98 protein-coding genes and 1 other annotated feature are annotated in these 115,343 nt (G+C 37.9%); of the genes, 18 read left to right on the forward strand and 80 right to left on the reverse strand.

Going from position 1 to position 115,343, the window contains the following annotated elements; all coding sequences use genetic code 11:
• A partial coding sequence (locus COE25_RS06870; RefSeq protein ID WP_218964317.1) for a hypothetical protein occupies positions 1-593 on the reverse strand: 593 nt, incomplete at its 3' end.
• Between the two features lie 189 nt (positions 594-782).
• Positions 783-2,213, reverse strand: coding sequence for a proline--tRNA ligase (gene proS, locus COE25_RS06875; protein WP_088086811.1), 1,431 nt, complete (start codon positions 2,211-2,213; stop codon positions 783-785).
• A gap of 78 nt (positions 2,214-2,291) precedes the next feature.
• Positions 2,292-2,508, reverse strand: a binding site (T-box leader).
• 152 nt (positions 2,509-2,660) lie between these two features.
• Here proS and COE25_RS31395 point away from each other — a divergent pair.
• Positions 2,661-2,792, forward strand: coding sequence for a hypothetical protein (locus tag COE25_RS31395; protein WP_256942324.1), 132 nt, complete (start codon positions 2,661-2,663; stop codon positions 2,790-2,792).
• 166 nt (positions 2,793-2,958) lie between these two features.
• On the forward strand, positions 2,959-3,852 hold the full coding sequence (locus tag COE25_RS06880) for a cupredoxin domain-containing protein (protein ID WP_098932046.1): 894 nt from the start codon (positions 2,959-2,961) through the stop codon (positions 3,850-3,852).
• Between the two features lie 59 nt (positions 3,853-3,911).
• Here the strand turns inward: COE25_RS06880 and COE25_RS06885 are convergent, their stop codons facing one another.
• From COE25_RS06885 to COE25_RS06895, 3 genes are all read right to left on the reverse strand, one after another.
• On the reverse strand, positions 3,912-5,174 hold the full coding sequence (locus tag COE25_RS06885) for a sensor histidine kinase (protein WP_098932047.1): 1,263 nt from the start codon (positions 5,172-5,174) through the stop codon (positions 3,912-3,914).
• A 9-nt stretch (positions 5,175-5,183) separates the two neighbouring features.
• On the reverse strand, positions 5,184-5,855 hold the full coding sequence (locus tag COE25_RS06890; protein ID WP_088086808.1) for a response regulator transcription factor: 672 nt from the start codon (positions 5,853-5,855) through the stop codon (positions 5,184-5,186).
• 128 nt (positions 5,856-5,983) lie between these two features.
• Complete coding sequence (locus tag COE25_RS06895) at positions 5,984-6,949, reverse strand: efflux RND transporter periplasmic adaptor subunit (RefSeq protein WP_098932048.1); 966 nt, start codon at positions 6,947-6,949, stop codon at positions 5,984-5,986.
• A 279-nt stretch (positions 6,950-7,228) separates the two neighbouring features.
• Between COE25_RS06895 and COE25_RS32080 the strand changes: the two genes are divergently transcribed.
• On the forward strand, positions 7,229-8,644 hold the full coding sequence (locus tag COE25_RS32080; protein ID WP_098932049.1) for a TerD family protein: 1,416 nt from the start codon (positions 7,229-7,231) through the stop codon (positions 8,642-8,644).
• A 44-nt stretch (positions 8,645-8,688) separates the two neighbouring features.
• On the opposite strand, the gene selB is transcribed toward COE25_RS32080, so the two are convergent.
• Entirely contained in the window at positions 8,689-10,572 is a 1,884-nt protein-coding gene (gene selB, locus COE25_RS06905) for a selenocysteine-specific translation elongation factor (protein ID WP_098932050.1), read from the reverse strand.
• Positions 10,573-10,829: 257 nt separating this feature from the next.
• On the opposite strand from selB, the gene COE25_RS06910 reads away from it, so the two are divergent.
• The 3 genes from COE25_RS06910 to COE25_RS06920 all read left to right on the forward strand — a co-directional run bounded on the left by COE25_RS06910 (position 10,830) and on the right by COE25_RS06920 (position 13,483).
• Entirely contained in the window at positions 10,830-11,276 is a 447-nt protein-coding gene (locus COE25_RS06910; protein ID WP_098932051.1) for a DUF6897 domain-containing protein, read from the forward strand.
• Positions 11,277-11,475: 199 nt separating this feature from the next.
• A complete protein-coding gene (locus COE25_RS06915) occupies positions 11,476-13,131 on the forward strand; it encodes an FAD-binding dehydrogenase (protein ID WP_098932052.1) in 1,656 nt (551 codons plus the stop codon).
• Positions 13,132-13,165: 34 nt separating this feature from the next.
• Positions 13,166-13,483 carry a putative quinol monooxygenase gene (locus COE25_RS06920; protein ID WP_098932053.1) on the forward strand — a complete coding sequence of 106 codons (318 nt, stop codon included), beginning with the start codon at positions 13,166-13,168 and terminating at the stop codon, positions 13,481-13,483.
• A gap of 106 nt (positions 13,484-13,589) precedes the next feature.
• On the opposite strand, the gene COE25_RS06925 is transcribed toward COE25_RS06920, so the two are convergent.
• From COE25_RS06925 to COE25_RS06945, 5 genes are all read right to left on the reverse strand, one after another.
• Positions 13,590-16,727, reverse strand: coding sequence for an AAA family ATPase (locus COE25_RS06925; protein WP_098932054.1), 3,138 nt, complete (start codon positions 16,725-16,727; stop codon positions 13,590-13,592).
• The gene (locus COE25_RS06930) at positions 16,724-17,869 is read right to left on the reverse strand and encodes an exonuclease SbcCD subunit D (protein ID WP_088086800.1); all 1,146 of its coding nucleotides are present in this window, start codon (positions 17,867-17,869) and stop codon (positions 16,724-16,726) included. Before COE25_RS06930 ends, COE25_RS06925 begins: the two co-directional genes overlap by 4 nt.
• Positions 17,870-18,068: 199 nt before the next feature.
• Positions 18,069-18,269 carry a cold-shock protein gene (locus tag COE25_RS06935; protein WP_007083969.1) on the reverse strand — a complete coding sequence of 67 codons (201 nt, stop codon included), beginning with the start codon at positions 18,267-18,269 and terminating at the stop codon, positions 18,069-18,071.
• Positions 18,270-18,598: 329 nt separating this feature from the next.
• Positions 18,599-18,952 (reverse strand): ArsR/SmtB family transcription factor, encoded by a 354-nt coding sequence (locus tag COE25_RS06940; RefSeq protein WP_088086799.1) that lies wholly within the window; start codon positions 18,950-18,952, stop codon positions 18,599-18,601.
• 21 nt (positions 18,953-18,973) lie between these two features.
• The gene (locus COE25_RS06945) at positions 18,974-20,722 is read right to left on the reverse strand and encodes a SulP family inorganic anion transporter (protein WP_098932055.1); all 1,749 of its coding nucleotides are present in this window, start codon (positions 20,720-20,722) and stop codon (positions 18,974-18,976) included.
• Positions 20,723-21,074: 352 nt separating this feature from the next.
• Here COE25_RS06945 and COE25_RS06950 point away from each other — a divergent pair, with 352 nt between their 5' ends.
• Positions 21,075-21,869 (forward strand): TIGR00266 family protein, encoded by a 795-nt coding sequence (locus COE25_RS06950; RefSeq protein WP_088086797.1) that lies wholly within the window; start codon positions 21,075-21,077, stop codon positions 21,867-21,869.
• A gap of 59 nt (positions 21,870-21,928) precedes the next feature.
• Here COE25_RS06950 and COE25_RS06955 read toward each other — a convergent pair whose 3' ends face one another.
• From COE25_RS06955 to COE25_RS06980, 7 genes are all read right to left on the reverse strand, one after another.
• Positions 21,929-22,921 carry an ABC transporter permease subunit gene (locus COE25_RS06955; protein WP_098932056.1) on the reverse strand — a complete coding sequence of 331 codons (993 nt, stop codon included), beginning with the start codon at positions 22,919-22,921 and terminating at the stop codon, positions 21,929-21,931.
• Positions 22,918-23,793, reverse strand: a complete 876-nt coding sequence (locus COE25_RS06960) for an ABC transporter permease subunit (RefSeq protein WP_098932057.1) — start codon at positions 23,791-23,793, stop codon at positions 22,918-22,920. Before COE25_RS06960 ends, COE25_RS06955 begins: the two co-directional genes overlap by 4 nt.
• 149 nt (positions 23,794-23,942) lie before the next feature.
• Positions 23,943-25,403 (reverse strand): DUF4153 domain-containing protein, encoded by a 1,461-nt coding sequence (locus tag COE25_RS06965; protein ID WP_098932058.1) that lies wholly within the window; start codon positions 25,401-25,403, stop codon positions 23,943-23,945.
• Between the two features lie 69 nt (positions 25,404-25,472).
• Positions 25,473-26,108, reverse strand: a complete 636-nt coding sequence (locus COE25_RS06970) for an HAAS signaling domain-containing protein (RefSeq protein WP_098932059.1) — start codon at positions 26,106-26,108, stop codon at positions 25,473-25,475.
• Complete coding sequence (locus COE25_RS06975) at positions 26,089-26,436, reverse strand: PadR family transcriptional regulator (RefSeq protein WP_088086792.1); 348 nt, start codon at positions 26,434-26,436, stop codon at positions 26,089-26,091. The genes COE25_RS06970 and COE25_RS06975 overlap by 20 nt, the downstream gene beginning before the upstream one ends.
• Before the next feature lie 118 nt (positions 26,437-26,554).
• Positions 26,555-26,728, reverse strand: coding sequence for a hypothetical protein (locus tag COE25_RS30565; RefSeq protein ID WP_179195775.1), 174 nt, complete (start codon positions 26,726-26,728; stop codon positions 26,555-26,557).
• A gap of 94 nt (positions 26,729-26,822) precedes the next feature.
• Positions 26,823-28,265, reverse strand: a complete 1,443-nt coding sequence (locus tag COE25_RS06980; RefSeq protein ID WP_088086791.1) for an amino acid permease — start codon at positions 28,263-28,265, stop codon at positions 26,823-26,825.
• A gap of 498 nt (positions 28,266-28,763) precedes the next feature.
• On the opposite strand from COE25_RS06980, the gene COE25_RS06985 reads away from it, so the two are divergent.
• Positions 28,764-30,182 (forward strand): sigma-54 interaction domain-containing protein, encoded by a 1,419-nt coding sequence (locus COE25_RS06985; RefSeq protein ID WP_179195774.1) that lies wholly within the window; start codon positions 28,764-28,766, stop codon positions 30,180-30,182.
• A 570-nt stretch (positions 30,183-30,752) separates the two neighbouring features.
• Here COE25_RS06985 and COE25_RS06995 read toward each other — a convergent pair.
• A complete protein-coding gene (locus tag COE25_RS06995; RefSeq protein WP_098932060.1) occupies positions 30,753-31,784 on the reverse strand; it encodes a VanW family protein in 1,032 nt (343 codons plus the stop codon).
• A 360-nt stretch (positions 31,785-32,144) separates the two neighbouring features.
• On the opposite strand from COE25_RS06995, the gene COE25_RS07000 reads away from it, so the two are divergent.
• Positions 32,145-33,308, forward strand: a complete 1,164-nt coding sequence (locus COE25_RS07000; RefSeq protein ID WP_098932061.1) for a polysaccharide deacetylase family protein — start codon at positions 32,145-32,147, stop codon at positions 33,306-33,308.
• A gap of 283 nt (positions 33,309-33,591) precedes the next feature.
• Here COE25_RS07000 and aspA read toward each other — a convergent pair whose 3' ends face one another.
• Positions 33,592-35,010 (reverse strand): aspartate ammonia-lyase, encoded by a 1,419-nt coding sequence (gene aspA, locus COE25_RS07005; RefSeq protein ID WP_098932062.1) that lies wholly within the window; start codon positions 35,008-35,010, stop codon positions 33,592-33,594.
• 312 nt (positions 35,011-35,322) lie between these two features.
• A complete protein-coding gene (locus tag COE25_RS07010; RefSeq protein ID WP_098932063.1) occupies positions 35,323-35,745 on the reverse strand; it encodes a MarR family winged helix-turn-helix transcriptional regulator in 423 nt (140 codons plus the stop codon).
• A gap of 198 nt (positions 35,746-35,943) precedes the next feature.
• Between COE25_RS07010 and COE25_RS07015 the strand changes: the two genes are divergently transcribed.
• On the forward strand, positions 35,944-36,399 hold the full coding sequence (locus COE25_RS07015) for a CBS domain-containing protein (protein ID WP_098932064.1): 456 nt from the start codon (positions 35,944-35,946) through the stop codon (positions 36,397-36,399).
• A gap of 56 nt (positions 36,400-36,455) precedes the next feature.
• Positions 36,456-37,700, forward strand: a complete 1,245-nt coding sequence (locus tag COE25_RS07020) for an MFS transporter (protein ID WP_098932065.1) — start codon at positions 36,456-36,458, stop codon at positions 37,698-37,700.
• Between the two features lie 48 nt (positions 37,701-37,748).
• Here the strand turns inward: COE25_RS07020 and COE25_RS07025 are convergent, their stop codons facing one another.
• The 10 genes from COE25_RS07025 to COE25_RS07070 all read right to left on the reverse strand — a co-directional run bounded on the left by COE25_RS07025 (position 37,749) and on the right by COE25_RS07070 (position 51,449).
• Positions 37,749-38,633, reverse strand: a complete 885-nt coding sequence (locus tag COE25_RS07025) for a YitT family protein (RefSeq protein WP_098932066.1) — start codon at positions 38,631-38,633, stop codon at positions 37,749-37,751.
• Positions 38,634-38,871: 238 nt separating this feature from the next.
• Positions 38,872-39,597 carry a sirohydrochlorin chelatase gene (locus tag COE25_RS07030; RefSeq protein ID WP_098932067.1) on the reverse strand — a complete coding sequence of 242 codons (726 nt, stop codon included), beginning with the start codon at positions 39,595-39,597 and terminating at the stop codon, positions 38,872-38,874.
• Between the two features lie 28 nt (positions 39,598-39,625).
• A complete protein-coding gene (cysC, locus tag COE25_RS07035) occupies positions 39,626-40,225 on the reverse strand; it encodes an adenylyl-sulfate kinase (protein WP_098932068.1) in 600 nt (199 codons plus the stop codon).
• A gap of 16 nt (positions 40,226-40,241) precedes the next feature.
• Positions 40,242-41,390 (reverse strand): sulfate adenylyltransferase, encoded by a 1,149-nt coding sequence (gene sat, locus COE25_RS07040; RefSeq protein WP_098932069.1) that lies wholly within the window; start codon positions 41,388-41,390, stop codon positions 40,242-40,244.
• 5 nt (positions 41,391-41,395) lie between these two features.
• The gene (locus COE25_RS07045) at positions 41,396-42,412 is read right to left on the reverse strand and encodes a sulfate permease (RefSeq protein ID WP_088086781.1); all 1,017 of its coding nucleotides are present in this window, start codon (positions 42,410-42,412) and stop codon (positions 41,396-41,398) included.
• A gap of 89 nt (positions 42,413-42,501) precedes the next feature.
• A complete protein-coding gene (locus tag COE25_RS07050) occupies positions 42,502-43,218 on the reverse strand; it encodes a phosphoadenylyl-sulfate reductase (protein ID WP_088086780.1) in 717 nt (238 codons plus the stop codon).
• 79 nt (positions 43,219-43,297) lie between these two features.
• A complete protein-coding gene (locus COE25_RS07055) occupies positions 43,298-43,453 on the reverse strand; it encodes a YezD family protein (RefSeq protein WP_256942549.1) in 156 nt (51 codons plus the stop codon).
• A gap of 249 nt (positions 43,454-43,702) precedes the next feature.
• Positions 43,703-45,730 carry a YhgE/Pip domain-containing protein gene (locus COE25_RS07060; protein WP_098932070.1) on the reverse strand — a complete coding sequence of 676 codons (2,028 nt, stop codon included), beginning with the start codon at positions 45,728-45,730 and terminating at the stop codon, positions 43,703-43,705.
• A 136-nt stretch (positions 45,731-45,866) separates the two neighbouring features.
• Entirely contained in the window at positions 45,867-47,819 is a 1,953-nt protein-coding gene (gene ltaS / locus COE25_RS07065) for a lipoteichoic acid synthase (protein ID WP_088086778.1), read from the reverse strand.
• A 462-nt stretch (positions 47,820-48,281) separates the two neighbouring features.
• Positions 48,282-51,449, reverse strand: coding sequence for an efflux RND transporter permease subunit (locus COE25_RS07070; RefSeq protein WP_098932071.1), 3,168 nt, complete (start codon positions 51,447-51,449; stop codon positions 48,282-48,284).
• 152 nt (positions 51,450-51,601) lie between these two features.
• Here COE25_RS07070 and COE25_RS07075 point away from each other — a divergent pair, with 152 nt between their 5' ends.
• A complete protein-coding gene (locus COE25_RS07075) occupies positions 51,602-52,462 on the forward strand; it encodes a TetR/AcrR family transcriptional regulator (RefSeq protein WP_098932072.1) in 861 nt (286 codons plus the stop codon).
• Positions 52,463-52,573: 111 nt separating this feature from the next.
• Entirely contained in the window at positions 52,574-54,178 is a 1,605-nt protein-coding gene (locus COE25_RS07080) for an MDR family MFS transporter (protein ID WP_098932073.1), read from the forward strand.
• Between the two features lie 43 nt (positions 54,179-54,221).
• Here COE25_RS07080 and splB read toward each other — a convergent pair whose 3' ends face one another.
• Positions 54,222-55,250 carry a spore photoproduct lyase gene (gene splB / locus COE25_RS07085; RefSeq protein WP_098932074.1) on the reverse strand — a complete coding sequence of 343 codons (1,029 nt, stop codon included), beginning with the start codon at positions 55,248-55,250 and terminating at the stop codon, positions 54,222-54,224.
• Positions 55,243-55,491, reverse strand: a complete 249-nt coding sequence (locus tag COE25_RS07090; RefSeq protein WP_098932306.1) for a transcriptional regulator SplA domain-containing protein — start codon at positions 55,489-55,491, stop codon at positions 55,243-55,245. Before COE25_RS07090 ends, splB begins: the two co-directional genes overlap by 8 nt.
• Positions 55,492-55,680: 189 nt before the next feature.
• Between COE25_RS07090 and COE25_RS07095 the strand changes: the two genes are divergently transcribed.
• The gene (locus COE25_RS07095; RefSeq protein ID WP_373605341.1) at positions 55,681-56,025 is read left to right on the forward strand and encodes a hypothetical protein; all 345 of its coding nucleotides are present in this window, start codon (positions 55,681-55,683) and stop codon (positions 56,023-56,025) included.
• Positions 56,026-56,063: 38 nt separating this feature from the next.
• On the opposite strand, the gene brnQ is transcribed toward COE25_RS07095, so the two are convergent.
• The 3 genes from brnQ to COE25_RS07110 all read right to left on the reverse strand — a co-directional run bounded on the left by brnQ (position 56,064) and on the right by COE25_RS07110 (position 59,880).
• Entirely contained in the window at positions 56,064-57,392 is a 1,329-nt protein-coding gene (brnQ, locus tag COE25_RS07100) for a branched-chain amino acid transport system II carrier protein (RefSeq protein ID WP_098932076.1), read from the reverse strand.
• A gap of 147 nt (positions 57,393-57,539) precedes the next feature.
• A complete protein-coding gene (locus COE25_RS07105) occupies positions 57,540-58,751 on the reverse strand; it encodes a GNAT family N-acetyltransferase (RefSeq protein ID WP_098932077.1) in 1,212 nt (403 codons plus the stop codon).
• 358 nt (positions 58,752-59,109) lie between these two features.
• The gene (locus COE25_RS07110; protein ID WP_257208716.1) at positions 59,110-59,880 is read right to left on the reverse strand and encodes a L,D-transpeptidase family protein; all 771 of its coding nucleotides are present in this window, start codon (positions 59,878-59,880) and stop codon (positions 59,110-59,112) included.
• Positions 59,881-60,077: 197 nt separating this feature from the next.
• Between COE25_RS07110 and COE25_RS32500 the strand changes: the two genes are divergently transcribed.
• The gene (locus COE25_RS32500) at positions 60,078-60,326 is read left to right on the forward strand and encodes a YczF family membrane protein (protein WP_098932078.1); all 249 of its coding nucleotides are present in this window, start codon (positions 60,078-60,080) and stop codon (positions 60,324-60,326) included.
• Here COE25_RS32500 and COE25_RS07120 read toward each other — a convergent pair.
• The 29 genes from COE25_RS07120 to COE25_RS07260 all read right to left on the reverse strand — a co-directional run bounded on the left by COE25_RS07120 (position 60,295) and on the right by COE25_RS07260 (position 92,851).
• Positions 60,295-60,525 (reverse strand): hypothetical protein, encoded by a 231-nt coding sequence (locus COE25_RS07120; RefSeq protein WP_098932079.1) that lies wholly within the window; start codon positions 60,523-60,525, stop codon positions 60,295-60,297. The genes COE25_RS32500 and COE25_RS07120 overlap by 32 nt on opposite strands.
• Before the next feature lie 130 nt (positions 60,526-60,655).
• The gene (locus tag COE25_RS07125; RefSeq protein ID WP_098932080.1) at positions 60,656-61,771 is read right to left on the reverse strand and encodes a GerAB/ArcD/ProY family transporter; all 1,116 of its coding nucleotides are present in this window, start codon (positions 61,769-61,771) and stop codon (positions 60,656-60,658) included.
• A 40-nt stretch (positions 61,772-61,811) separates the two neighbouring features.
• The gene (locus COE25_RS07130) at positions 61,812-62,039 is read right to left on the reverse strand and encodes a hypothetical protein (RefSeq protein WP_098932081.1); all 228 of its coding nucleotides are present in this window, start codon (positions 62,037-62,039) and stop codon (positions 61,812-61,814) included.
• Between the two features lie 12 nt (positions 62,040-62,051).
• Positions 62,052-63,245 carry a Ger(x)C family spore germination protein gene (locus COE25_RS07135; RefSeq protein WP_098932082.1) on the reverse strand — a complete coding sequence of 398 codons (1,194 nt, stop codon included), beginning with the start codon at positions 63,243-63,245 and terminating at the stop codon, positions 62,052-62,054.
• A 34-nt stretch (positions 63,246-63,279) separates the two neighbouring features.
• Positions 63,280-64,827, reverse strand: coding sequence for a spore germination protein (locus tag COE25_RS07140; RefSeq protein WP_257208717.1), 1,548 nt, complete (start codon positions 64,825-64,827; stop codon positions 63,280-63,282).
• Between the two features lie 298 nt (positions 64,828-65,125).
• A complete protein-coding gene (locus COE25_RS07145) occupies positions 65,126-65,524 on the reverse strand; it encodes a PaaI family thioesterase (RefSeq protein ID WP_098932084.1) in 399 nt (132 codons plus the stop codon).
• A gap of 64 nt (positions 65,525-65,588) precedes the next feature.
• On the reverse strand, positions 65,589-66,335 hold the full coding sequence (locus tag COE25_RS07150; RefSeq protein ID WP_098932085.1) for a metallophosphoesterase family protein: 747 nt from the start codon (positions 66,333-66,335) through the stop codon (positions 65,589-65,591).
• A gap of 126 nt (positions 66,336-66,461) precedes the next feature.
• The gene (locus COE25_RS07155) at positions 66,462-68,084 is read right to left on the reverse strand and encodes an ATP-binding protein (RefSeq protein WP_098932086.1); all 1,623 of its coding nucleotides are present in this window, start codon (positions 68,082-68,084) and stop codon (positions 66,462-66,464) included.
• 169 nt (positions 68,085-68,253) lie between these two features.
• Positions 68,254-68,433: a hypothetical protein gene (locus tag COE25_RS07160; RefSeq protein ID WP_142354456.1), complete on the reverse strand. Its 180-nt coding sequence runs from the start codon at positions 68,431-68,433 to the stop codon at positions 68,254-68,256.
• A 131-nt stretch (positions 68,434-68,564) separates the two neighbouring features.
• On the reverse strand, positions 68,565-69,593 hold the full coding sequence (locus COE25_RS07165) for an alcohol dehydrogenase catalytic domain-containing protein (RefSeq protein ID WP_098932088.1): 1,029 nt from the start codon (positions 69,591-69,593) through the stop codon (positions 68,565-68,567).
• A 33-nt stretch (positions 69,594-69,626) separates the two neighbouring features.
• On the reverse strand, positions 69,627-71,126 hold the full coding sequence (locus COE25_RS07170; protein WP_257208718.1) for an aldehyde dehydrogenase family protein: 1,500 nt from the start codon (positions 71,124-71,126) through the stop codon (positions 69,627-69,629).
• A 77-nt stretch (positions 71,127-71,203) separates the two neighbouring features.
• Positions 71,204-72,835, reverse strand: a complete 1,632-nt coding sequence (locus COE25_RS07175) for a flavin-containing monooxygenase (RefSeq protein WP_098932089.1) — start codon at positions 72,833-72,835, stop codon at positions 71,204-71,206.
• A 670-nt stretch (positions 72,836-73,505) separates the two neighbouring features.
• Positions 73,506-74,282 (reverse strand): IclR family transcriptional regulator, encoded by a 777-nt coding sequence (locus tag COE25_RS07180; RefSeq protein WP_098932090.1) that lies wholly within the window; start codon positions 74,280-74,282, stop codon positions 73,506-73,508.
• Between the two features lie 70 nt (positions 74,283-74,352).
• Entirely contained in the window at positions 74,353-75,132 is a 780-nt protein-coding gene (locus tag COE25_RS07185) for a fumarylacetoacetate hydrolase family protein (RefSeq protein WP_098932091.1), read from the reverse strand.
• Positions 75,133-75,321: 189 nt separating this feature from the next.
• On the reverse strand, positions 75,322-77,502 hold the full coding sequence (locus tag COE25_RS07190) for a malate synthase G (RefSeq protein ID WP_098932092.1): 2,181 nt from the start codon (positions 77,500-77,502) through the stop codon (positions 75,322-75,324).
• Positions 77,503-77,637: 135 nt separating this feature from the next.
• The gene (locus tag COE25_RS07195) at positions 77,638-79,104 is read right to left on the reverse strand and encodes an FAD-linked oxidase C-terminal domain-containing protein (protein ID WP_098932093.1); all 1,467 of its coding nucleotides are present in this window, start codon (positions 79,102-79,104) and stop codon (positions 77,638-77,640) included.
• Positions 79,104-80,456 (reverse strand): (Fe-S)-binding protein, encoded by a 1,353-nt coding sequence (locus COE25_RS07200; RefSeq protein WP_098932309.1) that lies wholly within the window; start codon positions 80,454-80,456, stop codon positions 79,104-79,106. The genes COE25_RS07195 and COE25_RS07200 overlap by 1 nt, the downstream gene beginning before the upstream one ends.
• A 2-nt stretch (positions 80,457-80,458) precedes the next feature.
• Positions 80,459-81,778, reverse strand: coding sequence for an FAD-binding oxidoreductase (locus tag COE25_RS07205; protein ID WP_098932094.1), 1,320 nt, complete (start codon positions 81,776-81,778; stop codon positions 80,459-80,461).
• A gap of 211 nt (positions 81,779-81,989) precedes the next feature.
• The gene (locus COE25_RS07210) at positions 81,990-83,141 is read right to left on the reverse strand and encodes an acyl-CoA dehydrogenase family protein (RefSeq protein ID WP_098932095.1); all 1,152 of its coding nucleotides are present in this window, start codon (positions 83,139-83,141) and stop codon (positions 81,990-81,992) included.
• A 13-nt stretch (positions 83,142-83,154) separates the two neighbouring features.
• Complete coding sequence (locus tag COE25_RS07215) at positions 83,155-83,631, reverse strand: MaoC/PaaZ C-terminal domain-containing protein (protein ID WP_180247432.1); 477 nt, start codon at positions 83,629-83,631, stop codon at positions 83,155-83,157.
• Positions 83,632-83,695: 64 nt separating this feature from the next.
• Positions 83,696-84,439: an SDR family NAD(P)-dependent oxidoreductase gene (locus tag COE25_RS07220; RefSeq protein WP_098932096.1), complete on the reverse strand. Its 744-nt coding sequence runs from the start codon at positions 84,437-84,439 to the stop codon at positions 83,696-83,698.
• A 145-nt stretch (positions 84,440-84,584) separates the two neighbouring features.
• Entirely contained in the window at positions 84,585-85,727 is a 1,143-nt protein-coding gene (locus tag COE25_RS07225; protein ID WP_098932097.1) for an acyl-CoA dehydrogenase, read from the reverse strand.
• Positions 85,728-85,902: 175 nt separating this feature from the next.
• Positions 85,903-86,178 (reverse strand): hypothetical protein, encoded by a 276-nt coding sequence (locus COE25_RS07230; RefSeq protein WP_098932098.1) that lies wholly within the window; start codon positions 86,176-86,178, stop codon positions 85,903-85,905.
• A 38-nt stretch (positions 86,179-86,216) separates the two neighbouring features.
• Positions 86,217-86,405 (reverse strand): aspartyl-phosphate phosphatase Spo0E family protein, encoded by a 189-nt coding sequence (locus COE25_RS07235; protein ID WP_098932099.1) that lies wholly within the window; start codon positions 86,403-86,405, stop codon positions 86,217-86,219.
• A 206-nt stretch (positions 86,406-86,611) separates the two neighbouring features.
• Entirely contained in the window at positions 86,612-87,583 is a 972-nt protein-coding gene (locus COE25_RS07240) for an electron transfer flavoprotein subunit alpha/FixB family protein (protein WP_098932100.1), read from the reverse strand.
• A gap of 20 nt (positions 87,584-87,603) precedes the next feature.
• Complete coding sequence (locus COE25_RS07245; RefSeq protein WP_098932101.1) at positions 87,604-88,368, reverse strand: electron transfer flavoprotein subunit beta/FixA family protein; 765 nt, start codon at positions 88,366-88,368, stop codon at positions 87,604-87,606.
• A gap of 390 nt (positions 88,369-88,758) precedes the next feature.
• The gene (locus COE25_RS07250; RefSeq protein ID WP_098932102.1) at positions 88,759-90,390 is read right to left on the reverse strand and encodes a long-chain-fatty-acid--CoA ligase; all 1,632 of its coding nucleotides are present in this window, start codon (positions 90,388-90,390) and stop codon (positions 88,759-88,761) included.
• A 409-nt stretch (positions 90,391-90,799) separates the two neighbouring features.
• On the reverse strand, positions 90,800-91,780 hold the full coding sequence (locus COE25_RS07255; protein WP_257208719.1) for an MBL fold metallo-hydrolase: 981 nt from the start codon (positions 91,778-91,780) through the stop codon (positions 90,800-90,802).
• A gap of 318 nt (positions 91,781-92,098) precedes the next feature.
• Positions 92,099-92,851, reverse strand: a complete 753-nt coding sequence (locus COE25_RS07260) for an SDR family NAD(P)-dependent oxidoreductase (protein WP_098932104.1) — start codon at positions 92,849-92,851, stop codon at positions 92,099-92,101.
• 254 nt (positions 92,852-93,105) lie between these two features.
• Here COE25_RS07260 and COE25_RS07265 point away from each other — a divergent pair, with 254 nt between their 5' ends.
• Positions 93,106-94,020 carry a LysR family transcriptional regulator gene (locus COE25_RS07265; protein WP_098932105.1) on the forward strand — a complete coding sequence of 305 codons (915 nt, stop codon included), beginning with the start codon at positions 93,106-93,108 and terminating at the stop codon, positions 94,018-94,020.
• A 310-nt stretch (positions 94,021-94,330) separates the two neighbouring features.
• Here the strand turns inward: COE25_RS07265 and COE25_RS07270 are convergent, their stop codons facing one another.
• From COE25_RS07270 to COE25_RS07280, 3 genes are read right to left on the reverse strand one after another with little or no spacing between them, the layout of a single operon-like run.
• A complete protein-coding gene (locus tag COE25_RS07270; RefSeq protein ID WP_098932106.1) occupies positions 94,331-95,161 on the reverse strand; it encodes an alpha/beta fold hydrolase in 831 nt (276 codons plus the stop codon).
• Between the two features lie 14 nt (positions 95,162-95,175).
• Positions 95,176-96,888, reverse strand: coding sequence for an alkyl sulfatase dimerization domain-containing protein (locus COE25_RS07275; protein ID WP_257208739.1), 1,713 nt, complete (start codon positions 96,886-96,888; stop codon positions 95,176-95,178).
• Between the two features lie 42 nt (positions 96,889-96,930).
• A complete protein-coding gene (locus COE25_RS07280) occupies positions 96,931-98,190 on the reverse strand; it encodes an MFS transporter (RefSeq protein ID WP_098932108.1) in 1,260 nt (419 codons plus the stop codon).
• Between the two features lie 528 nt (positions 98,191-98,718).
• Between COE25_RS07280 and COE25_RS07285 the strand changes: the two genes are divergently transcribed.
• Together COE25_RS07285 and COE25_RS07290 are read left to right on the forward strand one after the other, a co-directional pair.
• Positions 98,719-99,639 (forward strand): LysR family transcriptional regulator, encoded by a 921-nt coding sequence (locus tag COE25_RS07285; protein WP_098932109.1) that lies wholly within the window; start codon positions 98,719-98,721, stop codon positions 99,637-99,639.
• Positions 99,640-99,971: 332 nt separating this feature from the next.
• A complete protein-coding gene (locus COE25_RS07290; RefSeq protein WP_098932110.1) occupies positions 99,972-100,751 on the forward strand; it encodes an alpha/beta fold hydrolase in 780 nt (259 codons plus the stop codon).
• 139 nt (positions 100,752-100,890) lie between these two features.
• Here COE25_RS07290 and COE25_RS07295 read toward each other — a convergent pair whose 3' ends face one another.
• The 12 genes from COE25_RS07295 to COE25_RS07350 all read right to left on the reverse strand — a co-directional run bounded on the left by COE25_RS07295 (position 100,891) and on the right by COE25_RS07350 (position 114,925).
• A complete protein-coding gene (locus tag COE25_RS07295; RefSeq protein ID WP_098932111.1) occupies positions 100,891-101,469 on the reverse strand; it encodes a hypothetical protein in 579 nt (192 codons plus the stop codon).
• Between the two features lie 282 nt (positions 101,470-101,751).
• Entirely contained in the window at positions 101,752-103,356 is a 1,605-nt protein-coding gene (locus tag COE25_RS07300; RefSeq protein WP_098932112.1) for a long-chain-fatty-acid--CoA ligase, read from the reverse strand.
• Between the two features lie 265 nt (positions 103,357-103,621).
• Entirely contained in the window at positions 103,622-104,548 is a 927-nt protein-coding gene (locus COE25_RS07305) for a LysR family transcriptional regulator (RefSeq protein ID WP_098932113.1), read from the reverse strand.
• A gap of 223 nt (positions 104,549-104,771) precedes the next feature.
• The gene (locus COE25_RS07310) at positions 104,772-105,728 is read right to left on the reverse strand and encodes an alpha/beta hydrolase (RefSeq protein WP_257208720.1); all 957 of its coding nucleotides are present in this window, start codon (positions 105,726-105,728) and stop codon (positions 104,772-104,774) included.
• A gap of 506 nt (positions 105,729-106,234) precedes the next feature.
• On the reverse strand, positions 106,235-107,029 hold the full coding sequence (locus tag COE25_RS07315) for an SDR family NAD(P)-dependent oxidoreductase (protein WP_098932114.1): 795 nt from the start codon (positions 107,027-107,029) through the stop codon (positions 106,235-106,237).
• 231 nt (positions 107,030-107,260) lie between these two features.
• Positions 107,261-108,013, reverse strand: coding sequence for an SDR family NAD(P)-dependent oxidoreductase (locus COE25_RS07320; RefSeq protein WP_098932115.1), 753 nt, complete (start codon positions 108,011-108,013; stop codon positions 107,261-107,263).
• Between the two features lie 152 nt (positions 108,014-108,165).
• Positions 108,166-108,999, reverse strand: a complete 834-nt coding sequence (locus COE25_RS07325; RefSeq protein ID WP_180247433.1) for an alpha/beta fold hydrolase — start codon at positions 108,997-108,999, stop codon at positions 108,166-108,168.
• Positions 109,000-109,044: 45 nt separating this feature from the next.
• Positions 109,045-110,739 (reverse strand): alkyl sulfatase dimerization domain-containing protein, encoded by a 1,695-nt coding sequence (locus tag COE25_RS07330; RefSeq protein ID WP_098932117.1) that lies wholly within the window; start codon positions 110,737-110,739, stop codon positions 109,045-109,047.
• Positions 110,740-110,978: 239 nt separating this feature from the next.
• On the reverse strand, positions 110,979-112,007 hold the full coding sequence (locus COE25_RS07335; protein ID WP_098932118.1) for a 2,3-butanediol dehydrogenase: 1,029 nt from the start codon (positions 112,005-112,007) through the stop codon (positions 110,979-110,981).
• A gap of 278 nt (positions 112,008-112,285) precedes the next feature.
• Entirely contained in the window at positions 112,286-112,603 is a 318-nt protein-coding gene (locus COE25_RS07340; RefSeq protein WP_098932119.1) for a hypothetical protein, read from the reverse strand.
• A 62-nt stretch (positions 112,604-112,665) separates the two neighbouring features.
• The gene (locus COE25_RS07345; RefSeq protein WP_098932120.1) at positions 112,666-113,451 is read right to left on the reverse strand and encodes a citryl-CoA lyase; all 786 of its coding nucleotides are present in this window, start codon (positions 113,449-113,451) and stop codon (positions 112,666-112,668) included.
• Positions 113,452-113,728: 277 nt separating this feature from the next.
• Positions 113,729-114,925, reverse strand: coding sequence for an acyl-CoA dehydrogenase family protein (locus COE25_RS07350; RefSeq protein WP_180247457.1), 1,197 nt, complete (start codon positions 114,923-114,925; stop codon positions 113,729-113,731).
• Positions 114,926-115,343 lie beyond the last annotated feature (418 nt).

Raw genomic sequence — 115,343 nt, forward strand, 5'->3', positions numbered from 1 at the left:
AAATCGCAGCCGGCTTCCTTGTCACCTTGAACCTGTTTTTGTTTTGGTACTTCTACTGCTATATGCATCCAGTAGTGATTTTTGTGCCAAACGATTTCGGCACTTTTTATCGTATGGAAATCAATGTGCTTCGGTTGAGGAATCACTAAGGGGGATTGTTGTTTTCCATTGCTAAACCTGAGCTTTTTACCGAACAATTTAATCGCAGTTTTTTTATATTTAACCGAAAAGAACTTTTTGTATTTCCAAGGGTACCGCCATTGTTTCTCACCTTTTGCCCGTAACTCCCTTGTTCTTTTGCATGTTTCTTCATGTAACTCAATGATGGATTGAATCGTTTGCGAGTGTAATTTATGTGTGGTGGCATTGTACCATTGCTTTTTTTCAGATGCACTTGTCCAAACCTTATATGCATCATATAGCCACCAATGGAGATCTAAGCAGTCATTCCACAAATTTGCTGCTTCCTTACGTAGAGTATCGACTAATCTTCTGTCCTCGCTGGTTAAACGGAGCGGAAATTTCCGAATGACAATATCTCCTTTCGATTCTTTTTTCTTCTGTTCTTTCATGTTCTTTTTATGAGGTTCCATTTCTTTATTCACCCCTTCACAGAACATTTGTTCTGTATATTTATTATACTACTATGGAATAGAAATTGATAGTAAAAAGAAAAAAATATGGCTTATATCCCTATTTCTGAAGAAAGAGGTTTTACGCCACTATTTGATAAAATAAAAAAGACTCTTCCTAACCAGGAAGAGCCCGAAAGTTTGCTATTTTTAGTATGCTTTTGCCCAATAAACCATTTTATTGGCTTCTTTTCCACAGCATACACATTTGTCAGATACTTTTTCTTGCTCGAATGGCAAACATCTAGATGTTGCCCCTGTATCTTCTTTAATTTTTTCCTCACAAGCTAATTCGCCGCACCACATGGCCTTGATAAAACCTGGTTTTGCTTCGAGTGATTGCTTTAACTCATCAAGTGTTACAGCAACAGTGGTTCTTTCTTCACGATGAGTAAGTGCTTTATTATATAAATTTGTTTGAATTTCATCTAATAACTCAACAAGCTTCGTTTCTAATTGGTCGAGCGGAACAAACACTTTCTCTAAAGTATCGCGTCTTACTAAAACCACTTGCTTGTTTTCGATATCTTTAGGTCCCACCTCTAGACGGACTGGAATACCTTTCATTTCATACTCATTGAACTTCCAGCCTGGCTTTTTATCACTAGCATCGATCCCTACACGTACAACACTTGATAAAGTCTCTTTTAACTCATAGGCAAAATCAAGAACGCCTTCTTTATGCTGAGCAATCGGCACAATCATCACTTGAGTTGGTGCAGCTTTTGGAGGAATCACAAGGCCGCGGTCATCGCCATGCACCATGATTAAGGCACCGATAATCCTTGTGGTGAAACCCCAAGAGGTTTGATGCACATATTGGAGCTTTCCTTCTTTGTCTGTATATTGAATGTTAAATGCCTCGGCAAATCCTGTGCCGAAGTGGTGGGATGTACCAGACTGTAATGCTTTTCCATCATGCATTAAGCTTTCTATCGTAAAAGTAGCTTTCGCACCTGCAAACTTTTCTTTTTCCGTTTTTTGTCCTTTTACAACTGGAATCGCAAGGATTTCTTCACAAACTGCGGCATAAACATTTAGCATTTTAATGGTTTCTTCCATAGCCTCTTCGTCAGTTGCATGCGCGGTATGACCTTCCTGCCATAAAAACTCTAATGTCCGTAAGAATGGACGGGTTGTTTTTTCCCAACGGACCACGTTTGCCCATTGGTTATAAAGCTTTGGCAGATCTCTGTAAGAATGGATGATGTTACTATAATGCTCGCAAAAAAGAACCTCTGATGTAGGGCGGACAACTAATCGTTCTGCCAGCGGTTCAGATCCGCCATGTGTGACCCACGCCACTTCTGGTGCAAAACCTTCAACATGATCTTTTTCTTTTTGCAGCAAGCTTTCAGGAATAAACAAAGGCATATAAACATTTTCATGCCCCGTTTCTTTTATACGGCGATCCAATTCATTTTTTATATTATCCCATAAAGCATAACCATATGGTCGAATAATCATCGAGCCACGAACACTTGAATAATCAATTAAGTCAGCTTTTGTTACCACATCGGTATACCACTGGGCGAAATCATCGTCCATTGCAGTTACATCTTTTACAAATTCTTTTGCCATGTTTGACACCTCATTAAATTTTTTTAAATAAGTAACGGTCGCTTCCGCATTTCTACACAAAAAGGCCTTGATCCTCAAAAAAGGGACCAAGGCCTGGCGGTACCACCCTAAATTCATAAAGCAAAAAGCTTTATACACTTTCAATGATAACGGACATTATCCGCATGTATCTTCATATGTATCCGATACAGAACTCAGAGGCAGGTTCAAATGACCGTCTTAAGAAACCTCGCACCATTGGTTTCCTCTCTTGGTAAGACCTTTTCACTTTACTAATCCCCGTCACAGTTTCAATAGTATTTTTGAAAATTATATATTTCATTATAAAAAAAGTCAATTTTTTTATGGAATATATTGCTGAAGCGAGCAATTTTCTTTCAAATTTACTTTAAACGTCTAAATAAATCAGTTAAAATGCTAGTAATTAGAAAAAATGGGGTGGCTTACTTGGAAAAAGAAAAGGATGATCTCCAACAAGAGGAAGAAGAAAAAGAATTTCTGCTTGAATATATCAAAATGCAGAATGAGGCCATGAAAAGAATTTATAAAAATACCCTTGATAAAGAAAATAAAGAATAAAATCGATCTCCTACTATTCCATATCCTAATTTAACCTCAATAATATTCATAAAACGTTCATATTAATCACTAAAAATACAAATTTGAATGGGTCATTTCCATTTATAATACTCATATGTTGTAAATTATTTAATGAATAAAACATACACATCTGAGGAGACATAAAATGAATATTTTTGCGATTATTTCGGCGATTGTAGTTGCCATTGGTACCGGATATTCCATTTATTCTGTTTACCGTCATAAAAATAAGCTAGCCAATACATCTGGGATTATGATTAGTATGGTCATTGCGGTAATCACAGGGTTACTGACCGGCAGTATCATTGGCATCATTTCCGCTGAGATTTTTCTAGTAGTCGGAGTCAGTATGATTATTGGTTTCGTCGTAGGGTTCTTAGCTGGACACCCCGTTGGAATATTAGCCATCCTAATGGGATCAATTTCTGGTTTAATGGGCGGGATCATTGGAGCTATTCTCGGTGCCTTTCTTCAATTTATTAATCCTACTATTTTACTTGGAATCTTGTTAGGTTTTTATATATTAATTATCGGATTCGTAATCATGTATATTTTCGTGGAATCGAATAATAAATTATCCCTTGATACACAAGAGCTCTCACCCTTTGCGATCATCGCAGGAGGCGTTGTGATAGTATCATTATTTTTATTTATGTACAGCAGTGATATGGTCGAAATTCCAGGTCAAAGTAAAACAACTCAAGCAACAACTCAACAAGCTGCTACTAGTCAAGAGGTTCCCAAAACGGAAGTTGATGTGACAAAGGAAAGCAAGCCACTTGTAAAGATGGAAGTAACCACACAGGGGTACACGCCTAATGTTATTCGAGTGAAAAAGGGTGTACCAGTAGAACTAGAAATTAAAAATCCATTGGATAGTAGTAATTGTATATCCACCTTTATGATTCCTGATTTTAATATTAACAATGTCAACCTAAAAACTGGAACAACAAAACTAACCTTAACTCCGGATAAGTCCGGAGAATATACATTTAGCTGCGGGATGCAAATGTTTAAAGGGACAATTATTGTTGAATAAGAATGCAAAAAGCACACGACAACTTCATTCGTGTGCTTTTTGTTTAGAAAAAAACAAATTCAATTTTTTTGAGTTTTTGGAAAAGTAATTTCAATTGTTGTCCCTTTTCCAAGGGTGCTTTGTACCTTTATTTTTCCATGATGCTTCTCAATAATCCACTTGGCAATCGACAGGCCCAATCCTGTTCCCTCGGCAGCCGTTCTAGCTTTATCGCTTTGATAGAAGCGGTCAAAGATTTTAGGGATATCCATTTCAGGAATACCAATTCCGTTATCTTTTACTTTAAGGAAAATAGACGAATGAGTATGTCCACACGAAAGCAGGATCTCTCCTCCTTCAATCGTATATTTCATCGCATTGTCCAGTAGTATGACGATAAGTTGATGAATTCTCGCTTTATCACCAAAAAAGGTAACAGGTTCAGCTGCTTCTAACCGAAGTGATTTTTCTTGATACATAACAATTTCTTCGTATTGTTGATGGATTTCTTTTAAAAGTTCATTTAGATGGAACGTTTCCTTTTTCACTTCAATTTGGTCAGAATCCGATCTCGCCAATGTCAATAAGTTGGTGACTAATTTGGAAAGTCGCCTAGATTCATTTGAAATCGTTGATACATCAAGAATTTTGTCCTGTATCGTTGCAGCAGGAGATCGAAATAGTAAATCCGTTTTTGCTTGGATGACGGCTAATGGGGTTCTTAACTCATGCGAAGCATCGGAAACAAATTCTGTCTGCTTTTGCCAAGCCTTTTTAATCGGGACAAGTGCCTTTCCCGCTAAAAAATAACCAGAAGCAACTGCACAAATGATTCCAACTCCCATACCAATCAGCATTATCAACAATAATCTTTCAAGTAATTTTTGTTCAGAGTTTACATTACGGATGAATTGAACAGTGATTTTTCCTAATTGAGGATGATCAACTTCAAAGGCAATATACCTAAACGAAAAACCTTCTACATCAACATCCTTTAGGGTATTTAATGTTTTGGGGCGAATCAGGTTCTCATTATCTTGAAAAATTTCAGAATCACGGTTTTGATCCAACAAGAGCTGATTATTTTCATCCCAGATTAGGGTCAATATCCGGGGATCTCTCCTGATAAATCTTGGAATAGGCCCCCCATCGTCCTCACGAATTTCACCTGGTCCCCCCGGCTGCTTTTGAAAATGTTCAATCGATTCATGGAGCGATTGGTTTACATCCCTATATAATTTATTCTCTGTGTAAAAATAAATAACGCTTCCGAGTGCGCTGATAAGTACAATAAAGACCAATGAATTTAAAAATGTCAGCTTAATAAGTGTTTGCCGAAACATGAGATGCCCCTATTCTTCGTTCAACATGTAGCCTACGCCACGAATGGTTTTAATATCGGTATGATAGCCTGATGGTTCTAATTTTTTACGGAGGTGGTGCATGAATACCTCAACTATAGCGATTGTTGTATCCGAATCAAAGCCCCATACACGGTCATAGATTTGCTCTTTCGTTAGGATGGCGCCCTTATTCTGAATCAGAAATTCTAATAACTCATATTGCTTGGCCGTGAGTTTTAACTGCTCATCATCGACGACAATATCTCTTTCCTTCCCTAGCAATTCAATGCCGCGAAATTGAATGGTTTGATTGGTTGTTAAGCTGCCACTTCTTCTTAATAAGGCACGGATTCTGGCTTTCAATTCTGCTGCTTGAAATGGTTTAACTAAATAATCATCTCCCCCGCTATCTAAGCCTTTGACACGATCTTCGAGGGAATCCCTTGCAGTAAGGAATAGGACAGGAATCTTTAATCCTTCCTTTCGAATCGTACGTAAAACTTCGAACCCATCAATCTCAGGAATCATGACATCTAATACAATAACATCATGGATATTCTGCATCGCTAAAAATAAGGCATCCTCACCATTGGATGCTTGATCCACTTCAAACTCATCTGATAAAAGCTGAACAATCGATTCCAATAAAGGAAGATTATCCTCCACAACTAATAAGCGCATTGTCGATCTCTCCTAAGTTTGTATCTAAAAATAATTATATAGCAAATAAAGCAATCGTAACAAAGGACATGTCCGCTGTTTACCTTTCATTTAAAAGAGATGTTTGGGAAGCTAAAATTACCTCCTGCTTAGTTTCCACCCCTACCGCCAAATTTTCCTTGACCTCCAAAATTCCGGTTCATTCCGCCCACGTTTCCGATTCCACCAAAAACACTGCTTTGGGAATTACTACTTGAATTATTTGACGAGCTCGCTTTTGCTAATTGAGGTAATTTTACTGTTTCTCCTTCCGATACTCCTTTTGTTATTTCCACATAATCTTCATTTGCGATGCCCGTTTGAACTATATTTTCCTCTGCTCCTGAGGTGTCACTATCTGTGCTCTTCGAATTGACTATGACATATTTCTTCTTGTTTGATGTGTATACAGCATCAAGTGGAACATAAAGGGCATTAACTTTACTTTCTGTTAAGATTCTTGCTTCCGCACTCATCCCGACTTTAAGCTGATCTGGTTTGTCAATATGAATGGTAACATCGAAAGTGGAGACTCCGTTCGATGATGTTCCTTCTTCAGAAATGGTAGATACTTTACCAGTAAATACTTGATCAGGAAATGCATTAATGGTTAGGTCAACTGGCTGGTTCTTTTTAATTTTGGATATATCAAGCTCATCAATTTGGACCACGGTTTGTAATTGCTTATAGTTTGTTACATGGGCAACAACTTGTCCATTTGTTACTGGCTCTCCTGCGGAAACTGCGAATGTCGTAAGAACACCAGTGGCGGGAGCTGTTATAGGGTCACTTCCATCCGAAAAAGTAATTAATTCATCTCCTTTGGTTACGTTCTCCCCCACAGCTGCAAGTACTTCATCAACTTCATTATTATTAAACGTTGATTTAATATCTTCACTCGTTACCGCTTGAACTGTCCCCGAACCACTAATGTTGACGTTTAACGTCCCTTTTTGAACAACCGCTGTTCTGACTTGAGCTGACACCGTTTGTGTACCTAACTTTAATGAATCCCATCGATAACCAACGAAACCAACAACGAGTACACTGCCTACAATAATTATCCATTTTTTCATCTATACTTGCTCCTTTTCCTTCCTGAATTCCTCCCAGGAAGCCAAATAATCTAATCTACACCCATTATTATGTTTATTTCTTAACTTTTCCTTAATTGAGAGTAAGATTGATCAGCCTGCTTTTTTATGGGTTTATATATTTTTGAAACTTTTTCACACCTGTATCGTACATACAGTGTGGTATAAACAATGAAGAAACTTATCTGTCATGAAATTTTTCCCTTTTTCAAAAATACATTTATAATGTACATATGAAAATAATCAAGAGGAGTGAAAAAAGTGGGTGTTACACTAAGCAAGGGGCAAAAAGTAGATTTAACAAAATCTCACCCTGGACTGCAAAACGTCGTTGTCGGCTTGGGTTGGAACATTAGTCAACAAGGGTCCAATTTTGATTTAGATGCTTCTGCATTTTTATTAGGGCAAACTGGAAAAGTGAACAGTGACCAGGATTTTGTGTTTTATAATAATCCGGCAGGTGGAAATGGCTCCATTATCTATAGCGGTGACAATCGAACTGGTGAAGGAGCCCAGGATGATGAGCAGATCAGGATTGATTTAAAAAAGGTTCCTTCCCAAATTCATCGGATTGCTTTTACAATTACGATCCATGATGCTCAAGCGAAACGGCAAAATTTCGGACAAATTTCTGATTCTTATGTGCGTATTTTTAATGAGCAAACAAATGAAGAATTATTGAGATTTAACCTTGGACGGGATTTCACGGTTGAAACAGCAATTGTGGCAGCGGAGCTCTACCGTCATAACGGTGAATGGAAGTTTAATGCAATTGCCAGTGGCTTCCAAGGAGGATTAGCTGCTTTATGTGGTAACTTTGGTATTACCGTTGACGACCCACCTGCAAGTGTGCAAACACCGCCGCCGTCTCAGCCAACAAGTTACCAATCAAGCCCTAATTCATATCAACCAAACCAATCAAGCTCAAATTCGTATCAGCAGCCCATTCATCTTCAGCCAGAATCGACTTATCAGCAGCAGCCTGCATACGGATATCCGACACAGTCCTATCCTGCTTCAGCAAATTCTCACCAATCGTATGGTGGAGATGATATCATTTGTCCACGCTGCCATTCCTCAAATGTCAGGACAGGAAAGAAAGGGTTCGGTCTTGGTAAAGCAGCAATAGGCGGGTTAATCCTTGGCCCTGTCGGTTTACTGGGTGGTTTTATTGGAAAAAATCAACTAAAGTTCTCATGTAATAGCTGTGGCAACAACTGGTCCCCTTCGCAAACAGATTACGCGGAGTGGGCAAACAATCAAAAGAAAAAAGCACAAGAACTTTTTAATCGATATAAAAGCCAGGATGTACTCGAAGCAGTGGTCGCAGCCTGTGCATTAGTGGCGATGGCAGACGGGTACTTGGATGCTTCTGAACGCCAGAAAATGACTGAGTTCGTCCATCAAAGTGAAGAATTACGAGTGTTTGATACAAATAAGGTCCTCCAAAAATTCAATATGTTTGTTTCTAGAATAGAAAATGATCGGATGCTTGGTCGTGCCGAGGCATTTCGTGCCCTTGGAAAAATCAGAACTAAGCCAGAAATTGCTCGTCTTGTCGCTCGTTATTGCATCGCCATTGGCTATGCAGATGGAAATTTTGACAACAATGAAAAACAAATGGTTAGCGATATCTGTCGTGAACTCGGCCTAAACCCTGCAGAGTTTCTATCTTAAAAAGAAAAAAGCCTCTTTCCCATCAAAGGATCGAGGCTTTTTGTCTATTTTTTCCAAATTCGCTTATTTTCCACTCGCTTTGTAAATCCTAATGCATCTAATTTTTCTAAAAACGGAATCATGTATTTTCGTGACAGTTCAAGAACATCTTTTGCATCCCCGACCTCAAATTCAGAACCTGAATGGCTGCGCAGTTTATCCACGGCTTGTTTAAATACTTCCCCATGATAAGCAAACTGTACATCCAATTGGATAAGTAGTTCTTCCTCTTCAAGAAAGCGTCGTAAATCAGCTTCAAGATTGTCAGGAATACCGGCATCAGCAAAATATTCCTTTAGGTTACGAACCTTTAATCCGTCCCTCTGCAATCCATTAATTAGATTTTCAGTCCGCTTCGCCCAGTTTTTTGGTACATGTGGTACAAAACTTGCCAACGAAACAAACTGTCCTTTTCTGTGAAAAATATGATTTGTCATTCCATTTTCCAAAACATAATCTAGCAGTGATTTAGGAAATCTTTTTTGCATTGTTTGCAATAGCTCTGCTTTATTGATCCCAATCTTCATCGAATGAAGTTGATGATAATCCTGCAATCTATCAAAGATATCTTCCTCTATCGAATCGATCAACTGCTGGAGTGTATACTCTTTTCCATCATATAAAACAAATTCTGCTTCCGATAAGTGCTCAATTAAGGTAGCTTCATCTAGGGAAGTTCGTTTGATCAACTCATGTAGGGGTAAACTTTTCGCTTCCATTAAAGCAGCAGAAATTCGCTCGTTCGGTGTGCCGACTTTTTTCTTTTCAAGATCCTCGATGGTTTGATTGCCGAACCGGTATTTATCTCCGCGTGGGTCAATCACCCACCCCCCGCCAATCGTCTCTTGCGGGCTTGGCCTGCGTAGAATAAAGCGGTCACCTCGTTTTGTAAGAATTTCATCCTCAAGCCTCAGTTGGCAAAGGATTTCACCATTTTCTTCCTTGATTTCATTGCGGTCAAAAAAGACAATCCGCCCCATTACCTCAGCTGTTCCAAGATGAAGCTTAATTGGCATCCGCTGTTTAACTATATGCTCTAGGTCCTCAACCACACGAATAGCAACATCCAAAGTCTTCGTAACAAGGAAATGTTCAGACGACACAAGCACATCTCCACGTTCTACCTCTTCCTTTGCAACACTTGAAAGGTTAATCGCCGTCCGTTGTCCAGCATAGGCCTTCTCGGCCGGATTATGATGTACTTGAATCTGCCGCGCTCTTACCTCAATACCTTTTGGCATAATCTTAAGTGTTTGTCCCTCTTCGACCGTTCCTTCATAAACAGTACCTCGAACCACAGTCCCCTGACCCTTAACCGTGAATACTTGATCAATCGGCAGACGGAAGGCCCCTTTTGCATCTCGCATTTCTTGTTCTTTTAACATTTTGATGATTAATTCTTTAATTTCTTCGATCCCTTTTTTGGAAAGACTGTCTACTAAAACAAACGGTGCATCCTCAAAGACAGTCCCAGTAAGTTCCTCCAAAATATCATTTTTCACTAGCTCGATAAATTCTTCTTCTACCCGGTCAATTTTTGAAATAGCGATCAAACCATTTTTAACTCCTAAAAATTTCAAGATATCCAAGTGCTCCCTCGTTTGCGGCATAACACCTTCGTCTGCTGCAACGACAAGTACTACTAGATCTATCCCGGCTACACCAGCTATCATCTGCCTGATAAACCGCTCATGTCCTGGAACATCTATTACAGAAATTTGAATTTCATTATCTTCATATAAAGGCGCAAATCCGAGTTCAATTGAAATTTGACGTTCCTTTTCTTCTTTTAAACGATCTGTATCTACATTAGTTAACGCTTTCGTTAACGACGTTTTCCCATGATCTATATGCCCTGCCATACCTATCGTAAAATACCTTTTTTCCAAATTTGCCACCTACTTTATCGTTCTTCCATTCTACTCTAGCCTAGCCTTTATAGCTCTATTGTTCAAGAGTAGATTTTGCAACATCTACTCTTATCTTTCAATCAAAAAATTTAAAGGTTTAAAAAGGGATCATTTTAATTACCTATTTTTCTCTTAAGTTATAAATAAACAGGCTAATTTATTAGGACAACATCATTCCGTGATACATATAGATGCAGTATAGATATAATTAATTATTTTAAGGGGGAAAATTTTTTATGAATAAAGACATCATGAAATGTTTTATAGGTAAAGTAATCAGAATTGATCGAGGTGGACCAGAATCCAGAATTGGGAAGTTACTGGATGTAAGTGACAATCTTATCGTCCTTCTCACGGAAGAAGATGGGGTCGTTTACTTCAATACATCTCATATTAAAAGTTTTACAGATAATATGAAGGAGCAGATGGAATTCAACATTAAAGTTCCAAAAGATTTCAAGTTTAAAAAAGCTGCTAATTTCCAAGACCTTCTTGACACATTGAAATTAAAATGGATAAAAATTAATCGTGGCGGTCCTGAGAAGTTAGAGGGAGTACTCTGTGAGGTAAATAATGATTTTGTGTTTTTGATCAATAATGGGGAAATTGTGCGCCTTTCTATGTCCCACATTAAAAGTATTAGTTATGGAGTAAAAATTGAAAAGGCAAAATCAAAAAAATAAAAGACGCGGCATTAATAATGATAAGAAAAGGATGAACCAGATGAATCATTTCCTCATCCTCTTCTTTTGATCTTTCAATTCGTCAATGGATTCTACCTCCAAAATCCTATGTAAATTATGTTATACTGAATTATATTGATTTTTCAGAAAATAAAACAACACAATAGATAAGTACTTTTAATTAACCGGGGGGATTCATTTGAAATTTGACGTGATCGTGGTTGGTGCAGGTTTAGCTGGTTTAGTGGCTACGGCTGAACTGGCTGAAGCTGGAACAAAAGTGCTGCTGTTAGACCAAGAACCCGAAGCGTCTATCGGTGGACAGGCTTGGTGGTCATTTGGAGGTCTATTTCTCATCGATTCACCCGAACAAAGAAGAATGGGCATCAAGGATTCACGGGAACTTGCCTGGCAGGACTGGTTAGGGGCAGCAGGGTTTGATAGAGAAGAAGATGAGGATTATTGGGGGAAAAAGTGGGCCGAGGCCTATGTTGACTTCGCCGCAGGTGAGAAACGTGAATGGCTGTCAGGGATGGGCGTTCGTTTTTTCCCTGTTGTCGGCTGGGCAGAGCGTGGCGGATATACAGCGGAAGGCCATGGCAATTCAGTGCCCCGCTTTCATATTGTATGGGGAACCGGTCCAGGTCTCGTTAAGCCGTTTGAGGATAGAGTCAGACAGGCAATGGAAAAAGGTCTTGTCGATTATCGCCCACGCCATCGTGTGAATGAATTATTAAAAGAAAATGGTGCCATCATCGGAGTCCGGGGTGAATTACTAGTTCCAAGTACTGCTGCCCGCGGTGAAGCAAGCTCTCGCGAGGTAATTGGAGATTTTGAGTTTCATTCATCCGCCGTAGTGGTGACAAGCGGCGGTATTGGTGGAAACCATGCGTTAATTAGAAAAAATTGGCCGGGACGGCTCGGTAAAGCTCCTCAAAATATGATTTCCGGAGTACCGGAACATGTGGACGGTAGAATGCTTGGAATAACGGAGAAAGCCGGCGGACGTATCGTCAATCGCGACCGGATGTGGCACTATACCGAAGGAATTAAGAACTGGGACCCCGTTTGGCCGATGCATGGTATCCGGATCCTCCCTGGTCCATCCTCGCTTTGGCTCGATGCAAAAGGTAAGCGTTTTCCTGCGCCAAACTTTCCAGGATTTGATACCTTGGGGACCCTTGAAGCGATTATGAAATCCGGCTACGATTACTCCTGGTTCATACTAACACAGAAAATTATTGAAAAGGAGTTTGCCTTATCAGGGTCCGAGCAAAATCCTGATCTGACTGGAAAAAGTATTAAAAAAGTATTAGCCCGTATTCTTCCTGGACCCACTGCACCGGTGAAAGCCTTCATGGATAAGGGAGAGGATTTTGTTATTGCGAATACCCTACCTGAACTTGTTGCTGGGATGAACAAACTTACAGGTGATAACTTACTTAAATTCGCCGAAATCGAACGGCAGGTTCTAGCTAGAGACCGGGAGATAGAAAATAAATTTACAAAGGACCTTCAAATTACCGCTTTGCGTGGGGCTCGAAATTATCTTGGAGATAAACTGATAAGAGTGGCATCCCCGCATCGAATTCTCGATCCAAAGATGGGCCCATTAATCGCTGTCCGGTTAAACATTGTTAGTCGGAAAACGCTGGGCGGTCTGCAGACAGATTTATCCGGCAGAGTCCTCGATTCATCAGGAAATCCTGTTCCAGGTCTATACGCAGCTGGAGAGGTTTCAGGGTTTGGCGGAGGTGGAATTCACGGCTATCGCTCGTTGGAAGGAACATTCGTCGGCGGCTGTTTGTTTACAGGAAGACAGGCTGGACGTACAATTGCTAAAGAATTATCATAGTTACGATGAGAATTTTATTAAAGGAGGTGAAAATATGTCATCATTAGTTTTTATGGCACTTTATCGTCCAAAACCAGGAAATGCAGAAGAATTGAAAGAAGTTCTTAAAGTACATATCCCAACATTAAGAGAAGAAAATTTAATTACAAACAGGGATTTACTAACTCTTCAAGCAGAGGATGGGACGATTATCGAGATCGCTGAATGGGTGTCAACGGAGGCAATTGAAAAAGCACACCAATCGGCTGCTGTCATGGCCGTTTGGGATAAAATTGGTTCCTTAGCAGAATTAACTAGCCTTTCAACACTTGCTGAAGCTCAAGAACGGTTTCCTAATTTTAAGCCTTTTTGAGTAATGGATATTTTTAAAGTCCGTAGAAAAACACAAAAAGCAGTGTGATTTCAAGCCATTGAAATCACACTGCTTTTCGGTTTGGCCATGGGAGGCTACCAATGCATTAATTAGTAAACCTAAATTCCGTCCTGCTGCCCGTCTGGTCTGCCATGACCTCTAGTCTGACATCAATTCGTTCTTTTAGTTCTGGAACGTGCGAGATAATTCCAACCAAGCGGCCGCTGCTCTGAATATCCATTAAGGCTTCAATTGCCTGATCCAGGGACTCAGGATCCAGCGTACCAAAGCCTTCATCGATGAACATCGTTTCTAGCGATACCCCGCCGGCATAATTTTGAACTACATCTGCCAGTCCTAGTGCCAGAGATAAAGAAGCTTTAAAGCTTTCCCCACCCGATAATGTTTTGACATGCCGTTCCTGGCCCGTATACTGGTCAAACACCAGCAATTCCAAACCGCTTTGCGTATTACCTTTGGATCGATCGGTTTTTCTCAGCAATTGAAAACGGCCAGAGGTCATTTTTCGTAAGCGACCGTTGGCTTCTCGTAAAATATCATCAAGAAAAGCCGCCAGCACATACCGTTCAAATGTAATTCGGAAGTTATTTTGACCCTTAGCAATTTCATAAAGATGACCAATTAACTTGTACCGTTCTTCTAAAACCTTCATCTGTTCATTCAAGCTTTCCACCCGGCTGTAAATTTCTTCGTTGTCCCGTTTTTTTACAAATAAATTTGTGCTTTGATGATTAAGTGCCTCGATTTCGCTAGTAATTTTCACTAACTCTTGCTTTAATCCCTCCACATCAGGTGTTTTCACGTCGATTAACAGTTCAGTAAGTTCTTTCAAACGGTCAGAAACCGAGCGTAATTCTTCACGGTAGCTGCGGATTTCTGCTTCAAGGCTGCGAATCTCTCCTTCTGTCCGTTTGGAAGCAGCATACATACCGTATTTTTCAAAGCCCTGCTCTGAAAGTTTGTTAATAAAGATTTCCCTTTCCGTTTCGAGCTCTTTGTGTTTACTTGCATGGTGTTTCTCTGCATCTAGTAATCTTGCCGTTTCATTGGAAAGTTTTTCTTTCACTGCCTGGAAGCGCTGCTGTGCTTCTTCAAGCTGTTTAATTAGTATTTCTTGGCGGTTCCGGGAGACAGAGACAGCCTTTTCGTATTCCGCTTCCGAGCGAAGATTTTCGGGAATGACTTTCATCATCCGTGAAAGATTGGTCTTCTTTTCGGTGAATTGCACCGTTAACTCATTCATTTGAGCAGAAACTTGATGGATGGTGTTTTGTACATTAATTTTTTCAGTTTCTTTGTTTTCTATTTCCAACCTAACCTTTTCAAGCTGTTTAATCTGTTCAGCAAGCTTTCCTTGAATCTGAACAAGCTGGTTCCTTGCAGTGACAGCCTCAATTTTTGCATGAGGTAAATCAGATTCTGTAAAATCTGGCCGATACGTACGTATTTCTTGCAATATTTCATTTACAGCCGCCTTTTGTGCTGCCTCAACTGACTGACTTTGATAAAAAGCAGCTTCATCTGCTGACTTTTCTTTTTCCCATTTGGCAGATTGTGCCTTAGCTGCCTTCATTTCCTCTTCAGTTGGAATACTGTCATCGTGTTGGATTGCTGGTGAAGGATGATGCTCCGAACCGCAAACAGGACAGCCTTGACCTGATTGAAGCCTTGCTGCTAATATCGTTGCCTGCCCGTGCATCCATTTTCTCTCTAAATTTTCAACCATTGCTCTGGCATCAGCAAATCTAGCCGTCGTATTTTCATAACGGGCGGTGATCGCCTTTAGATTTTGTTCAGCCTTTTGATGTTTTCCGAGCAGAGTTTCATATTTTTCATAACGGTCAAGTTCAGCCTTTATTTTTTCAATTCTTCCCTCATTTTCTAAATAAGTCAGCTTTCCTTTTTCAATTTCTTCCTTCTGCCGATTAAGGAATCCTATTTGTCCTCCTAGTTGTTCAAGAAGTTGTTCGGACTGCATATGCTTTTCTTTCGCAGTTTTTAGTTCAGTATCCTTGTTTTGCGTTTCTTTAAGCAATGCGGCAAACGAATAGACATCATCTTTCATATTTACTAATCGATTCACCTCATCAAGGGCCGTCTGGCGCTCACCCTCTCGTTCAAGCTCCCGTTGCAGCTGTTGCTCATGCTGTTTTAAAAGTCCATCCAATTTTTCCATTTCCATTTGAATCGACTTCAAATTTCCCTCGAGTTGATCAACTTCGCGTTTTAAACGGTGGCACAGTTCCTCCTGCTTTGCTAAAAGGGCAGCCTTTTGTGCAAGTTGAACCTGCTTTTCTTTTTCAATAAACACTTCTTTTTGTGAAACTAGGCTGGCCTTTTGCCCCTTTAATTCCTCTTTCATTTGCAGTTGTTTTAAGATCGCTTCTGCTTCAAAAAGCTGCCCCTTAAGTTTGTCCTGTTCCTGTACCCTTCCTTTTAATTGGTGGTTCAGTTGTTCCAACGCTACACCCATGCCGGCAATTTCTGCTTGTAAAAGCGGCATAATGATCGTGTCATTTACAGAATCCGCATCCAGATACCCACGAAGCTCTTCATTTGTTACCGTATGAATGCGTCGAATTGCTTCATTTCTTGATTGTACCTGGTCTTCAACAGTCCTTTTTAACTCCGTTGCTTCTTCCTTCAACTTATCTTCTACCATTTTATATAACTGGGTATGGAACAGGCGCTGCAGGATCACTTCTTTATCCTTACTATCTGAGGTGAGGAGTTTACGGAATTCGCCCTGCGGAATCATTAATATTTGCCGGAATTGATTCGCATCAATAAGCATAATTTCCTTAATTTTTTCCTCAACATCATTGATTTTAGAAGCCAGCAGCTTCTTCTCGCCATTTTCTGTCCACATATATAACTCAGCTTTGGCACCTAATTGTGTATAGCCATCACCTTTTTCTTTCTTCTTCAACTGCTGCGGTGACCTTGTAATCGAATACGCTTTGTTACGAAGGGAAAAATCAAGTGAAACCTCGGTTAATACCTCATCTTTGGCAAACTGGCTGCGAAGTTCGGGACCATTACGATCCTCTCCACTCGCTTTTCCATAAATCGCATAACTGATTGCATCAAAAATGGTTGTTTTTCCGGAACCGGTTTTACCAGAAATGACAAACATCGTACGATTGCCCAGGGCGGTAAAGTCGATTTCTTCATTTCCTGCATAAGGACCGAAAGCTTGCATCGTCAGTTTTAAAGGTTTCATTTCAATCCCTCTTCCCTAAGCACTTTTTCAATTACATCAGTCATTGCCTCTTTTTTATCCATTGAAAATTCAGAGGTTGTCATTTCTGAGTAAAATTGTTCAAACAACTCAAGCTCCGACTTTTTTTCACTTCGAATAGAAGTGAAAGATTGTTTCTTCTTTAAATCGGTAATATCCAGTTTTCTTTCAAGATGGAGGACGTTCGGATACACTTGACGTAACTTATTAATCGGATCGATTAAGGCTCCTTCATCAAGGAGAGTGATTTTTAAATAATCATGCACTGTTTCTTTTTCATAAAAATAAGGATCAAGTAATTCTTCAAGATGTCCTTCTAGTTCACGCATATCATGTTTAGGTTTAAGCGATCGATAACGTTGTGTAAAGTTACCCTTTTCATCCATTTCAATAATGGAGATCGACTTTCTTTGTTTTGCTTCGGAGAAGGAATATTTTAAGAGGGAACCAGAATATTTCACTTTGTGATGGTTAATTGCCTCTGGACTGTGTAAGTGACCCAGTGCGGTATAGGAAAACGGTTCGAACAATTCGGCGCCAACACAACCTGAGCCGCCTACCGATAAGACTCGTTCAGAATCAGAAGTTTGTCCACCTAAAACAAAGGCATGTCCAACCAAAACATTGGGCTCGTTTGGATTAAGGTGTTCCTCCATTTTTCCTATCAGTGCTTTCATCGCTTCTTGATGGGAGTGGATCGAATCATCCTGGAGAAGTTGACGGACCATCCCTGGCTCTGCATAAGGAACTAGATAGAAGTTTACTCCATTGATTTGCACAGGAGTGAAGCTTGTTGATAATTTTCCAGAAAGATAAAATTGGCTGTGCTTATACCATGAACTGCCAAAAGAAAGTCTCTCTGCACTATCATGGTTCCCAGCAATGGCGACAACCGGTGTTTTCAATTCGACATTTATTTTAAAAAGCATTTCATCAAGTAATTCCACGGCATCGGTTGGCGGTACCGAGCGATCATATAAGTCTCCTGCGATGACAACGGCATCGGGCTTTTCTTCAGCAACAATGGCCACAAATTGCTCTAGTACTTCGCGTTGATTCTCTGTCATATATACCCCATGGACTAATTTTCCTAAATGCCAATCAGCTGTATGGATAAATTTCATCTGCTCACCCCAATTTTTTAATCTGCATCTTTTCCAATAATACTATTATAACAAAATACTTTCAGATATGAGCTTGGAAATGCTAGCAGATTACTGGAACAATGGGTATTTTATACTAGAGGTTATTTGAAGGGAATCTATAAAAATGCAAAAAACAGCCCGGAACTAAAGTACCGGGCTGTTATAGTAGATTACAATATTATTTTTTAGTTACGTTAGCAGCTTGTGGTCCACGAGCTCCTTCAACTACTTCGAAAGATACTTCTTGACCTTCTTCTAAAGTTTTGAAACCTTCTGTTTGGATTGCAGAATAATGAACGAATACGTCGTTACCGTCTTCAGCTTCGATGAATCCAAAACCTTTTTCTGAGTTAAACCATTTTACTTTACCGTTTTTCATGAAAAAAAATCCTCCTATTGGCTTATACACTTAAGCCATGTGTAAATTCACCAAATTACAACGTGATAGCTTTACCTTCATTTCCTCATCCAAACATCGGTTAAAACTTTGAACAAGCTTGTAATATAAATCTAATCTCGTGCAACGGCTGATTAAATTTTAGCATTCTAATAGCCTAAATGTCAATAAAGGACAAAGTAAGATAAACCTACATACTTCTACATTTCCCCCTTATTTTCTGAGGAAATTTCGAGTCAAATCGACATCTCTTCAAAAGGGACTATTCCATTCAAATGGAAAGATTATAAGAAAACAATTACCGAAGAAAATTAATTCTTCGGTATTGCTGGCTCTTCCTCATCTTCTTTAAACTTGTCTAGTATTGTGATCGTATCAACGAGATGATTGTTAAATATTTGCCTTGCAACGGCTAACAATTCGATGATCATCGGATCCTTTAAAGTGTAGATAACTTTGTTGCCCTCTTTCGTTCCAGACACAATATTTTTTGCTCTTAGAATAGTTAACTGCTGTGAAACTGCTGACCCTTCACTGCCAACAAGGGTTTGAATTTCATTTACATTCTTATCCCCTTCGGCAAGAAGTTCTAAAATGCGGATTCTCAAGGGATGCGCTAATGCTTTGAAAAATTCCGCCTTAAATTGTTGCATTTCAAGATTCAAATTGTCCACTCCTATGCTTTTTTAGAAAGTAGCAGTAAGTTTTGCTCTGCTTTCTTCTACAGCCTCCGCAGCTGATAGATTTTTGCATTCTCTAAATGCGTAATGCTTACAGCCTAGGCACTTATTTTTGTTAATATGCTCAAGTGCATATTGGATGGCTTCACCAGTATGTTCAAAAAAATGTTCCTCGCCGATTATTTGATATAATCCTGTCTTTTTCAAGACATTTTCCGGCTGCTTATTTAAACCCGATATCATAATTATACCATTTTTAGAAAAATGACGAACAATACTTGATAACGTTGCTTCTCCGGTTGTATCCATTAAAGGCACCTTACTCATTCGCAACAATAGGATTTTAGGTCGATAATTTATTGTGCTCATGATCGTTTTTTCAAACGTTTCAGCGGCTCCGAAAAATAACGGACCCTCCACATTAAATATACTAATTTGTGGACAGTCATTTGTATCAGAGACAATTCCTGACTCTACCTTTTCGTGTTTATGTTTTCGGTTTGGCAAAGCTTTAGCAGTAACCATAACATCACTCATTCTTTTTGCAAAAAGAATGGCAGACATCACTAAGCCAACCTCAACAGCCATAGTCAAATTTACAAAAACGGTTAATAAAAACGTAACCGTTAAAACAAGTGAATCTGTGGATTTTGTTTTTAAAATATGTGAGAATACTTTTCTTTCACTCATATTCCAAGCAACGACCATCAAGATTGGCGCCATACTTGCTAATGGAATATACGATGCATATGGTGCAAAAAATAGCAGGACTAGCAAGACAACAAACCCATGGATAATGCCAGAAAACGGAGAAATCGCTCCATTTTTAATATTTGTCGCTGTCCGAGCAATCGCACCTGTTGCTGGAATTCCGCCAAATAACGGCGTAATCATATTGGCAATTCCTTGTCCGATTAATTCTTTATTGCTGTTGTGCCTGCTATTGGTCATTCCATCAGCCACCACTGCCGATAACAATGATTCAATACCGCCTAACATTGCAATTATGAATGCAGGCTTTAAGAGCCTGACAATCATTTCTAAATTTATGTTAGGAATATGAAGTTCGGGTAATGTGCTTGGGATTTGACCATAGGCTGTTCCAATCGTTGCAATTTGACTTGGGTAAAATATGGTAGCGATGACCGAGGAAACCACTAAACCAATTAGCGGACCTGGAACTTTTGGTGCAACCTTTGGCGTTACAATGACGGTTACTAAACAAATAGCTGCCGTTAGAATACTGAAAATATTTATCGTATCTAAATGAACTAAAATTTCTTGGATATTTTTAATAAATTCCTCATGTTTCTTAATTCCCACTAAACCTAAGAAACTAGCAACCTGCCCAATAAATATTGTCACCGCTATCCCTGTTGTGAACCCAATGGTTACTGGTCTAGGAATATACTTAATTAGTGATCCAAGTTTAAATACTCCCATTAATAGCAGAATAATACCGGCCATAAATCCAGCGACGAGGAGATTATCATAGCCGTATGTCATCACAATACCAAATAAAATAGGAATAAACGCTCCAGTTGGGCCGCCTATTTGATACTTTGATCCGCCAAATAAGGAAATAAGAATCCCTGCAACAATCGTTGTATAGATTCCATATTCTGGCTTCACTCCTGAAGCAATAGCAAAAGCCATCCCAAGTGGAATTGCGATTACCCCGACAATCAATCCTGAAAGGAGATCCTTTGGTACACTCCTTAAGGAGTAATTATGGAATCTTTTGTCAATAAACATATAAACCCTTCTTATCTTCTCGTTTTTGTATATCTGATTATTTGAATATATGGTAATTTGAATTATATAGCAAGCTTTTTGTTTTAAAATCTGGAATAATATTTATATAAATACTACTTGTTAGATACTCGTTACCATGTTACAATAGCTAAGCGATGAGCTGAGTTGTGTAAGTCGAGAAACATTCCTTTTTGGAGCACACTATGTGGAGTGTGGTTTTTCGCCTCAATACGCAAAAGACGTCTGTGAAAACAGGCGTCTTTTTATTTTTATTTTATTAAAATTAGCACTTTTTTCCTAAATTTTTTATAATATATATAGATTTGCCATTAAAAAAGGTGGAGGGAAAAGTATGAATAACCACGAAATTGATTATAAAATCTATGGAGATGACATGCAGTTTGTTGAAGTAGAGCTCGATCCACAAGAGACAGTTGTTGCTGAAGCAGGAAGCTTTATGATGATGGAAGATGACATACATATGGAGACTATTTTTGGTGATGGCAGCGGCACTAGTCCCGGAAGCGGACTTATGGGTAAGCTGTTCAGCGCTGGTAAACGGGTACTTACCGGTGAAAGCCTGTTCATGACTGCCTTTACCAATAACGGAATCAGCAAGAAACGGGTGTCGTTTGCTTCTCCTTACCCTGGTAAGATTATTCCGATGGACTTAAGCCAATTGGGAGGAAAAATTATCTGCCAAAAGGACGCCTTTCTTGCTGCAGCTAAAGGAGTTGAGGTCGGGATTGAATTCCAACGGAAAATTGGTGCCGGCTTCTTTGGCGGCGAAGGATTTATCATGCAAAAACTCGAAGGTGATGGGCTTGCTTTTGTTCATGCAGGTGGAACGATTATTAAAAAAGACCTTTTGCCAGGCCAGTCTCTGCGCGTGGATACAGGCTGTTTAGTGGCAATGACAAGTAGTGTTAATTATGATATCGAATTTGTAAAAGGTGTTAAAACAGCCTTGTTTGGCGGCGAAGGCTTGTTTTTTGCTACACTCCGCGGTCCTGGTTCCGTTTGGATTCAATCCTTGCCATTTAGCCGTCTGGCAAGCCGTGTTTTTGCTGCGGCACCTTCACGTGGCGGGGCAAAAGACGAAGGCAGTATCGCAAGAGGAATTTTTGATATGTTTAATGGTGACTGATATGGAGGCGGGATCAATTGATCCCGCCTTTTTAATGTTTAGCTTCTAATTTACCCAGGCTATAGTTTTTGAACAAACTCAAATTTTTTTAAGGAATGGGATTCCATCTTAGGAACCTTTCCCTTTGTTTCTTTCTTTTTCACAACCCTAGAACCATATAGGTTCTCTTCTAGTTCTTTCTTAATCTTATTCACGATGACTATGACCACAAAAAATCCAACCACGGGACTTAAAATGGACCACGGGGCACGAATAAATTCACTATAATTTTGTCCAATTAAACCTGCCCATTCATTGGAAAGTGTTGCCGGCTTTGGCGGTTCTTCAAACCCTAGTACTCCTCCCCGATTTCTTCCACCAAGAAACATTCCAAACAAACCAAGCTGCATTGTAAGATGAAGGGTGCTTATAAACTGTTGGACAGTAAATAATAGCCCGTAAGAACGTATATACGGCATCAATTGCTTTCTTACAATATGTATTTTGCCAGCCCCCATTAACTTAGAGCTTTGCACAAAAGAAGTTTTTAATAATCCATCGGTTACATCGGCGGCGAAAATCGTAACCGATGGAAATCCGATAAAAACGAGAATAATAATTTGATAGGTAACAATAGAAGAAATGGCAACATCATTAAAAACTCCCACAATCGGTATCATTAAAATGATCGCAATCAGGATCGATGGGATGTAACGAAAAGTTAGGAAAAAGTCTTTAACATAACTTTTTAAGAATGGCGCCCATAATGATAGGAAGATACCGAATATCCCACCAAGGAATACTCTTAATAAGGCGACTCCAAATGCCGAGATTAATGTAAATTTTGCACCATAAAGTAATAGCCAATGCATATCCTCGCCATTCTGATTAGTACCCAGTAAATGTTGTGCTGATGGAGGAAACGGTGCTCTGCCAAGTATTTCGCCCTGTTCATTTTTTACCAGCACCTGATGATTGTAATCTTTTGGCCCGTAATAAGGGTACAAAATACTCATTAATAAGAGAATCAAAAGCAACGTGGAGCCAATAATAGTTTTTTTATATTTTCTCATAAACTGACTGCCTCCCTACCTTTGATTAGCTTAGAAATCAACCATCCCGCCGCTTCCATTACCAACAGTGGAATCGATAACATTAGTAAACATACAACGAGTGAAGCAAAATCTCCGCCCATAAAAATAATCTTTAGAAATTGCTGAGTAAACCCATTAATATTAAACAAAAATTCAACTAGATAAATATTGGATAATAATACCCAAATGATCGTCCGCAGCTGCAAGATTAAGAGTGGAAAAATGTTTCGCATGATATGGACGAGTATGGTTTTAAGACGGCTCATTCCCTTTGCCCTCGCATAGAGAACATATTGCTGGATTTGTTCCTCATTGATGACTTTAATCAGAAACTGCAAGAATAGGAAAAAAGGCAGAAAGGATACAGTCATGATTGGAACAAAATAAGGCTTATGACCAAATATCCCATAGAGTTGTAAAAACTTTAATCCCGTCGTTTTATATAAAGTAATAACAAAAAACTGAAATAAAAAGATTACTAGTAAATCAGGAACAGCTTCGAAAAAATTGATCCCACTTTTCATTCGATTTTTTGCTTTTTCAGGTGAGAGCATAATTATTATTGCCACAATCATAGCAAGGAAGATTATTAAAAAGAGGCTGATCAGTAGAATCGTCATCGTGTACTGATAACTCTCGGCTATTTCTAATTTCTTAAAAAAAGCTATGTATTGATCACCGTTAAATTCCACTAAAAATTGAAAATCCGACTTCATATTAATCCATAGTGTTTTAAAATTAACTATGACATGGTCTTTTCCAATCCCTAATAACGAGGGAAGATTAAAAATAAACAGAAAGCCTGCTAGTATTAATCCAATTCTGATAAGAGCCCGAAATAAACGTTTCATTTTTTTCCCACCCAAAAATTTTATTCTAAAAAAATACAGTCCTTTTCCATTTTTACATTTATTTAGTAATTTTGCAATATTCCTAATTTATTCATATTACTAAATATCAACTAAAAGACGATTCGGATCACCGAATCGTCTTCTTTTTACTAGTTTATATCCAGCTTCTTAAGTTCTGAGAATGCCTGCTCTCGTTTTAGATTATACGATTGCCACGGCAAGCTTTCAGCAAGTGCTTCCTGTTTTCGCTCTAGTAATATAGTTTTTAGTTCAGGTATATTCGTATCTTTTTCATAAAGTTCAATTAAACCTAAAACCCCTCTATATGACAAGTTATTAAGGTAATGGACATCAATCTTCCCGCTCACCTCGTATCGGTTCATATTCTCTTTCACGACAATTTTATCCAAATCAATAACTGTAATCGCTGTATAGTAGATTAATGAAGTAATAAAATAAAAGTGAAATAACGACAGCTTCTCCACCCAAATCTTCACTAGTGTATAGGTAAAGATGACGACTAGGAAAATCATAAACGAATGCACAAGCACCCTAGTGAACGTAAATCCATACGCTTCTTCATACATACTTAACCGTAGGAAGGCGGAACTGAGCATCACGGAGCTCGCAAGGACAAGAATGGTCAGCATAATTTGCGTTGCTCTTCGCATGAAACTGGTTGCACGATTCACGAAGGTTAATACGATTACTGTTATGGATAAATTAATTAGTGTAACAAATAAGAGCTCGAAAAATCCTTTTCTAGCGTATTCGGCAAAGGTAAAATCCGCTTGTAATGTTCCGCTGAAAAAATACCTGAATTGTACGACAGTAAACAAAAGATAAACGGCATTGATGATGACAAGTACTGTAATTGCGATAATTCCATCCATCTGAAACTGTTGCCCATTTGTTTGTTGTTTGATTACGTTCATATGTCTGTTGTAGAGGATTTGCATAAATCCAAAGAAGGCGGCGGTTAAGATTAGCATAACAATTAGTCTCATTATCCGTTCAACATTAATGAATTGGAACCATTGTGGTATGCCGCCAATTAATCGTTCAAACTGAGCATCTGCCGAAATGAGTAAATTCAATACGACAAAGAGGATTGGCAGTGAGATCGCTATCCCCAGGATTATTTTTTTCCATACTATTACTTTGTCCTCATTACCACCTTGTTTTAAGCCCTTTCCAAACAAGGCCGCGAAGCTAGCATTATATTTTAGTGCTTGGATTAACCTAGTCAATATATAAGTAACAAACGCGGGTTTATTCCATTGAAAATTATTCGGACTGGTGACTAACACTAAATGAAAGATAACCAACCCAGGGATCACCAATATATTCAAGACATAAAATAGCTCGTTATTATTTAAAAAATAACTGGCTGACAGCAGCCAAATACAACAAAGAATGAGGTAACCTAGTCGTTGATGTGAAAATTGAAAGCGGCGGTAGCGCCAAATAAATACCGAGTAAAAAGCTGAAATAAACACAAAATAGGAGATCCCTACCTCACTGCGAAAGAAAGCTTCTTCACCTAAAATCCCAAGCAATAAACATAAGACTAAAAAAATCCAATCAGATTTTGTAATTTTCATTTCCATCTTCATCCCCCTTTTGTATAGAAATTCTATATATATAGTTTTACTAGGTAGTTAAGCAAAAAAAACTGCTTATATCGACGCTTTTCTCCCCCAACGATAGCCAATCCAGCTGATTGGGTATAGAATGATGGTAAAAATGATACAAGCAATAATAAATGTCTTGGTTAATAACGGAGCAAACCAAGAATGTGGAATAATCTGAAAAACTGTTAGGACCATTAATAGCAAATTTGGAACAAGCGATAGTAAAAACGTTTTTCTAAGGAGCACTCTTCCATTATGCCCAAATCCCTTTCCTATTTCATAACCTAACAATGCCCAAAAGAACATATACAAAAAAGCAATTAAGGTTGGAATCGAGGTTAAATGATTCCATAGAACAGAAAGCCATTCCCACTGAAAGATATTGTGAGCCAAGGTTAGTAAACTGCCTCCTCCAAAAAAAAGAACATTTAAGAAGATAAACACCCATTTCATATTACTTGGAGTGACAGAGAACTCTTCTCTCCATACTTGGGCAATTTCTTCAGGGCTGCCAAGCCGGGATACAATCAGGTCAAAAACCGTTTCCTCATCCTGACAATCCGATTCCATTAGAATTTCATCGATATGTGACGCATATTCACGGAGAATCTCCTCTTTATCTAATTGAATTCCCAGCCCTTTTGCTAGTTGTTCAAGAAACCTATTCTTCGGCCGTTCCATGCTTCGATCTCCCTATCACTTTGTTCATCACTTTAACAAAGTCCTGCCATTCACGTGTTTTTTCACCTAATAATTCCTTTCCAGCCGTGGTTATCTTGTAATATTTTCGCGCTGGTCCCTTTTCCTGCTCCTGCCAATAACACTCAATGTACTCTTGCTTTTCAAGCTTGTGAAGTGCAGGATACAGGGTCCCTTCTTTAACACTTAAGTCATTATCACTGCGCTGTTCAAGCACTTTCACTAATTCATAGCCGTACATATCCCGCTCGTTTAATAATTGAAGCAGGATTAATGAAGTACTGCCTTTCACTAATTCACGGTTAAACATTTTATCACCTACCTAGATACATTAGGTACATAGAAATTCTATACTATAGAAATAGTATTGTAAAGAGCGTATAAAAAAATAGTGGTAATTTTTTAATCACCACTACCGAAATCTAACCCTATTTTACTCTTCCGTTATTTCTCAGAACCTTAATATTTTGATTTCGTTCTCCACCATCAGATAATTCCTCTGAAAACTCAAGTTTTGCTTCGCTCCCAACTAATTCTCCATGCTTGATTGTCTTTCGTGGCACATTATTATTGGGCGCAGCTTGTTCATTCCATTTTCCCATCTTCATCACCTCGATAAATAGTATTTGAATTTTGCTTAAACTTATCCAATAACAGAAAAAAACGCTCAATTTCAAGCGTTTTTAACATGGTAAACTATATAATCATTTTTTTATTTTCATGCAGTTGTAATTCTTGTTCACCTTCACCATCTTGTTCGCGGTTCTTTTTAATTCTAAAATGATAAATTAAATAACAGGCTGCTACAAACGGAACCCCAAGATACAGAGCCAAACGTTGTTCTGAATCAAACGCTAAACTTGCCAATACGATAACGTTTAAAGTTAAGGCAATGATTGGCAGTGCTGGATAAAGCGGCGTTTTGAATTTAAGATCCTTTACATTTCCACCTTCACGGATGAATTTTCTACGGAAGGCAATTTGTGAAGCTGTGATTGAAATCCAACCGACTTGAGCCCCTAATCCTGCGACGGAAAGCAGCCATACAAATACTGTTTCTTCGGCAAAGAAGCCCGACAGTAAGGATAATAAAGCGATCCCGATCGTCAAAACAAGCGCATTGATTGGTACTCCTTGTTTATTTACTTTTGCAAGTGCAGGACTAGTCATCTTCTCTTTAGACATCGCATATAACATTCGTGTTGCTGCATATAGTCCTGAGTTTGCAACAGAAAGTAACGCCGTCAGAATAACAAAGTTCATAATGTCTGCTGCATAAGGGATTCCAATACTGTCAAACACGACAACAAATGGACTTTCCACGACCCCAGCTTGTTTCATAGGAATTAAACTGGCTAATACAAATATCGCTAAAACGAAGAAAAATAGAGTTCTCCAAACTGTTTGTTTAATCGATTTCGGTATGGTTTTTTCAGGCTCTTCACTTTCACCTGCAGCTATCCCGATTAATTCTGTGCCCTGAAACGAAAAGTTAACTGCAATCATTGTAATAATTAAGGCAGTAAGACCATGTGGTAATAAACCATGTGCGGTGAAATTAGAGAAAAACGGTGCTGGTTGTCCACCTTTCAAGTGAATTAAACCAAACATCGCCGCTCCACCAAGAACAATAAATGCGATGATAGCTAATATTTTAATACTCGAAAACCAAAATTCGGTTTCGCCAAACGCGCGTGCTGAGAGTGCATTCAGCGAGAATAATACAACAGCAAAAATCGCACACCAAATCCAAATAGGGGAATGAGGAAACCATCTTTGCATGAGCTGTCCTGCAGATAATAACTCCAATGCTACAGTTACAGACCAGCCTAACCAATAAAGCCATCCAAGTGCAAATCCAGTTCCAGGACCAATAAATTTCGTGGTATAAGTTTGAAATGAGCCAGATACCGGCATGGCAACAGATAATTCACCGAGACATAGCATGGTTAAAAACATGATCAAACCACCGACAATATAAGAAAGAATAGCACCCGTTGGTCCTGCTTGGCTAATCGTGTACCCTGAACCTAAGAAAAGACCTGATCCAATTACCCCACCTAAAGAGATCATAAATAAATGTCTCGTCTTCATCGTTCTTTTTAATTCATGATTTGAATTATTTTCCTGCAAATTCATTAAATATCCCCCTTTTTCCCTTAAAGAATACGCTTTCAAACCTTATTAACGCAAAATAATAGGATAATTTTCTGCCTAAACTGGCAACTTTACAATATAACCTTTTGCATTAGAAATTATACGGAAATAGTAGCCTATTTTCAATAGCTAATACTAGCTAATAATTTCTAAATTATCACTATATTTCAAAATATTAAAATGCAAGTTTCATGCCAAAATTAATATGCCTATTTGTGAGCATTTTTTGAACAAATAGGCAAAATATTTTTGCATGATTTATAAATATTTTGCACCTATACCGCCAAAATAATTTTTCCACAAAAAAGGAAAGAGTATCTATCTAGCAAAAATTACCGTATTGAGAAATTATCTGATAAACGCCAATATTCTTTGCAAATTTCCACGATTTCTCTATGAAACTGCAAAACTATTTTGCATTATTACGTTTTATTTGGTTAAATAGGTGCATAAGGGATAAAACAAAGGGAATGAATCACGATGGAGAAAACAAAACAAACAGCCAATTACTTACTATATGTAAATCGAATGTATAAACGGATTTTGGACGAGGTGAATGTTGGTGTTCATGCCGTAGATGAGACTGGAAAAACGATTATTTATAATAAAAAAATGATGCAAATGGAATCGATGGACCTTCATGACGTTATTGATAAAAACCTATTAGATGTGTTTATGTTTAAAGACGATCAATCTAGTACTCTTGTAAAAGCGCTGCAAGAAGGAAAAGAAACGAGTAACGTAAAACAAACCTATTTTAACAATAAAGGTCGAGAAATTACGACAATTAATAATACTATCCCAATTTATTCGGAAGAAAAACTCCAGGGAGCAGTTGAAATTGCCAATGATGTTACAAAATTAGAGCGATTAATTAAAGGCAATATGAATAAAGGATCGACTCGATACACGTTTGATAAAATCATCGGAAGTAGCCGTGCCATTAAGGAAGTAATTGAATCAGCTAAACGTGCCACCCGAACTTCCTCCTATGTTTTGATTGTCGGAGATACAGGGACCGGGAAAGAACTTTTCGCCCAAAGTATTCACAACGGGAGCGGGCGATTATCAGCACCATTTATTTCTCAAAACTGTGCAGCTCTTCCTGATAATTTAATCGAAAGCCTCCTATTTGGGACAAAGCGTGGTGCCTTCACGGGTGCTGTTGATACCCCAGGATTATTTGAACAGGCAAATGGTGGAACACTTTTGCTAGATGAGATTAATTCATTAAATTTAAATCTTCAGGCAAAGTTACTTCGTGTTCTTCAGGAAAAGACCATTCGGCGAATAGGTGATACGAAGGATACACCTGTTGATGTACGGGTTATTGCCAATATGAATGAAGATCCGATCGATGCTATTGCAAATAATCGGATGCGTAAAGATTTATATTATAGGCTTGGAGTCGTAACTATTTTTGTCCCACCCTTAAAAGAGCGCAAGGAAGATATACCATTATTAGTCCAAAACTTTATTGAAAAATACAATGAACTTTTTCAGATGAATGTAAAAGGTTTGTCAGAGGAAGTTAAACAGTCTTTCTTTGAGTATGACTGGCTGGGCAATGTTCGTGAGCTTGAGCATATTATTGAAGCAGCTATGAATATTATGATCGATGAAGAATGGATCATGTACACCCATTTACCCTACCAATATAGAAGCAAAATGCAGATGAAAGAAAGAATGATCCCTCTTTCTACAGTTGATAACTTTATAAAAGAAAATGCAGAGATAGCTGTTCCCTTAAAACAACAAATGGAGTTATTTGAAAAATCTTATATTGACCATGTATTAACTAAAAATAATTTTAATGTTTCAAAGTCAGCTCAACTACTTGGACTAAGTCGGCAAAGTTTACAGTATCGAATGAAGAAATTAAACATTACTGGGAAATAGGATGAACACGATTTTATGAAGCTGGAGAGCAATGATGCTTTCCACTTTTTTTATTTCCATTTTAAAACCACTCACAAAAATGACTTTTTTTACATAAAATTATTATAGAAAAGTATTGAAGTTTAATAAATGGAAAATTGTATATTTCAATCGTTTCCCTATATGCAATAAAATAATACAAGCATAATAATTCCATTTTTTCTCCATACTAAGAAGAAAAAAGATGAGGTGAATAAAATGGGACTACTCAACTCTTTTAACCAGTGGAAAGAGACTAAATACCAAAATCATGTCTCGAATATGAAAGACCAGGGCAAATGTCCTGATTGTTATGGTCGAGGCTATACCGTGTACCCTTATAATGAATTTGCATACTTTAATTCGTTTGAATGCCCGGGATGTCAAGGCAGTGGTCAATATACAGATTGGGAGGAAATGAGGTAATACTGTACCCCATTTAAAAGAAACATAAAAAATCCCTTCATCAAATCCGTTTTCTCGGTTCAATGAAGGGATTCTGTCTGTCTTTAATGGCATCTTTTCATGTGCCAAAGTTCACATTCTTACTAGCTAGATACCTTTCTTTACTTGGTCTTGGTAGGCTGTTGATGTCCTTACCTCTATTGTTAGTGACCCATTTCTTACAATCGCCTTTAATATTAAAGGTACACCAGATGTATTTTGAAATCTAAAATCTTTGCCGCCATAGGATACGGTAGCATCTCTTCCCTTTGGCACGTAACCGACCTTTAAGGAATGATGATGTTTTTCTACATAAGTTACAGCTAGTTGATCGATTGCATTATACAAAGTAGAAGAAGTTTGGCAAATGCCTCCGCCATATCCTTCGACTAATTTCCCGTAATTAATCTCTGGTGCTTTTTGGTACCCGTGCTCCGCATCACTCGGGCCAACTGTCGTATTGTATGAGAAGTAATCATTCGTTCCAAGGATGACATTATTTATCGCTTCTGCCGATAGTTCAATATTTTTCGTTCTTCCCACTACACCACTATTAAAATAAGTAGTATATGAGGCAATTACCACTTCATCTAAATGGGCCGCGTCTTTGTTATCATATCCACTCGCAGTAATATATAAAGGAATCTCTACATCGCCGCCTTTTTCAGAAACGTGCATAATCTTTTCAGCCAATTCCTCTTCATCAAGGATTGTTTGAGGTGTTCCTTTGATCACCTGACCATTTCTATCCAACTTATCAAGAACCATTCGTTTATCGTACCCAGGTGTCGATTGAGATCCACGCGCTAATTCTCTGGTCAATTTTGCAATTTCAACTTTATAATTTTCAGGATTCGTTATATACCCTAAATCCTTCGTATTAAAAGTTTTTACCTTATCTTTCGTGTTCGGATCTATAATATTTACATATACAGGCCTTGCTTCTTCCCGTTTTCGTTCTTCTTCACGTTTCTTTGCTTCTGCCAGTTTTTTTTCTTCTTGTAATTTTTTCTCTTTTTCACTCTTTTGTTGCACTTCTGCTGCCTTTGCTTCTTTTTCCTTTGCGGTTTGTTCCGTACATCCAGTTCCAAATAAACAAACTGCTACTAATAGTGAAAGTACCCAATTATGCTTCGCCATTTTATCCTACTTGACCCCTTTTTTTATAGCTCTATGCCCTTTTATAAATAGTTAGACGATACCCATTGAATTTTGTTTCATATGACTCTCCTATTCTATTCCATTTTTAATTACAATTTCCTGCAAAAAAGTTGGAAATTATAATATAAAAATAATAAACAAGATGAAGTTTGTATAAATCGTAGTCTTTTTTAAAGGTGCGTGGCAACTAAGCCCATTTCCTCATATGGTATAATTAAAGCAGAAATCAATTAAATATCAATACCACTTTAGTCCCCTCTTTGACTTCAGCACCAAATTATTCCTTGTACTAAACGATTTCTGCACCCTGGTCAGAACGAAAATAAAGGGGGAATTACCATGACAGAAATCTTATTACTTATTAGCATTCTTTTATTTTCAGTATCTCTTGTTTTAGGAGTAATTTCTCATGCCCATCGAAAAAGCAGAAAAGGAATTTATTATACTCTGGCAACAATCTGTTTGCTATGCGTTGTTTCCCTGTTGTTTTTTCACTGGAACCTGCCTGCCCTTAGGAGTGGAGAAACAATTGATCCTCCTAAAACAGAGATACCTTCAAGTTCCGGACAAAATAATGGAACAGATTCAGGAAATGAAAATCCACCCGACGCTGAAAGTCCTCCATCCGAAGAACCTTCAAAAGAAGAACCTAGTCAACCTAACCCGACTACTCCCGAACAAATTATTGTGGGTGATAATGAAACAGTTGAATACAAGGTCGTTAAAGGCGATACATTATTCTCCATCGCCAAACGAGCAAATGTGACTGTAGAAAAAATTAAGCAATGGAACAGTCTCCCTTCCGATGTCATCAATGTGGGTCAAATATTGAAGCTTTATGGGAAGAATGTAGAGCCGGCACAACCTGCAGATCCACCAAAGCAGGATCCCCCACCTTCATTAGCTTCATCTGTGATAATTTCAAACGGCAGCCTCCATCAGAAAAAAATCGCATTAACCTTTGATGCCGGTAGTGATGCAGTTGGCATTGGGATACTCGATGTGTTGAAAAAGCATAATGTCAAAGCCACCTTCTTCCTTACTGGTAAATGGGTTGTGAAATATCCAAACCTCGCCAAAAGAATTGCCGATGAAGGACATGATATAGGTAACCATTCTTATTCCCATCCGGACGCAGTAAAAACGACAGCTAGTGCTTTTAAAAAGGATATCATCAAAGCTGAAGAAGCAATCAAGAATGCAACGGGAAAATCACCCCAACCGTATTTTCGCTTTCCATTCGGATCATATAATTCATCCGCTCTCAAAACAGCAGGTGAAGCTGGGTACCCGTACAGCATCCAGTGGTCACTTGATACGATAGACTGGCAGCAGCCGGCTACTGGGGTAATCATCTCCCGTATTAAAACTGGAGCAAGCAACGGTGACATCATCCTCATGCATATCGGTGGAATAAACACACCGGAAGCTGTTGATCAAGTAATTCCATGGCTAAAAGCCCAAGGGTACCAACTGGTTCCATTGAGCGACTTATTACAGTAAAAAAAAATGGTGCCTGACACTCCATACATAAATGTACCGGGTGTCAGGCACTCCTTATTTAAAAGAATAATATTTTTGTAAAGGCTGTGTTAGAGGTTATTATTGATTTTATAGCCAAGTTGATTGGAGCGGAAGGCGCGTAGACTCCTGCGGGAGGACGGGGCAGGGGAGACCCCGCAGGCGCGCTTAGCGCCGAGGAGGCTCCCCGGACCGCCCGCGGAAAGCGAAGCGCCTGGAGCGGAAATCAACACCCAAGTATAACCGAGCCTTTGTAAAATGAACTTTAATCTCTATCTAAAAGAGCAGCACCTGCGATTCCAGGTTTGGTCATTTCATATATATTCAAAATAAGATCTAATTCCTCTTCACTTAGGACATCATATTTCAGGCATAATTCACGAACAGACTTGCCAGTTATAGTTGCTTCTCTTGCGATTCTCGCTGCCACTTCATAGCCAAGGTGTGGATTAACCGCTGTAATAATACCTACGCTTTTTTCAACATTCTCTTTTAAGCGAGCCTCGTTAGCCTCAATCCCTACAAGACAATGATCCGTAAACGATCGGAATCCGTTGTTCATAATACTTATAGATTGAAGTAAGTTAAAGACTAATACAGGTTCCATGACGTTCAATTCAAGCTGGCCTGCCTCTGAAGCTAGACAAATGGTATGATCGTTTCCAATCACCTGAAAGGCGATTTGATTAATCAGTTCCGGCATAACAGGGTTTACTTTTCCAGGCATTATCGAAGATCCTGGCTGACGGGCTGGAAGGGAAATCTCAGCAAGGCCAGCACGAGGACCTGATGCCATTAACCGTAGGTCATTGGCGATTTTTGACATGTTCATCATACACACCTTTAATGCTGCTGAAACTTCGGTATAAGCATCCGTATTTTGCGTAGCATCAACCAAATGTTCCGCATTGACTAACGGTAATCCACTGATTTCTGTAAGCTGTTTGACGACATCTATTATATATTTTGGGTCTGCATTTAATCCTGTTCCAACTGCTGTTGCTCCCATGTTCACTTCATATAAATTCCCACGAGAAAGATTGACCCGTTTAATATCCCGTTCAAGCACTCGAGAGTAAGCCTCAAATTCCTGACCTAATCGAATCGGAACTGCATCCTGAAGATGGGTTCGACCCATTTTGATAACGTTTTCAAATTGCTTAGCTTTATCCTTAAAGACCTTAAGCATACTCTGCATAGTCTCTAGCAATTTTTCAAGTAATCTGAGTGTTGCTATATGAATAGCTGTAGGAAATACATCATTCGTTGATTGCGACATATTCACATGTGTATTGGGACTTAAATGCATATAAGCACCTTTTTCATGACCAAGTAACTCTAGTGCACGGTTGGCAATCACTTCATTAGCGTTCATATTCATTGATGTCCCTGCTCCACCTTGGATCGGGTCGACGATAAACTGATTGTTCCATTTACCTTCAATTATTTCATCGGCTGCTTGGCTAATAACGTTGCCAAGTCCACTATACAACCTCTTCGTATTCATATTGGCAACTGCAGCAGCTTTTTTAACCATTGCGAGGGCGATTATTAACTCCTCATGAATTCGATAACCTGTAATTGGAAAATTTTCAACTGCCCTTAATGTTTGAATCCCATAATATGCATCTACAGGGATCTCTTTTTTGCCTAAGAAGTCTTGTTCAATTCTTTTAGTGTCCATGATAATTTGTCTCCCACCCTTTATAGTAAACAGTCGATATTAAAATTTTTTCACACAAAAATAATACCAGTTTAATCAACCAATGTCTCTCTTTTTACAGATATAGCTGAAATTGCTTTATTAATGTTACACCTTTTAAAAAAAACCCCTGCATACGAACTTCCTTTTGAGAGTTTTATAGAGCTTTTATCTCCGCTTAAAGCCCGATAAAAAAAAGAGGTTGATCCAAAAATTGTTTATCACAACTTTTTGGATTACCTCATTTTTCTATAAACTAGAATCTTACTCTTTTTTTCGTTTTATAATCCAATATTAATTAAAGGCCCGATTGAATTTTTCCAAAAGTACTCCGAATACTTCACGTTCCTCATCAGACCAATCTTCCAAAAGTTCGGAAATTCTCTTTAAACGTGCCTGTTTATAATCGAATAATTCCTTTGTCCCCTGCTCTGTTAATTGTAGGGAATATGCTCTCCCATCCAATGGATCGGGAATTCTGTACAAATAACCTTTATGCTCTAAAGCTGCTGCTTGTCTACTGACTGTAGATATATCTAGCTTGAATTCCTCCGCTAAAACTTTAACCCCTGCAGGCCCCTTCGTTTTGATACGATGAAGGATTAAATAGGCTGATCGATCCAGATTACCGAGCTTTTTATTGCTCGAAATTGAAGTGGTTCGGCGGATCAGAATTGCTAATTCTAGTTCTATCGTTTCTAAAGAATCTACATCCATTTCTTTTACCTCACTGTCAACCTTATTTCCACATATTAATTATGATAACATACGGGCTGGCTCTATGATAAGTAATCACGATCTAACGTACATTGCAAAAACACTATTGACGCAGTGAAAATTAATTGTATAATACAATTATATACTTTCATTATACAACTAAATCGAAAAGATGGAAAGTAACAATAGGAGGAGATTATGAAAGCCCACGATATCATGATTACCCAAGTGCAGAAAGTTATGGAAAGTGATACTGTTCAGTCAGTTATTGAAAAATTTATTGACTATCGTATCAGCGGCCTTCCAGTTGTCAACGACAGAAACGAAATTGTTGCATTCGTAAGTGACGGGGACATACTGCGTTATATAGGCAAGCATGAAGAAAGAGTGGTTGACAATTTCTACTATGCTTTTGTAATAAAAATGGATGAAGAGAGTTTTGAAGAAAGAGAACAGCGAATATTGAATTTAAATGTTATGGAAATAGCCAAAAGAAAGGTTTATAAAGTTTCTTGGGATGAGGAACTTGAAAACATTTCTGCAATTTTAGGAAAAAAACAAATTAAAAAAGTTCCAGTTGAGCGAAATGGTGTATTAGTCGGAATCATTAGTCGTGGCGATGTTATCAGGAATTCCTTTAAGTCATTACTCTAACACTTTATTATCGAACACGGTGCCTCAGGAAAAATAAAACATTAGGGGGAAGTTAAATGTCATCAACAACAGAAACTAAAATATCAGCACCACGACAGATATCAGCAGCAACAACTGGTAAGGTAAGTCTACTTAGTCAACCAAAAGCAGTTTGGGCCGTTTTTTTTGCAAGTATTATCGCATTCATGGGGCTTGGACTTGTTGACCCTATTTTGCCGGCAATTGCCGAACAATTAAAAGCCTCACATAGTGAAGTAACTCTACTTTTCACTAGCTATAATGCAGTTATGGCGGTTGCCATGCTTATTACTGGGGTGATATCGTCAAGGCTTGGCATCAAATGGACATTACTTACTGGAATCGTGATCATTGCAGTATTCTCGGCACTTGGCGGATTTTCAAACGGGATTTGGACACTTGTTGGGCTTAGAGGCGGCTGGGGCCTTGGAAATGCACTATTTGTGGCTACGGCTTTATCCGCGATCGTGTCGCTTTCAAATAGTGGGACGGCAAAAGCGATTATTTTGTATGAAGCAGCAATCGGTCTTGGAATTTCAGTGGGACCTCTGCTAGGCGGTTGGCTTGGCGCTATGTCATGGCGGGGGCCGTTTCTTGGGGTTGCTACTTTAATGGTAATTGCCTTTATTGGCCTCTTAATCCTGATGCCAAAATCAACTACTGCAAATGTTAAAATAGCTCGAACTTCTTTATTGGATCCGTTCCGCGCATTAAAGCATCGTTCACTTTTAGTTTTCGGTATTGCAGCCGCACTCTACAACTTTGGCTTCTTCACCTTGCTGGCTTATGCACCATTTGTCATGGGCTTAGATGAACACGGTCTAGGCTACGTATTCCTTGGATGGGGAATCTTACTGGCTGTCACCTCTGTTTTTATGGCGCCAAAACTTACCGAATGGTTTGGAACCATAAAATCAATGTGTATTATGTTAATTTTGTTTGCTCTCCTTTTAGTCGTAATGGGGATGTGGACGTCGACACAATGGGTGTTAATCGCCGCTGTTATTCTAGCAGGTGCATTATTAGGCAATAACAATACCCTGATCACCACAGCTGTGATGAATGCAGCCCCGGTTGAGCGTTCAACAGCATCTGCTGCATACAGCTTCCTACGTTTTATTGGAGGAGCCATTGCACCCTATACTGCCGGAAAACTTGCGGAAATTTACAATCCAAGTGTTCCATTTCTTGTTGGAGCTGGTTTTGTAATAGTTTCGGTATTATTTATCTGGGTTAATAATAAACATGTGAAGCATGTGGATGATATTGGTTTAGGCCACTAATGATAGTTGAAGGATCTGTGATTCATTTGCAGATCCTTTTATTTATTGTTAATGAATATCCTTTTTCTTAAATCGGCCTCCACGGACTTCTGAAATGTCTGCTATGGCTAAAAAGGCTGACGGATCAATATCCTCTACAATTGTGGTTAATTTAGATTCTTCCAACCTCGTGATAATACTGAAAATGACCTTCTTGCTATCTCCAGTAAAGGCACCTTGACCCTTAATGTAAGTAACCCCTCTTCCCAGTCTGGCATTGATAGCATTTCCAATTTCTTCTGCCTCATCACTAATAATCCAAACAGATTTGGACTCTTCTAATCCTGCAACAACAGCATCTATCGCTTTAGATGCAATAACATAGGCTAACAGAGAGTACATCGCCCGGTCCCAACTAAACACAAAACCGGCAGCTCCTAAGATAAAGATATTGATAAACATGATGATCTGGCCAACTGAAAATGGGACCTTTTTAGTGATCACAAGTGCCAATATTTCTGTCCCGTCTAACGCTCCGCCATTTCGGATGACGATTCCTACGCCCATACCCAGAATCATCCCCCCAAAAACAGTAGCAAGGAGAATATCATCTGTAAATGCAGGAATCGGGTGGAAAAATGATACAAAAATAGATAAAACGATTATTCCATAAACAGTAGAAAATGCAAAGGTTTTCCCCATCTGTTTATATCCCATATAAACAAAAGGCAAGTTTAAAATGAAGATGAAAATCCCTAATTTCCATCCAATTATATGGGCAAGCATAATTGAAATACCTGTAATGCCGCCATCAATAACATGGTTAGGAACTAGAAAAATCTCTAACCCGGTAGCCATAAGAATGGCTCCAATTGTAATAGCAATGGTTCGAAGAATAACTTTTCGAAGTGGTAACTTGCGGTGTTGAATTTTTTCATTTATAAGTTCTGTCACATAATCACATCTTTTCGTTAGATTTTACCATTTTATTATCCCCTGCTTTAGCCTCTCTTCTAATAGATTTATTTATGTAAGAGATATTTACATTTACACCTTTATTATAACATTTATCCTATTGAAAAGTGAACTTAAGTTCAGGTTTAAAGATCATTTATATAATATAATTCCAAATAAATAGCTAATAATCCATTGGACTATTAGCTAATGTGCTTTAATAATACTTAGAGTATTTTTAACATCCTGCAACCCGTTCAATGATGATATCCTCAATGACTCGATGTTTGCTAAGCGAACCTGTGTGGATAATTTGCTGACCAAGATTTTGTCTCATGCTGACCTTTTGATCGACTTCCTTTAAAAGTAGACCGGAAAATAATAAATAAGGAACAACGATTATTTTTCCAGTTGATTTTTCGGAAATAGCCTCAAGACCTACTGGGAACTTGGGCTCAGTTGCAGCCAAATAACAAACAGAAACAAGTTTAGTTCTGAGGCGTTCCTGAATCCCTTCAGATATCTGTGCGAAGGCAGTGTGAATGCTCAGGTCACTGCTTCCTCTTCCAACAATTAAAATGGAATCCTCCGAAGATAAATCTACGACAGTATTCCTAACGAGTTCAGCAATTCCATCGAGAATCCGCCCCTGGACACCAAAAGGATTCCTTATTTTCACTTCGATTTTCGGAAACCGCTTCTGAAGAGAAATAAGTGCACGAGGAATATCTTCTTTAATGTGACCTGCTGCCAACAAGAACAGGGGAATGACTGTAATTTCAGTCGCTCCCCTAATCACACAGCTCCGAAAGCCTTCCTCAATACTTGGTTCGGTCAACTCAAGAAAGCTCATTTCCTGAATAGAAACATCAATTCGTTCCATTACTCTATTTATGAAGGAATTTGCTTCCGCTGCTCCTTCTTTTGAGCGTGTGCCGTGGCCAATGTAAAGAATCCCTCTCATTCTCGCTGCCCCTTTATTAATTCATCATTTAGATAATTTTTTTCTCTTTTAAATAAGCAAAGACTTGTTCTACTGCCTCTTCCACACTTACCTGATCAGAACGCAGTGTGATTTCCGGTTGTTCTGGCGCTTCATAAGGTGAATCGATTCCCGTGAAATCTTTAATTTCGCCACGACGCGCTTTCGCATAGAGTTGCTTAGGATCGCGACGTTCACATTCCTCGATTGGGCATTGGACAAAAACTTCAATAAATTCACCGTCTTCAAATAAAGCCCGCACTTGCTCACGATCAGAGCGAAATGGTGAAATAAAGGCGGTGGTCACCACTTTGCCGCTGTCGACAAACAACTTGGCAACTTCGCCAATTCTTCGGATATTTTCAGTTCGGTCATAATCGGAAAAACCAAGATCCTTGTTTAAACCGTGGCGAATATTATCACCATCGAGGACATATTCATTGATTCCCTGACGGAACAATTCGTTCGATACAGCATTTGCGATAGTTGATTTTCCCGATCCTGAGAGTCCCGTAAACCAGAGTACACAGCTTCCGTGACCATTTTTTTCACGCCGAATTTTTTTGGAAATAGATGTTTCATGCCAAGTAATATTCGTTGGTTTAGACATTGATTTATTTTCCTCCTTACACTGTTGCTATTTCTTTCATTCCCTCAATTAACACTTCAACAACTTCTTTGCGGCTAAAGGTGGACGGTGGAAGTACTCCTGCTCGTAGCATCTCTCTCACCTTTGTTCCAGAAAGAATCACTCTGTCTTCCTTGCTATGCGGACAAGTTTTATCTGAAGCCATTCCTTCGCATTTATTGCAATAGAAGCTATGTTCAAAGAACAAAGGCTTGATACCAAGTTCTTCTTCTGTAAAATTACTGAAAATATGCTGGGCATCGTAAGTTCCGTAATAATTTCCAACTCCTGCATGGTCACGACCAACAATAAAATGGGTGCAACCAAAGTTTTTACGGGCAAGTGCATGGAAAATGGCTTCCCTTGGTCCTGCATATCGCATAGCTGCTGGATACACACCAAGTTGGACTCGTTCGCTAGGATAATAATTCTCTAGTAAAACACGGTAACTTTTCAAACGGACATCCGCAGGGACATCATCTGACTTTGTTTCGCCAACAAGCGGGTTGACGAACAAGCCATCGACCGTTTCAAGGGCAGCTTTTTGAATGTACTCATGTGCACGATGAATAGGATTTCTTGTTTGGAAACCTACAACAGTCTTCCAGCCCTTTTCTTCAAAAATGGCCCGTGTTTCCTTCGGTTCAAACCACACATCACCGAATACTCCTTTTTCGGCTTTTTTTACGAGTACAACTTCCCCAGCAACGTAAACAGGTCCTCTTTCGTAAAGACGTTTCACACCAGGGTGGGCAAGTTCTTCTGTTTTATATACTTCAAGTGCTTCTTTGTCCAAATCAGGTTCATACCATTCTGAAACCCTAATAACACCATAGACTTCCTTGTTAAATGAAAGTTTGTACTCTTCTCCTTCCACAAGTGTTTCAGCAACACCGTAAGATACGGGCAATGTTACAGGGATAGACCAGATGGTATTGTCTGATAATCGCATATTGCTTACGACAGATTCATAGTCTTTTTTGCCGAGAAAGCCCTTTAAAGGACTGAATAATCCGATACCAATTAGTTCTAGGTCACTTAATGCAATTGCATCAATTTCAATTTCCTTTTCGATTGTGGTAAGATCGTAATTTGGGTCGAACGCTTGAATAAGTTTTCCCCCATGAGGTTTAGGTAAGTATGACATTTTGATCAACCTTTCTCTACAAATTTTAATTTATTCGCTACCTTCGTATTCGTGACTCCTACCTTTGAAGGTGATTTCTTCATTAGGAACAATACGCCAAATACGGAGATTAAAACACCTATCATTGCAATAATTGGATAGAAGTTCTGTTCAATCACCAATTGAATAATGGTGTATGAAAGTACCATCGATAAAACAGGAGATACAATCCAAACAGTTAATAGCTGAACCACAATATCTTTTTTTAGAACTGCTTTTCCATATTTGGCAAAGCCAATACCGATAATGGAGGAAGTCGTAATTTGCGTTAATGGGACAGGAATACCAAACAGCGAAGCAGCAGTAACAATACTTGCTCCAGTACCTGAAATTACACAACCTTCTTCTATCCTGAGAGTCGTTATTTTTTTTCCATTGGTTTCAATCACCCGGTTACCTAGAAAGAAGGCACCTAGTGCAACGGCTAGACCGCCCCAGATGACCGCATCTCCCTTATGCATTAATCCTGCGGCAACAAGTGGTCCAACTGCATTTGCTACATTATTCATTCCAGCGGAGAAGGCTTCAAACAAGCCCATAAGTACAACAATGATTGCTAATATAGGACCAGCTTTTGACTTCTCCATCCATGTTTTAATGAATGGTCGCCTCAATAGTGATGCAGCCAAAATGGCAATAACAAATGCAGCAAAAGGAGTCAGCAGCCAAAACATTGCTATCCACAAAACCTTGCCTACAAAAACCGATTGATATACCACACCAGCTCCAATAACTGATCCTACAGCCACTTCGCTGGTCGAAAGAGGAATCCCAAAAATGTTGGCTAGGAATAATGATAATGCTGCTGAGGCAAGCACAATTAAGGCAATCGCCGTAGTAAAAGTACTGCTAGGGACAATCCCGCTCCCAATAGTCTTTACGACTTCCTCTCCACCTAGCCAAGCACCTAGGAAAACTGCAATGGCACATAGAGCCAATGCCTTTCTTTTTGCTATTACACCGGCTCCATAGGATATACCCATCGACGCTGCAGCACCACTAGCACCAATATTTACTGCAAAAAATAATCCTATTGAAACCGCAATTATGGTAAGCGTAGGAATGACCTCCTTTACTTAGAGTGCAAACCGCACTCCGTTTTACTGCTGCCCGTCCAACGCCCATCTCGGGAATCACCATTTGTTCCGACGGCCTGTGTACATGGGAAACAGCCAATACTTGGATAGTTTTGATCATGTAATTGGTTATAAGGGAGGTCTCTTTCCCTGATGTACGACCAAACCTCATCCCACGTCCAATGAATTAATGGACAGATTTTTATATTTTTAAATTTATCATCTTTGTTAACGAATTGCGTATCCTTCCTTGTTGGCGACTGTTCTCTCCGAAGACCTGAAATCCATGCATCTTTTGGAGTCAATGCCTCGCGCAGAGGGATGACCTTTCTGATTTGGCAGCATTGGTTTGGATCACGTTTCCATAATGCCGAGCCATATTCTGCTGCTTGTTGGTCTAAACTCAAATCAGGGGTTTTTCGCTCGATTTGTAACTCTGGAAAACGAGCTTCAATCTTATCAATCACTTCGTACGTTTCAGGAAAGTGGAGCCCTGTATCTAAAAAAACAATCTGAGCATCTTTTTTTACCTGATAAATCAAATCGATTAATACAATTGCTTCAGCACCAAAACTGGATGCATAGATAATTTTCCCTTCAGGATAATTGCTATATGCCCACTCTAAAACAGACCTGGCACCCTTTGTCTCATCCTGAATAGAGAAGTTTTCCGAGATTTCACTCCAATTATTATAAGTCACTGCTTTTGTCATCCTCTATGGACCCCCTTTGTCAAAATACAAAGGCTGTCTCCCACCACAAAAAGGTGTAGACCGCCTCAAGTTTTTCTAGTCAGCGAATTTTATTTGATTGAAGACGAACCTTTTCATTTTTCTCAATTTGTACTATTTTTCCATCCTGAACTACTAGTGTAATAGATCCATATTTTAATGTGTCCAGCATACGTTCAATATGTTCCTTTACTTCTTGCCACTCTGTACCTTCCAGTTGATTCGCCTCCCTTTCAAAAACCGCCAATCCACTCAGGAAATGCGATTTAAACCTTATCTCCCACCAGGTTGCCTGGCTTAATTGGACCAGTCTCCTCAGCCAAACTTGATAAGAATATTTAATATTAAAATTAATCCTACCATACACATAGGAATTGTCAATATGATTTATTATAATATTTAAAAAATCCTAGAGTGATCACATATAAAAAAAGAGGCAGACAATTGTCCACCTCTATTGCACTAACTAAGGAATAATCTTACTCGTCCTCGCTTTTTCTGCTGTTTGTTGAATCCGTTTGCTTAATGGTTTTTTTAATATCAATGCTACAAGAAAACTAATGAAGACAAAGACAATTAATGAAAGGATATCTTTAATAACCACCTCTTTGATCATTCCACCGACCGTTTCACGGAGCATGCTTACCGCATACGTAAACGGCATAAAGGGGTTTAACTTTTGGAAAAAGGAAGAGGTCAAACTAACCGGAAACGTAGCTCCCGAACTAGATATTTGCAGGACTAAGAAAAGGATTGCTAAACCTTTTCCAATATTTCCGAACACCGAACATAAGGAATACGTAATCGTAACAAACACGATACTGATAAAAATACTTAAAAGTACAAACCAAAGTTTGTCCACTGCATACGTGTGAATTAAAAACAAATCACCCAGGGCTACAATGGCTGCTTGGAAGATGCCGATCGTCAGAAATGTTAGCAGCCTCCCTAAATAGATTTGGTAGCTTTTGTATTTATTCTCAGGGTCATCGACATCTACTTTTAAGGAAGCGATCAGGAGAGTGGCTCCGACCCATAGTGCCAGCATCGTATAAAAAGGGGTCATCGCCGATCCATAATTCGGGATAGGAAATAACCTTTTCGTTTTCAATAGGATTGGACTTGATAAAAAGTTACTTTCCTTCTGAGGATCATGTTTAAGAAATTGGATTAAATCATTTATATTCACACTGCCTTCAAACTTACGGATTTTATCGGCCGCACTTCTAATTTTAGTTTCAAATCCTGGTAAATCATTTCGAGCTAAGTCCGCTGCTTTATGAACAACTTTTACAAGTTCGGGAAGCCTAGTTTGAACAAGGTTCCTTGCTCTCCGAATGTCTTCCTCCACTTTTGGCAAATCATTCCGGACAAAATCAGCCGCCTTATGTAGTTTCAGTTCAACCTTGGGCAAATCATTTTTAAAAAATAAGGCTGCTGAATTTATACCCCGAGTTGCTTCGTCCACTTTCTGTTGAATGCCAGTCCGAGTTTCATGGATGCTACTATGGATTTTTACTAACTCCTCGTACAATTGGTCTAATTGCTCTTGATTTGCTGTAGTATCTACCTGTTTTGTATCTTTAACGCTTTGGATTGCTTGTTTAAGTTTCGTTTCTATTTCATTTAAATTCGAGACTACTTCTGAAATGATATCGGTGGTACGCTGCATGTCAGTAAGTTTCCCTTGTAGTACGATCACTTTGTCCCCGGCGTCCTTTATAAGTGGCAAACTAGCTTCAACTTTCAAGATACTGCTGCCTGCCTGCTGGATTTCGGGAATTCTTTGTTCAAGCTCAATAATTTTCTGTCCCTTTGCTTGTATTTCAGGCAGCCTATTCTCCAGTTCAATCGCCTTTTTTCCCATTTCCTCTATCTGCGGTAATGCTTTTTCTAATTCAAAAATTTGTTTCTCAACATTATGAATGGAAGGCAATGCTTGCTCAAGCTCAATACCTGCTCTATAAAATGCAGAGAATAACTCATTTCCCACTGTTTTAATAAACGCCTGACTAATTTGCGCCGTAACACTCGATGCCCCTGAGTTTGCAATTTTCGGCGCCACGGCATTGATTTTTTCGTTAACAGCGAACTCTATGTTTGGTTTTTGAGGGTTCACTTCTAAAATACTCGTAAGTTTCTTTGAAAAATCCTTTGGGATAATGAGATATGCATAGTAGTGCCCTTTCTCTACGCCACTCTGTGCATCCCTCCGATTCACAAAAACCCAACCAAGCTGGTGATTTTTTTTTAGGCTTTTTACAGTATCATTTCCAACATTAAATTTCTTCCCACGAATTTCCGCTCCTTCATCCTCGTTGCTAACGGCCACCCGAATCCCCGATGTATTACCGTAAGGGTCCCACATCGATTTGATATTAACCCATGCATAGGCAGAAGGCAGGATCATTAGTGCCCCAATTAACAAAACTACAGTTGGAACCCTAAATATATTTCTCCAATCTGTTTGGTAAATATGAAAAATCTTCCCCACTATTTCCTCCACCTTTCACTAGTAGTCAATGATCTTATCTTCCTACTATTTACAGGAAAAGATTCAGGAAATAGAAACGAAATGCACAAAGAGGGCTGCCTAAGAAAATTTACTTAGGCAGCCCTCTTGGTTTTACTTACTTATTGGGTTCCACATCAGTCGTGGGATTATAGTTATATTTTGAACGGTCGACAGGAATAAACGTTTCAGGTTTGTAGAAACGTAATAAATCTCCATTTACAACTTTATCTGATAGCTTTAATTTATATTCGACGATTTTCTGATCTTTCTTAGCTTCTTCGGTTTTAGCTTTATCTAATTTCATTCCCGTTTTGGAATCATAGAACTTACCATCAATAGAGGTGATAGTTGAACTTACAAAGCCTCCATTTCTGAAAGGAACTACATCATCATGCTGCTCAGATAATAGGTCGGTACCAAATTGGACATATTCTTTTGTGTCAGTTCCAAGCAAGTGAAGAAGTGTTGGAAGAAGATCGATTTGACCACCGTATTCGTGGTTTACTCCACCTTCCATTCCTGGGACACGAATAAATAATGGCACGCGCTGTAATCCACTATTTTCAAATGGTGTAATTTCTTTTCCCATTACCTGTGCCATTGCTTTATTATGATTTTCTGAAATACCATAATGGTCCCCGTACATCACAATAATGGAACGATCATATAAACCTGATTTTTTCAGATAGTCAAAGAATTGCTTCAATGCTTCGTCCGCATATCGTGCAGTTTGAAAATACCCATCAACCGATTTATCACCTGTTGTACCTGGTGCAATCGTTGCGTCTTCTTCATTAATCGGGTACGGATAATGATTCGAGACGGTAATAAATTTTGTATAGAATGGCTCTGGTAAAGATTCCAAAAGTGGAATCGATTGTTCATAAAATGGCTTATCCATCAGTCCATACTCAGCTAGATCTTTAGAATCTATTTGATAATAGTTTGAATCAAAGAACTTGTTAAAACCAAATGATTTATAAATTTCATTACGATTCCAGAAGCTTCCTGAATTCCCGTGAAATACTGCAGAAGTATAGCCTTGCTGACCGAGTATTGCGGGAGCAGCCTCATAGGTGTTTAAACCTTTTGTCGTATACGCTGACCCTTGAGGTAATCCATATAATGAATTTTCTAACATAAATTCAGCATCCGACGTTTTACCTTGTCCTGTTTGATGGAAGAAATTATCAAAGTAAAGTGTATTTTGATCTTTCGTTAATGAATTTAAAAATGGTGTTACTTCTTCCCCATTCAACTTGTAATTAATAAGGAAGTTTTGCATTGATTCAAGATGAAGATAGATTACATTCATTCCTTTTCCAGCACCAAAGTAAGCTGGATTTGGCTTTGCATAATTCGATTTTGTATAGTTAACGACTTCAGTAATATCATCACTGCTCGCCATAACCCTTTGAGCGGATGCTTTCGTACTTTGAACGGCATCATAAATCGTGTAATTGTACATACCTAAATATTTCACGATATAGTTTCGGTCAAATCCTCTTGTTAATAATTGAGGACGGTCCGTTTCAGCTAAGGCTAGATTCGCACTAGAAATCGCAAGAGCCATTGAGAATAATGCTGCGACTTTCCCACGATTCATGTCATTAGCCTCTATTTTCACAAAACGTAAAACAAGTAAGGCAGCCAAAATAATGATATCAATGAAGAATAAAAAATCATACGGTTTTAATAGGGACGTCACACTTCCGCTTACATCGCCAAAATTTTGTGTCTGCGTTAATGTTGGTAAAGTAATAAAATCATTAAAGAAACGGTAAAATATGATATTCGCATATAATAAAATCGATAAAAGAAAATCGATGACAATCAGCCCGATATACTTTTTTCTCCCTTTTAAAAAGAAAGAAAGTCCTAAGAAAAGTAAGGCAGATCCGAGCGGATTGATAAATAATAGAAACTTCTGAAGTGAATTTTCTATTCCTAAGTCAAATTGCGTTAACTGAACGATATATGTTTTTATCCATAGGAAAAACACAGTCAAAAAGAAAAAGCCAACATATTTATTAAAAATACTTTGACCTCTTTGCAATAAGTTATTCATATAGCACCTGCCTAGTAGTCTATTATTATATAATTTTAGTCATTATTTTAAATATAATGGGTGGATACTGTTCCCAATAGTCTATCATCTATATTAGCATTTAATTATGAACAATCCATGAATATTTAAGAAATAATCAAATCGGGCAACACAAGAATACTACTATACTCCATTTTTTTTAAATGTCAAGGAATCGGTAAAAAATAAGAAACTGACCCTACCGTGAATGTTGCGTTAACGGAGAATCAGTTTCTATTCATTTTATTTTACTTATAGGCACCGTGAAACTTGCCTGTTGATTTCCGTTCCAGGCGCTTCGCTTTCCGCGGGCGGTCCGGGGAGCCTCCTCGTCGCTGCGCTCCTGCGGGGGTCTCCCCTGCCCCGTCCTCCCGCAGGAGTCTTCGCGCCTTCCACTCCAATCAACAGGGTGCCAAAATCAACAATAAGTTTACCATTGCTTACTTATAAAACTTTCTCTACTTGCTTCTTATCTTTTCGCTTCATTTTCATCAGCGTTTCATACACAATCGGTACAATCACTAATGTAAGCAGCGTCGAACTTGTCAGTCCACCGATGACAGTGACACCTAATCCCTTTGAAATAAGCCCACTTCCCTCCATACCGACTGCTAGTGGTATAAGTGCACCAATTGTCGCTATGGCTGTCATAAGAATAGGACGAAGGCGTGTTCCAGCTGCTTCAAGAATGGCCTCTCTTGTTGAAAGTCCATCATTCTCTTTATGAATAACACGGTCGATTAATACAATTGCATTCGTTACAACAATACCAATTAACATTAAGGCACCAATCATAGCAGAAACACTTAAGGTTTCACCAGAGATCAATAACCCTAAAAGACCGCCGATAATCGTAAATGGTAAAGAGAATAGAATCGCTAACGGTGCTAACCCTCCACCAAATGTAATAACGAGAACTAAATAGACAATCGCAATGGCTGCAAGCATAGCTAAGCCTAACTGTGTAAAGGATTCTGCAATATCTTCCGAAACCCCGCCTACTGAAATATCGACAGCTGATGGAAGTTTTAGTTTGTCTACTTTCTTTTGAACCGCAGCTGAAACTTTAGAGACATCTTTGGTAGTAATTTCAGCACTAACACTTGCATAGATACGACCATCTCGTCTTGTAATCGTATCAGATGTATTTCCCTGTTTTATATCGATGACATCCTTAATAGGGACTGCTATACCCATAGGGGATAGAATTGTCTTATCAGTAAGTTCATTAATATCTTCAAAATCATCTTTCTCAACTTCTAAATAAACATTCATTTCTTTGCCGTCTTTTTTAATTGTTGTCAATACTTGACGCTGTCCATTACCAGCTAGTTCCATGCCAACTTGCGCAGCAGTAAGTCCTAATTGACTTAACTTTTTCTGATCAGCTACTAAGGTATACTCTTCATAAGTATCCGCAATACTAGTTTTCACATTTCTAAGTGAATCATTTTGTTTTAAAATTTTTGAAATATTGTTTACGACTGGTTCAATATCATTCATATTGTCCCCAAATACATTAAACGACAGAGCATTGGATGAACCCATACCTGAAAAATCCTGACTAGCCCATTCGCCTTTATCTTTTCTTTTGTTCAAATCTTTGATCACATTTTCAGTTTCTTGTGAAAAGTCTTTTGTATCTTTATTATATTCAACAAAAAACATCGCCGAATTACTTTGACCTGGATTCATTGGATTTTCTCCACCAACGGAAAACTGAATTGTTTTAACTCCTGCTCTGTTCTTGAAAAATCCCTCTGCTTCGGTTGCAATCCGTTCAACCTCATCCAATGTTTGACCTGGTGCTGGTTTATAAGTGGCAACAACCATTTTTTGTTCATCAGACGGAAGGAAACTTACCCCGATTACTGGTACAAGGAACAAACTGCCTACTAATAACAGAATAGCTAAACCGAAAGTAATGATTTTATGGTTTAATGACCAATTGAGAACCTTTTTATATCCCAATGCTAATTTACCTGGTTTATTTTCCACATGTTCTTGTTTCATTGATATGCCCTTTTTAAATAAGGAATGGGCCATCATCGGAACAATCGTAATGGCTACTAATAGAGATGCCATTAATGCGAATACGATGGTTAATGCAAAAGGTAAAAACATTTCCCCTACAGGACCTTTTACTAAGCCTAATGGAAGGAACACAGCAATTGTTACTATTGTGGATGAAAAAATGGGCATAAACATTTCTCTAGTGGCGGCGACAATTAATTCTTTACCACTTAATGTTTCATTTTTAAGTGACATCCGTCTAAAAATGTTTTCGATGACAACAATCGAATCATCAATCACTCGACCGATCGCTACTGTCATTGCTCCAAGTGTCATCATATTAAGCGTAATATCCATTTGTTTTAGCAGTAATATCGCAATTAATATGGATAATGGAATCGATATAACTGAAATTATCGTTGTGCGGAAATTTCTTAAGAAAAGCAAAATTATAATCATGGCGAAAATTGCACCAAATATGGCTTTATTCAGCATTGTTGAAACTGATTCTTCGATCGGTTTCCCCTGATCAAAAATGGTAGTCACCTTTAAGCCATCAATCTTACCTTCAAAATCACTTAATTTTTCTTTGACGGCGTTCACAACGTCCACTGTATTTGCGTCTTGTGCACTTGTAATCTGCACTCCGATGGACTCTTCTCCATTTGTCCTAGAAATAGATTCCGCTTTCCCAATTACCTCAATTGTGGCAATATCTTTTAGTTCTATAGTAGGGATAGCTGCAGGTGCTTGTGCAGATTGTTTGCCTTGGGTAACTTGGCCTCCAGTCATACCTTCTTGTTGTCCCTGGTTTTGTTGACTGCCCGTCATTCCTTGTTGGGTGCCACCTACCGATGGAATGACGGGAATTTTAATTGCTTTTAAGTCGTCTATTGTAGTAACATTACCATCCATAACAACGGACTTTTGCGTATCTTTAAACGTGTATAATCCTAATGGAATGGTTACATCAGAAGCTTTGATCAAATTCTTTACCGTCTCTTCAGATAAGCCATATTCCTTTAATTTAGTCTGATTAAATTTCAATTGAACTTCGTCAACCTGTTGACCTGAAATTTGAACGGTAGATACCCCTTCAATACCTTCAAGTTCTGGAACAATCTCTTCTTCAGCTGTTTTTGTTAATTCTGCCAAAGATTGTTTGGAATTTGTAATACTTAATGACATGACTGGGAATGCAGAAAAACTCATCCGGGAAACTTTAGGTTCCTCTACTCCGTCCGGAAGTTCCAGATTGCTCAATGCTTCCTTCACTTCATTTTGTGCTTTTTCCATGTCTTTATCAAAATTGTATTCTATTTGTATAGATGAAGCGTTTTGAAACGAAGAAGAACTTACAACCGAAACCCCATCTAAATTTTCGACTCGTTTTTCAATCGGTTCTGTAACTTTTTCAGCTACTTGTTCTGGCGTCGCACCAGGATATACCGCCAAAACTGAAACAAGTGGTGTGTTGATATTTGGAATAGTTTCGAGTTTCATGTTCATCCCCGAATACAATCCAGCAATTGTAATAATAATAGTTAACAGCCATACGGCAAATTTGTTCTTCAATGAAAACTGAATGATTTTCTTCATATTTCTCTCCTTCTTATACATTGTTGACATTTTTGTCTGATTCGAATAGGATTGACTATACGGTCATAACAAATTTAATCATACTGACCAACCGGTCATAAGTCAAGAAATATTATAATGGCATAGGAACATCAATTAATGGAGGGTTTATTTTGACAGAAAAGGAGAAAGTTATTATAAAATCAGGGATGAAGCTTTTTGCTCAAAAAGGTTTTTCCTCGACATCTATACAAGAAATTGCTACAGAAAGTAATATTTCTAAAGGAGCTTTCTATTTACATTTTAAGTCTAAAGATGATTTATTACTCGCAATTCTGGAATATATATTTGAGACGATTGAATCAAGTAGATTAGTTTTTGAAAACCAAGATTTATCCCCACGAGAAAAATTCATTAAGCAAATCACTGCTTTTTTCGGAACCTTTATCGGACATAAAGAGTTTTTAACAATGCTCTCCAAAGAACAAGCTATCCCAAGGAATGAAGAAATTAAAAAGCTATTTTTTAAAAAGCGCTTTGAATTCAATTTATTATACCGCAAAGGATTAGTTTCTATTTATGGATCAAACACAGAGCCTTACTCAATTGATCTGGCATTTATTCTTGAAGGGTTGTTTCAATCGTATGTAGGCTTATTGATTATGGAACCAGCGGAGTTTGAGATTGAAGAGTTATCCCACTTTTTGATGAGAAGGATGGATAGTATCGTAAAAGAGATTTCAAGTGAAGCCCCCTTCTTAACTGAAGAAAAGTTGGGGAAAATAATTAAAAACTCTAAGCAATGTTTTGAACCAGCAAATGTAAATAATATTGTCCAAAAAATAAGAAATGAAATCGATCAATTAGAAAGTAGAGAAGCGTTAGAAATCTCACTAGAGGTCCTTGAAGAGGAGATTAACAAACATAGCCCTCGCCTTCCTGTCATTAAAGGGATGCTTTCTAACTTTAAAGGAATTCCAACACTTGAAAAATACACCAAGGAAATTGCTGATTTTTATGACTTTGACATATAGAGGATATGTTTCAACTATCCTTTACTATAAAAATGATTGACTGACCAGCCAGTTTTATTGTATATTTTATGACGGTACTTAATTAATAACATCCAGTTAGGAGAAAAAGATATGAATATAGAAGAAAAACAGATAAATACAAAATTAATCATTACCGGCTTAATTATTGGTATGTTTTTCAGTGCTTTAGAACAAACCATTGTAGGAACAGCCATGCCTACGATTATTTCGGAATTAAATGGCTTTACCATTTTTGCATGGGTTACTACTGCCTATATGATTACATCGACAACGGTTGTCCCGATCGTTGGTAAACTATCTGACTTGTACGGTAGAAGGTTCCTCTATTTAATCGGAACGATTATCTTTATTATTGGTTCAGGTCTGTGTGCAACTGCAACATCTATGGAACAACTAGTCATCTATAGAGGTCTTCAGGGTATCGGCGGCGGGATGATTATGCCCCTTTCTCAGACAATCATTGGGGACATCTTTACAGCTGAACAACGGGCTAAATGGCAAGGGATTTTTGGTGGGCTGTTTGGGTTAAGTTCAGTTATCGGTCCTTTCTTAGGCGGACTTATTGTTGATAGCATTAGCTGGCACTGGATTTTCCTGATTAACGTTCCCTTTGGACTTCTTTCCGCTATCTTAATCTTTATGGGATTCAAACACGAAACAGTTGCAAGTAAAGGCAAAGTTAATATTGATTATTTAGGGATTATCACATTAATTCCTGCCATTGTCCTATTATTGCTAGGTTTGACATTCGGCGGGGATAAATTTGAATGGGCCTCAACCACATCTTTCCTTATTTTCGGTGGTTCCATTATACTGCTTATCATTTTCGGTTTCATTGAACGAAAAGCAATTGAACCAATCTTGGATCTTTCATTTTTTAAAAACCGAACATTTGCAACGATGAATGCTTTAGGATTTTTACTTGGGCTTGGTATGTTTGGGGCCATTATGTTCGTACCTATGTACATGCAAGGTATTCTTGGCGTTTCACCAACCCAGGCTGGTTCTACTATGACTCCAATGATGATTGCTTTGATTGCTGCAAGTATAATTGGCGGGCAACTATTACTAAGATTTAGCTTTCGCTCAGTACTAACAGCAGGTATGCTGCTTGGTGCTTTAGGATTCTATTTAATGAGTACAATGGGGATCGATTCAAACGAATACACTGCTTATGCATATATGGTTGTTCTTGGTTTAGGGATGGGCTTAGTTATGCCTACATTAATGATTGCGATTCAAAATGAATTTCCAAAATCCCAACTGGGGACTGTTACATCAGCTTCCACCTTCTTTCGCTCCATAGGTGGAACAATTGGGATTACCGTTTTAAATTCAATCATGAATCACACACTTAAAGGAGAAATGGTTACTGCAGCTAATGGTGCTGAAAATCCAATTGCACACCAAGCATTAACAGCTCTTTCAGAAAAAACGGATTCATTATTTAGTTTACTACTCAAACCGAGTCTTTTAAAAATGCCTGAAGATATACAAAATAGCGTGATTCATGCTATTCAAATTGCCTGGTCCGATTCTTTTTCTACGGTTTTCTTGACAGGGCTCATCTTTATTGCAGTCGGGGTTTTTGTGGCTCTTGCTGTTGGCAAAGGTCGTATAAAACGAGATAGCGAACTTAATGAGGGCGGCGAACAACAAGTGACATCGTTTAATCGAGATGCAACTGAATCATAAGAAGAAGAAGAGGAAGAGGGATTCAAATTGAATCCCTCTTTTTCTATGTGAAATATTCTATTTTTGCTTGCGGAAAATAGGTGTTAATATATCTGCCAAGAGTATCTTTTATATCTTCTTGCTCTTCATTCGTATAGACGAATTTTCCAATCCCGTAGCGTCCCCATTTCCATTTACGTTTGGTCTCATCTAATTCAAGTTTTGTCATCGGGTAGTTTTTTTGAATCACACGCTTAGCTGGTTTTGTAAAACGATGCTGAATCATTTCAAAGGTTAAATCCTGTTTAGCCGACTCCGGAAGTTCCGCCTCCAGCTTTTCTAACATTTCTTTATATCCTTCCTTCCATCCCTCGTGCAGATATATCGGGGCAATAATGAAACCTAAAGGAAACCCAGCGCCTGCCACTTTACCTGCTGCCACTATTCGATCGGGCAGTCTTGATGTTCCCGGTTCAAAGTTCTTGATAATATAATCGTCATTGACACTAAAGCGAAAACGAGTTTTTCCATTGTGTTTAGCATCAAGTAAATGGTCTACATGGGCAAATTTAGTGACAAAGCGGAGCTTGCCATATTCAGACTGTCCGAAAAACTCTATGGCCTTTTTTAATGTATGGGTCAAATGGTCAACGCCTACGATATCGGATGTACAGGAGGCTTCAAACCTGGTTGGTTCAGGTGCACGTTCTTTCATGTAATTCTCTGCAGCCTCAAAAATATCTTCAAGATTGACATAGGTACGAATATAAGGTTTACTGCCCATAGTTGTCTGTAAATAGCAATAATGGCAATGGCCCATACATCCTGTCACAAACGGGATGGCATATTCTGCAGATGGTTTGGAGGTATCAAACTTTAATGTTTTCCTTACCCCAATGACCAACGTGGATTTAGCGGTGCGGTATTTTTGAAAATCATTATCTCCAGGTAAATTTCTTATTTGATTGTGTGAAGTTGTTTCCCTTATTTCAATGCCCATATGTTCAAATTTGGCAATTAACTCTTTCCCAAGTGGATATTCCAGTGCACTTGGTTCAACGTAAACGAGTTGAGGAACAAAAGGCTTAACCATAATAATCCCCTATCTCTGCCATTCCAAAAGCCTCCTGATAAGCAGATTCCGCCTCATGTGCCGACGAATAGACAGCAATTTCATCTGTTAAAGGGTAATAGGTTTCGTAGACAAAAAGTGCTAGTTGATCAGGGTTCTCAGGATTCTGCACAACTGCGGCTTCTTGGATATTGGCTACATCCTGTGCATGCGGGTTCCGAATAATTATATGAACGATTTGTCCTGGTTGGTATGATTCCATTTTTCCACCTAATCCTTTCATATCTAGGTTTTCTATTGATATTATTCTCCAGAGGAGATTTTTAAGTGGAACGAAATATTTCCATTTCAAACGTGGAACCTACTGCTTTAATGGAAGAACATTGATTGAAGAATAAATTTAGTATCTGAGGGAAATGTAATGATAGGTTTGTAAAATATCATCTAGGGGATGCTGCAAGTGGCAATTTTTGTGTATCAGACATTTGAGATCAAACAGGATAAATTTAAAGAAGGTATTGAAAATTTAAAGGAACTAAAAACATTCAGAAATGAGAATTATGATCAAAATGTCGAGATTTTAACACCCGTTTCAGGTGAGGATCATACATATGCACTACTTACCAAATATGAAGGCTTAGCTGAAATGGAATTACAAAACAAAAAAATGTTTGAGGATGAGGAATACTTAAATCTTATTGGAGACTTTTTCCTACAAAATATTGTTCAAGGCAGTATGTATACGCAAATTTACCGCGCTCTAAGTGAGAAAAAAGCCGACAAAAAACACGGTTAGAATCAGCCGTGTTTTTTAATGTTCATTATTATCTTCTATTACCTCGAATGGTTTTTGTTTTCTGATGAGGTACCACTTAACCTCCCAATAAGATACCCCACTATTAATCCAATTAGTGCTGGGACTACCCAACCAAGTCCTTCCGAATATAAAGGAAAAATTTCTAGTACCCCACTCCATTTATTTGCGAGGAAAGTTTTATTAATCGTATCTATGATACTAAAAAGGGCAACAAAACTTACAACATAGATATAAATCTGCGGATATCTTTTAATAAAATCATCGATCAGGCCTAAAAAGATAATTACGATTGCCAACGGGTAGATCATCCCAAGTATCGGAACGGAAATCTGTAATATTTGCGTTAATCCTAAATTTGCAATAGCGGTACTCAGAACAGATAAGATAATAACCCACTTCTTATAATCTATTTTTGGTATGGCATTTGCGAAAAATTGACTGCAGGAAGTAACTAAACCAATGGACACGCAGAAACATGCAATTGTAAAGACTAAGCCTAAAATAAAGGTGCCGCTTTGACCAAATAAGTGTGTCATTACATTGGACAATATTTGTGCCCCATTTTCCGTTTGTCCTAGAGACGAACTTGCCGCCCCTAAATACCCCAATATTAGATAAATCACGGTTAGCAGCAATCCAGCACCTAATCCTGCGTACATCATGTATAAAGATCTTTTTTTGTTGTCGTGGACACCTTGAGCTTTTAATGTGTTTGCTATCACGATACCAAAAGCTAAAGCAGCCAGTGCATCCATAGTTAAATAACCATCTAATACCCCTTGAAATACAGGGTTTGTCTCATAATTCCCCTTCGGTACTGCAAATGTACCTATTGGGTCAATTAAGCTCTTTATAAAAATAATCGTAATTAAAGCCAAAAGAATAGGAGTCAATAATTTCCCAAAAAGGTCAATAAGTTTCGACGGAAACATACACAACCATGCCACAAATCCAAAAAAGATGATGCTATACACTAACAAAGAAACAGGGTTGCCTACTAAATGTCCTGGCAAAAAAGGAGCTAACCCCATTTCAAACGCAAGACTCCCTGCACGAGGAATAGCTAGTCCAGGTCCGATAGCTATATAAATCAAAAATGGGAAAATGAATGCAAAAAAAGGATGAACCCTTTGGTTTAGCTCGTTAAAGCTTCCTGCCTTTGCAACCGCTATAACGCCTAAAATAGGTAGTCCAACAGCTGAAACTATAAAACCAGCAAGAGCTGTCCAAAGATGATCACCCGCTGATTGCCCCAGAAAAGGTGGAAATATAAGGTTACCTGCACCGAAAAACATTGAAAAAAGCATAAAACTAATAAAGACAATTTGTTTGGCAGAAAAATTCATTAAAAATCTCCTTTAAGATAAAAATATTATTCCATAATAATAAACTATATTTGCCCTTTGTTGGTATATTTATTTTTAACAACTAATTAATAAAAATCCTCTTCCTTATTTTTTCGAAAGAGGAAATTAACTGTTTCTTTATCTAATTCAAAAATAATCTGAGAAATAGGGAGTCTGTCGTTCAATTAAATTCTCCAATATTTCCACGGTTTGGTCATTGCTGGTTAATCGGCCGATAGCTGCCAAATAGGATGGTCGTTTGTACCCGAGTAACATTGTCGTCAGTGTCTGGATATCAACAACCACTAGAGGCTGATCCTCACTTTGAGTCAGTTCTCCCTGACCTGTGGCGGAAACATGGAGTGTGAATAATCCCTCGTTCCACTCAAGTAGTGGATCATTAAGCAATATTGTCAGGTTTATATCTATGCCTAGTGCTCTAAACGGGTATTGATTTATAAACTGTTTAACATCCACAATTCTTGCCATAAAATAGGGTGCAATTGTTTCTTTAATATCCCCGTCTTCCAGCCAAAATGCCAAGGGTTCATCTGTATAGATAGCTCCGACAACTTTTGATACCATAGAAAAATGGGCACTGATGAAATTCCAGAGTCCGATCCGCGTCTCTTCATTCATATAGACCATTTCTTTGATATGAAGCACATCATGAGATATCCAGTACAACAGATACCCTTGCGGCTGGTGGGAACTATCATAATAAACAGCTGCTGTTAATTCCTCCAAATCCCATCTCCAATACTCCTCCCAAGCTAAATTATTTCGAATCATGGCTACATGTCGTTTACTAGAAAAGAGCTTGTAAACCGTTTTAATGTCTGGATGATCTGTAGTTAGCCTATCAACATAGCCAGAGACTTTTTTTACCCTCGGCAATTGATAATCTTTTATTTCAAAGGTCATCTTATCGGAAATAATCTCCCAACCTCTTTTCCGATAAAAAGGTAATGAATATGGATATAAATAGGTAATCGATTGTTTTCTTTCTTTCATATCTGCGAGCGCTTGCCAAATCAACTTATTCATTAATCCCAAATTTGCGTATTCCGGATAGGTGCCTACACCTGTCAAGCCTCCCATTTCAAATGTTCGTCCAAAAATATTTACTTGAAAGGGATAGACAGCTACTTGGGAGATCAATTTTTCACCATCAAACCAACCCAACACATCTGCCTGTTCCAAAACAGGCAGTTTTGCTAATGCTATTTCACGTTCCTCCCAACCCACAGTTTGTAAGTCTTTTTTGGTCACTTGGAACACATAACGCAATAACTCGTTGAACTGACGCCAATGCTTTGGTTCCACTTTCTCCATCTTGAGCCTGTCCAATCGACTCATACCATTACCTCCAAAAATTTAGAATCTTACTCTATGTAAAGGTTTTTATATTAAATTTGTGTAAGTTTCTTCTTTTTCATCCGTTTTATTTTTGGTAATAATAAAGTGTTTTTGTTTTTATTGTCTATACAAAAAAAAGTTGCTCATCAATTGGAGCAACTAGTTTATATTTAATATTTAGGCTCTGTTAAACTGGGCTGTTGATTTCCGCTCCAGGCGCTTCGCTTTCCGCGGGCTGTCCGTGGAGCCTCCTCGGCGCTAAGCGCCTGCGAGGTCTGCCCCGTCCTCCCGCAGGAGTCTCGCGCCTTCCGCTCCAATCAACTTGGCTATAAAATCACAGTGACCTTTAACACAGCCATTATTTAATTCCGAGCGCTTTTTTCGTGGCTGGCCCCACAACCCCATCAACTGTTATTTTACGGGCCTGTTGAAATTTGCGGACGGCGCTATCTGTGTTTGCTCCAAAGACACCATCTACACCTTTCGTACTATATCCTAATGAGGTCAGCTTGCGCTGAAGCTCTTGGACGGCAGGACCCCGACTGCCTTTTTTAAGGATTTCTCCACTGGAACTATCAGGAACAGATGGTGCACTAGACCCGCCATTAACTTTATACCCATTGGCTGCCGCAATTGCATTGAAAGATTTACCTGACGATGTGATGATAACTGTGGTACCTGTTGGCACCTGATTAAACAGCCATTCAACCTCATTATCATACATCCGAATACAGCCACTGCTGACGTACCCTCCAATGGAGGCTGGATTGTTGTTGCCATGAATTGCATATGTCGTTCCCCATGTTCCCCGGGCGTTCAAACCAAGCCAGCGGTTACCTAGAGGATTACGTGGATCTCCACCAGGAATGTGTCCCTTATAGTAAGGCCTGTTCTTAATCTTAACTACAATCTTGAACCTGCCTTCTGGTGTATACGATTTTTGTCTCCCTGTTCCTACTTTGAACTGTTTTATAAACTTACCATTTTCAAAGTATGCGAGCCGATTGATAGTCTTGTTAATGATAATAAATTTTCCACTGGAAGCTGCAGAACCTGTCGGGACACCAACAAACAAACTAGACAACATAAAAAAAGCAAATACAAAAAGAAGCAACCACTTTTTTGGCAATTGAACCCCTCCTATACGACATAAATACTCATCCGTGTATCCTATGTCGGAGGGGCATGTACACATTACAATTTTGTTAAAGATACTACAATTTGGGCGTAAAGTAGGTAATACTACCTCTTCGGTTTCAATATCCTTTATGGATATATAGTAATTTATCATCAAATAATAAGATAAAGAGGAAAGTAGGTGTACTCATGAAAAGGATATCCATTTTCTTTCTTATATTTTCCCTCGTGATAACCCTTGCTATATTAATGGATTTGCTTCAGGGCCTTGGTTTTTATGAAGCTTTATATGGCTTTATAAAAATGAAGCAAAAGTTAACAGGAGAAGATATTGTTGTGATATTTTTTTCTTCCTTCCTCTCATTATTTCAAAGTCCAACCATTTTTTTAAAAATAACAAAGAGGCCTAAACCGATACTGATTTCACCTTATTTTTAATCCAGGCAATAACTATTAATAAAATAGGGATACCAATTTGCAAAGGAAGGTACAGGTAGTATGGTACTACCTTTAATCCTTCATTAATGTGCTCAATATAGCCATGAGCAATTATGATCGAACTAATTAATACAATTATGCCCATTGGATAAATTAATTTTTTGTACCAATACATCATTGCTCCAGAAAATAAAACCAATATTCCTCGTTTGAAATAAAAAAATCGACCATTATGGTCGACTCATTTTACACTGCTCTCACCTGTCATTGATGGCATTTGCCCTTTAATACCTTCGTCATGCCTATCCAAGGGGTGGAGGCCAGTTATGCTAACCTGATGGGTCAGTGTCCTTTTGTTTTTTGTCTATGAACTTCTTTCGTATTATAGCGATGAGTAGAAGGAGCATCGGAATGAACGTCATCAAAAATGGTATATAAAAAGGAATAATGGTTCCTAGAAAATGGCTTAGTTCTTGCCCGCTGGAGGAGGACCATATACTAAATAGAGTCACAAGAACACCAAGTGGAAATACAAGGGATCTGTAGTCTGATAGATGCATCCATTGGGCAGTTCCGAGAACAAATGCATAAAAAAACACGGCAACTTTGATGAATGCTCCTAACAACCAATTAGCAATGACAAAAGACTCAAGGTGTTGAAAAAAATCTGCTATGGAAATATACCTGAAAGCAGTAAAAAGGGGATAGCTAAGACTGGTTACTGTTTCCCCAAACAAAAAAATGCAAACAAAATTAGTGAAAACTAGGAGGAGCATGGAAAATAACAATGCGATGTTTCCCCATTTCCCCCCCTTTTCTCGATCGGTTACAAAAGGAAGGAGCATCGATATGAGGAAAACTTCGCTGAACCAAGCCTGGGGAACAACTGCACCAAGGATTGAGGGCATTAATCCATACTCCATAATCGGAAACATATTCTCTGTTTTCAAGTCCGGAATGAGAAGAAAAAACATTAAGGGTGGAAGCAAAAATAGTGGAACGAACAATTGAGCTAATCTTCCCAGTACTTCCACTCCACCTCGAACAGCAAATGCACAGACTAGAACCAAGCCGCCAATGACTACGATTTTCGGAGTTTTTGGGAGAAAGGAAGTAATAACGAAATCTGCGGACTCCCGACATATTATTCCGCATATATGTAAAAAAAAGAGCAAGTAGACAAACCCAAGCACTTTTCCTAGAAGACGGCCGATAATATGTTCACTGTATTGGATAAACGATTCTTTTGGAAAGTATTTATGTAATCGAAATACGATAAACATCGTAAAATATCCATTAAGGGACGCCCAAATTGGTGAAATCCACATATCACGTCCTGCGTGCTTCCCTGTAATGGCTGGAACAATGAGAACAGCAGTTGCAATTACCGTTGGTACGATCATAACTGCCATTTGAAATGAAGAAATTTTCCCCTTCTCAATCATTCACTTACCTCCTACTTTTTACTAACATCCCATGACCATGCTATTTCTCTATAATCTGACCAAGCGGTTTGAAAAGCTTATCAATCAACTGCGTAGGACCCGGCATATCTGGAAAGAAAAGGAGAAGGATGGCGAGCAACCATCCCATCGCTGTTATGGTTACAAATGCCGCTTTCTCCTTTTTCTGATTCCGAGACATTTTTGGCCATTCGAACAAAGCGATTAGAATCATGCAAATTGTTATTCCTAGTACCATTATCCATTTCATTTCTTTTCTACCTCATCTTCCCTTTAACACTGCAGGTGTAGTAGACAAACCAGGCAGGCGTACCTTCGTATTAATATTAATTTTCACTTCTACCTGCGGAAGGATTTCACCCCAATGATTTTTAACTTTTTCCCATTCTTTCGGGTATTTGCGATGAAATGCTTCTGCGAAACCGAACGCATCCACATTCATCCCTTTCTTCACTTGTTTCACGGACAGGTTAATGCGTTGTTTGATGTCTTTTTCTATGTCTTTTTCTATCCTCTTTGTAATGGTATGACTCATAACATCAAGATTGGTTCCATTTTGTATAATTGTACCTTCTGATGTGATTTTTGCCAGGATTATCCATTTCCCATTCTTGATTGTAGGAAGGAGTTTCGTTCTTGCCTGAAGGGGATCTAAGGTTATAGTTTCCCCTTTTTTGGTGCTTACTGTAACTCCTGTCGCTTCGATTTCATTTCTTAACCACATCAATCCTCTTGTAACATTGATATCAATTTGACCAACCATTTTATCTTTCTTAAAAATAGCGGTCCCGGTTATACTAGTAATCATTTCTTCTCTTTTCATACCAAGCATTGACGGTACCTTTTTAATCAAAGGCAGCAGAGCTGCTCCCGAATCACTTATTAGCATCTGTTCAAAATCTTTCACTGTGACATTCGCTCCAAAACGCATCTCAGATAACTTTCGGAGTGATTCTCCCTCGTTTGTCTCTAAAGCATCAGTATTTGATTGCTTTTTTTCCAGAAGTTCTTCTGCTTTTCCATTACTAACATACAAATGAGCACGTTCCCGAGGTTCTGGGTGGCGAAGTAAAAAGTCAATTTGCTTATGTATACCTCCTGCTTTAGCGAGCTTTTCCCCGATAATGTACGTTTCGCAGTGTCCCCAGAAGATTTTGCGTGTAAGTTTCATCTGGAGCTTTGAAGCAGCATCTGCCATATTTTCTCCAATCGCTGATCTCGCCAAGACCTCATATGCTCCACCGCCTCCCTGCTGTCCACTGCTTGCAGAGCGAGGAATCAAAACTTGAACGGTAAGCCTGATGTTTTTTCCTTTTTCTTTGTCAATGGCGGCACTTAGCACCAGCGCCGTACCATTCACTTCCCTTCTGTCCCAGCAACCAGAAAGCAGGAAGCTAGCCAATAAAAAGAGAAGAATGGTAAACGTTTTCATGAAGTGTACTAGAAGTGGAATCATTTTCTGTTCACATCCTCATCAGGTCTTTCCTCTACTATTCGCCTCCTTGGGTTGGGTCCGGTTTTTGCCCAGATGACTGTCGGTAAGGGTTGAATTCACCAGTTAAATGCGGCCGTTTGTTCATCTTCCACCACGGAGCACGAATCAAGGCATCTTTTAATTCATCACCCTTCATCGGAGCGATTGGCGTGAGGTAAGGAACCCCAAAAGAACGCAGCGTACATAAGTGAATGACGATTGTAATCACGGCAAGCATAATCCCAAATAACCCTAGAAAGCCGGCAAGAAGCATTATAGGAAAGCGCAGCATCCTTAGCGCGATTCCTTGTGAATAGTGCGGTACCATAAAGGAAGCAATACCTGTAATTGCAACAACAATGACCATTGGAGCAGAAACCAAACCTGCTTGAACGGCAGCTTGACCGATGACCAAAGCGCCGACAATACTAATAGCGGCTCCGACTTGTTTCGGAAGCCGAACCCCTGCTTCACGTAACGCTTCAAACGAAATCTCCATCATTAATGCTTCTACCAGCGCTGGAAAGGGAACGCTTTCCCTTGAAGAAAATATACTAATCAGCAAGGTGGTCGGCACCATCTCGTGATGGAAGGTAAGAAGTGCTACATAAATTGAAGGCAAAACGAGAGATAACACAATAAACACAAAACGTAGCAAGCGGATGATTGAACTAGTCATGTAACGCTGATAATAATCTTCCGGCGATTGAAGTAAGGAAAAAAAGGTAATAGGAGCTATTAAGACAAAAGGGGTACCATCAACTAGAATCACCACACGTCCCTCCAGGAGATTTCCGGCAGCTACATCAGGCCGTTCTGTATTGACGAGTTGAGGAAAAGGCGAAAGGGGATTGTCTTCAATCAATTCCTCAATATACCCACTTTCTAATACACTATCAATTTCAATTCGCCGCAAGCGATTTTCGACTTCCTTAATGAGGGTTTGATCGGCAAGTCCATCCATGTATACAATGACAACAAGCGTGTCAGTATAGCGTCCAATTTTTATCGATTTCATTTTGAGGGCAGGGCTTTTAATCTTTCGCCGCAGCAGAGAGGTATTGATTGCTATTGTTTCCACAAAACCTTCTCGCGGTCCACGTACGACACCCTCTGCAGACGGTTCTTCAACTGATCGCTTTTCCCAACTAGACAACCCCAAGGCAAGTCCACATTCTTCTTGATTCACTAAAAGTACTGGATTACCAATGGAGATATTTTCTATACACTCTACAATTGTCTTGATTTCTTTTGTTTTTGAAATATGAATTTTTTTCAGCAATTCATGTAAACTACGAACCCTTCCTTCTGTTTCAGACATTAGCGGTTTGAGCACATGATCATCAATTTCCACGATATTAGATAATCCATCTATATAAACAAGCACAGCGTTTGTTTGTCCACCAATCAAAAACGTCTTGAATACCACATCAAAGCAATCCTGATACATGGAGCGAAGAACATGTAAGTTTTCATCTAAGTCAGATGAAAGCTGCGCTTGTTGTCCAGGAACTTGCAGTTGTTGTTTTTTTTTATGTAAATTTTTTCGAACTTTTCGAAACAATATACGCAGCTCCTTCCTTATATTCAGGTCGTATGGAAATTCGTGATGAAACTAATAGTTAATTTGTGATATATCCATCAAAATTATTCCATAATATTGGAAATTTATGTATTGGTGTACATGAGGATCATTGCTCCAGCGAGATAGGTGATTTTGTCAATATAAAAAGCCAGTTGCAAAAGTAAACCTAATGAATTAGGAATCTACTTTATACAACTGACTTATATTCACATCACTGCTCTATGGAAATAGAGTCACAGGAAATATTACAATAAAGTCTTCTTATATTTTCTTTGTTCTAATTCATGATTTTAAATGTTCCCGTAGCTTTAGCCAGCAATTTTCCCGTACTGTCCCTTACCTCACCTTCCGCTGTCACTAGACTTGACCCATGGCGGATAATGTTTGCTTTAGCCACCATTTTTTCTCCCTCTTGTGTCGGTTCCAAATAATTAATATTTAAATTAACAGTGACTAGAGAACAGTCAGTAAATGTACGTGCTGTTATACCCATAACAGTATCAAGAAGTACCGCATAAACTCCTCCATGTACCGTATTAATGGGGTTTAACAGGTAGGGTGTAACGGGAAGTTCTAGAACGTTATTCCCTTCTTCAAATTGGTTAATCTGAACACCGATCTTACGGTCAAAGCTGTTTCTTTGTTCAAGTTGTTTTTTCAAATCATCTATGGACATTTTATCTCCTCGCTTTTACACATTTTTGTTGTACTCTGCACTCCGACAACTAATTCACCTACAATTATATCCCATAGAAAATCTTTAAAAAGGCTTTATAAAAAGGTACCTGTATCTTTTGGTATTGATGAAGAAATTTCATGCGGTCGTATTGGACTTCTTGTAGTTCTATAGAAATACTACCTGAATCGAAGTTAACAATACTGTACTTGGCGAAGGGTTCATTATTACAACCTAATGATCCAGGATTTAAAAAAGCTTTTTCGTCTGTTTGAAATAAATGAACGGGATGATGATGACCAAAACAAATTAGTTTTTCATCAAAATCATTGAATAAGTGATTAAGATGTTTATAGGATGGATCAACAATTTGGCTAAACGGTTCTTTACTTATATGTTCAGTTAGTTTGTCTTTTTTTATATGATAATGAATTAATGCAATCGGTATCTGTTCAATGTTGGTATGAAGATATCTTGGGAGTTTCTCGAGCTTAGGAATAAAAGAAGAATCTAAGTCAGCTGCAATCCATTCATGATGTTTACGCATCTCTCCTACGTTGTGACTTTCAGGGTATACTTCACCCTTTATCAATCCTAGAACAGCCTCATCATGATTACCTGTAATCATTGAAATGTCTTGGCGTGAAAACAACATATCTAACACTTCATTCGTTTGATGACCAATTCCAATCATATCTCCAAGGCAATAAATATGCTCTATATTTTCTCTATTGTCAATTTCATGTAGAGCTGCTTTTAAGGCATCAGCATTTCCATGAATATCTGTAATAAATGCTATATTTTTCCCCATTTAAATTCCCCTTTCATTAAAGCAAAAACCTTTTTTACAATGGTTTATCATAAGAAATTGAATATACTTTATCAGCTTTAGGGGCTCCCTCCTAAACTGGATGGTGCCCACTCTTCTCGTCTATTCTTAAATCGCCAACGGTATCGAAATCTCAATTAATGTTCCTTCGTTTACTATACTTTGATACGTTATACTGCCTTTGTGCTGCTTAATAATTTTATGACAGATCATTAATCCGAGCCCGGTTCCCTTTTCTTTTAAAGTGTAAAAGGGCTCGCCTAAACGAGGAAGCAGTTCTTCAGGTATGCCACAACCCTGATCTTGAAAAGAAATAATACACTTACCATCTGCGCTTTTTCGTATGTTAATATGAATCTTCCCACTATTATTCATGGCCTCTATAGCGTTCTTTATCACATTAAGGAATACCTGCTTTAATTGGTTCTTCTCACAAGTTATAAAAATAGGAGATTCTTCAACACTCAGGATAAATTGTATATCATTCATAATGCCTTGAAGAGATAATAAATCAAGCGTATTTTCAATTAATTCTCTTATATTCATACGGTTTAGATGGGTCGCTTGAGGTTTTCCCAAAGAAAGCAGTTCGCTCGTAATCATTTCGATGCGTTCCATTTCACTGAGGAGCAAATCACAATACTCTTCAGAATTATGTTCCTTCTTATAAAGTTGAACAAACCCTTTTATGGTTGTGAGAGGATTTCTTATTTCATGTGCCACTCCGGCTGCTAATTCACCGACAATTGCTAGCTTTTCAGATTGCAAGAGAAGTTCTTCTGATTTTTTACGTGCAGTGATATCTCGGCTAATTATGACGATATGTTCGATCGAATTGTCTTCACCCAATACTGGCATGCAACGGGACTCTACATCAATCCAATCCCCATTTTTGTGTTGAAAACGGAATTCAAACGATTGAGATTCTTGGTTTTCAAACAACCCATTTAATGTATTTCTAACCGTACAAACATCATCAGGATGAATAAACGCTGAAAATTTGTTCCCTTCCATTTCCGATTCTTCATATCCTAAAACAAACTTATGGGAAGGAGAAAAGTAACGAATAAAATTCTCATTATCCATAACCACAATTAGGTCTAAGGTATTTTCTGTAATTAGTCGATAGTTTGCTTCACTTTCCTCCACCTTTTTATACATGGAGGACAACTTACTATTTAATCTATACAGCTTGACATAAGACTCTATTAGAAAGGTAGCAATAATAACTCCTAGGACCACAAATAGTAAATATTCAAGATGAACGGAAGGATTACCCTTTATTTTGTGAAAAATTGATACAAATATAATATAAATACTCACATAAATTCCAGATAGAATTAAAACTCTTTTTATCGGAGTAATACGTGAAATATATAAATGCATGATTATAAAACACAACATGACGAATGTCCAACCTAATACGTCAGGATACCAATTTCCACCAATATACAGTCTCGCAAGCAGAGGAATGGCCCCGGTAATTAACCCTGCTACTGGTCCAAGGTAAGCAAACACAATGATGACTGGTGCAAATCTTAGATCCAAAGAATACCCTAGTTGTTTGATTGATAACACAACGAAGATGATAGTAAAAATTCCAGCATATAATCCTACCCAAAATCGAACCTTATTAACTGGTTTATAATTGAAGAATGAATGGATAACTAATGGAATAATAACAAATATTGAAAAAACCGAGAGATTAACGATATATTTTAATAAAAACAACCTAATTCCCACCAATACTTTAACGTTAAAAATAGTTTTCTATAGATTTGAACCAACTACTATAGCTACTAAGGCTACAAAGCTTTATTAAAAATGCATCTGCAATACTTAGTAAAGTCAAATCGCATAATCTGACAAGATTGAACATAGATGTGTAAAAAAGAAAGGTTTATTTTTCTTTTTTTAACTTACTGTTAGTTTTATTGACACCGAAATATCGAGTGCATAGATCATCTAATTGATTTTGATATTCGGTAACAAGGTGATGATGATTTCCGAAATTCATTCGGGCTTCATTCAAATTTCCTTTTATTATTTCATATTCATCAACTATTTTTTTCAGAATCATAATAGAACCTCCCATCTTCATTGTTTCCTTCCTAACCTGTTAATCACAAAAAATCTGGTTCTACCTATTTTTAAAGGAAGAACCAGACTTTTTGGCTTTTAAGCCTCCATTAATGGAATAACTATATGAAATTATTCGAATTTCGTCACAATAAATGTACCTGTCAGGGCGTTTTGAGTCATACCTTCAAACAGGCTGTTCACCTCTGAAAGGGATACTTCACGATTCACCATTTTACCTGGAGTTAGTTTCCCTTGTGCAACTAGCGGAAGCAAAGACGAAAAACGATGAACAGGCATGCCAAAGGTAGAAATGAATCGAATCTCTTTATTAAGCATCTCATTGACTGGAATCGAAACCTTCCCACCTTCATTTGAAATGATACCGCCTTGCAAATGACGTCCATCCTTTTTTAAACTGCGAATCGAGTTGACACATGTCTCGGAATACCCTAGTGCATCCACGGACACGTCTGCCCCTCCTTTAGTGATTTCCATTATTGCCTTAACTGGATTCGTTTCTCGGCTGTTTATGGTATAAATTGCACCCATCTGCTTTGCTAATTCAAGGTTGGAATCATTGATGTCTACTCCGATTACATTAGCGCCCATAGCCGTTGCAATGTTGATTAAGGACAGACCAAGGCCTCCACACCCATAAACGGCCACCCACTCTCCTGGCAGAACCTGTACTCGATCGACTAAACCGTGGTAAGCAGTCATGAACCGACATCCTAAGGCTGAGGCATCAAGGAAATTCATTTCCTCAGGAAGGTGTATTACATTTCGATCTCCTTTTGGAACAGCCACATATTCTGCGTAACCTCCATCATAGTTTGAACCTGGTGAGGTGCGAGAGTCACATAGGTGGGATTTACCGCCGAGACAATGTGGACAAGTTCCATCACTGCCCGTAAAGGGCACAATTACCCGATCGCCCTTTTTAAAGTGAGTAACATCCTTGCCCACTTCTTCTACTACACCACTAAATTCATGCCCCAAAATACGATTTGCCGGCTGTCCATGCATCCACATATGCCAGTCACTTCTACATACACCATTTGCCATTACTTTAATAAGGATACCGTCTTTATCAGGTGTAGGATCTTGCACATTCTTAACCTCACACCTCTGCTTATCTACTAGTACTAATGCTTTCATTAAACATCCCTCCTCGAAATTTACCGTTTGAGTTTAATCCAGATTAATTACAACACTTTTCGTTTTGGTGTATGCTTCAATACCTGGATAACCCATTTCTGATCCTATCCCACTCTGTTTATATCCAGACAGTGGAATAGCATTATCCGAATGGAGATAATTATTTACCCAGACGGTTCCAGCTTCTAATGCATTAATTACCTTAAAAGCTTTTGAAATATCTTTCGTCCAAACACCAGATGCCAGTCCAAATTCGGTTAAATTTGCTCTTCCAATTACTTCATCAATATCCTCAAATGGCATGACACATAATACTGGTCCAAATATCTCCTCTTTTACAGCCGTACAATTTTCATCCAGATCAATAAGTATCGTAGGCTGGAAGTAATTCCCACCTGCTAACTCGCCATCTTGAAGAGTATTTCCGCCTGTTAATACTTTTGCCCCTTCTTTTATAGCTGTTTCAATATAATTTTTAACCGTTTCAAGATGCTGCTTGGAGACCAGCGGCCCCATCTGTGACGTAGGATCTAACGGATTGCCCACTCTCATTTTTTGTGCCATTGTAACTAGTTTTTCTGTGACTTGGTTATAAACTTCCTTTTCCACATAGAGTCGAGAACCCGCCATACATACTTGACCTTGATTGGTAAACATCCCCATAAAGGAACCTTTTATCGCTTTTTCAATGTCTGCATCTGCAAAAATAATATTTGGCGATTTTCCTCCTAATTCCAATGTTACCTTTTTCAAAGTTTCAGCGGAGCTTTTCATGATTCCTTTGCCTACAATCGTTGAACCTGTGAATCCAATTTTATCAATATCGGGATGGCTTGTAATCGCTTCCCCGACTTTCCCACCGGAACCTGTTACAATATTCACCACTCCGTCTGGGAAACCAGCATCCCGTATAAGCTCACCTAATAGCAGTGCCGTTAGGGTAGTTTGCTGGGAAGGCTTTAATATCACCGTATTTCCTGCAGCGAGTGGAGCCGCTAATTTCCAGACTGCCCCAAGCAAAGGGATATTCCAAGATGTAATTTGACCACAAACACCGATAGGCTCTCTTTTTGTGTAGGCATGGAGATTCCCCCCTGTTGTAAACGGTATCGTTTGACCCGTTAATTTGGTCGCCCACCCTGCATAATAGCGAAGGTGCGCAATTGCTGAAGGTACAAATCCGTAGCGTGCAAAATTAATGGTAATGCCGCCATCAATCGATTCCAAATAGGCAAATTCTTCTGAACGTTGTTCAAGTAAATCGGCCAATTTATTGAGTAGTTTTGACCGTTTTGCAGGAGAAGTTGCTGACCATGGGCCATTAAATGCTGCTCTTGCAGCACGAACCGCTCGAGCCACGTCTTCTTTGTCCCCCTCATAAATTTTAGCAATGATTTCCCCATTTGCTGGATTAATAGATTCATAAACTTTACCAGAGATGGAAGGAACCCATACACCGTTGATTAACATTTGCTTTGTGCTAGAAAGGAATTTTGCCACGTTATCTTGATGTACTTCTAATAATTTGGACACTTATTACTCATCCCCTATCATTATTTGAATATCACTATTAGACACCTAATGATATACTCTTTCAGTACTTTAGTTTATTAAGAAACTGTTTCTCTATTGGTACTTAAAGAAAATCCTTCGTAGCCTTTAGCCGCGACCTCGTCACATTTCTTACGGTAATTCCCTACACCACCGACATAAATGAGGAATCCACGCGGCTTCCCTTCGATATTTGCGCCTGTGTACCAGGAGTCACCCTTAGAATAGAGCGTTTTGTCAGCGATCTCTCTGCAATGCTTACTCCAAGCCTCTTCCGCCTCGACATTTGCCTCAATCGTTTCCACACCATTCTCGCGAAGATATTCGATACAATCACCAATCCATTCTACATGCTGCTCAATTGATACTGGTAAGTTGGTTAGTGCGGAAGGGCTTTCAGGTCCGGTAACCATGAACATGTTTGGGAAACCAGCGTTGGCGATTCCTAGATATGTTCTTACATGACCTCCATTTGCCCATTTCTCCTTGAGTGACACCCCTTCTTTACCACGGATATCAATCTTAAACAAGGGTCCTGTCATCCCATCGAATCCAGTTGCAAAAACAATGATATCTAGTTCATACTCTGCTTCTTCGGTTCTGATCCCCTTGGGTGTGATCTCCACAATTGGAGCACGCTTAACATCAACCAAGGAAACGTTTTCACGGTTAAATGTCTCATAATAATTGGTGTCAAGGACCGGCCGTTTCGATCCGTATAAGTACGTTGGCTTCAGTTTCTCAGCCACCTCGGGGTCTTTAACGGTTTCACTTATCTTGGAGCGGATGAATTCTCCTATTGTTTCATTCGCTGCTGGGTTTAGCATCAAGTCATTGTAGGTAAGTCCCATCGCAAATCCCCCACGCTCCCAGACCTTTTGGTATTCTCTCTCTCGTTCTTCCGGTGTATCATCTAAAGCTGATCTATTATTAATTAGTTGATCAAGATAGCCAGTAAGGGAGTGACGAGTTTGATTCCTAATCTCACTGTAATTTGCTTTTGTTTGACGTATGAACTCCGGATCATAGGGATGGTTTCTCGCAGGTGTACAGTACCCAGGTGTACGCTGAAAGACAGTAAGGTGATCGGCTTCTTGGGCAATGATTGGAATGGACTGGATACCGCTTGATCCCGTTCCAATAACACCAACACGCTTCCCCTTAAAATCTACCCCTTCATGCGGCCATTTTCCGGTATGATACCAATCACCCTTGAAGCTATCTAAGCCTTTTATGTTAGGAACGTTTGCGGCATTGAGTAAGCCAACACCTGAGATGAAGTACTTAGCCGATAGGATGGCCCCATCTTCCGTTTGGATCTTCCAGTTTTTATTGACCTCGTCGTAATGTGCAGAAGTTATGCGTGTATTAAACTGGATATCACGACGCAAATCTAATTTATCTGCCACGAAGTTAAGGTAACTTAATATTTCCGCCTGCTCTGGGAATCTTGAAGTCCATGTCCATTCCTGAAGGATTTCTTCAGAAAAAGTGTAATTATAAATGATACTATCTGAGTCGCATTTCGCTCCTGGATAGCGATTCGCATACCATACGCCTCCGACATCACCATTTGCCTCGAAAACACGGATGGAAAATCCGGCCTCTCTTAACCGTTGTAGCATGTATAACCCCGAAAACCCTGCCCCGATTACTATTGCGTCAAAGTTGTTATTCTGAGTAGATTTCATAAAAATTCTTCCCTCCTTCATATATTTAGAAAGTCCTAAACTTTCTCTCCTGATAATAGTTAATAGAGAAAGTTTTCAAAAACTTATATTTTTTTATATAAGGAAAATCCCCGTATATGTAATACATCCATAGTCCATTCCTGGATCACAAACAACTTCGACTTTAACTCAAGCTTAATTTTGGTTCACTAAGTTTTTGTCAATCCAAGATACAACACATTTATGTCTACGTTTTAAAGAATTCAGGCATCCTTTCCTTACATAAAATAAATATTTAATTTGAAAAAACATTTTTTGTAACCCCTTACATATAATCGCTGTCGGTAATCATTTAATCTATTTTTAAAAAAATTGCAGCTTTGCTGGAAATAGACCCTTATTGCTCAAAAAATACCCGCAAATCAGTAAAATTCCCTTATTCCCTTCTTGTTTGTTTTTTACTCAATTTCCGTAATTATACGAATCTTTACACTTATATGATAATTAATTTTTATGATTAAATATATTTAAGAAATTAAAAGGTACGTTAAGGAAATTTTATGGCTAAAAATCAATAGGGAAGATGATAAATATAATTAATCGAGTGTGTTTAAATTATGCAACTAAAAATTAAAAAAACATTTGACCAACATAAAATTTATAAAAAAAATATGGTCAAATGTTAATTCACTTAACTACTTCTATGTTTATAACCAAGACGAGCTGAAATTTGTTTACCAATATATAGCATTAGGGGCTGAAGATGTGTCAGGCGATCCTCCGTCATACGAATTGTTGGCCCTGAGATACTGACTGCTGCCACGACTTTGCCCAAATGGTCAAAGATGGGAACAGCCATGCAGGTGATTCCATATTCATTTTCTTCTAAATCAAGTGCGTACCCCTTTTGTTTCACTTTAGCCAATTCCTCGATAAAAGCGTCTTTGGTCGTGATCGTCTTATCTGTTTGCCTAGCTATTCCTTTACGTTCAAGAATATCCAGGACAACACTGGTTGGCAGGTAGGCGAGGATTGCTTTTCCAACTGAGGTGCAGTGCACGGATGCTCTTTTACCTACTTTAGAATGCATCCTTAGTGTTTCATTACCCTCTAATTTTTCAATATAGACCACTTCACCCTGATCATATACAACAAGATGAATAACCTCATTCGTTTCTTTTTCCAACTGCTGCAGAAAAGGTGTAGCCTCAGCTCTTAGATCAATGGATTCAAGCAGTTTTGAACTGATTTCTAATAATTTGTAACCAAGCTTATAGCGCGTAGTTTCTTCATCTTGCTCAATATATCCATATTTCACAAGTGTTGACAGGATCCGGTAAACAGAGCTTTTATTGATATCTATTTGATTGGCAATCTCTGTAACACCTAAGCCGCCTTTTTTTAAACTTACCAGAGTAATAATATCCAATGCGCGGCTTACAGATTTCACCATATTTTCTCTTTCCATAATTATTCACCTCGAAATGGCTGACCATAATAGCTTTTATTATAGATCATTTACCGGGCCTTATAGGATATTAATAAGGTGTGGCATGTCTTTTTGCAGAAACAAATGTATTGCGAAGAGTACCAATCTCTTTTATTTTGCATTCAATTACGTCACCGGCGCCTACAAACTCTGCTCCAACCGGACTACCCGTCAGGATTACATCTCCCGGCTTAAGAGTCATCACATTTGTCAAAAAAGCTAACATTCTGCGGATCGGTATAATCATTAATTCGGTTGAGCTATTTTGTTTTTCAACTTCATTCAGTTTAGCTTCAACCTTCACGGAAAATGGATCAAGCTCTGTTTCAATAACTGGACCCAGCGGTGTGAAGGTGTCAAATGATTTTCCGATTGTCCAGTGGCCGTCTTGATGAAAAAATTGAGGAGCTGTTACGTCGTTTCCAACTGTGTACCCAAACACGTAATCCAACACTTCTGATTCAGAAACATTTTTGGCTTCTTTTCCAATGATAATGGCTAATTCAGATTCAAACTTAACCTGCTCGATTCCTTCTGGGATCATTATTTCTTCTTCGGGCCCAATAACTGAAGAGGTTGGTTTAAAGAAGAAAACCGGAATCTCTGGAAGCTCTGTGGGTCTTTCTTCAATTTTTGAGACATAGTTAGCTCCAATTCCAATGATTTGGTTTGGCTTTAATGGAGCAAGCAGGGTCACATCAGAAATGGAGAAAGTATTGCCTGAAAACTCCCATTCTCCAAAAATATCTCCCTTAATTTCCTTGATAATATCTTCTGTTATGACACCTAAGTGGGTGGAAGCATCATGAGTAAATCTAGTAAATTTCATCGTTACATCTCCTTCAAATGATGATTTTTGTTTCCTTTTCCAGCAGGCAACAACCGTTTCGAAAGTGGCTCCCCATCAGCTTTCAATATTATTTTTCCTATAATTGTATTAATAGACTCAATAAAATAATTAGGTTTGACTTAGGCATTCTATTGATTAGAATGCCCCTGATCATCACAACTCCAAATATTATCGTTTAACCGCATACTTTGCTTTCGCTTCTATACGTCTACGATGAAGAATTGGCTCAGTGTAGCCATTTGGCTGATCAATGCCTTTGAAAATCAAATCGCAAGCTGCCTGGAATGCTACCGAGTCGTCGAAGTTTGGCGCCATGGAACGATAATAAGGATCTCCAGCATTTTGCTGATCTACTACCTTGGCCATGCGCTGCAATGTCTCTAGGACCTGCTCAGTTGTGCAAATGCCGTGGTGAAGCCAATTAGCCAAATGCTGACTGGAAATCCGTAATGTGGCTCGGTCTTCCATGAGACCCACATTATTGATATCCAATACTTTAGAGCAGCCAACTCCCTGGTCCACCCAGCGAACAACATAACCTAGTAGAGTTTGACAATTGTTGTCAAGCTCTTCCTGGATATCCTCAGGGGTCCAGTCAGGGTTTTTAGAGACTGGAATTTCTAAAATTTCTTCAAGTAAGTCTGCCGTCTGATTGAGCTTTTCATTCTGTACTTTTCGTACATCCACTTCGTGATAGTGTAAGGCATGCAATGTTGCTGCAGTTGGTGATGGTACCCAGGCTGTATTAGCTCCGGTTTTAACATGGCCGATTTTTTGCTTTAGCATTTCATCCATTAAATCCGGCATTGCCCACATTCCTTTACCAATCTGCGCCCGGCCCATGAAGCCACTTGCAAGCCCTGTAATTACGTTCGATTGTTCATATCCCTGCAGCCATTTTGAAGATTTCATATTATTTTTACGAATCATTGGACCAGCTTCCATAGAAGAATGAATTTCATCCCCTGTTCGGTCAAGGAACCCAGTATTAATGAAAACTACGCGGTCTTTAACTTGTTTAATGCATGCCTTTAAGTTCAAAGTGGTTCTGCGTTCCTCATCCATAACACCGATTTTAAGTGTATTACGTTCAAGTCCAAGCAAATCTTCAACCCTGTCAAAAAGCTGATTCGCAAAAGCGACCTCTTCAGATCCATGCATTTTGGGTTTTACAATATATACAGAGCCTTTTGCCGTGTTTTGATAGGGGCCATTTCCTAGTAACGTATGTTTAGCAGCAAGGGCCGTGATGACTGCATCCAAAATCCCTTCCTGAATTTCATTGCCGTTTTGATCCAGAATCGCGCTATTAGTCATCAAATGGCCTACATTTCGCACAAATAAAAGGGAGCGGCCATTTAAAGTAATTTCTTCTCCAGCAGGAGATAAGTAGGTGCGATCAGGATTGAGTGTGCGTGTTATCAATTTATCGCCTTTTTTGAAAGTGGATGATAAGTCTCCAATCATTAAACCTAACCAGTTTCGATACACAAGCACCTTGTCTTCTGCATCTACCGCCGCAACAGAGTCTTCGCAGTCCATAATAGTTGTAACAGCTGATTCTAGCAGGACATCTTTAACGCCAGCCTTATCCGTTCTACCAATATGATCGTCACGGTCAATTTGTATTTCAATATGGAGTCCGTTATTTTTTAGCAAAATAGCGGTTGGGTCTTCCGGATTTCCGAGATAGCCGACAAACTTTTCTTCATCCTTCAAACCTGTCGCAGAACCGTTGCTTAGAGACACGATAAGTTTGCCATCGGCAATCGTATAGCGAACTGCTTCCCTGTGAGAATAAGTTAGTAAGGGTGCTGCTTGATCAAGAAAATCCCTGGCAAATGCGATTACTTTTGTGCCGCGGACAGGATTGTAATCACCTTCACGATATGCATCATCTTCCTCACTGATTGCATCAGTGCCGTATAGTGCATCATACAGGCTTCCCCAACGGGCGTTAGCTGCGTTAATCGCATATCGTTCATTATTTACCGGTACAACTAATTGCGGGCCGGCCTGAAGAGTGATCTCATCATCCACTCCAGCTGTAGTAATCTCAAAATCTTCTACTCCCACTTCTAGATATCCAATCTCGGATAAAAAGGACTTATACGTATTGATGTCAAAGTTTTCATTGTGTTCGCGGTACCATGAGTTAAGTTTGGCTTGAATGTCGTCACGAACAGCTAATAACTCTTTGTTTTTATGTGTTAAATCGTGGATTAACGCTTCGAAATCAGACCAAAACTTCTCATGATCCAAGCCGCTCCCTGGAAGAGCTTCAGAATTAATAAATTCATAGAGTTCCTCGTCCACTTGGAGTTTCCCTTTTGTTACATAGTTTGTCATAGTACAATTCCTCCTATAATTTCATTGAGAGCTATGGTTAGAAAAAATTTGTGCAAAAATGCATTGTTTGTTATTACGAAACACCGTTTCAGTGTTTACTAAAAAAAATGATGGTATTGTTATTCATTATCAAGATTATAATGAACGTGCCGTTTCTTTTCCTTTTAAGTCACTCTTGATTTCCACGCAACGTCCCGGCATCGGGAATAGTTTTCCTCCATTTAATAGATTATGAGGATTAAAAACTTCACGAATATCTGTTTGAGCCATAATTTCATCATCTGTGAATACGAAACGCATTTCTTCTTTTTTCTCAATACCGACACCATGTTCACCGGTAATGGTACCCCCCACATCAGCACAAACTTGCAGACAGGCACTTCCAGCTTCTAAAGCCTTTTCACTTTGGCCAGGAATTCTAGCATCGAAAAGCACTAACGGGTGAAGGTTTCCGTCACCTGCATGAAAAATATTCGCGATCCGGAGTCCAGATTCTTCGCTAATTTTATTAATTTTGCTGAGAACTTCCGGCAGCCTGCTTCGAGGAATAACACCGTCCTGTACTAAATAATCTGGAGAAATCGCCCCCATTGCACCAAATCCCGTTTTACGGTTCGCCCACCATCTGCCTCGCTCAGCCTCATTCTGGGCCGCTCTGACCTCACGGACGTTTCTGTTTTTGCAGACATCCAAGATTTGATTTATTTGCTCATCCAATCCTGCTGCTATCCCATCCACTTCAATAAGCAGTACTGCTTCAATATCTCTTGGGTGACCTACTGGGAACGCTGCCGCCTCCACTCCCTCTATCGCTGTTTTATCCATCATTTCCAGTGCTGCAGGCACAATTCCAGCTGAAATGATATCAGAAACGGCTTGACTGCCATCTTCCACTTTATCGAAATAAGCCAACACCGTTTGTTTTGCTTCTGGGTTCTTCAGAATTCGGACCGTTATTTTGGTCACAATCCCCAATGTCCCCTCAGAACCTGTTAACAGACCAAGCAAATCATATCCCGGTGCATCAGGAATGCCATTATCTCCAATTTCAACGATTTCACCATTTGGTAAAACAACCTCAAGGCCAAGGATATGGTTCGTTGTCACACCATACTTAAGACAGTGAGCACCTCCAGCATTTTCGGCGACATTTCCACCGATGGTACAACAGTACTGGCTTGAAGGGTCCGGAGCATAATAATAGCCTTTATCAGCAATTGAGTTCGTCAGCTTCAGATTGACAAAACCAGGTTCTACAACCGCACGTCTATTCTCGAGATCCACACTTAACAATTTCTTCATTCTAACTAAGCTGATAACAACCTCTTCATTTATAGGAATAGCCCCTCCGCTCAGGCCCGTCCCAGCACCACGGGCCAGAAAAGGCAATTGATTGTCAGCACAATATTTAACTAGCGCTGCCACTTCCTTTGTGTTTTTCGGGAATACAACAGCTTTTGGCAAATGCTTATGTAATGTGAAGCCATCACAATCATAAGCGATTAAGTCTTCCTTATGGTAAACGATGGAACAGGCATCCCCTACAATGTTTGCAAGATTAATAATATGCCGATCCTTTGTTTTGATTCCTTTGACCGCCATTATTGCCCCTCCTTACCGTCCTCTTTTTGATAAGCCCAATCCAGGAGTTGAATGGTATGCACTATTTTTTGGTTTCTGCCGTGCTTTTGCACGCCCATAGCCATCTGGAGCATACACCCAGGGTTACCCATCGAGATCATTTCAACATCCTCAGGGACATTTTCCATTTTGCTATCGAGTATAGCTGAGGCCATTTCCGGATTTGTTATATTGTAAATTCCTGCACTTCCACAGCATCTGTCCGAATTTGGCATATGCACCATCTCTACTCCAGGTATATCAAGCAAGATATCGCGGGGTTCCTGGCGTACACCCTGTCCGTGTGCCAAATGGCATGCATCATGGTAGGTAATACGTGTGTTTAATTCAGCTTTTGGTTTTTCGTATCCTGTGTCATGGAGGTATTTCGAAATGTCTTCGACCTTTGCCGCGAACTTTTCTGCTTTTTCATGCCACTCAGGATCTTCTCGGAACAATTCCGGATATTCTTTTAGTGCACACCCACATCCAGCTGCATTGACAATAACCTTTTCGGCATCTTTAAATGCTTCAATATTTTGCTTTGCCAGTTTTCTACCTGTTTCACGGTCACCTGCATGTATATGCAGTGCTCCACAGCAGGTTTGGTTTTTCGGAATGATCACGTCATTTCCGTTTCGAGTTAATACATTAATCGTTGCTTCATTAATATCACTGAACATAACATCCATGACACAACCGGTTAAGAATGAAACCTCATTCCTTGTTTTACTTTTTGCTTTAATGATGTTTTGATTTTTGTACTTTTTACGAACCGGCTCGTTCACCTCTGGCATAATCGCTTCCATGTCCACTAAATGCTGGGGCATGATATTGATTAGCTTAGTTTTTCGGACAACCTTTTGTATACCGCTCTTTTGATAGAATCTTAGCATGCTTCCTAGTGAATTCAGCCGGTTTTGATGTGGGAACAATCCTTTCAGGAACACCTTGCTTACCATTCCTTTCAGTCCTGTAAGCGGTATAGCCTGACGAATCTGGCCACGCGCTTCCTCGATTAGTCCGCCAACGTCAACATCTGCCGGACAAGCGGTTGTACAGGCACGACAGTCAAGGCAAGCGAAAACAGGATCCATAAATTGCTCGTTGACAGCGATTTTACCCTCTGCCACTGATTTAATTAAATGAACCCTTCCGCGGGGGGAATGCTGTTCTTGGCCTGTCAGCTCATACGTCGGGCATGATTCCAGGCACATGCCGCAGTGAACACAATCTGCCCATTTGTTTTCATCCGGGTGATCTTTCATGAGAAAATTACTTATACTAGGAGTACACGCCGCCTCTTGCTTTAAATCGGCTACCTTTATCCCCATCATTAAATTCCCCCTATAAATCTTTTAGGATTTAGGACTCTATTTGGGTCCACCTTGTTTTTAATTCCTTCTATCAGGAAGAAATACGATGGCTTTTCACCCCAAACGTCTACATTCTGTCGTAAAGCAAAAGGCAAATGGTTTACTACGGCGTATCCCCCCAACCTTGTATCCGTTTCTCTAACTTTTTGGATGGCGGAAACGATATCCTCTTTTGCTCCCTTCAGGTTTAGCTGACACAAACCATGTCCTAATCCACCGTGGGCTTCTACCACTAAATTATGAGATTCGCCCAGGAGATGGATATCTTTTATTACATGCGTTACATCAAGGTTTACTACGCCAATTTTCAAAGAAGCCGAAGTTACATCGCTTCCATCTTCCAAGGAATTCAAGCTATTGGAATAAAATTGGTTCCAAAACGTCTGCGTTTCTTGTGGGGCGAGTATTCTCATTTCTGCCTGTTCTGGCAGAATACTTTTTATAAAATTCTCTTGATACCGTACAGAGGTTTCAACATCCTCGAGTCCGATTGCTAAAGTGAAGAAGCTTTGACCTGTCAATTTTTCTGAAAGTGTTGGACTTAGCAATTCAAGAGTGACTGGTTCCATCATGGAATCCAAAAGATTAGTGGAAAACGCCCGGATTTTCTCAATATTTCCTTGCGGGAACATTAGTAATAATAGACTTTCATACTTAGGCAGTGGACGAAGCTTTAAAGTTACTTCAGATATAATTCCCAAAGTACCCATTGAACCTATAAATAATTTGTTCATATCATAGCCCGCCACATTTTTTACAACTCTTCCACCGGATCGAATGATTTTACCATCGGGGTACACTATTCTTAGCCCAATGACTGTATCTCTGGAAGATCCATAGCCCAGCCGCTTGGGGCCGCTTTCATTGGATGCGATAACGCCGCCTATCGTAGCTGAATCCGGCATGAATGGGTCGAGTGAAATCTTTTGTTTATACTTTTCAAGGTAATCCTGTAATTCTTTAAAGGTTGTTCCAGCTTTTACGGTTAACGTCATGTCACCTACAACATGTTCCACGATGCCCTTATAGTTAGTAAGAGAGAGTAATATATCGGCTGACTCGGTCAAGCCGCCATACCCTCTTTTCGTTCCATTGCCTTCAACAAATACACTTTTCCCTTTTTCGTTGGCATATTTAAGAACGGCTGCTATTTCTTCCTCTGATCGCGGATAAACGTTCACACTGCTTGTGTTACCCAGCGGATGATTTTGCTCACCTTCTTTGATTCGCTCTACAGGTACAATTGCCTTTAATTCTGTTAATAGTTCTGCAGTAATCAAACCCAACACTCCTTAAATGTTGCGCAATAAGAAATAGCGTTTCAACTTTAATACAAAAAAATCACATTAGTCGAATTTTCAGTTCAGATGATTCCTGAATGACATAACTCTATTAAATAGATCTTTTTTTCTACAAAATTTAAGTGCACCTCATATTTGTTCCACTCTCTGAGGTTTTGCTAATTAATTTTACTTATAGAATAAACTACGATCATGAAAAAGCTGATATTCCTAAAATTTCTCTACCTATGATTAATTTTTGCATTTCATTTGTTCCTTCTGCGATTGTAAAATATCGAATATCGCGGTAATATCGTTCAACAGGGAATTCTTTCGTGTATCCATACCCACCGTGTATTTGTAAAGCTTCTTCAGCTACTTTTAATACCTGATCAGTGGAGAAGTATTTGGCCATTGAGCATTCCACTTTGCAGGATTTCCCTTGATCCAACAAATGGCTGGCTTGAAGACCAAGTAAACGCATAGCGCTTGTCAGGGTTACCATTTCACTGATTTTTGCTTGGATTAGTTGAAACCCTCCAATTGGTTTTCCAAATTGAACCCGTTCCTTCGCATACTTTACCGAAGCATCCACACATGCTTGGGCAATTCCAGTAGAAATGAACGCAACCATTGCCCTTGCGCTATTCAAGAATTTAAGACCCTGCCTTAATCCATCTCCTACTTTTCCAAGCAAATTTTCTGCTGGTATCTCGCAATCTTCAAAAATTAACTCTGCAAATGGACAGCTGGTGGTTCCCATTTTTTCAATCGGTTTCGTTTCATAATGAGAGACTCCTTTTTCAACTATAAAAGCTGCAATTCCTTCATTTCCTTTGGATTTATCTGTTTGCGCGATGACGATACCGATTTCACCTTCTATCCCGTTGGTGATAAACATTTTCGACCCATTGATAATCCACTTATCTCCTCTTAACTCTGCCCGTGTTTGAATGCTGGAAGTATCCGATCCAACATTAGGCTCAGTCAGGGCAAAGAAGCCAAATTTTTCTCCTTTAAGTAAAGAGTCTAAGAATTTTCTTCGCTGATTTTCAGTACCATATTCATAGATATGTGTCAGTACCGAATTGGTAAGTCCAACAGTTGCACGTAAGGATGGCCAAACTCTGGATAATTCTTCAATCATGGTAAAATAGGTGGTGTAATCTAGCCCAAAACCTCCTGCCTCTTCTGGAAGAAGTCCTCCTAAATAGCCAAATGGCACTAATTGTTGAACAATTTCCTTCGAAACAGCTTTTCCTGATTTCTCATAGCTATCAACCATAGGTAAGATTTCCTTATCTAAAAATCTTCTAACGGTATCCTTTATCATTATTTGCTCATCAGATAATACTAGAGACATTTCATTTCCTCCTTTATATTTTTTGTTTTGGATTATTTCTTAAAATCAACATGGGAGTAGTCCCTTCTTGGATAACCTTTCCCCTTTGGTTGATCACTTTCCGTTTAAAATAAACAATTCCTCTATCAAGCTTACTTGTTTCTTCTTTTCCTACAATTTCAATTTCAAGATGTATGGTATCTCCGAATTTAAGAGGACCTAGAAATCTCCAGGAATTAATCCCCAAAAGGGTTATTAAGGACTCCGCCATACGCCTATTCAGGTCCGTCCTTGTGAATAACCCAGAGGATACCGTCAATCCAAGGAGACCATGCGCAATGCGTTCTCCAAAAATGGAATCTTTAGCATACTCACTATCAACATGAAGGGCATTGTAGTCACCAGATAAGCCAGCAAAATTTACAACATCTGTTTCCGTGATTGTTCTAGCAGGAGATAAAAATCTTTCTCCTACTTCAAAATCCTCAAAATATAAGGTCTCCTTTGACATCGTTATCCTCCTCATTACCTGTTTCAAATATTCCGCTTATTAAGATGCTTCCACTAACACTTGATCAACCAAATCTCCCACCGGAGACGTGTAAAATATCCCCCGAGATATAAGCTGCATCATCAGATGCAAAAAACAAAACGGCATTCGCTACATCTTCAGGTAATCCAATTCGTTGAATTGGTGTATCTTTCTTTTGCAGCTCTTTAATTTTTTCATATTTGGGATGATTCTTTAGCGCATCCGTTTCAATCAGACCGGGTGCTACCGCATTGACATTAATATTGTTCTTACCTAATTCTTTTGCCAGTGATCGTGTTAGACCTACAATTCCTGCCTTGGCAGAAGAGTAGTTTGCTTGACCTGGATTTCCTAGATAGGCTCGTGATGAAATATTTATAATTTTCCCGTAATTTTGTTCAACCATATGTGCAGAAGCATATTTGGAACAGAGAAATGCACCTTTTAGGCAAACATCGATTACTTTATCCCAATCGTCCTCTTCCATGTCTTTGATGCGCGAATCTTTCAAAACACCAGCATTATTAACGAGAATATCAATTTTCCCATATGCTTCTATTGTCTTTTCAACAATATTTCTTGCATCCTCTGCTTTTGATACATCTCCTGCCACAGCGATTGCCTTTCCACCGCCCTGGAGGATTTCCCTAGCAGTCTCTTCACATGTTTCCTTATTCAAATCAGTTACGGTAACTAAAGCACCTTCTTGAACCAATTTTTGAATAATTGACTTACCAATCCCTTTTCCTGAACCTGTAACAATGGCCACTTTACCTTGAAATCTCATAAATTCCCTCCTCAATTTATTAAGCTTCTTCCTTCCGGTCGAAAGATTATTATTTTTTCAATAGTTTAATTTCATTCTTATAATCCAAGAGTCATAGATTACAGTCCAAATTCCTTCTATTGCTTAACTACTAGTTGTATATACTCTATTCTTTGAGCAAATATCCCCCAATAACAAGACGCTGAATCTCATTCGTCCCTTCATAGATTTGTGTGATCTTGGCATCTCTCATATATCGTTCAACTGGATAGTCCTTTGTGTATCCATATCCGCCAAATACTTGCACGGCCTCAATAGCTACTTCCATTGCGGTATCACCTGCAAACAGTTTGGACATGGCCGACTGCAGCCCATAAGATATTCCTTGATCCTCACGCCAAGCAGCTTGATACGTAAGCAAACGAGATGCTTCGATTTTTGTCGCCATATCGGCTAACTTGAATTGGATGGCTTGAAGATTGCTAATCGGTTTGCCAAATTGGACGCGTTCCTTCGCATATGCGACTGCTTTATCAAATGCTCCTTGAGCGATTCCCAACGCTTGGGAAGCGATCCCGTTCCGTCCACCGTCTAGAGTCTTCATCGCAATCATGAATCCTTCTCCCACTTTACCCAAAAGATTGTCCTTCGGAACCCGACAGTCCTCCATAATCACTTCCGTGGTGGAGGAAGAACGAATGCCCAGCTTTTTCTCTTTCTTTCCTATGGAAAAACCAGGGAAGCTCTTTTCTACAATAAACGCCGTAATGCCTTTATGCTTTAGCTCCGAGTTGGTCTGTGCGAATACGATATAGGTGTCGGCATAGCCTCCATTTGTGATAAAAATCTTCGATCCGTTCAAGACCCACTCATCACCTTCTAAAACGGCCCTTGTTTTCATCCCTCCGGCATCTGATCCTGAACCGGGTTCCGTCAAGCAATATGCCCCCATACTTCTGCCTTCTGCCATCGCCCTCAAATATTTTTGCTTTTGTTGTTCTGTTCCAAACTTGTACACAGGCCATCCGGCTAATGATGTATGTGCGGAAAGTGTTACCCCGATGGAAGCATCAACTCTCGACAATTCTTCTACCGCGATTACATAACTCAAGTAATCAGCACCTGCTCCTCCGTACTCTTCCGGCCAAGGAATCCCGCATAAGCCAAGGTCAGCCATCTTGTGCCAAATCTCCATGTCAAAGGTTTCTTCTTCATCACGCTGTGCAGCAGTAGGCTCACATTCGTTTAATGCAAAATCGCGCACCATTTTTTGCATCATTTTATGTTCTTCAGATAATTGAAAATTCATCTTTGTTACCCCTTATTAATAAATTTTTTTAAAAAAAATAGTATTTTAAAAATTTGACAGAAAAACTTGGAATTCTATTAGACCTAGTGAAAAAATCAAGTAATTTGCGTTCATTCAGTAATCAACCAATTGCCACTCAGAAAATTTCTTTGAGCTATTTACAAGTAATCTAACGCTAAAATGATAGGCATTGTCGAATAACAGGGATTGGTGCAGCACTACGGTTACCTTTTGAAGTAATTATATATTCGAACCTAATTTCCCCATCCAGCTCAATTTTCTCCCCTTCTTTGTAATTAGACGAGCTCTCACTTATGATTGGCAAGAGTTTGATCATAGTCCCGTTTACTTTTATTAATTCATCTGTTTCAATAAATGAAATATTTACATTTTTCTGTAATTTATCATCAAAATAGGATCTTATCTTATAAATTTCTCCTATTATCTTCATCGCTCTTCACTCCTAAAAACTGATTAAGAAAAGACCTTCTAGCGAATTTGCTCCAATTGTTTTAATCTAGGATATTTTATTCTCATGATTTCGTTGAGCACAGAATCTAATTTTTGGCTGATTTCAAGGGTTTTTCGATTAGTTAATCCGTATTTTTTTTCTGATATTTCCAATTCATGTATTAATAGATTGTATTCATTTTCATAATAAAATTCTCTCGGATCCATGATGCCTCTCCTATTGCTACTTAATTTTGATACATGTCACCAACCATTTCCATCTCTATGTTTTTCATATATATAATAGAAGGAAAAAATCCTTACACTTAGAATCTATTAATCTCTTGTTGTTTGAACTTTAATTGGGACCTACATTAAGAAAGTACTTAATATTATTAAAAATAATGGAGTATCACATTATTTGAATGTTCTGTTTAAGCATTGGAAAGTACTTTTTTGAATTCTTCTGTAAGTAACGGAACCACTTCAAACAAGTCTCCAACAATTCCGTAGTCAGCCACCTGAAAAATAGGCGCTTCTGGATCTTTATTAATCGCAACAACAATTTTCGCGTTTGACATTCCTGCTAAATGTTGTATTGCACCAGAAATCCCACATGCAATATATAAATCAGGTGTAACAACCTTACCAGTCTGTCCAATTTGCAAAGAGTAGTCACAATATTCTGCATCACATGCTCCTCGTGATGCACCTACAGCACCATCAAGGATATCTGCAAGTTCTTGAAGTGGTTTAAAACCCTCTGCTGATTTAACGCCGCGACCACCAGAGATGACTACTTTTGCTTCTGATAGATCTACATGGCCTGTCGTTTTGCGCACAACCTCTTTAATAATCGTCCGCAAGTTTTTGATAACTACATTAAAATGTACAATCTCAATCGTTCCGATAATTTCTTCCACAGGTATATTATTCGGCCTTATTGTTGCAAATGGGATGCCGGATACTACTCTCTTTTTCTCAAACGCTTTTCCAGAGTAAATAGGACGAGTAAAGATAACATCACCGTTTTCAACCTGAACATCGATGACGTCGGATACCAGGCCAAGTCCATAACGCGCCGCAATGCGCGGTGCAAGATCCTTTCCAATTGCGGTGTGCGGCATTAGAATCGCATCTGGCTCTACAGCATCAATTACCTGACGCAATGCTTGTGAAAAAGCATCTGTTGTATACACATCTAAGTCTTTGTTGTCTATAATATATATTTTATTTGCCCCATGTTTCCCCAAAACGTTTGCATAATGAGTAGCTTCACTACCAATAGCTACTGCTACGATTTCCCCACCCTCTGCAATAAGGTGTGCAGCGGTCAATGTTTCGAGTGACACGCTTCGTAAGTTTCCAGCTTTAGCTTCTGTCAATACAAGTACTTTTCTCATCATCATTCGTCCTCCAAAATTGGTTAAAGTACCTTCGCTTCACTACGGAGAAGATTAGCTAGTTCCATTACTTGATCCATTAATTCTCCATTCAAGATACGGCCAGCATTTTTTTTTGGTGGAAAATACGTTCCCGTCACAGTCGTTTTTGCTTCTATATCATCTTCAATATCCAAATCTTCAATCTCTAATCGTTCTATTGGTTTTTTCTTCGCTTTCATGATACCGGGTAATGAAGGATAACGTGGTTCATTTAACCCTTGTTGCGCTGTTACAAGTACAGGGAGTGAAACTTCCACTAGCTCTTTATCCCCTTCCACATCGCGCTCGATTAAGGCTGTAACTCCATTAATCTCCATATAAGTAATGGTTGTTATTTGTGGAATATCAAGTTCTTCAGCAAGACGAGGTCCTACTTGTCCAGAACCATAATCAACACCTAAATTACCGCTTAAAATAAGATCAAATTCCAGATCTTTAATTACGGCGGCCAGAACTTTGGCAATGCTGTACTCATCCAATACCTGGTCTTCATTGTCTACAATGATTGCTTTATCTGCCCCCATTGCAAGGGCTGTTCGGAGAGCATTTTCAGCATGTTCTGGTGCGATTGTGATAACCGTTACTTCGCCACCATGTAAATCACGTAATTTTATAGCTTCTTCAATCGCAAATTCATCATAAGGATTGATAATGAAATTGACGCCATCTTCGCAAATGTTGCCGTTTTGAAGAATTATTTTCTCTTCTGTATCAAACGTTTGTTTAATTAATACTATAATGTTCATTTTCTCTGATTCCTTTCTCAACAAACTTTTTAACAACCAATTAATATATGAAAATTAGCTTGACTAAGAAATGTGAGATTCGCCAAGTATCGAAATAGTATGAATCTTTATATTTATATTAATTTTATAGAGTAATTTTTAAAAGTTCAGAAATTAAAAGGTGCGTTAAGTAAATATTAATTGTTAGACATGGGAGGAATATCATAAGAGAAAAAAAATGAAAGGAGCAACGAAAAAAACCTCGTTACTCCTTTCATTTATCTTTCCTTAATCGAAAGTTTAACATGAAAATATAGTTACTTCTTTTACATCGCGATCATGCTCAACTATTCCCACTGAAATTAAACAGAATCCAATTTTTAGAAATACCTGTTCAAATACAACTTATCCTTACTGATTAATCTGCGTTTCATCTTCATCCCTTAATTGCCGGCGCAGTATTTTTCCAACGGCTGTTTTCGGCAGAGACTCTCTGAAGTCAATGATGCGAGGAACTTTATATCTAGTTAATCGTTCTCTGCACCAGTTTTGGATTCCTTCTTCTGTTAACGTAGCTCCTTTTTTAAGAACGATGGCTGCTTTAATCGTTTCTCCGCGATACGAGTCTGGAATACCGTATACACCCGCTTCTAATACTGCCGGATGCTGATAGATTACTTCTTCCACTTCTGCAGGATAAACATTAAAGCCTCCCGTGATGATCATCTCTTTCTTTCTGCCTACAATATAGAAATAGCCATCACTGTCCATTTTTCCGATATCACCCGTATGCAGCCAGCCATCACGAATGGTATTTTCCGTTTCTTCTGGATTTTTCCAGTATCCCTTGGTAACGATTGGTCCCTTAACCAGGATCTCACCGGGCTCACCAATTGGCATTTCCATCGTTCCTGTTGCGATATCCACAATTTTCACTTCTAAATTTGCCATTGGAATACCCGTACTTCCTACTTTTCTTATTCCTGTTATTGGGTTTCGCGTTACCCCGGCTGTCGCTTCCGATAATCCCCATGTTTCCACCATCGGAGCTCCCGTGATTTCTTCAAACTTTTTAATCACTTCAATTGGTAATGGGGCTGAACCACAAATACAATATTGAAAACAGGTTAAGTCATCCTTCTTTAAGTCGGGGTGATTTAGTAACGCTATATACATCGTAGGGGAACCGTAGAAAATGGTCGGTCGCTGTTTACGAATCATTTCTAAAATGTAATTCATATCAAATTTATCAATGAGATATAAACGTGCACCAATAAAAATTGCTTCCAGTAAACTGTACAACCCCATGGTATGATAGAGTGGAGCAAAACCAAGGTTGCAATGTTCCCCTTTCTCAAACACCCTATAAAGACCTGAACCATACCCTATATACTGCATGGAGACCATGTTGGAGTGTGAAATCATAACTCCCTTTGGCCGGCCTGTTGTACCACTTGTAAACGCTAAAAATGCAATGTCTTCCGGTTCAACGTCTCTAAATAGAAGTTCGGTGGTCTCAGTAGCGATCCAATGATGTAAATTATCTTCTTCTTTTATTTCCTGATCTGCCGTAATAAAGATAACTTCATCCGACAACTCGATTTTCTCTAGCTTCTCCTTTTGATCTCGGAAGGACACTATACCTTTTGACTCTGAATTTCGTAGGATATGATCCAATTCTGCCGGCTGATAATTAGGATTGACCTGAACAACGACACCGCCTAAGCGTTGAATGGAAAAGAAGGCAATGACATATTCAAGACAATTCGGCAACATGATCGAGATGCGATCTCCCTTGCGAAATCCCTGCTTATAGAGAGCTATGGAAACACGTTCGCAATTATTTTTCAACTCGGCAAAGGTAAGTTCTCTCTCTCCATCCACGACAGAAATTTTATTAGGATACTTGTATGCTGACTTTTCCAGGATGTCGAATATCGTACTAGACGGTACTTCAACACGATGCGGATCTCCTTCTGGATAAGAAGCAAGCCAAGGTTTACTTAAATAAATTGAGCCTTTATTCTGAATTTCTTTATTCATATATACACCTCAATATCTTATTATTTTTCATTCATATGGGTTTAAGAGTTCTAAATTTTGTAAGCGCTATCATTTTCTAACCAAGAACGATACCTTTTTACTCCTAAACTTCCCCCTCTTTTTCTAAATTGAAAAGATTGTTTAATTAGATTCAGAATTAAATGAATCTTTATAATAGTATGATATTTTTATTTTATAATTTAATAAAGATTTAAAATCCAAAGGTACGTTTAGAAAATATTAAGGATCATTTTTCAGCATGGAAAAATTTATAAAAAATTAAAATGATTTGGATGTATCTAACTAAATAATCTTACAAACTAATCTAACTATCTTTATATATTAAAAAAGATGAATAAAAGCTAGTAACGTTATCCATTACTAGCTTAAGTCTTGTATAATATAGTCCTCAGATTTGTGTATAGTGCCATACTCCATCTCTTAGCTCTTTCTTCACTTTGTTTGACACTTCCAAATAGTCCACATGACCAATTATTTCGGACATAACTAATTCGAACTCTTTTTGATACTTATCCTTATAATAGGTTCGTGCCAGTTGGTCAGCTGATGAAATTCCACTTACGATTAAGTTCAAAATTTGATCTGATTTTTGATTGATTTTCTTTAGTCTTGTTGTAATTAAGTCTTTAGGATTGGAGATAAGTTGTCCATGTCCTGAGAATATTGTCTCTATATCGAGATTCAGACATTTTTCAAGTGATTCGATATATTGAACTAAGGTTAATAACCGTGTACCTTCTTTATCAGGTTCAACGAGTGCGTTACTAGACATATGGCCAATAAGAAGGTCCCCTCCAAATAGCCATTTTTCCTTTTGATTATAAAAAACCAAGTGATCAGGTGAATGTCCTGGTGTTTCTATAACTTGTAATCCAGCTTTGGTATCTGATTCATTAAGCGGGATAATATCAGTATGAATTGTATAATTTTCTCTTGCCTTTAACGATTTTTTTATTCTTTCAATATTTTGTATTCCCGTATCACCACATCCCATTTCATGATAAAGTTGTTTATAGAACTCTATCCATAATGAAAGAGTTTCTTTGTCCCGTTTCAACCATGGGATGGAGTCTGAATGTGCATAGACAGGGATTTCCCTTATTGAAAGTATACGGTTTATTAATCCAATATGATCCTCGTGCGAATGGGTGAGAATGATTTGGGTTATATCATTTAGAGAAAATCCATACTCAGATAAAGTGTTGTTAAATTGTTCCCAACACTCATTTGAATCCAGACCTGCATCAATTAAGGAAAGGGAATTGCCATCCTCCCATAAATAAAAATTAAAACTCTTAACGCTGTACTTTGTAGGAACTGTAATCGGATAAACTGAAACTCCTTTTTGTAAACTATTCAATGGACTCACTTCCCTTGTTAAAATAGGTTTATGGGGCTTAGAAAAAAATAATTTGGATTTATATCGCATTACTAACATTCATTTTGACAGTAAATAGTAGGAATCTTTATAATAATGATAATTTTATGATTTATTTTAATAAAGCATAGAAAACAAAAGGTGTGTTAAGAAAATATTAATGGTAGAGATAATTTGAGAAAATCCTGAAGAATTGTAAAAACAATTCTAAAGCAAGATATAAGCTCACGTTTCCATCTACTTTCCACATTAAAATACATAATGAAGGCATCCACTTAATAGTGGATGCCTTCATTTGTTTTTTTCGTCCTATTTAAAAGATGCATATCCATCATCAGCCAAAATCGTGCTTCCGTTAATCGCAAGTGCTTCTTCTGACGCCAAAAATGCTACAACATTTGCGATGTGTGATGGCGGAGTGAATGCTTTCGTCATTTGTTTATGTGTGAATTCGTCCTCACGACCTATTGCTCTGACAGGGTCGTAAATTGGCGTGTCAACTACACCAGGAGCGACACCGACTACACGAATACCATATGGTGCCAATTCTAACGCAGCAGTTTGCGTCATTAATCTCACTGCACCCTTCGATGCATTGTAACTAAAGGTGTAGGCATTCGCTAAAAATCCAAATACGGAGGATGAATTAATAATCGTCCCCTGAATCCCTAACTCACGCATTTTCCTGCCTGCAAGTGTAATTCCGTAATAGACTCCATCTTGGTTCACTTTGATAATCTTTTCATACGTTTCTGGATTTAGCTCAAGTAAAGGTTTACCAAATGCTATACCCGCGTTATTAAAAATGGTATCGATACGGCCAAAGGTTTCAACTGTAAAATTAATCATATCTTCGACTTGTTGGAAGTCGGTAACATCTACTTTTTTAAATACCGCATCTCCGCCTATTTCTATAAGCATTTCAACCGTTTCATTTCCTGCAGTTTCATTAAAATCTGCTACAACAACTTTGGCACCCTCTTCGACAAATTTTAGACATGTTGCCCGGCCAATTCCACTTCCTCCACCCGTAATTACTGCAACTTTATCCTTTAATCTCATTTTGACCACTCCTTAAACCAAATTTTCATTAGAAATATATTCTTATAAGACATGTAGTCTGAAGGAAAATTCATAAAATTCAAATTGATATCCACCTTTACATATATGATAATTTTATAATATACTTTTTTAAAGTTAAGATATTAAAAGTTACCTTAAGTAATTATTATGTTTGGAATTAAGCAGCACTGTTCGTAACAGAATAGTATACAAATCAAATTCAGAATAAAGAACAGAGTATTAGGGGTGAATCTTTGCGTATCGAGCAATTCTTATACATAACGGAAATAGCAAAAACTGGCTCAATTGCAACTGCGGCTGAACGACTTTATGTATCTTCACCAGGTATAAGTCTTGCAATCAGCAGTTTAGAGGAAGAACTCGGAAAAAAGATATTTGAACGCTCTAGAACTGGATTAGAACCAACCGAAACCGGAAAAAAATTAATAATAAAAGCACAAGAGATATTAAATTGTATAGAGGAATTTAAACAGGAGGCAAAAGGTGATTCTACGGATATCGAAGGACAGTTATCCATTTCAGCAGATCCAGCCATTTGCAGGAGTATCATCCCTAAAACATCGGCTGAGCTTAATGCAAAATTCCCAGGAATTACTCTTCAAATTAAAGAATCAACATCTCCTCAAGTTCGAAAAGACGTTTTGAATGGTGATGCGGATATAGGACTAGTCTTTAATCTTTCCTTTTTTCATGAAGAAAATCAACTGCTTACATCAACACAGATTATTGATAGCTCAATGATGCTGTGTTTTAGAAATGATTCTGAATTGGCTAGTAAAGACATTCTTACCTTGGAGGATATACATAAATATCCAATTGTTGCCAACTACTTAAGTGATAATGACAGAAAAAACTTTCTCACTCAAGTGTTTGGAGAATATAGCAATCTTAACATTCTTGTTTCTTCCCAAAATTCTGAAACTAAAAAATATTTTATTTCACAGGGATTGGCAATCGGATTTGAACCGGACATAGTGATTAAATCCGATCCGTTTTATCAAAGAGAAGATATTATCGTTAAACCTGTAAAAGGAATTGATTTGAAACTTTCCTATTATTCTATTCGATTAAAAAGCAAATTTCTTTCTGCTGCAGGTAAGGAATTTTTAAAAGAACTTCAAGTTCAAGCTAAAAATATCAAAGAATAAAAGTAAAATTAAGAATAATTAACTTATATTTCTTAATTTAAAGAAGGGATTCACGTTAAAGAACCCCTTCTTTTTATTTAGTTATCCATGATCGTTCAATCAATTTTATAATTCAAATACGTTAAAAAAGCTAACGAGTTCCTTTTCATCTTCATTTGATATTACTTAACACCATTTCTAACATGTAACCCGAATTCTTCATTTAAGACGGTAAACTTAATCCTCCCACTTAAGAATTTTCCCTATCATATTAACAATTTAATATATCGGATATGCAGGTCTTACTCCTCTGACTGTTCTAATTCCCTAATTAATTTTCAAAAAACTCTATTAAAAGCTCATTTAATTTTTCTGATTGATCAAGCGGCACCCAATGACCGCCAGACAATCTTTCATATCGCCATGGTCCATCAATCATTTCACTGGATTGAAGCATTTTTGCTTCTGTTAAAAAAGGATCAAAGCTACTCCAAATTCCAAGTGTTGGTGACTTAATCTTTGGTTGGACCCCCTTATGTAAAAAGGCTTTCATTGAGCTGTTTGCTCTGTACCAATTAAGTGCTGCTCTTAATGCACCCGGTCTGGCTAACTCATTAATCCATTTTTCTTGTTCACTATGATTTCGGCACCATTCTCTGAAAAGTTCCCAATTATTTCTAGTTAAAAATTCCTCGGCGTAGTGTTCTGCCTGAAACATAAACACATACCATGATTTTTCTAACTGATCAATTTGTATTTGGAATCTTCCACCTGGATGGCCAACAGAAATGGGAACATATTTTTCAACTACATCCGGAAATAGGGAAGTAAATGCCCAGCCCAGCAATGCCCCCCAATCATGGCCAACTAATCGTATACGATCAACGTTTAATTCTTTTAAGATTCCTATAACATCTGAAACAAGTAACTTCAAATTATAGGCTTCAATCTCTTGTGGCTTGTCCGATTCACCAAAACCCCGTAAGTCTGGAGCGATAACTCTGTAACCGGCATTAACCAAGGTTTGAATTTGATTTCTCCATAAGAAGGAGGAGTCGGGAAATCCGTGGAGTAGTAGTACAGCCGGTCCCTCGCCTTCGTCCACTACATGAAACTGAAGGCCATTTACATGTATCTTTTTTCCTTCTAATGCATAACTCATCCCTAATTCCTCCATTAATTATCGATTATTATTTCATCAAACATAGCTATGAAATTAGTCACTTCTACTTTACTGCCTGTTATTATCGTAATATTGCCCATCGTTAATGCATTCTCAAGTGTAATTTCGCAAGTTAATAGTTGAGCCAAATCTTTACCTGTTGTTTGAATCGTAAAATCAGGAGTAATAGAGCTCGTATTGAAATTTACGACTTCGGCTAAACCTTTTCGAACTTGTAGTCCAATATCAACGTTCGAATCTGTTAAGCTAACTCGTAACACTTGATTTACATTTTCACTCTTCACTGCGTCTAATTTCACTCTAAGGAAATGCATAAAAGCTTCAGGTGTAAAATTACTTAGGTTTACAGATTTAACCACTCTTACATTTGGGCTAATTTTTCCTTCTAGTTCATACACTTGAGTTAAATAAAAGTTTCTTGTTATGGCAGAAGTAGTTGTTTCAGCAAGCTTCCTTAATGCAAGTGCTTTTATTTGACGAGCTTCCTTATGATCTGGATCTAATTTTAATACATAAGTAATTAATTGGGCCGACCATGCAAATTCATGATTATCATATGCTTGTTGAGCTTCTGCTAATACTTTTTCGAGCCCGCCAAAGCCCTTTATGATTTTCTCCGCTTCTACTTTTTTCGAAACTGGATGAATCGTTGCTGTATCATTCCCATACCACCCGATTAAATAAGCATAAGTCCCTCTCACATAGTTTGCCAATTCACCATAAAATGGTTGTAAAATCGGACTATTCTTTAAGTGAGAAGGCAATTTAACAAACTCCACAATCTCTTCTGGAGAAAGTCCTAGATTGATTCCACGAACCGTTTGATCGTATACGAATTGCATTCCATCGTGGTATTCTTCTATTGCTTTTTCTGATTCTTTTAATCCAAAAATAGGCACCCCATGAACTCCAATAATATGCGTTGGTTTTAGGGCGCGCAGTTCCTTTATACTATTAATCCAGTTTTTCGGATCGCGAGTATCTCCTCTTAAAGCTCCAATGTTAGGAAACGCCCCCCAAAGAACATTATTAATAGCAACACCCTTATCAGGTAACCAGACGATCAGTCCATCATTTGTATCTGTAATGGTAGGGATTAATTCAATATTAATTCCGTCAATTTCAATTTTACTTGCCTTTGAAACGGTACGATTCGGTTTTACGTATCCCCTTGTTTTTCCTTTTTCAAAATCAACAAAATAGGCACCAATCCCTAAATTCGGAAAAGCATCAGGACTTTTTGGCGGAAGAAACAGTCCAAATTGGGTATATGCTTTTTTAGTCTGGATTTGCTTAAGATCCGCATTATTAGCGGTAAAATTGTGATCAACTAGGTCATGGCCCCAAATTTCAAGTGAATCTTCTTGGCCTTCAGGAACATAAGCTCTTGTACCCACTGTATAATGCCAATGTGTGTAAATAATGGCTGATACTGGTTTATCTGTTATTTTTCTAAACTCTGCTAAATGCTCTTCTGCTTCTTCAATTCCATCCCCTGTATCAACAATAATCATCCCATTTTTGCCTTCGATCATGGTTGTATTCGCAAGGCCGATTCCGATAACTTGATACACGCCATCCGTAATTTTCACTATCCGTTTTTCAAAATTTTTCGAATGATCAATTAGCTTCGAATTGGCCACCTCACCTTTTGGGCCGATCTTTGTTGCAACTTCATTAATATTGCTTAATTGATTTTTAGTCATTTCCACAATTAGACACCCCTTTATTGAAATTAAAAAATGATATTAAAGTGAAACAGCATTATCGGTTGTTTGAGCCACTTCAGCAACAGTCTCATCTGGCCTGCAAAAGAGAATAAATAGTAGTCCAGCCAAAAGCATCAATCCAGCAATATAAAATAATGCATAATGGAAGCCAAGAACTTTATTGGGACCCGCCAGGTTAATAAGAAGTCCAATAACGATTGGTCCAATGATCCCTGCTATATTTTGAAAGGATGTTCCTAAACTAATTCCGAATCCTCTCCTCGATGGGAAAAGCTTAATCATAATTTGTGGAACAATAGAAACTATTGTTGCTACACAACCAGCTGATAGGACAAATAATCCTAATATCAATAGGTTAGATTGGGCGATTGTAGAAAGTAAATAGCCGAGTGCTGCAACTATTAAACTAATTCCACCGACAACAACACGAGATGTATAGTAACTCTGACTTTTTTTGAAAAGATAATCAGAAAATCTAAGAATAACTATACTTATAATCAGACCGCCTACTCCTACTGCAACGGATGCAAGGCCAATTTGTTTATTGGTTAATCCGAGTATTTGCCCAAAATATAAAGGTTGAAAAACTGATGTCCATGCAAGTCCCCCGAATGCAGAGAAGCCCAAGAATAAAGATAATAAACAAGAACGTGAGAATATGGTCGATGATACTTCAGACCACTTGAACTTACTTTGAGTGGGAATCGGCTCGTCCCAATCTACTTTTGCTGGTTTCTCTTTTCCTAGCCACATCCATAAAACCGCCCAAACAATACTCAAAATACCAGTTGAGGCGAATGCTCCACGCCAGCCAAAATCTTCTATTAATACTACGAAAAGTGGTGCAAATACTACTGCTCCAACTATGGCACCACCATTAAAGATGGATAGGGCCAATCCACGAGAATTCGGATGAAACCATTTGCTTAATTGACTCATGGATATCGGTCCATGTGGCCCTTCACCTACACCTAACAAAACTCTGTAAAGAATAAGTAATGGTAATCCAGATATCGCAAAAGCTCCAAATTGAAGAACAGTCCAAGAAAATAATAAAATGGATAATGCCTTCTTAGTCCCAATTCGATCTGACCATGCACCGCCTAATACACCAGCAATACTAAATAACCAAAAAAAGCTGCTACCCACAATACCCCATTGTGAATAAGATAAATTAAATTCTTTCATAATTGGCTCAGCTGCAAAGCCAAGAATCGACTTATCTGCAAAATTAATCATTACACCAAAAAACATAAACAAAAGTATTAGCCATCTCATTAAGAATTCCAGCCCCTTTTCGTTGTTGAAAACATTTTGTTTCTCCTTAATTTCCAATTCTTATTAACGATGATGTTGAATGCACCCCAGAATACCTACAATCATTTTGATAATTATCGATTTTTTCATTCACATGCACTAAACATTAGAAAACTACTACTTCTTTATTTGTATTTGCGGGCTTTTTAATAGTAAATTCAATACAACCTCCTCTAGCATGCAGCCCATAGCACATATGATTACCAAGATTCTAAATTATAAGAATCTTTACATTTGAATAATAATTTATTAACCAAATTTTATAAAGTTTAGAAATTTAAAGGTATGTTAAGTAAATTTTATGGATAGACATTGGCAGGACTTCATTCCTATAATTTCCCCGATAGATAAGGCATTGTACTATAAATAGGCAGTAGATTATATTACTCCACTGCCTTTAAATGACATTGATATCGTATAATATATTAAATAAAATAAATATTATTAATATATTTTACATGAGTTTTATTTATGTAAGGGGTCGATAGCATGAATATTGAACAACTTGAGTACATAGTTGAGGTTGCCAAATGTAATTCACTAACAAAAGCTGCTGAATTACATAATATTACACAATCTGGAATTAGTCTTTCTATTACCGCATTAGAAAAAGAGCTTGGACTTAAAATATTTGAGCGTTCTAGGCGAGGAGTATTTCCTACTGAGGAAGGAAAAAAAATTATAAATAAAACGTTGGAAGCATTAAATAAAATTCAGGAAATCAAGGATGAAGCGTATTTTCAAACTAATTTAATGAAAGGAGGAATAAAAATAGAGGGTATTCCCGGGTTCATGCCTTCTATCATTCGTACGAAAACCTTTCTAAAAGGTAAGTATCCTAATCTTAATATCGAAATTACTGAAAAAGGATCATTTGAAATCATTGAGGACTTCCGTCAAAATAAAATTGATGCGGGATTTATTGCAGTGAGGAAAGATGCCCTACAGGGAGATATCGGTATCGCGTTTGAACCTTTGTTTGAAGGAAAATTGGTCGTTTGCATAAATAAAAATTCTCCACTTGCAAAGGGGGGGAAAATTCATCCTTTAGAACTAAAAAAGCAAACTTTTATTTTATATAACGATGATTATGTAACTGGGTTTATGAAGGACTTTACAGAAAAATTCGGAGATGTACATGTATTATTCAAAACAAATAACGCCATATCTATTGAAGAAGCTTTGACAGAAGGCTTAGCACTTACGATTGGACATGATTATTCATTTTTGAACTATCCTCCTGTTTTAAGTGGGGATTTAGTTATATTAGAAGTAGATCCATATCCACAAGAACCGATTTATTTTGGATGGGTGAAAACTGAAAGCGATAAGCTATCTTTAATATCTAAACAGGTTATTCATTTATTTAATCAGGAATATAAAATGAATTTAAAAAATGGGACTTCTTAAGTTAGAGGTTTCTTTTTTTTTTTTAATATAGATTGCAAATCTAGTAAAAGGAATTGTTTACTTTTGATTATAGAGCAAATACGAACTACCATTTATTGGCTATTTTTTCAGAAAATTTAGAATTTTATTAATTCTAACTTGCTATCCCTTAAAACTTAATATACAATTACCAATATATCTGTTTTTCACATATATGATTTTTTTAAGTTGTATGATTAATAATGCATCTATGCCTCAAATACTTATAAAAATCTCACCTCTGAATTAACAATGTTTTAAATTTTTGCAAAAAGGCATAAAATGAAACAGCTCAAAATCAGGAGGTAATAAGTATGAAAGAAACTGTAATTAGTCATCATATTGATTTAGGTAGTGGCGAGCCGTTGGTTTTTATTCATGGATTTGCAAGCAAAAAAGAATCATGGACTCATCAGTTTTCGTTAGCAGAAAAATACCGAATCATCGCAGTGGATTTACGAGGTCATGGAGAATCGAACATTACAGAAGGAATTTCAATAAACCAATTTGCTAAGGATGTCATTGACTTATTGGACCATTTAAACATCGAGAAAGCCCATTTTTGCGGTTTATCCATGGGCGGAGTGATCACACAGGAGATTTATAAACAATTTCCAAAACGGGTAAAATCAATGATTTTGTCAAATACAACTTCTGTATCACTACCTTCCAGTCTTAAGTTTTTATCACCTAATAGTTTCAAAAATATTGAAACGATTGATGAAAGCTTCCCAATCAAGGAATATCAAAAAGCAGTTGCTACTAAATGTGTTTATAACAAAAGCAACACGGGGCTTGTTGAAGAAGTAGTGAAAATAGGCATTGATATAAAGCCTGAGACAGCAACAAAAACCATTAAACAGATTTATGATGTTAATTATCTGCCGATGTTAGCTTGTGCAAAAGTTCCAATACTAGTTATTGGCGGCGCATATGATGAGGCACTACCAGTTTTATTCGCAAAACAGACCTATTTAGCCACACTTAAAAAAGCAGACTTTGTAATCATTGATAAAGCTGGTCACATGCCGCACATTGAATGTAAAGAAAAATATAATGAAATATTAGAAAGATTTTTAAGTAAAGTTAGTTAAATTAAAATTGTAAAACGTATCCAACTTGGGTACGTTTTTTGATGCCTAAGCAAGAAATTTTTAATTAAGTACCCAATTGAATCCAAAAGTTAGTAATAAAGGAGAATGAGCATTCACCCGTCCTCCTATTTTTTGTTTATTACTTAGTTAGTTCGTGTGAGCGTTCAATAAATTTATTAAAAGGAAAAATTACATTTCTAACTGGTTTTGTTATTAAATTAAGTAATGCACTTTGATTTACTTGGATATTTAAAGCTGTATCTTTCACTTTTTTCACATATAAATTTCTATTATTTCGTCTGAATTCAATATATTTTTCAACTACAGATACATAATTTTCTACAAATTTAGCATTACCGATATGATCGAAAGGTTTTAACACCAACTCTGAGGTTTTATTCTTTAGATTATCTAGTTGATTATTAATTTCCTCATATGATTTAATAGGAAATAAACTTTGTAAGCTGATTGTGGATAGTAAAAGTCCTTCTCTGGATTTATTTTCCAATTCAAATAATTCCTTAGTAAATTGTTTAGAAAGTTCTTTAAAATTTGTTTGATTTTTTTTCACATTTTCTGCTAAATTCTTTGTAGATTGAAGAAGATGATCTTCACGAACTTCCTCTCTTTCAACCCATGCATCTAAATTTAAGAATGCTTGATTCCAAAGAAGATCTAGACTTGAAACTTTTTTTTCTACTTTTTTAGTATTTACCATTATTATTTTCCCTCCAAAAAGTTATTAACTCTAGTACATACATTGTTACTTTGTTCATTTCTTTGAAAAACAATTTTCGAAGATAGTATTTTCTATTTCCCCTTATTATTTAATTATAATTTTAATTTAAATTTTTGGAAAGTTCAGAAACTAAAAGGTACGTTAAGTAAATTTTATGGCTGGATATTAGTATGATGTTCATAAAAAAATGAATAACATACTTGTGAAATCAAAAAGAAAGTCATTCCCCTTCTTTATGAAAAGGAATGACTTATTTATCCCTTATGTTAATTGCTGGCGAAGTATTTTTCCAACGGCTGTTTTTGGAAGTGACTCTTTAAATTCAATGATGCGTGGAACCTTATATCTAGTTATTCGTTCTCTGCACCAATCCTGGATTTCTTCTGCTGTTAGAATGGCATCATTTTTTAGAACAATGGCTGCTTTAATCGTTTCCCCGCGATATGCGTCTGGAACTCCATAGACACAAGCCTCTAGGACTGCCGAATGCTGATAAATGACTTGCTCCACTTCCGCAGGATAAACATTAAATCCTCCAGTGATGATCAATTCTTTCTTTCTACTTACTATATAGAAATAGCCATCACTATCCATCGTTCCGATATCACCCGTATACAACCAGCCATCACGGATGGAATTTTCCGTTTCGTCTGGATTCTTCCAGTATCCCTTTGTGACCGTCGGGCCCTTTACAATGATCTCTCCGGGCTCACCAATTGGCATTTCCTTCGTTCCTGTGGCGATATCAACAATTTTCACGTCTATATTCGGCATTGGAACACCTGTACTTCCAACTTTCCTTAGACCTGTAATTGGGTTTCGAGTTACACCCGCAGTCGCTTCCGATAAACCCCATGCTTCCACCATCGGCGCCCCCGTAATATCTTCAAACTTTTTAATCACTTCAATTGGTAATGGGGATGATCCACAAATACAAAATTGAAAACAGGTTAAGTCGTCTTTCTTTAATTCTGGATGGTTTAGTAATGCTATATACATCGTAGGGGAACCGTAGAAAATGGTCGGTCTCTGTATACGAATCATTTGTAAAATGTAATCCATATCAAATTTATCAATGAGATAAAAACGTCCGCCAATAAAAATAGATTCTATTAAACTATACAAGCCCATGCCATGATAAAGTGGAGCAAAACCAAGGTTGCAGTGTTCCCCTTTCTCAAACACTCTATATAGACCTCCAGCATACCCAATATATTGCATGGAGACCAAATTGGAGTGAGTAATCATAACTCCCTTTGGAAATCCTGTTGTTCCACTTGTAAATGCTAAATAGGCAACGTCTTCTGGTTGAACGTCCCTAAACAGAAGTTCAGAAGTCTCAGTGGCTATCCAGCGATGTAAATTATCTTCTTCATTTATTTCCTGATCAGCCGAAATAAAAATTACATCATTGGACAACCCAATTTTCTCAAGCTTCTCCTTCTGATCTCGGAAGGCAACTATACCTTTTGAGTCCGAATTTCGTAAGATATGATCCAATTCTGCCGGCTGATAATTAGGATTGACTTGAACTACCACACCGCCTAAGCGTTGAATGGAAAAGAAAGCAATGACATATTCAAGAGAATTTGGCACCATGATAGAGATGCAATCACCCTTGCGAAATCCGCGCTTATAAAGAGATGAGGCTACACGTTCACAAATATTTTTCAACTCTGAAAAGGTTAGTTCTCTCTCTCCATCCACAAGGGCGATTTTATTTGGATGCTTATTTGCTGACTTTTCCAGGATGTCAAATATAGTGATAGACGGTATGTCAATCTGATGTGCATCTCCTTCTGGATAAGATGCTAGCCATGGTTTACTTAAATAAATTGACCCTTTATTCTGAATTTCTGTACTCATAAATATAGACACCCCATTATCGAATTATTTAATAAATTTTATAATAAACTTTTTGTTTTCAGTCTCTAACTGAAAGGGTCTCGGTATGGAGGATGCTCAATCAGAGAGAATACAAAAAGTATTATTTTATTCGTTGATCTCTAGGCTACATTTAAATTATTTTTTAAAATCCTGAAAATTATACTAATGTAGATATTTCAGCCAATTCAAACTGGATGTTTTGATAGAACTAATTTGCTTACTGAATATCTGTCTTTCTTTTACATCAGTCATCGTTGACCTTAATAATTTCATGTTTAATAATTTTTAATAATTCCTTAGTTGCCTCTGATAAAGGTTTATCCTTAGAGAAGACCCAGCTTAATGAAACATTTATTTTGTCAAAATCGATAAGAGGAATTGTAACTATCTTACCTGCAAGCCGATAAGGATCGTATTTTTGAATAAAATCAAAACCAAGATAAATACCCACCCCTTCGGAAATTGCCTTTAGAAGTGAGGAATTATCATAAGAAGTAAAAGCGATTTTCATTTTACCTTCTTTATCAAAATAATTGTTTAAAAAATTCTTCCAGTGGGAATCCCCGTGTAATACAAAAGGTTCATTCAGAACATCCTCGATGGTTAAATAGGCATTATTGGCTAATTTACTATCCTTACTAGCGCATACAACAAATTTCCCATCCACTATTTTTTCAAATGCTAAATGTTTATTTGCTTTAAATTTCTCATTTATGGGATCATCAATATGTATGATTAACCCTAAATCACTTTCACCATTTTTTATCTCTAATAAAAGATTCTTATAACTTCTTTCTTTAAATTCTAGAAATACATTAGGAAACTTCATTTTAAAGGTCGATAATGCTGAAGGCGGAATCCCTAGATAAGAAATAGAAGTTGCTGAAATTTTAATATGATCCTTATGTTTATGTAAGGAACAGTTTGAATCTTCTTTTAACTCCTTCACTTTCTCTACAATTTCAATTGCTTTTTTGATTACTTTTTTCCCATCTTCAGTAGGATTTGTTCCCACACGTGAACGATTAAAAATTTGAACACCCAATTCTTGCTCCAAATTATTGATGGACTTGCTAATCGCTGCTTGGGAAACATGTAAGTTATTAGCAGCATTGGTAATCGAGCCTGTTTTGGTCACTTCAATAATATATTCAAGTTGTTCAAAATTCATAGTAATCTACCTTTTTAATAAAAAAGTATTGTATATTTTGAGAAAGAGTATTTTACGGTTGCTCATTTCACGTAAGCCAAGGAGCATGTATATCCCAGAAACTCCTCCCCCGATTTCAATCGTGTCGGAGATGGTAATCTGATTTTTTGGTAATGATGTTGAATAAATGTCATGATAAATCTTTCCTACATACATTAATCAAAAAATTAATTAATAAAACCTATCATTTTAATTCCCTACTTGTTACCAATTGATCTATGTTATTTAAAAATTCAGCTATTCTAGAAATAGACTCTTTTATTCGCTCTGGAAATATCGCCATATTTGTAAAATATCCGTGAACTAATCCTTGCTCGCATATCATATCAACCATAACACCTGCTTTCTTCAGGCGTTCGGCATATGCCAATCCTTCATCCCTCAAAACATCATTTTCTGCAGTAAGCACAAAAGCTGGAGGTAGTTCGCTTAAATCTGCAGCATTTAATGGAGCTACATATTTATCATGCTTTTCCTCGTCATTGTTCGTATAATGATTCCCGAACCAAATCATAAGGTCTCTATCCATTCCAAAACCATTCTGGAATTCTAGGTAAGACTTAGTGTCAAAACTAAGGCTAGTTACTGGGTAAATGAGAACTTGTGCCGCAATCGCTGGTCCGTTTCGTTCCTTAGATATTAGCGATACAACAGTGGAAAGATTTCCTCCTGCACTATCACCGCCGACTACCAAATTTGAAACATTGCCATTAAAAGCCGACGCATTTTCACTAACCCACTTTAATGCTGCATAAGAATCTTCTACTGGAACTGGAAACTTATACTCTGGAGCTAACCTATAATCCACGGAAACTACAATCCTGCCAGTTCGATTAGCAAGCATCCTACACGTCGCATCCGATGTTTCAAGATCACCTAAAACCCAGCCGCCTCCGTGATAGTACACAAAGATAGGAAAAGGCCCGTCTCCCTTGGGTGTGTAAATTCTGGCATTAATTTCGCAATCCTGTCCAATCGGAATTAGTCGGTTTTCAATTTTCGAGAGTGGTGCTAGCTCTACCTCCACACTTGGAGCCAATGCTAATAATTGTCTCACTGCTTGCGGCTCCATCATTTGAAAGGCCGGGAGTTTACTATACAATTTTAAATAAACTGTAGCCATTGGATCTAAATTTGCCAAAAAACTTCCTCCTTCCTTATGTGGGTAATTTTTTCACTTAAGTAAACATAGTATCTACTCTACTAGTTTTTTTTAAGTTTCAAAACAGAAAGAATCTTCACATTTATATAATAATTTCTTTTTAACATTTTATTAAGTCTAGAAATATAAAGGTACGTTTGGGAAATTTAATGGCAAATGGAAAATTATATTAAAATTGCAATACAAGTAAAATATCCTTCATAATAAATTATGAGTTAGCCCTGTAATAATCTATTTAATTTATAAAATCCCCCTAAATAAGTAATACACTAGAGGCTAAAAAAAGTATTTGTTACACACACTTCGCTTTCCGCGGGCGTGCCTAGAGCGGAAATCAATAGGACCATTAGCAGGTACAATGAATAATTAAATGCTGAGAATAAAAAATTGCCGAGAAAAATACCCTTTCTCGACAATCTGATTAATATAATAATAATATTAATATAATTTCTACACTCTACTAGTTTATTGGTCAACATCTTAATCTACTTACTATTTCCAACCAATTCAAAATATTTATCAATAAACTCGGGATAAATACTATATAAATCCGTAATTGGTTCCGACCTTTTTGGAATTGTGATGATACGGACTGGATTTATTGCTAGTTTATAAATTTCTTCAGCTACGTATTCTGGTTCCATACTTGCCTCACGAATAGCTTTAGAATATTTTGTATTTAAGATCCCACCATCTTGTTGCATTTGTGTTTTAACAGCTCCAAGTAATACTGTTGTTACATTTACATTTGTATGCTTAGTTTCTAGATACAATCCTTCAGACAAACTCGTTAATGCAGCTTTTGTTGCAGCATATCCAGCTGTATATTCACGAGTAATTCTAGCAGCACCTGAAGTAATATTTATGATGTGTCCAGAGTTATTTTCTAGCATTTTATCTAAAACAGCTTTGATTGTAAAAAATGATCCATAAAAGTTTACTTCAGTTGCCAATTTTAATTGATCAAAAGGCAAATTTTTAATGTATTCATGACAAGGAACCCCAGCATTATTAATAAGAATATCAATATTGCCCGAATCATTATAAATTCTTTCAAATGTTTGAGAAACATCACCTTGATTACTGATATTTAAAGGATAGGCCCTAACGCATACATTGTATTTTTCACTTAGCTCTTTTCTAGTTTCCTCTAACAGTACTGGATTTGAAGCGATCAATGCGAGATTTGCACCTTCTGCTGCAAATTTTAAAGCCATTGCTTTACCTATCCCTCTAGAACCACCTGTAATGACAATATTCTTACCTTTTACATTCTCCATTCAAATAACACTACCTTTCGCTCTAAATTATTACATAACAATCATTCTACTTCTCTATCTGAAAGGAAAACCGTGGAGTCCTGTCCCACTTCCTTCATCCACAACGTGAAATTGAAGATCCTAGATAGAAAGAGAAAGGAACTCGTCCTTTCTCTTTTTTAATGTTGATAGATATGTCACAACTTTTTATGTCTAAATACCGGTTTAATTACTTGATGAGAAAAGAACAATTTACCTAGCAGAAATTCCGCCATCTACTACCATTTCAGTTCCAGTAATGTAAGATGATTCATCGGAAGCTAGGAACATTACTAGATTTGCTACATCTTCTGGTGTACCCATTCGTCTGATAGGAACAGATTGTGCTAATTGATCTGTTGTAACATGGGCGCCAGCTGCAACTGCATCACCCATTGAAGTTTGAATAAGACCTGGATGAATCGAATTGACACGTATTTGATCTTTGGCTGCTTCAATTGCCATATCCTTTGACATGATTCGAACAGCTCCTTTACTGGCGCCATATAGGGCAAGGTTTGCTGAACCTCTTAATCCAGCAAGTGAGGAAGCATTAATAATGGAACCGTTTTTTTGTTGACGCATGTAAGGTATTACATGTTTCATCCCAAGAAAAACTCCTGTCACATTGACTCCCATCACCAAATTCCACTCTTCAACGGTATAATCCGTTACAGGCTTAGATCGATAAAGTCCCGCATTATTGAACAAAATATCAATAGTACCAAATGTTTCTTTTGTTTTAAGCACTACTTGTCTCCAATCATTTTCATCTTGGACATTGTGTTTAATAAACAGAACATGATCACTTATTTTTTTCATTTCTTCAAGTGTTTCAGTACCTACTTCTTCGTTAATATCAGTAAATACTACTTTTGCACCTTGCTCCAAAAACTTTTGCATGGTCGCTTTACCAATCCCACTTGCGCCTCCAGTAATAATGGCTGTTTTCCCTTGAAGTCTCAATTAATACATCTCCTTCAGTAATTCATTAATGTTATTAAAATTTGAGTTAACCTATCAGCGATTTTTGTTTTGGAGAGTCTCTACTATCTGAATGGAAATCCCCCATCACCTACACCCTTAAAACTAAAAACTAATCAAGATCATAATAAACCTTACTTCGATTCCACCTTTTTAAAATGAAGCTCGACTAATTTATTTACTTCTTCGGCTCCTTCATAAGGTGCAAAATGCCCTACATTTGGAATCGTATGGATGGAAGCCTGAGGCATTTCATTGTCACGAATTTTATGTGCATCATGTATTGGGCAAAACTTATCACTTTCACCCCATACAATCGTTGCAGGTTTCTGTATTTGCAACAACTTCCCTTTTTCAATTTTTTCAAAATCACCTGAACGATACAGCTCAAGAGGTATTTTTTCACCTTCTGGAGTCAGGAACGTAGAATAAAATTCATCTAATAACTCCTCAGTTATATTAGGAATGGCCGTTCTCATAAGAGTTGCAAAACTTTCTCTTGTAGCAAATAATTTTTCAACCGTCTTTTCTCCGATTTGTGGTGTTCTAAACAGTTTGGCAACATCATGCCATTCTGCATCAGGTGAATAAAAAGTATCGGAAACGAACAGGCTTAGAATTTTTTCTGGATGTTCACCCGCCCAAAATAAACTAATAATTGCTCCCCAATCATGGCAAAACAAATGAAAGCGATCGACATTTAATTTATCAAGAAAATCACTAAGAAATTGCTGGTAATTCTCCCATGTTGACGAAACTTCCAAGCGGTCACTCTGACCAAATCCCGGTAAATCCGGGGCAATTGCACGATACCCAAGATATGCAATCTTTGGAACGATCTCATTCCATATTAATGAAGATTCAGGAAACCCATGAACTAGTAAAACTACAGGAGAAGATGTATTTCCTTCATCGATATATGACACACTCAGTTTTCCATTAAGCTTCAATCTCTTCTTTTCTAACATATTAAAAGCCTCCATGAAAAATATTTAAATCAATTCTGACTGATATCATTCAAATACGCTAAAAAAGGCAGCAATTTCTTTCACATCATCATTTGTTTTTACCTTGCCGCTTTCAAAGGCAGCTTCTATTGTAATTTTTCCAAATATAATATCCGACAAAATTTCACTAGGCAGTTCAATTCGTAAATCAGCACGATTTGGCTTTTGATTGATAAATTCTGCTAAGCCTTTTCTTATATGCAACCCGAATTCTTGGTTTAAATCGGTCGTTGAAATAGAAAGTATCTGATCGATTTCTTTTGAATTATTCGGATTGATTTTGAATTCTAAAAGTTTAATAGATTTATCGACATGTTTCCTCATTTCCTTTTCATCTAACGTTCCTGGAAAACCTGGTGGAATATAATTAAGATCAACTTTTCCTTCCAAAACCAAAGCCTGAGTAAGATAAAAAGCTCTTGATGATACAGCCGGAGTAACATATCCCATTTGACGTAATGCATTTGCTTTAATTTGTTTAGCTTGTGCATTTGTAGGATCAATATTTATAAGATGTGTAATTAGTTCTGCAGCCCAAGCATATTCCTTATTCTCGAAAGCTTGGTTTGAGGCATCAATTACAAATTCAGGTCCTCCAAACCCTTCTACGATTCTTTTCGATCTAAAAGAAATTGGAACAGGGTTTATATCTGCAGCATCCAAGCTAAACCATCCAATTAGACCACTGTAAATTCCTTTAACATGGTGTTTTAGTTCTCCGTACGCTTCCTTTAATTGAGGAAAATTCGCCAAATGCTCAGGGAGCTCGATGCTATCAGCAATATCATCCGGTTTCATTCCTTTATTAATTCCACGAATCGTTTGGCTATAGACAAAGGCTATACCGTCTCTATAATAAGTCGCAAGCTCATAACTTTTCTCTCTTGTCAACATTGGCATCCCATGCTCAGGAACCAAGTATTGTGGATTTTTACTTCTAATCATGTCTATCCCATTAATCCATTCAACCGGATTTCGATAAGGCTGACCACGCAATGTATAAAGATTCGGATAAAGATGCCAAATACTATTCGTAACGACTACATCATGATCCGGCAGCCAAATGGTTAAAGAATCATTCGTGTCTGCTGGTGTATGATAAAATTGAATTCGGACACCATCAATTATCATCTCTTCTCCATCTTTTACTCCATAGGTTGGTTGTATATAACCGGATGACTTATCTGTATCCAAAACGTTTTCTACAGCTGCTAAACCAGCGTCTGGACCTGTTCGAGGTAAGTAATAGCCAAAATGTTGTCCTCCATTTCTTAGTAAAGAAGGACCAAGTTCTGTCATACCCTGGGTTACATTTCTATGTAAATCAGGATGAGAAATAATCTCAACTCCTTTTCCATCACCAACAAACGCTGTCGTTCCCATTGCGTAGTGATTATGAGAATAAATTATTGCTTTCACTGGTTTATCCGATATCTGAAGGAGTGCTTCATATTTACGTTTTCCAACTGAGGTATAGGAACCAGTATCCCAAATAATGACACCTTCATTTCCTTCAATAATGACTGTGTTTTCTACCGAAAAATTAACTAATGCCGTAACCCCATTTGTAATTGGAATAATTTGTTGTTCTTTAGAACCCGCATACGCCAAATTTTTATTTAATTTAGCTCCATTTGGCAATTGTGCAATTTCAACTTCTGCACCTAAGTAAGGTGACTTTCTAAGCTCTTGAATATTCATACGCCCCTCCTAAAATAGTAAAATATTAAAAAGAAAAACAATTCTGATTATTATTGTAATAAAATTAAATACATTTGTATAAAACATATAAGTTATATAAAAACGTTTTCCATAACTACTAGTCATGTCACTTGAAAATGAGCTCTATGTGTTTAGGATGTTTTTGAATATTTAAATATAAAGAACAAAAAAAACAGTAGAATTATACTGCTTTTTTAATCCCCCGATATTTTCTTAGCTTAAAGATTATTTTCTTTTGGGGTTACAAGGATCTTACATTGTGATTTATCGTTTTTCAGTGTTTCAAATCCTTTTTTTACAATATCATCAATATAAATTTTAGAGGTAATCAATTTATTACCATCAATTTTTCCACTAGCTAATAAATTAATGACTTCTTGGAAATTATGCCGATATCCTAAAGATGAATTAATTTTCTTTTCTCCCGTCACTAACATATTCGGTGTGAATGAAACATTTTTCTCCCAAAGCGAAACGATCATAAGTTCTCCTGTATATTTTAAACTTGCTAAGGCAGCTATGAAAGATGCTTCTACACCAGCAGCGTCAAATGCGACATGGACTCCCCCTGGTACAATCCTATTGATAGCTTTAACAGGTTTTTCTATTTCTGGATTAATGACGTGCGTAGCCCCAATTTCAAGAGCTTTTTTCCGACGTTCTTCTGACAATTCCACCACTATTATTTCTTTTGCGCCGATAACTTTTGCTACCTGAACTAATAAAAGTCCTATCGGTCCAGCTCCAAATATTGCACAACAGTCACCACTTTTTAATTGACTTTTCCGAATTGCATGAAGTGCTACTGCTGTAGGCTCGACTAATGCTGCCACCTCAAAGCTTAATTCGTCTGGAATTTTAAAAATCCTAGATTCACGCACCGTAACAAATTCAGCGAAACCGCCATCATTAGAAAACCCATAACATTCTATTTTTTTACACAAATTGTATAATCCCTCAGTACAAGCATCACAATCCCCACAGCTATAAAAAGGTTCCACTACAACTCGATCACCAACCAAAACTTTTGTAACCCCTGAGCCCACTTCAACAACAGTACCAGAAAATTCATGTCCTAAAGTTACTTTTGGTGTAGCAAAAAAGGGGCCTGCCAAGAATTCATGCATATCACTTCCACAAATACCAGCCCATTCCACCGCGATTTTTACTAAGCCATCGTCTATCTTAGATTCTTGTATTTCTTCAATTTGTATATTTAATGTACTATAAAATTTTGCAGCTTTCATGATCTATTCCTCCATCTAAATATTTTCTAACTTTCTTTAGATTACAAAAATCGAACTCACTTGTAAAAAACACATTTGTTATATGAAGTTCCTTTCTATAACAAAAAGTTAACTAACAAACTGAACTCGGGAACTAATTTTTCCAAAAACAATCTTAGCGGCCCAATTTCTAGTATTCTCAAAATGCTAAGTGATAATAAAACTAGACCGTAGAAATATTATTTCAACGGCCTGTCAAAAAGGAATTTACTTCTTTTGTTCAGTTTTAATGATTCCGATCAAAATGAATCATTATATTTCACCTGACCTATGGCCGTGTATTCTCCCTTTTTAAGTTTTACCTTGTCTTGCCAGTTTTTAAAAGAACATAAACTAGCATTCCCGTTAGATTGATTTTTCAATTCTATAAATACATCCATACCACATCCTAAAGCACTGTACCCCGTTACCTCCATAGACTGTCCACAGCTGCCATTAGCATCATCTACAAGATAAATAAGTTCAGAACCTATTGAAGGAACAAAACCTCGGACAAAACGTTTATGCTCTTCTATAACATTTGGATGGTTTGCTTTTACATATTCCTCTAATTTCATAGCTATCACCTCAACTAACGAAATATATCAATCAGTTTAAAAGCAGAAAAATCTATGACCTTTTATTTCACTAGAAAATTATTTGTGTATACCGTATTTTCTTCAATATGATCAAAAAGCTTTTGACCCATACTGTCTTTTCTTCCCGCCTCCATTTCTTCAACAATATGGCCAATTAATCCAACTGCACGTGCTGCGACTGCGAATGCTCTAACAATACTGAAATGCAAATTCATATCCGAGAGAATTGCCCCGATAGCCCCAGCAGCATTCAAAGTAATTTGCTTTCCCTTTTGTTCATTCATTTGGCGATGAATTTCTTTCATTAATGTGATGTATTTCCCACTAAATCCTAATTCATCTGCTAAAGCAAATAACTTAGGTGTACGCGGATCAACTGGCTTATGGATTGGATGTCCAAATCCGATCACTTGTAATTTTTTTGCTTTTCGTTCTTCTAAAATACTAGCTGCGACGAAGGCAGCATCATGATTATGTCCATATTTTCCCAATCCTTCTTGAAGCATTTGTGCCGTATTTTCCATTGCCCCAAGGTAAACGGAACCCGCTCCTAATAAACCAGCTGCAACGGCCGCTTGTACTGCCTCCGGCGCCCCTAAATAAGTTAACCGGGCTGCTACCGAGCTTGGGGTAAAGCCGTGTTCACAAATAGCCACCATACAGGCATTGAGCATTTTAGACTCTTCCTCTGTAGGACGACGATGAAGAGCACCTAATAACGCCATATCTGCCAGAGTTATTTTTCCTATTAAATCATCCGTCAAATTATAGCCATGAACATAAATCGCATCTGGATTAGACATCCCAATTTTCGTTTCGAATTTCATTTCCTCTCATCCCTTACAATAAATTAGATTAAATTTATAATGCTTGTATATATCCTTTTTTTGTATCGCAAAAAGTCTCTTTGATTTTTTCAAAATCTAAATTAATGATTAGATAAAATAACCGCTTTAAGCACCGTGCTACGGTTTAATTATCCGTATTTCACGTTACTCAAAACGGCGTTTTTGGCTTGAACCGTTTTTTAATTAGAGGTCCGTTTCGCTTCAAATGTAAATGAAACGAACGTTATTTTCATAAAAGATAATTTGATAGCCTTACTTACAAACCAATGTTTCTAGCGATAATATTTTTCATGATTTCTGTTGTTCCACCATAAATTGGCATGACTGCAACATCTCGGTAACGACGAGCAATCGGATATTCTTCCATAAAACCGTATCCGCCATATAGCTGTAAGCAACGGGCAGACATCCGTCTTGCCATATCAGTAATGAACCATTTAGCCATAGATATCTGGGTTACGATATTTTCTCCGTTCAAATGTTTACTTGCTAAATCGTCTAGGAAGGTTTGCGCCATTGTCAATTCGGTTGCCATTTCAGCAATTTCAAATTGAGTATTTTGAAATGAACTAATCGGCTTTCCAAACGCTTTTCTTTCTTTTACATAGCCAATAGTTGACTTAAGCATATCTTCAGCAACAACTAATGCACTGTTTGCGATTAAGAGGCGTTCCTGTTGAAGCCGATCCATCAGATAGTAGAAGCCTTTGCCTTCCTCACCAAGTAAATTAGCTGCTGGAACTCGCGCATCATCAAAAACTAATTCAACAGTATCGGTAGAATGCTGCCCTAGTTTTTTCAACGTTTTACCACGTGAAAATCCCGGTGTATCAGCCTCAACCATGATAATGCTAATTCCTTTTCGAGCTGGAATCGCTTTTGGATCTGTTTTGACAGCAACGAAGAAAAGCCCTGCATTGATTCCATTGGAGATAAAGGTTTTCTCCCCATTAAGGATATAGTGGTCTCCATCGCGAACAGCTGAAGTACTCATATTGGCGAGATCAGAGCCAATACCAGGTTCCGTCATAGCCACGGCCGTTGTGATTTCTCCGGTCACACATTTTGGCAAATACTTGCTCTTTTGTTCTTCGTTACCAAATCTCTCCAGATAAGGAACAATAATAGAACTGCTGGTGCTTGCTAAAGTGCCCACTCCAACGCGGAATAACTCTTCCGCTAAGACCAAATTAAACCCAAAATCCAGTTCAAGCCCACCATATTTCGTTTCGATTTGCGGGCAAAGAAAACCTTGTGCACCCAATTTCTCATAGAATTCCCTTGGAGTATATTTTTCTTCTTCCCATTTCTCAATGTATGGGACTGCTTCTTTCTCGAGGAATTTCTGCAAAGATGTTCGAAACATCTCATGTTCATCAGTGAGATAAGATCTTTCTCTCTTAAATAAATCATAGTTTACTTCTTTAGATGATGTAGTTGATTTTGACAAAATGTATCCCTCCAAATAATGTTTATAAATCAAGTACTAGCAAATAATTGTCATTCTATAGAATGGTCATTTTATTCCATAAATTCACCAAGATTCAGTATTGTTCGAATCTTTACATTTATGATAATTTTATATCTTATCTTTTAAAAGGATAGAAATTGAAAGGTACGTTAGGTAAATATTTATGTCTAAGCAGGCTTGAAAAGTCTCGAGTAAATTGAAATTCATTTTAAATCAAATTCATGATTTGGAAAAAATTAATAAAGTTTCTACAGAATACTTCAACCACAAAAGTAGTAAATAAAAGAAGGGATTCAATTCGAATTGAATCCCTTAATTGTCTAATTGTTTTAATACTCGATAATCATCGGGTTTGCAATTTTTCATTACGTTTCAAATTTCTTCATATGTTTCATCAATC

This window comes from Bacillus sp. AFS031507 (assembly GCF_002584635.1).
Taxonomy (GTDB): Bacteria; Bacillota; Bacilli; order Bacillales; family Cytobacillaceae; genus Neobacillus.

What these genes read in the sequence shown, in the direction of transcription:
- proS (WP_088086811.1), bottom strand. Translation starts at nt 2,213, where the DNA reads ATGGCAAAAGAATTTGTAAAAGATGTAACTGCAATGGACGATGATTTC.
- COE25_RS06880 (WP_098932046.1), top strand. Translation starts at nt 2,959, where the DNA reads ATGAATATTTTTGCGATTATTTCGGCGATTGTAGTTGCCATTGGTACC.
- COE25_RS06885 (WP_098932047.1), bottom strand. Translation starts at nt 5,174, where the DNA reads ATGTTTCGGCAAACACTTATTAAGCTGACATTTTTAAATTCATTGGTC.
- COE25_RS06890 (WP_088086808.1), bottom strand. Translation starts at nt 5,855, where the DNA reads ATGCGCTTATTAGTTGTGGAGGATAATCTTCCTTTATTGGAATCGATT.
- COE25_RS06895 (WP_098932048.1), bottom strand. Translation starts at nt 6,949, where the DNA reads ATGAAAAAATGGATAATTATTGTAGGCAGTGTACTCGTTGTTGGTTTC.
- COE25_RS06910 (WP_098932051.1), top strand. Translation starts at nt 10,830, where the DNA reads ATGAATAAAGACATCATGAAATGTTTTATAGGTAAAGTAATCAGAATT.
- COE25_RS06920 (WP_098932053.1), top strand. Translation starts at nt 13,166, where the DNA reads ATGTCATCATTAGTTTTTATGGCACTTTATCGTCCAAAACCAGGAAAT.
- COE25_RS06925 (WP_098932054.1), bottom strand. Translation starts at nt 16,727, where the DNA reads ATGAAACCTTTAAAACTGACGATGCAAGCTTTCGGTCCTTATGCAGGA.
- COE25_RS06930 (WP_088086800.1), bottom strand. Translation starts at nt 17,869, where the DNA reads ATGAAATTTATCCATACAGCTGATTGGCATTTAGGAAAATTAGTCCAT.
- COE25_RS06935 (WP_007083969.1), bottom strand. Translation starts at nt 18,269, where the DNA reads ATGAAAAACGGTAAAGTAAAATGGTTTAACTCAGAAAAAGGTTTTGGA.
- COE25_RS06945 (WP_098932055.1), bottom strand. Translation starts at nt 20,722, where the DNA reads ATGTTTATTGACAAAAGATTCCATAATTACTCCTTAAGGAGTGTACCA.
- COE25_RS06950 (WP_088086797.1), top strand. Translation starts at nt 21,075, where the DNA reads ATGAATAACCACGAAATTGATTATAAAATCTATGGAGATGACATGCAG.
- COE25_RS06955 (WP_098932056.1), bottom strand. Translation starts at nt 22,921, where the DNA reads ATGAGAAAATATAAAAAAACTATTATTGGCTCCACGTTGCTTTTGATT.
- COE25_RS06960 (WP_098932057.1), bottom strand. Translation starts at nt 23,793, where the DNA reads ATGAAACGTTTATTTCGGGCTCTTATCAGAATTGGATTAATACTAGCA.
- COE25_RS06965 (WP_098932058.1), bottom strand. Translation starts at nt 25,403, where the DNA reads ATGGAAATGAAAATTACAAAATCTGATTGGATTTTTTTAGTCTTATGT.
- COE25_RS06970 (WP_098932059.1), bottom strand. Translation starts at nt 26,108, where the DNA reads ATGGAACGGCCGAAGAATAGGTTTCTTGAACAACTAGCAAAAGGGCTG.
- COE25_RS06975 (WP_088086792.1), bottom strand. Translation starts at nt 26,436, where the DNA reads ATGTTTAACCGTGAATTAGTGAAAGGCAGTACTTCATTAATCCTGCTT.
- COE25_RS30565 (WP_179195775.1), bottom strand. Translation starts at nt 26,728, where the DNA reads ATGGGAAAATGGAATGAACAAGCTGCGCCCAATAATAATGTGCCACGA.
- COE25_RS06980 (WP_088086791.1), bottom strand. Translation starts at nt 28,265, where the DNA reads ATGAATTTGCAGGAAAATAATTCAAATCATGAATTAAAAAGAACGATG.
- COE25_RS06985 (WP_179195774.1), top strand. Translation starts at nt 28,764, where the DNA reads ATGGAGAAAACAAAACAAACAGCCAATTACTTACTATATGTAAATCGA.
- COE25_RS06995 (WP_098932060.1), bottom strand. Translation starts at nt 31,784, where the DNA reads ATGGCGAAGCATAATTGGGTACTTTCACTATTAGTAGCAGTTTGTTTA.
- COE25_RS07000 (WP_098932061.1), top strand. Translation starts at nt 32,145, where the DNA reads ATGACAGAAATCTTATTACTTATTAGCATTCTTTTATTTTCAGTATCT.
- aspA (WP_098932062.1), bottom strand. Translation starts at nt 35,010, where the DNA reads ATGGACACTAAAAGAATTGAACAAGACTTCTTAGGCAAAAAAGAGATC.
- COE25_RS07010 (WP_098932063.1), bottom strand. Translation starts at nt 35,745, where the DNA reads ATGGATGTAGATTCTTTAGAAACGATAGAACTAGAATTAGCAATTCTG.
- COE25_RS07015 (WP_098932064.1), top strand. Translation starts at nt 35,944, where the DNA reads ATGAAAGCCCACGATATCATGATTACCCAAGTGCAGAAAGTTATGGAA.
- COE25_RS07020 (WP_098932065.1), top strand. Translation starts at nt 36,456, where the DNA reads ATGTCATCAACAACAGAAACTAAAATATCAGCACCACGACAGATATCA.
- COE25_RS07030 (WP_098932067.1), bottom strand. Translation starts at nt 39,597, where the DNA reads ATGAGAGGGATTCTTTACATTGGCCACGGCACACGCTCAAAAGAAGGA.
- cysC (WP_098932068.1), bottom strand. Translation starts at nt 40,225, where the DNA reads ATGTCTAAACCAACGAATATTACTTGGCATGAAACATCTATTTCCAAA.
- sat (WP_098932069.1), bottom strand. Translation starts at nt 41,390, where the DNA reads ATGTCATACTTACCTAAACCTCATGGGGGAAAACTTATTCAAGCGTTC.
- COE25_RS07045 (WP_088086781.1), bottom strand. Translation starts at nt 42,412, where the DNA reads ATGGGTATATCCTATGGAGCCGGTGTAATAGCAAAAAGAAAGGCATTG.
- COE25_RS07050 (WP_088086780.1), bottom strand. Translation starts at nt 43,218, where the DNA reads ATGACAAAAGCAGTGACTTATAATAATTGGAGTGAAATCTCGGAAAAC.
- ltaS (WP_088086778.1), bottom strand. Translation starts at nt 47,819, where the DNA reads ATGAATAACTTATTGCAAAGAGGTCAAAGTATTTTTAATAAATATGTT.
- COE25_RS07070 (WP_098932071.1), bottom strand. Translation starts at nt 51,449, where the DNA reads ATGAAGAAAATCATTCAGTTTTCATTGAAGAACAAATTTGCCGTATGG.
- COE25_RS07080 (WP_098932073.1), top strand. Translation starts at nt 52,574, where the DNA reads ATGAATATAGAAGAAAAACAGATAAATACAAAATTAATCATTACCGGC.
- splB (WP_098932074.1), bottom strand. Translation starts at nt 55,250, where the DNA reads ATGGTTAAGCCTTTTGTTCCTCAACTCGTTTACGTTGAACCAAGTGCA.
- COE25_RS07090 (WP_098932306.1), bottom strand. Translation starts at nt 55,491, where the DNA reads ATGGAATCATACCAACCAGGACAAATCGTTCATATAATTATTCGGAAC.
- COE25_RS07095 (WP_373605341.1), top strand. Translation starts at nt 55,681, where the DNA reads ATGCTGCAAGTGGCAATTTTTGTGTATCAGACATTTGAGATCAAACAG.
- brnQ (WP_098932076.1), bottom strand. Translation starts at nt 57,392, where the DNA reads ATGAATTTTTCTGCCAAACAAATTGTCTTTATTAGTTTTATGCTTTTT.
- COE25_RS07105 (WP_098932077.1), bottom strand. Translation starts at nt 58,751, where the DNA reads ATGAGTCGATTGGACAGGCTCAAGATGGAGAAAGTGGAACCAAAGCAT.
- COE25_RS32500 (WP_098932078.1), top strand. Translation starts at nt 60,078, where the DNA reads ATGAAAAGGATATCCATTTTCTTTCTTATATTTTCCCTCGTGATAACC.
- COE25_RS07125 (WP_098932080.1), bottom strand. Translation starts at nt 61,771, where the DNA reads ATGATTGAGAAGGGGAAAATTTCTTCATTTCAAATGGCAGTTATGATC.
- COE25_RS07130 (WP_098932081.1), bottom strand. Translation starts at nt 62,039, where the DNA reads ATGAAATGGATAATGGTACTAGGAATAACAATTTGCATGATTCTAATC.
- COE25_RS07135 (WP_098932082.1), bottom strand. Translation starts at nt 63,245, where the DNA reads ATGATTCCACTTCTAGTACACTTCATGAAAACGTTTACCATTCTTCTC.
- COE25_RS07145 (WP_098932084.1), bottom strand. Translation starts at nt 65,524, where the DNA reads ATGTCCATAGATGATTTGAAAAAACAACTTGAACAAAGAAACAGCTTT.
- COE25_RS07150 (WP_098932085.1), bottom strand. Translation starts at nt 66,335, where the DNA reads ATGGGGAAAAATATAGCATTTATTACAGATATTCATGGAAATGCTGAT.
- COE25_RS07160 (WP_142354456.1), bottom strand. Translation starts at nt 68,433, where the DNA reads ATGATTCTGAAAAAAATAGTTGATGAATATGAAATAATAAAAGGAAAT.
- COE25_RS07165 (WP_098932088.1), bottom strand. Translation starts at nt 69,593, where the DNA reads ATGAAAGCATTAGTACTAGTAGATAAGCAGAGGTGTGAGGTTAAGAAT.
- COE25_RS07175 (WP_098932089.1), bottom strand. Translation starts at nt 72,835, where the DNA reads ATGAAATCTACTCAGAATAACAACTTTGACGCAATAGTAATCGGGGCA.
- COE25_RS07180 (WP_098932090.1), bottom strand. Translation starts at nt 74,282, where the DNA reads ATGGAAAGAGAAAATATGGTGAAATCTGTAAGCCGCGCATTGGATATT.
- COE25_RS07185 (WP_098932091.1), bottom strand. Translation starts at nt 75,132, where the DNA reads ATGAAATTTACTAGATTTACTCATGATGCTTCCACCCACTTAGGTGTC.
- COE25_RS07190 (WP_098932092.1), bottom strand. Translation starts at nt 77,502, where the DNA reads ATGACAAACTATGTAACAAAAGGGAAACTCCAAGTGGACGAGGAACTC.
- COE25_RS07195 (WP_098932093.1), bottom strand. Translation starts at nt 79,104, where the DNA reads ATGGCGGTCAAAGGAATCAAAACAAAGGATCGGCATATTATTAATCTT.
- COE25_RS07200 (WP_098932309.1), bottom strand. Translation starts at nt 80,456, where the DNA reads ATGGGGATAAAGGTAGCCGATTTAAAGCAAGAGGCGGCGTGTACTCCT.
- COE25_RS07210 (WP_098932095.1), bottom strand. Translation starts at nt 83,141, where the DNA reads ATGTCTCTAGTATTATCTGATGAGCAAATAATGATAAAGGATACCGTT.
- COE25_RS07215 (WP_180247432.1), bottom strand. Translation starts at nt 83,631, where the DNA reads ATGTCAAAGGAGACCTTATATTTTGAGGATTTTGAAGTAGGAGAAAGA.
- COE25_RS07220 (WP_098932096.1), bottom strand. Translation starts at nt 84,439, where the DNA reads ATGAGATTTCAAGGTAAAGTGGCCATTGTTACAGGTTCAGGAAAAGGG.
- COE25_RS07225 (WP_098932097.1), bottom strand. Translation starts at nt 85,727, where the DNA reads ATGAATTTTCAATTATCTGAAGAACATAAAATGATGCAAAAAATGGTG.
- COE25_RS07230 (WP_098932098.1), bottom strand. Translation starts at nt 86,178, where the DNA reads ATGAAGATAATAGGAGAAATTTATAAGATAAGATCCTATTTTGATGAT.
- COE25_RS07235 (WP_098932099.1), bottom strand. Translation starts at nt 86,405, where the DNA reads ATGGATCCGAGAGAATTTTATTATGAAAATGAATACAATCTATTAATA.
- COE25_RS07240 (WP_098932100.1), bottom strand. Translation starts at nt 87,583, where the DNA reads ATGATGAGAAAAGTACTTGTATTGACAGAAGCTAAAGCTGGAAACTTA.
- COE25_RS07245 (WP_098932101.1), bottom strand. Translation starts at nt 88,368, where the DNA reads ATGAACATTATAGTATTAATTAAACAAACGTTTGATACAGAAGAGAAA.
- COE25_RS07250 (WP_098932102.1), bottom strand. Translation starts at nt 90,390, where the DNA reads ATGAATAAAGAAATTCAGAATAAAGGCTCAATTTATTTAAGTAAACCT.
- COE25_RS07260 (WP_098932104.1), bottom strand. Translation starts at nt 92,851, where the DNA reads ATGAGATTAAAGGATAAAGTTGCAGTAATTACGGGTGGAGGAAGTGGA.
- COE25_RS07270 (WP_098932106.1), bottom strand. Translation starts at nt 95,161, where the DNA reads ATGAGTTATGCATTAGAAGGAAAAAAGATACATGTAAATGGCCTTCAG.
- COE25_RS07275 (WP_257208739.1), bottom strand. Translation starts at nt 96,888, where the DNA reads ATGACTAAAAATCAATTAAGCAATATTAATGAAGTTGCAACAAAGATC.
- COE25_RS07280 (WP_098932108.1), bottom strand. Translation starts at nt 98,190, where the DNA reads ATGAGATGGCTAATACTTTTGTTTATGTTTTTTGGTGTAATGATTAAT.
- COE25_RS07285 (WP_098932109.1), top strand. Translation starts at nt 98,719, where the DNA reads ATGAATATTGAACAACTTGAGTACATAGTTGAGGTTGCCAAATGTAAT.
- COE25_RS07290 (WP_098932110.1), top strand. Translation starts at nt 99,972, where the DNA reads ATGAAAGAAACTGTAATTAGTCATCATATTGATTTAGGTAGTGGCGAG.
- COE25_RS07295 (WP_098932111.1), bottom strand. Translation starts at nt 101,469, where the DNA reads ATGGTAAATACTAAAAAAGTAGAAAAAAAAGTTTCAAGTCTAGATCTT.
- COE25_RS07300 (WP_098932112.1), bottom strand. Translation starts at nt 103,356, where the DNA reads ATGAGTACAGAAATTCAGAATAAAGGGTCAATTTATTTAAGTAAACCA.
- COE25_RS07305 (WP_098932113.1), bottom strand. Translation starts at nt 104,548, where the DNA reads ATGAATTTTGAACAACTTGAATATATTATTGAAGTGACCAAAACAGGC.
- COE25_RS07315 (WP_098932114.1), bottom strand. Translation starts at nt 107,029, where the DNA reads ATGGAGAATGTAAAAGGTAAGAATATTGTCATTACAGGTGGTTCTAGA.
- COE25_RS07325 (WP_180247433.1), bottom strand. Translation starts at nt 108,999, where the DNA reads ATGTTAGAAAAGAAGAGATTGAAGCTTAATGGAAAACTGAGTGTGTCA.
- COE25_RS07330 (WP_098932117.1), bottom strand. Translation starts at nt 110,739, where the DNA reads ATGAATATTCAAGAGCTTAGAAAGTCACCTTACTTAGGTGCAGAAGTT.
- COE25_RS07335 (WP_098932118.1), bottom strand. Translation starts at nt 112,007, where the DNA reads ATGAAAGCTGCAAAATTTTATAGTACATTAAATATACAAATTGAAGAA.
- COE25_RS07340 (WP_098932119.1), bottom strand. Translation starts at nt 112,603, where the DNA reads ATGAAATTAGAGGAATATGTAAAAGCAAACCATCCAAATGTTATAGAA.
- COE25_RS07345 (WP_098932120.1), bottom strand. Translation starts at nt 113,451, where the DNA reads ATGAAATTCGAAACGAAAATTGGGATGTCTAATCCAGATGCGATTTAT.